118 protein-coding genes, 1 other RNA gene and 1 riboswitch (2 of these 120 cut by a window edge) are annotated in these 115343 nt (G+C 34.3%); of the genes, 22 read left to right on the top strand and 97 right to left on the bottom strand.

Annotated features, from left to right (window positions below):
- The 8 genes from AQ616_RS10775 to AQ616_RS10740 all read right to left on the bottom strand — a co-directional run.
- A protein-coding gene (locus AQ616_RS10775; protein WP_069685774.1) for a sodium:solute symporter family protein crosses the window boundary here: on the bottom strand, positions 1 to 364 show its start. Its footprint begins 1067 nt before the window's first position; 364 of the gene's 1431 nt are visible here — the first part of the coding sequence; it begins with the start codon at positions 362 to 364; its stop codon lies off the left edge, out of view.
- 12 nt (positions 365 to 376) lie between these two features.
- The gene (locus AQ616_RS10770; RefSeq protein WP_017796196.1) at positions 377 to 595 is read right to left on the bottom strand and encodes a hypothetical protein; all 219 of its coding nucleotides are present in this window, start codon (positions 593 to 595) and stop codon (positions 377 to 379) included.
- 335 nt (positions 596 to 930) lie between these two features.
- A non-coding RNA gene (gene ssrS, locus AQ616_RS10765) (6S RNA) lies at positions 931 to 1116 on the bottom strand.
- Positions 1117 to 1174: 58 nt separating this feature from the next.
- The gene (gene sspL, locus AQ616_RS10760; protein WP_017796195.1) at positions 1175 to 1315 is read right to left on the bottom strand and encodes a small, acid-soluble spore protein L; all 141 of its coding nucleotides are present in this window, start codon (positions 1313 to 1315) and stop codon (positions 1175 to 1177) included.
- A gap of 93 nt (positions 1316 to 1408) precedes the next feature.
- On the bottom strand, positions 1409 to 3016 hold the full coding sequence (locus AQ616_RS10755) for an acyl-CoA synthetase (RefSeq protein ID WP_017796194.1): 1608 nt from the start codon (positions 3014 to 3016) through the stop codon (positions 1409 to 1411).
- Positions 3017 to 3387: 371 nt separating this feature from the next.
- On the bottom strand, positions 3388 to 3984 hold the full coding sequence (locus AQ616_RS10750; protein WP_017796193.1) for a 3'-5' exonuclease: 597 nt from the start codon (positions 3982 to 3984) through the stop codon (positions 3388 to 3390).
- 12 nt (positions 3985 to 3996) lie between these two features.
- The gene (locus AQ616_RS10745; RefSeq protein ID WP_069685773.1) at positions 3997 to 4686 is read right to left on the bottom strand and encodes a CBS domain-containing protein; all 690 of its coding nucleotides are present in this window, start codon (positions 4684 to 4686) and stop codon (positions 3997 to 3999) included.
- A gap of 73 nt (positions 4687 to 4759) precedes the next feature.
- On the bottom strand, positions 4760 to 5689 hold the full coding sequence (locus AQ616_RS10740) for an MBL fold metallo-hydrolase (RefSeq protein WP_017796191.1): 930 nt from the start codon (positions 5687 to 5689) through the stop codon (positions 4760 to 4762).
- A gap of 265 nt (positions 5690 to 5954) precedes the next feature.
- A riboswitch (SAM riboswitch) is annotated at positions 5955 to 6057 on the top strand.
- 160 nt (positions 6058 to 6217) lie between these two features.
- On the opposite strand from AQ616_RS10740, the gene AQ616_RS10735 reads away from it, so the two are divergent.
- Positions 6218 to 7321 (top strand): 5-methyltetrahydropteroyltriglutamate--homocysteine S-methyltransferase, encoded by a 1104-nt coding sequence (locus AQ616_RS10735; protein WP_017796190.1) that lies wholly within the window; start codon positions 6218 to 6220, stop codon positions 7319 to 7321.
- Positions 7322 to 7398: 77 nt separating this feature from the next.
- Here the strand turns inward: AQ616_RS10735 and AQ616_RS10730 are convergent, their stop codons facing one another.
- Both AQ616_RS10730 and proB read right to left on the bottom strand, forming a co-directional pair.
- Entirely contained in the window at positions 7399 to 8646 is a 1248-nt protein-coding gene (locus AQ616_RS10730) for a glutamate-5-semialdehyde dehydrogenase (RefSeq protein ID WP_069685772.1), read from the bottom strand.
- Positions 8643 to 9761, bottom strand: coding sequence for a glutamate 5-kinase (gene proB / locus AQ616_RS10725; RefSeq protein ID WP_069685771.1), 1119 nt, complete (start codon positions 9759 to 9761; stop codon positions 8643 to 8645). Before proB ends, AQ616_RS10730 begins: the two co-directional genes overlap by 4 nt.
- A 411-nt stretch (positions 9762 to 10172) precedes the next feature.
- On the opposite strand from proB, the gene AQ616_RS10720 reads away from it, so the two are divergent.
- The 4 genes from AQ616_RS10720 to cydS are packed head-to-tail and all read left to right on the top strand — an operon-like array spanning position 10173 to position 13454.
- Positions 10173 to 10943, top strand: a complete 771-nt coding sequence (locus AQ616_RS10720; protein ID WP_017796187.1) for an NRDE family protein — start codon at positions 10173 to 10175, stop codon at positions 10941 to 10943.
- A gap of 58 nt (positions 10944 to 11001) precedes the next feature.
- Positions 11002 to 12342: a cytochrome ubiquinol oxidase subunit I gene (locus tag AQ616_RS10715; protein WP_017796186.1), complete on the top strand. Its 1341-nt coding sequence runs from the start codon at positions 11002 to 11004 to the stop codon at positions 12340 to 12342.
- Entirely contained in the window at positions 12339 to 13352 is a 1014-nt protein-coding gene (locus AQ616_RS10710) for a cytochrome d ubiquinol oxidase subunit II (protein WP_017796185.1), read from the top strand. The genes AQ616_RS10715 and AQ616_RS10710 overlap by 4 nt, the downstream gene beginning before the upstream one ends.
- Positions 13353 to 13358: 6 nt before the next feature.
- Complete coding sequence (gene cydS, locus AQ616_RS20200) at positions 13359 to 13454, top strand: cytochrome bd oxidase small subunit CydS family protein (protein ID WP_375544880.1); 96 nt, start codon at positions 13359 to 13361, stop codon at positions 13452 to 13454.
- 423 nt (positions 13455 to 13877) lie between these two features.
- On the opposite strand, the gene cydC is transcribed toward cydS, so the two are convergent.
- The 3 genes from cydC to AQ616_RS10695 are packed head-to-tail and all read right to left on the bottom strand — an operon-like array spanning position 13878 to position 18468.
- Positions 13878 to 15599 (bottom strand): thiol reductant ABC exporter subunit CydC, encoded by a 1722-nt coding sequence (gene cydC, locus AQ616_RS10705; protein WP_017796184.1) that lies wholly within the window; start codon positions 15597 to 15599, stop codon positions 13878 to 13880.
- Entirely contained in the window at positions 15599 to 17320 is a 1722-nt protein-coding gene (gene cydD / locus AQ616_RS10700; RefSeq protein ID WP_069685770.1) for a thiol reductant ABC exporter subunit CydD, read from the bottom strand. The genes cydC and cydD overlap by 1 nt, the downstream gene beginning before the upstream one ends.
- Positions 17321 to 17358: 38 nt before the next feature.
- Complete coding sequence (locus tag AQ616_RS10695; RefSeq protein ID WP_069685999.1) at positions 17359 to 18468, bottom strand: metallophosphoesterase; 1110 nt, start codon at positions 18466 to 18468, stop codon at positions 17359 to 17361.
- 184 nt (positions 18469 to 18652) lie between these two features.
- On the opposite strand from AQ616_RS10695, the gene AQ616_RS10690 reads away from it, so the two are divergent.
- Both AQ616_RS10690 and AQ616_RS10685 read left to right on the top strand, forming a co-directional pair.
- Positions 18653 to 19123 carry a YndM family protein gene (locus AQ616_RS10690; RefSeq protein ID WP_017796181.1) on the top strand — a complete coding sequence of 157 codons (471 nt, stop codon included), beginning with the start codon at positions 18653 to 18655 and terminating at the stop codon, positions 19121 to 19123.
- A gap of 91 nt (positions 19124 to 19214) precedes the next feature.
- Positions 19215 to 19505, top strand: coding sequence for a hypothetical protein (locus AQ616_RS10685; protein WP_017796180.1), 291 nt, complete (start codon positions 19215 to 19217; stop codon positions 19503 to 19505).
- 11 nt (positions 19506 to 19516) lie between these two features.
- On the opposite strand, the gene AQ616_RS10680 is transcribed toward AQ616_RS10685, so the two are convergent.
- On the bottom strand, positions 19517 to 20185 hold the full coding sequence (locus AQ616_RS10680) for an endonuclease III domain-containing protein (RefSeq protein ID WP_069685769.1): 669 nt from the start codon (positions 20183 to 20185) through the stop codon (positions 19517 to 19519).
- Between the two features lie 96 nt (positions 20186 to 20281).
- On the opposite strand from AQ616_RS10680, the gene AQ616_RS10675 reads away from it, so the two are divergent.
- Together AQ616_RS10675 and pdxK are read left to right on the top strand one after the other, a co-directional pair.
- Positions 20282 to 21319 carry a C45 family autoproteolytic acyltransferase/hydrolase gene (locus AQ616_RS10675; RefSeq protein ID WP_017796178.1) on the top strand — a complete coding sequence of 346 codons (1038 nt, stop codon included), beginning with the start codon at positions 20282 to 20284 and terminating at the stop codon, positions 21317 to 21319.
- 327 nt (positions 21320 to 21646) lie between these two features.
- Entirely contained in the window at positions 21647 to 22477 is an 831-nt protein-coding gene (gene pdxK, locus AQ616_RS10670) for a pyridoxine/pyridoxal/pyridoxamine kinase (protein WP_017796177.1), read from the top strand.
- A 39-nt stretch (positions 22478 to 22516) separates the two neighbouring features.
- Here pdxK and AQ616_RS10665 read toward each other — a convergent pair whose 3' ends face one another.
- Both AQ616_RS10665 and AQ616_RS10660 read right to left on the bottom strand, forming a co-directional pair.
- On the bottom strand, positions 22517 to 23929 hold the full coding sequence (locus AQ616_RS10665) for a DHA2 family efflux MFS transporter permease subunit (protein WP_069685768.1): 1413 nt from the start codon (positions 23927 to 23929) through the stop codon (positions 22517 to 22519).
- A 483-nt stretch (positions 23930 to 24412) separates the two neighbouring features.
- A complete protein-coding gene (locus AQ616_RS10660; RefSeq protein ID WP_069685767.1) occupies positions 24413 to 24958 on the bottom strand; it encodes an NADPH-dependent FMN reductase in 546 nt (181 codons plus the stop codon).
- A 190-nt stretch (positions 24959 to 25148) separates the two neighbouring features.
- On the opposite strand from AQ616_RS10660, the gene AQ616_RS10655 reads away from it, so the two are divergent.
- A complete protein-coding gene (locus tag AQ616_RS10655; protein WP_017796174.1) occupies positions 25149 to 25931 on the top strand; it encodes a class I SAM-dependent methyltransferase in 783 nt (260 codons plus the stop codon).
- Between the two features lie 206 nt (positions 25932 to 26137).
- Here AQ616_RS10655 and AQ616_RS10650 read toward each other — a convergent pair whose 3' ends face one another.
- Positions 26138 to 27079, bottom strand: a complete 942-nt coding sequence (locus AQ616_RS10650; protein WP_069685766.1) for a ring-cleaving dioxygenase — start codon at positions 27077 to 27079, stop codon at positions 26138 to 26140.
- Positions 27080 to 27599: 520 nt separating this feature from the next.
- Between AQ616_RS10650 and AQ616_RS10645 the strand changes: the two genes are divergently transcribed.
- Positions 27600 to 28382 (top strand): SDR family oxidoreductase, encoded by a 783-nt coding sequence (locus tag AQ616_RS10645; protein ID WP_017796172.1) that lies wholly within the window; start codon positions 27600 to 27602, stop codon positions 28380 to 28382.
- 66 nt (positions 28383 to 28448) lie between these two features.
- Here the strand turns inward: AQ616_RS10645 and AQ616_RS10640 are convergent, their stop codons facing one another.
- The 14 genes from AQ616_RS10640 to AQ616_RS10580 form a co-directional block, all read right to left on the bottom strand.
- Complete coding sequence (locus tag AQ616_RS10640) at positions 28449 to 28874, bottom strand: spore coat protein (protein ID WP_017796171.1); 426 nt, start codon at positions 28872 to 28874, stop codon at positions 28449 to 28451.
- A 272-nt stretch (positions 28875 to 29146) separates the two neighbouring features.
- A complete protein-coding gene (locus AQ616_RS20080) occupies positions 29147 to 30268 on the bottom strand; it encodes an SEC-C metal-binding domain-containing protein (protein ID WP_017796170.1) in 1122 nt (373 codons plus the stop codon).
- Between the two features lie 312 nt (positions 30269 to 30580).
- Positions 30581 to 31057, bottom strand: coding sequence for a GNAT family N-acetyltransferase (locus AQ616_RS10630; protein ID WP_017796169.1), 477 nt, complete (start codon positions 31055 to 31057; stop codon positions 30581 to 30583).
- Positions 31058 to 31296: 239 nt separating this feature from the next.
- Complete coding sequence (gene ade / locus AQ616_RS10625) at positions 31297 to 33042, bottom strand: adenine deaminase (RefSeq protein ID WP_069685998.1); 1746 nt, start codon at positions 33040 to 33042, stop codon at positions 31297 to 31299.
- A gap of 337 nt (positions 33043 to 33379) precedes the next feature.
- Positions 33380 to 34711: an alkaline phosphatase gene (locus AQ616_RS10620; RefSeq protein ID WP_069685765.1), complete on the bottom strand. Its 1332-nt coding sequence runs from the start codon at positions 34709 to 34711 to the stop codon at positions 33380 to 33382.
- A 207-nt stretch (positions 34712 to 34918) separates the two neighbouring features.
- Entirely contained in the window at positions 34919 to 35383 is a 465-nt protein-coding gene (locus tag AQ616_RS10615) for a GNAT family N-acetyltransferase (RefSeq protein WP_251046212.1), read from the bottom strand.
- A 179-nt stretch (positions 35384 to 35562) separates the two neighbouring features.
- On the bottom strand, positions 35563 to 35718 hold the full coding sequence (locus AQ616_RS19625) for a hypothetical protein (protein ID WP_017796165.1): 156 nt from the start codon (positions 35716 to 35718) through the stop codon (positions 35563 to 35565).
- A gap of 90 nt (positions 35719 to 35808) precedes the next feature.
- Positions 35809 to 36465, bottom strand: coding sequence for an SIMPL domain-containing protein (locus AQ616_RS10610; RefSeq protein ID WP_017796164.1), 657 nt, complete (start codon positions 36463 to 36465; stop codon positions 35809 to 35811).
- Between the two features lie 52 nt (positions 36466 to 36517).
- On the bottom strand, positions 36518 to 37072 hold the full coding sequence (locus AQ616_RS10605; RefSeq protein ID WP_017796163.1) for an SLOG family protein: 555 nt from the start codon (positions 37070 to 37072) through the stop codon (positions 36518 to 36520).
- Between the two features lie 153 nt (positions 37073 to 37225).
- The gene (locus tag AQ616_RS10600) at positions 37226 to 37645 is read right to left on the bottom strand and encodes a spore coat protein (RefSeq protein ID WP_069685764.1); all 420 of its coding nucleotides are present in this window, start codon (positions 37643 to 37645) and stop codon (positions 37226 to 37228) included.
- A 110-nt stretch (positions 37646 to 37755) separates the two neighbouring features.
- Complete coding sequence (locus tag AQ616_RS10595; RefSeq protein WP_069685763.1) at positions 37756 to 38529, bottom strand: ABC transporter permease; 774 nt, start codon at positions 38527 to 38529, stop codon at positions 37756 to 37758.
- A complete protein-coding gene (locus AQ616_RS10590) occupies positions 38516 to 39490 on the bottom strand; it encodes an ABC transporter ATP-binding protein (protein ID WP_017796160.1) in 975 nt (324 codons plus the stop codon). The genes AQ616_RS10595 and AQ616_RS10590 overlap by 14 nt, the downstream gene beginning before the upstream one ends.
- A gap of 136 nt (positions 39491 to 39626) precedes the next feature.
- Entirely contained in the window at positions 39627 to 40016 is a 390-nt protein-coding gene (gene mscL, locus AQ616_RS10585; protein ID WP_017796159.1) for a large conductance mechanosensitive channel protein MscL, read from the bottom strand.
- 523 nt (positions 40017 to 40539) lie between these two features.
- Entirely contained in the window at positions 40540 to 40692 is a 153-nt protein-coding gene (locus AQ616_RS10580) for a small acid-soluble spore protein P (protein ID WP_017796158.1), read from the bottom strand.
- 238 nt (positions 40693 to 40930) lie between these two features.
- Here AQ616_RS10580 and cspD point away from each other — a divergent pair, with 238 nt between their 5' ends.
- A complete protein-coding gene (gene cspD / locus AQ616_RS10575; RefSeq protein ID WP_011065421.1) occupies positions 40931 to 41131 on the top strand; it encodes a cold-shock protein CspD in 201 nt (66 codons plus the stop codon).
- A 96-nt stretch (positions 41132 to 41227) separates the two neighbouring features.
- Here cspD and AQ616_RS10570 read toward each other — a convergent pair whose 3' ends face one another.
- From AQ616_RS10570 to AQ616_RS10560, 3 genes are all read right to left on the bottom strand, one after another.
- Positions 41228 to 42154, bottom strand: coding sequence for a manganese-dependent inorganic pyrophosphatase (locus AQ616_RS10570; protein WP_017796157.1), 927 nt, complete (start codon positions 42152 to 42154; stop codon positions 41228 to 41230).
- Positions 42155 to 42378: 224 nt separating this feature from the next.
- A complete protein-coding gene (locus AQ616_RS10565) occupies positions 42379 to 42933 on the bottom strand; it encodes a hypothetical protein (protein WP_069685762.1) in 555 nt (184 codons plus the stop codon).
- A 19-nt stretch (positions 42934 to 42952) separates the two neighbouring features.
- The gene (locus AQ616_RS10560) at positions 42953 to 43534 is read right to left on the bottom strand and encodes a hypothetical protein (RefSeq protein ID WP_017796155.1); all 582 of its coding nucleotides are present in this window, start codon (positions 43532 to 43534) and stop codon (positions 42953 to 42955) included.
- A 184-nt stretch (positions 43535 to 43718) separates the two neighbouring features.
- On the opposite strand from AQ616_RS10560, the gene AQ616_RS10555 reads away from it, so the two are divergent.
- Positions 43719 to 44846 carry an NAD(P)/FAD-dependent oxidoreductase gene (locus AQ616_RS10555; RefSeq protein WP_017796154.1) on the top strand — a complete coding sequence of 376 codons (1128 nt, stop codon included), beginning with the start codon at positions 43719 to 43721 and terminating at the stop codon, positions 44844 to 44846.
- Between the two features lie 19 nt (positions 44847 to 44865).
- Positions 44866 to 44997: a hypothetical protein gene (locus AQ616_RS20075; RefSeq protein WP_017796153.1), complete on the top strand. Its 132-nt coding sequence runs from the start codon at positions 44866 to 44868 to the stop codon at positions 44995 to 44997.
- 57 nt (positions 44998 to 45054) lie between these two features.
- On the opposite strand, the gene pdxA is transcribed toward AQ616_RS20075, so the two are convergent.
- The 9 genes from pdxA to AQ616_RS10510 form a co-directional block, all read right to left on the bottom strand.
- Entirely contained in the window at positions 45055 to 46053 is a 999-nt protein-coding gene (gene pdxA, locus AQ616_RS10550; protein ID WP_017796152.1) for a 4-hydroxythreonine-4-phosphate dehydrogenase PdxA, read from the bottom strand.
- The gene (locus AQ616_RS10545) at positions 46046 to 47341 is read right to left on the bottom strand and encodes a four-carbon acid sugar kinase family protein (protein WP_017796151.1); all 1296 of its coding nucleotides are present in this window, start codon (positions 47339 to 47341) and stop codon (positions 46046 to 46048) included. The genes pdxA and AQ616_RS10545 overlap by 8 nt, the downstream gene beginning before the upstream one ends.
- Before the next feature lie 29 nt (positions 47342 to 47370).
- The gene (locus tag AQ616_RS10540) at positions 47371 to 48366 is read right to left on the bottom strand and encodes a 2-keto-3-deoxygluconate permease (protein WP_017796150.1); all 996 of its coding nucleotides are present in this window, start codon (positions 48364 to 48366) and stop codon (positions 47371 to 47373) included.
- Between the two features lie 204 nt (positions 48367 to 48570).
- Complete coding sequence (locus AQ616_RS10535) at positions 48571 to 50328, bottom strand: sigma-54-dependent Fis family transcriptional regulator (RefSeq protein WP_069685761.1); 1758 nt, start codon at positions 50326 to 50328, stop codon at positions 48571 to 48573.
- 186 nt (positions 50329 to 50514) lie between these two features.
- Positions 50515 to 51162 (bottom strand): YczE/YyaS/YitT family protein, encoded by a 648-nt coding sequence (locus tag AQ616_RS10530; protein ID WP_084822465.1) that lies wholly within the window; start codon positions 51160 to 51162, stop codon positions 50515 to 50517.
- A 173-nt stretch (positions 51163 to 51335) separates the two neighbouring features.
- Positions 51336 to 51803, bottom strand: a complete 468-nt coding sequence (locus AQ616_RS10525) for a pyrimidine dimer DNA glycosylase/endonuclease V (RefSeq protein ID WP_069685760.1) — start codon at positions 51801 to 51803, stop codon at positions 51336 to 51338.
- Positions 51804 to 52251: 448 nt separating this feature from the next.
- Positions 52252 to 52974 (bottom strand): amino acid ABC transporter ATP-binding protein, encoded by a 723-nt coding sequence (locus AQ616_RS10520; RefSeq protein ID WP_017796146.1) that lies wholly within the window; start codon positions 52972 to 52974, stop codon positions 52252 to 52254.
- Positions 52974 to 53648 (bottom strand): amino acid ABC transporter permease, encoded by a 675-nt coding sequence (locus AQ616_RS10515; protein ID WP_069685759.1) that lies wholly within the window; start codon positions 53646 to 53648, stop codon positions 52974 to 52976. The genes AQ616_RS10520 and AQ616_RS10515 overlap by 1 nt, the downstream gene beginning before the upstream one ends.
- A 100-nt stretch (positions 53649 to 53748) precedes the next feature.
- Positions 53749 to 54567, bottom strand: a complete 819-nt coding sequence (locus AQ616_RS10510; RefSeq protein ID WP_069685758.1) for a glutamine ABC transporter substrate-binding protein — start codon at positions 54565 to 54567, stop codon at positions 53749 to 53751.
- A 373-nt stretch (positions 54568 to 54940) separates the two neighbouring features.
- On the opposite strand from AQ616_RS10510, the gene AQ616_RS10505 reads away from it, so the two are divergent.
- Complete coding sequence (locus AQ616_RS10505; RefSeq protein WP_017796143.1) at positions 54941 to 55264, top strand: hypothetical protein; 324 nt, start codon at positions 54941 to 54943, stop codon at positions 55262 to 55264.
- Positions 55265 to 55459: 195 nt separating this feature from the next.
- Positions 55460 to 55795: a hypothetical protein gene (locus tag AQ616_RS10500; protein WP_069685757.1), complete on the top strand. Its 336-nt coding sequence runs from the start codon at positions 55460 to 55462 to the stop codon at positions 55793 to 55795.
- Between the two features lie 343 nt (positions 55796 to 56138).
- On the opposite strand, the gene AQ616_RS10495 is transcribed toward AQ616_RS10500, so the two are convergent.
- The 9 genes from AQ616_RS10495 to AQ616_RS10455 form a co-directional block, all read right to left on the bottom strand.
- On the bottom strand, positions 56139 to 57005 hold the full coding sequence (locus tag AQ616_RS10495; protein WP_017796141.1) for a glycine betaine ABC transporter substrate-binding protein: 867 nt from the start codon (positions 57003 to 57005) through the stop codon (positions 56139 to 56141).
- A 25-nt stretch (positions 57006 to 57030) separates the two neighbouring features.
- The gene (locus tag AQ616_RS10490) at positions 57031 to 57861 is read right to left on the bottom strand and encodes an ABC transporter permease (protein ID WP_017796140.1); all 831 of its coding nucleotides are present in this window, start codon (positions 57859 to 57861) and stop codon (positions 57031 to 57033) included.
- Positions 57861 to 59057, bottom strand: coding sequence for a quaternary amine ABC transporter ATP-binding protein (locus AQ616_RS10485; RefSeq protein WP_017796139.1), 1197 nt, complete (start codon positions 59055 to 59057; stop codon positions 57861 to 57863). The genes AQ616_RS10490 and AQ616_RS10485 overlap by 1 nt, the downstream gene beginning before the upstream one ends.
- Before the next feature lie 33 nt (positions 59058 to 59090).
- On the bottom strand, positions 59091 to 59561 hold the full coding sequence (locus tag AQ616_RS10480; protein WP_069685756.1) for a thioesterase family protein: 471 nt from the start codon (positions 59559 to 59561) through the stop codon (positions 59091 to 59093).
- A gap of 17 nt (positions 59562 to 59578) precedes the next feature.
- Complete coding sequence (locus AQ616_RS10475) at positions 59579 to 60502, bottom strand: 3-hydroxyacyl-CoA dehydrogenase NAD-binding domain-containing protein (RefSeq protein WP_069685755.1); 924 nt, start codon at positions 60500 to 60502, stop codon at positions 59579 to 59581.
- A 14-nt stretch (positions 60503 to 60516) separates the two neighbouring features.
- Complete coding sequence (locus AQ616_RS10470; RefSeq protein WP_017796136.1) at positions 60517 to 61395, bottom strand: beta-keto acid cleavage family enzyme; 879 nt, start codon at positions 61393 to 61395, stop codon at positions 60517 to 60519.
- 185 nt (positions 61396 to 61580) lie between these two features.
- The gene (locus AQ616_RS10465; protein ID WP_017796135.1) at positions 61581 to 62156 is read right to left on the bottom strand and encodes a TetR/AcrR family transcriptional regulator; all 576 of its coding nucleotides are present in this window, start codon (positions 62154 to 62156) and stop codon (positions 61581 to 61583) included.
- Positions 62157 to 62371: 215 nt separating this feature from the next.
- A complete protein-coding gene (locus AQ616_RS10460) occupies positions 62372 to 63346 on the bottom strand; it encodes a bile acid:sodium symporter family protein (protein WP_069685754.1) in 975 nt (324 codons plus the stop codon).
- 161 nt (positions 63347 to 63507) lie between these two features.
- A complete protein-coding gene (locus AQ616_RS10455) occupies positions 63508 to 64077 on the bottom strand; it encodes a TetR/AcrR family transcriptional regulator (protein WP_230199337.1) in 570 nt (189 codons plus the stop codon).
- Between the two features lie 136 nt (positions 64078 to 64213).
- Between AQ616_RS10455 and AQ616_RS10450 the strand changes: the two genes are divergently transcribed.
- The gene (locus AQ616_RS10450; RefSeq protein WP_069685753.1) at positions 64214 to 64975 is read left to right on the top strand and encodes an SDR family oxidoreductase; all 762 of its coding nucleotides are present in this window, start codon (positions 64214 to 64216) and stop codon (positions 64973 to 64975) included.
- A 91-nt stretch (positions 64976 to 65066) separates the two neighbouring features.
- Here AQ616_RS10450 and AQ616_RS10445 read toward each other — a convergent pair whose 3' ends face one another.
- Positions 65067 to 65813, bottom strand: a complete 747-nt coding sequence (locus tag AQ616_RS10445) for a sulfite exporter TauE/SafE family protein (protein ID WP_069685752.1) — start codon at positions 65811 to 65813, stop codon at positions 65067 to 65069.
- Between the two features lie 182 nt (positions 65814 to 65995).
- On the opposite strand from AQ616_RS10445, the gene AQ616_RS10440 reads away from it, so the two are divergent.
- Positions 65996 to 66805 carry an alpha/beta fold hydrolase gene (locus AQ616_RS10440; protein ID WP_069685751.1) on the top strand — a complete coding sequence of 270 codons (810 nt, stop codon included), beginning with the start codon at positions 65996 to 65998 and terminating at the stop codon, positions 66803 to 66805.
- Positions 66806 to 66830: 25 nt separating this feature from the next.
- On the opposite strand, the gene AQ616_RS10435 is transcribed toward AQ616_RS10440, so the two are convergent.
- Complete coding sequence (locus tag AQ616_RS10435; RefSeq protein WP_069685750.1) at positions 66831 to 67226, bottom strand: DUF3221 domain-containing protein; 396 nt, start codon at positions 67224 to 67226, stop codon at positions 66831 to 66833.
- A 40-nt stretch (positions 67227 to 67266) separates the two neighbouring features.
- Positions 67267 to 67560 carry a hypothetical protein gene (locus AQ616_RS10430; RefSeq protein WP_017796128.1) on the bottom strand — a complete coding sequence of 98 codons (294 nt, stop codon included), beginning with the start codon at positions 67558 to 67560 and terminating at the stop codon, positions 67267 to 67269.
- Positions 67561 to 67935: 375 nt separating this feature from the next.
- On the opposite strand from AQ616_RS10430, the gene AQ616_RS10425 reads away from it, so the two are divergent.
- The gene (locus AQ616_RS10425; RefSeq protein ID WP_017796127.1) at positions 67936 to 68274 is read left to right on the top strand and encodes a hypothetical protein; all 339 of its coding nucleotides are present in this window, start codon (positions 67936 to 67938) and stop codon (positions 68272 to 68274) included.
- Positions 68275 to 68281: 7 nt separating this feature from the next.
- Here the strand turns inward: AQ616_RS10425 and AQ616_RS10420 are convergent, their stop codons facing one another.
- From AQ616_RS10420 to AQ616_RS10370, 10 genes are all read right to left on the bottom strand, one after another.
- Positions 68282 to 68695, bottom strand: a complete 414-nt coding sequence (locus AQ616_RS10420) for an NUDIX hydrolase (RefSeq protein ID WP_017796126.1) — start codon at positions 68693 to 68695, stop codon at positions 68282 to 68284.
- Positions 68696 to 68972: 277 nt separating this feature from the next.
- The gene (locus tag AQ616_RS10415; RefSeq protein WP_069685749.1) at positions 68973 to 70889 is read right to left on the bottom strand and encodes a glycoside hydrolase family 127 protein; all 1917 of its coding nucleotides are present in this window, start codon (positions 70887 to 70889) and stop codon (positions 68973 to 68975) included.
- Positions 70890 to 70973: 84 nt separating this feature from the next.
- Positions 70974 to 72452: an alpha-N-arabinofuranosidase gene (locus AQ616_RS10410; RefSeq protein ID WP_017796124.1), complete on the bottom strand. Its 1479-nt coding sequence runs from the start codon at positions 72450 to 72452 to the stop codon at positions 70974 to 70976.
- A 44-nt stretch (positions 72453 to 72496) separates the two neighbouring features.
- Positions 72497 to 72907, bottom strand: coding sequence for a DUF4064 domain-containing protein (locus AQ616_RS10405; RefSeq protein WP_017796123.1), 411 nt, complete (start codon positions 72905 to 72907; stop codon positions 72497 to 72499).
- 28 nt (positions 72908 to 72935) lie between these two features.
- Complete coding sequence (locus AQ616_RS10400; RefSeq protein WP_017796122.1) at positions 72936 to 73775, bottom strand: carbohydrate ABC transporter permease; 840 nt, start codon at positions 73773 to 73775, stop codon at positions 72936 to 72938.
- A 28-nt stretch (positions 73776 to 73803) separates the two neighbouring features.
- A complete protein-coding gene (locus tag AQ616_RS10395) occupies positions 73804 to 74682 on the bottom strand; it encodes a carbohydrate ABC transporter permease (protein WP_017796121.1) in 879 nt (292 codons plus the stop codon).
- A 38-nt stretch (positions 74683 to 74720) separates the two neighbouring features.
- Positions 74721 to 75986, bottom strand: a complete 1266-nt coding sequence (locus AQ616_RS10390) for an extracellular solute-binding protein (RefSeq protein WP_017796120.1) — start codon at positions 75984 to 75986, stop codon at positions 74721 to 74723.
- Between the two features lie 420 nt (positions 75987 to 76406).
- Positions 76407 to 76760, bottom strand: a complete 354-nt coding sequence (locus tag AQ616_RS10380; protein WP_039819592.1) for a DUF4181 domain-containing protein — start codon at positions 76758 to 76760, stop codon at positions 76407 to 76409.
- 18 nt (positions 76761 to 76778) lie between these two features.
- On the bottom strand, positions 76779 to 76961 hold the full coding sequence (locus tag AQ616_RS10375; RefSeq protein WP_017796117.1) for a hypothetical protein: 183 nt from the start codon (positions 76959 to 76961) through the stop codon (positions 76779 to 76781).
- 95 nt (positions 76962 to 77056) lie between these two features.
- Positions 77057 to 77881, bottom strand: a complete 825-nt coding sequence (locus tag AQ616_RS10370) for a metallophosphoesterase (protein ID WP_069685747.1) — start codon at positions 77879 to 77881, stop codon at positions 77057 to 77059.
- Positions 77882 to 78007: 126 nt separating this feature from the next.
- Here AQ616_RS10370 and AQ616_RS10365 point away from each other — a divergent pair, with 126 nt between their 5' ends.
- Positions 78008 to 78856, top strand: a complete 849-nt coding sequence (locus AQ616_RS10365; RefSeq protein ID WP_069685746.1) for a YitT family protein — start codon at positions 78008 to 78010, stop codon at positions 78854 to 78856.
- 200 nt (positions 78857 to 79056) lie between these two features.
- Here AQ616_RS10365 and AQ616_RS10360 read toward each other — a convergent pair whose 3' ends face one another.
- Together AQ616_RS10360 and AQ616_RS10355 are read right to left on the bottom strand one after the other, a co-directional pair.
- The gene (locus AQ616_RS10360; protein WP_017796114.1) at positions 79057 to 79566 is read right to left on the bottom strand and encodes an AAA family ATPase; all 510 of its coding nucleotides are present in this window, start codon (positions 79564 to 79566) and stop codon (positions 79057 to 79059) included.
- A gap of 24 nt (positions 79567 to 79590) precedes the next feature.
- Complete coding sequence (locus tag AQ616_RS10355; protein ID WP_069685745.1) at positions 79591 to 80184, bottom strand: hypothetical protein; 594 nt, start codon at positions 80182 to 80184, stop codon at positions 79591 to 79593.
- Positions 80185 to 80427: 243 nt separating this feature from the next.
- Here AQ616_RS10355 and AQ616_RS10350 point away from each other — a divergent pair, with 243 nt between their 5' ends.
- Positions 80428 to 81303, top strand: a complete 876-nt coding sequence (locus AQ616_RS10350) for a superoxide dismutase (protein ID WP_069685744.1) — start codon at positions 80428 to 80430, stop codon at positions 81301 to 81303.
- 322 nt (positions 81304 to 81625) lie between these two features.
- Here the strand turns inward: AQ616_RS10350 and phnE (AQ616_RS10345) are convergent, their stop codons facing one another.
- The 13 genes from phnE (AQ616_RS10345) to AQ616_RS10285 all read right to left on the bottom strand — a co-directional run bounded on the left by phnE (AQ616_RS10345) (position 81626) and on the right by AQ616_RS10285 (position 92698).
- Positions 81626 to 82489: a phosphonate ABC transporter, permease protein PhnE gene (gene phnE, locus AQ616_RS10345; RefSeq protein WP_069685743.1), complete on the bottom strand. Its 864-nt coding sequence runs from the start codon at positions 82487 to 82489 to the stop codon at positions 81626 to 81628.
- Complete coding sequence (phnE, locus tag AQ616_RS10340; RefSeq protein WP_017796109.1) at positions 82489 to 83274, bottom strand: phosphonate ABC transporter, permease protein PhnE; 786 nt, start codon at positions 83272 to 83274, stop codon at positions 82489 to 82491. Before phnE (AQ616_RS10340) ends, phnE (AQ616_RS10345) begins: the two co-directional genes overlap by 1 nt.
- A gap of 13 nt (positions 83275 to 83287) precedes the next feature.
- Positions 83288 to 84052, bottom strand: a complete 765-nt coding sequence (gene phnC / locus AQ616_RS10335) for a phosphonate ABC transporter ATP-binding protein (RefSeq protein WP_017796108.1) — start codon at positions 84050 to 84052, stop codon at positions 83288 to 83290.
- A gap of 49 nt (positions 84053 to 84101) precedes the next feature.
- Positions 84102 to 85130: a PhnD/SsuA/transferrin family substrate-binding protein gene (locus AQ616_RS10330; protein ID WP_069685742.1), complete on the bottom strand. Its 1029-nt coding sequence runs from the start codon at positions 85128 to 85130 to the stop codon at positions 84102 to 84104.
- A gap of 118 nt (positions 85131 to 85248) precedes the next feature.
- Complete coding sequence (locus tag AQ616_RS10325; protein WP_069685741.1) at positions 85249 to 86055, bottom strand: PHP domain-containing protein; 807 nt, start codon at positions 86053 to 86055, stop codon at positions 85249 to 85251.
- The gene (gene phnL, locus AQ616_RS10320; protein ID WP_069685740.1) at positions 86045 to 86764 is read right to left on the bottom strand and encodes a phosphonate C-P lyase system protein PhnL; all 720 of its coding nucleotides are present in this window, start codon (positions 86762 to 86764) and stop codon (positions 86045 to 86047) included. The genes AQ616_RS10325 and phnL overlap by 11 nt, the downstream gene beginning before the upstream one ends.
- 14 nt (positions 86765 to 86778) lie before the next feature.
- Positions 86779 to 87960 (bottom strand): phosphonate metabolism protein PhnM, encoded by a 1182-nt coding sequence (gene phnM, locus AQ616_RS10315; RefSeq protein WP_017796104.1) that lies wholly within the window; start codon positions 87958 to 87960, stop codon positions 86779 to 86781.
- 13 nt (positions 87961 to 87973) lie between these two features.
- Complete coding sequence (locus AQ616_RS10310; RefSeq protein ID WP_069685739.1) at positions 87974 to 88813, bottom strand: ATP-binding cassette domain-containing protein; 840 nt, start codon at positions 88811 to 88813, stop codon at positions 87974 to 87976.
- On the bottom strand, positions 88806 to 89675 hold the full coding sequence (locus tag AQ616_RS10305) for an alpha-D-ribose 1-methylphosphonate 5-phosphate C-P-lyase PhnJ (RefSeq protein WP_017796102.1): 870 nt from the start codon (positions 89673 to 89675) through the stop codon (positions 88806 to 88808). The genes AQ616_RS10310 and AQ616_RS10305 overlap by 8 nt, the downstream gene beginning before the upstream one ends.
- Positions 89672 to 90775 carry a carbon-phosphorus lyase complex subunit PhnI gene (locus AQ616_RS10300; RefSeq protein ID WP_069685738.1) on the bottom strand — a complete coding sequence of 368 codons (1104 nt, stop codon included), beginning with the start codon at positions 90773 to 90775 and terminating at the stop codon, positions 89672 to 89674. The genes AQ616_RS10305 and AQ616_RS10300 overlap by 4 nt, the downstream gene beginning before the upstream one ends.
- A complete protein-coding gene (phnH, locus tag AQ616_RS10295) occupies positions 90775 to 91362 on the bottom strand; it encodes a phosphonate C-P lyase system protein PhnH (RefSeq protein WP_017796100.1) in 588 nt (195 codons plus the stop codon). The genes AQ616_RS10300 and phnH overlap by 1 nt, the downstream gene beginning before the upstream one ends.
- A 24-nt stretch (positions 91363 to 91386) precedes the next feature.
- Positions 91387 to 91812, bottom strand: a complete 426-nt coding sequence (gene phnG, locus AQ616_RS10290; protein ID WP_017796099.1) for a phosphonate C-P lyase system protein PhnG — start codon at positions 91810 to 91812, stop codon at positions 91387 to 91389.
- Between the two features lie 169 nt (positions 91813 to 91981).
- A complete protein-coding gene (locus AQ616_RS10285) occupies positions 91982 to 92698 on the bottom strand; it encodes a GntR family transcriptional regulator (protein ID WP_084822464.1) in 717 nt (238 codons plus the stop codon).
- 443 nt (positions 92699 to 93141) lie between these two features.
- Here AQ616_RS10285 and AQ616_RS10280 point away from each other — a divergent pair, with 443 nt between their 5' ends.
- Positions 93142 to 93501 (top strand): Lin0512 family protein, encoded by a 360-nt coding sequence (locus AQ616_RS10280; RefSeq protein ID WP_069685737.1) that lies wholly within the window; start codon positions 93142 to 93144, stop codon positions 93499 to 93501.
- Between the two features lie 317 nt (positions 93502 to 93818).
- On the opposite strand, the gene AQ616_RS10275 is transcribed toward AQ616_RS10280, so the two are convergent.
- From AQ616_RS10275 to mqo, 17 genes are all read right to left on the bottom strand, one after another.
- Complete coding sequence (locus AQ616_RS10275) at positions 93819 to 94616, bottom strand: cytochrome c oxidase assembly protein (RefSeq protein ID WP_069685736.1); 798 nt, start codon at positions 94614 to 94616, stop codon at positions 93819 to 93821.
- Positions 94609 to 95118 (bottom strand): DUF2243 domain-containing protein, encoded by a 510-nt coding sequence (locus AQ616_RS10270; protein WP_069685995.1) that lies wholly within the window; start codon positions 95116 to 95118, stop codon positions 94609 to 94611. Before AQ616_RS10270 ends, AQ616_RS10275 begins: the two co-directional genes overlap by 8 nt.
- A 481-nt stretch (positions 95119 to 95599) precedes the next feature.
- Positions 95600 to 95998, bottom strand: a complete 399-nt coding sequence (locus AQ616_RS10265) for an acyl-CoA thioesterase (protein ID WP_017796094.1) — start codon at positions 95996 to 95998, stop codon at positions 95600 to 95602.
- A 228-nt stretch (positions 95999 to 96226) separates the two neighbouring features.
- Positions 96227 to 96889, bottom strand: coding sequence for a 4'-phosphopantetheinyl transferase family protein (locus AQ616_RS10260; protein ID WP_069685735.1), 663 nt, complete (start codon positions 96887 to 96889; stop codon positions 96227 to 96229).
- Positions 96889 to 98316, bottom strand: coding sequence for a DHA2 family efflux MFS transporter permease subunit (locus tag AQ616_RS10255; protein WP_017796092.1), 1428 nt, complete (start codon positions 98314 to 98316; stop codon positions 96889 to 96891). The genes AQ616_RS10260 and AQ616_RS10255 overlap by 1 nt, the downstream gene beginning before the upstream one ends.
- A complete protein-coding gene (locus AQ616_RS10250) occupies positions 98317 to 98532 on the bottom strand; it encodes an MbtH family protein (RefSeq protein WP_017796091.1) in 216 nt (71 codons plus the stop codon). It abuts the gene before it with no gap.
- Entirely contained in the window at positions 98516 to 105634 is a 7119-nt protein-coding gene (locus AQ616_RS10245) for an amino acid adenylation domain-containing protein (RefSeq protein WP_084822463.1), read from the bottom strand. Before AQ616_RS10245 ends, AQ616_RS10250 begins: the two co-directional genes overlap by 17 nt.
- Before the next feature lie 13 nt (positions 105635 to 105647).
- Positions 105648 to 106532, bottom strand: a complete 885-nt coding sequence (locus tag AQ616_RS10240; RefSeq protein WP_069685734.1) for an isochorismatase — start codon at positions 106530 to 106532, stop codon at positions 105648 to 105650.
- A gap of 13 nt (positions 106533 to 106545) precedes the next feature.
- Positions 106546 to 108165, bottom strand: coding sequence for a (2,3-dihydroxybenzoyl)adenylate synthase (locus AQ616_RS10235; RefSeq protein WP_017796088.1), 1620 nt, complete (start codon positions 108163 to 108165; stop codon positions 106546 to 106548).
- Positions 108159 to 109355, bottom strand: coding sequence for an isochorismate synthase DhbC (dhbC, locus tag AQ616_RS10230; protein WP_084822462.1), 1197 nt, complete (start codon positions 109353 to 109355; stop codon positions 108159 to 108161). The genes AQ616_RS10235 and dhbC overlap by 7 nt, the downstream gene beginning before the upstream one ends.
- Before the next feature lie 25 nt (positions 109356 to 109380).
- Complete coding sequence (locus tag AQ616_RS10225) at positions 109381 to 110157, bottom strand: 2,3-dihydro-2,3-dihydroxybenzoate dehydrogenase (RefSeq protein ID WP_017796086.1); 777 nt, start codon at positions 110155 to 110157, stop codon at positions 109381 to 109383.
- 512 nt (positions 110158 to 110669) lie between these two features.
- Entirely contained in the window at positions 110670 to 112097 is a 1428-nt protein-coding gene (locus AQ616_RS10220; RefSeq protein WP_069685732.1) for an amidohydrolase, read from the bottom strand.
- A 17-nt stretch (positions 112098 to 112114) separates the two neighbouring features.
- Complete coding sequence (locus tag AQ616_RS10215) at positions 112115 to 112825, bottom strand: hypothetical protein (RefSeq protein WP_017796084.1); 711 nt, start codon at positions 112823 to 112825, stop codon at positions 112115 to 112117.
- 27 nt (positions 112826 to 112852) lie between these two features.
- Positions 112853 to 113569, bottom strand: a complete 717-nt coding sequence (locus AQ616_RS10210) for a DUF5058 family protein (RefSeq protein WP_017796083.1) — start codon at positions 113567 to 113569, stop codon at positions 112853 to 112855.
- Positions 113570 to 113774: 205 nt separating this feature from the next.
- Complete coding sequence (locus AQ616_RS10205) at positions 113775 to 114077, bottom strand: MerR family transcriptional regulator (protein WP_069685731.1); 303 nt, start codon at positions 114075 to 114077, stop codon at positions 113775 to 113777.
- A 410-nt stretch (positions 114078 to 114487) separates the two neighbouring features.
- A complete protein-coding gene (locus AQ616_RS10200; RefSeq protein ID WP_069685730.1) occupies positions 114488 to 114919 on the bottom strand; it encodes a LysM peptidoglycan-binding domain-containing protein in 432 nt (143 codons plus the stop codon).
- Positions 114920 to 115207: 288 nt separating this feature from the next.
- On the bottom strand, positions 115208 to 115343 hold the 3' end of the coding sequence (gene mqo / locus AQ616_RS10195) for a malate dehydrogenase (quinone) (protein WP_069685729.1). Its footprint extends 1373 nt past the window's final position; the window shows 136 of its 1509 coding nt (coding positions 1374-1509); its start codon lies off the right edge, out of view; its stop codon occupies positions 115208 to 115210.

Here is a 115343-nt window from a genome sequence, read left to right as displayed (position 1 = left end):
CCGCAATAATTTGCACTGATTTACCAAAACGTTGTTTAAAAAAGTCAGGAACTGTTTTTACACCTGCACGGCGAATTTGTCCAGCAACTAAAAACATCACAAAAGGCAAAATAGCAATAACACCAAAAGCGTATGTTAAGAAGTATGGAAGTCCATTTACAACTCCTCCACCTACTGCTCCCATCAATGAACTCGAGCTAGTAACCGCAGCAAAAATCGCAAAAGCTCCAACTAATGTATTGATGCTATTGCCAGCTGTATAATAATCATTTTCCGATTGTCGTGCTCGTTTGTAAAAATAAATTCCTATAACGGTCATAATAACTAAGTATATAAGTAATATAGATGATTCAGCTATTTTCAAGTCTATCCCTCCTTATGATGATTTTTGTTTGTCTAATTTTTCTACCCAAAAAACATAAATAAACCCTAAAACCATCCAAATGAACAATCCAAAAAACATTAACCACCCTATAAGGGAGACCCCTAACCAATAAATATCTGTCGGCCACCAAAAAAAGACAACCATTGCATATAACGACATGATAATCGTCAAAACAATACCTGGATCCTTCCATTTTGGTTTATTTGACATGTGTATCATCCCTTTTCATCAAATTTTCATTTGCTGAATTATATGTAGCCAAGCATGAAGAAATGACAATGAAAACTATTGGCATCACTCTAATTGCTAACAGCTAGAAACAATACTTTAATAAATCATGTTGTAAAAATTGATTTTCACTCAGAAGTGCAGTTATCGTCTTTTAGCTCAATTTTTTCTATTCTGACGTAATCACCTTCGTAAATTAGGATTGGCAATTATGAATTTGAAGCATCTACAATTGATTGTCTTTTCAAAAACTGTGGAGATTAAAATACTAAAAAGCCCGCTCTCTTGTGAGAACGGGCTTAATCATAAGATTATGTATACAGGCCACATTTGCCGTATCTTGTCATAAAAAGTTTTAAACCACCACTTCGCAAAGTGGGTGTTCGCAGAAAACTTCCTGCCTTCCGCTTCAATGGCGGCTCGGCATTCCAATTTCGATGTAAAACTCCCTATTCCAACATTAGAGGTTAAAACTTATATTAATACGAACAATGTAGCTTGTAGAAATATCATAACGTTTTTTGTCCTATTTATCAATAAGCTATATTTACTAATTTTTCCCTATAACTTTGTATTCTTTTTCTTGGCACGTTGTTCTAATTGGCTTTGTGGGGACTGGCTTGCTTCATCTTCTGATTTCCCTTGCGGATTCAGACTAGAATTTACTTGTTTTTTACTCCAATTTGGATTTTTTTGATTCAATACGACCACCTCCTTGTCTTATTGTTCGTATTCTAGACAAGGATATTCATTTTAATATACATTCCAACTTGACTAAAGTTCTTTTCTTTTTATTTACAAAATAGAAAGATCAACATTTTCATAATGATTACGTAACGATCTTTTTAAGACTTTCCCGCTCGGATTTTTCGGAAGTACGTCCGTAAAGTCGAGATATTTTGGAGTTTTAAATTTAGACAATCGACCACTACAATATTCGATCACTTGTTGTTTTGTGACTGTATTTTCTTCTTTTAATACAATAATAGCAGTAACCGCTTCGCCCCAATAAGGATCTGGAACACTAATCACAGCTACTTCTGATACACCATCAATCTCATATATGATTTCTTCAACTTCACGACTAGAAACATTTACCCCTCCAGTTATTATCATATCTTTCTTACGGTCTACAATCGTTATAAAACCTTCTTCATCCATAAATCCTAAATCTCCACTATGAAACCATCCGTGCTTAAATGCTTCTTTCGTTTTCTCTGTTGCATATAAATATCCTGTCATCGAGTGAGGTGTTCGATGGACGATTTCTCCAACGGTTCCGCGAGCAACTTCATTTCCATCATCGTCTACAATCTTTGTCTGTACATTTAAACTTGGTAATCCAGCTGAACCTAATTTTCGTAGTTGGTCTTTTGGTTGTAATACCGTTGCTAACGGAGCTACTTCTGTCTGCCCATAACAGTTCCAGAGTTCGATTTGTGGAAGTCTTTCCGTCAACTCTTTAATAATTTCCATTGGCATAATTGCTGCTCCATAATAACCCTTTTTCAAGGAACTCAAATCTCTTTTATTAAAATCAGGATGACGCAACAAACCAATCCATACCGTTGGTGGGCAAAATAATTGAGTTACTTGCTCTTTTTCAATTGTTTCTAAGATTGATTCTGGACTCGCAGAAGGAAGAATGACACCACTTGAACCAATGTATATATTCGGACCTAAAAACACATGAAGTTGTGCACTATGATAAAGCGGCAATGCATGTATAGCAATATCATGACTTTCCATTTTACAATCAATAATAGTACTGACATATTCACTTACGATACTTTTATGAGTCAACATTACACCTTTTGGTTTTGATTCAGTTCCGCTTGTATAAAGTATATGTGCTAAATCATCATCATGAATTTCTACCTCTGGCATTGTAGAAGATTGATGAGATTGAATTTCATTTATTGCAATCCACGAATCTTCTATTGCCTCCTCTGCTGGATCTACTTCTAATACTATATAATGTTCAAGTTTTTTGTCTTCTGCAGCAGCTAATAGTAGATCTCTAAATTCATCAGATGCCATTACACCTACTGCCTTTGAATTTTCTAATATATATTTTATTTCTTGGGATGTAAGCATGTAATTAACAGGAATTAACACTGCGCCAATTCTGGCAAGTGCATACGTTACAAGTACAAAGTCTAAGCTATTTTTTGAAACTAAAATAAACTTGTCACCCTTTTTAATTCCTATATCCAGAAATCCATTAGCGGTTTGATTTACAAGATTATCAAGCTCTTGATAGGTTAGTCTTTTGTTTTTGTAAGCGATTGCATTTTTGTCTGGATAACGTTCTCTTGTTCTTGTTAATAAATCACCTAATGTATTTCTTCGTACTCGGTTAATTAGTTTATCTAACTCTGTATCGATTTGATTTAATTCCAATGACCTCACTCCCTGTATAATTATTTAACTATTATTATAATTCAGATATATGAGGTTGTCACTTTATTTTGTGATCTACATAGGCCTATTGCAAAAAAAGAGTTTACGCAAAACTTAAATCCAAATGATTGGATATTTAAAATCCGCTTCAGAAATATACTCCGCTTATGCTAAGGCGGCTGGCGAACCTCCGGATACTTTGCACTCCGGGTCTCAACAATGCCTCCTTTCCTGAGGACAAGGAAGACCTCGACAGCACGCATAAAATCGTTTTTTGATTTTCAAGGAGTCTCCGTATATTTCTGAAGCTTATTCTAGCTATCATCCGTCTTACAATCAAGACTGTTAGTTATGTCCTGGCCCTATATAAATTAGAAATATAATTTGGTTGATTTTGTAGCTTTTTGCTTTCTAGCTGTTTTTGCTCTTTTGGAAACGAGCCATCGTTCTATGAATTCTTCAGTTGTGCCTATTTTCTGCTCTGCTAAGGCTGCCAAAAAGATTTTTGCAGATGCTCGGGCATCATCCATCGCATGATGATGATTTAACGGTATCTCGTGGTAATTTGCAACTGTATGTAGTTTATGATTTTCTAATTGCGGCCAAATTAATTGGGAGATTTTAACCGTACAGAGCGACATATAATTTGGACATGGCATATCGTATTTATACAAAGATTGACGTAAGACACTCATATCAAAACTTGCATTATGTGCAATAAGTATCGTATCTTCTAAATATGCTGATAATGTGGGCCACAGTTCAGCAAAAGTCGGTGCTTCTTGAACTTGTTCCTCGGTGATTCCATGAACATATATATTGCGTGAACGAAATGGGGCTAATGGATTAATTAGTGAGTAAAACTCATCTATAATTTCAGTATCATTCATAATTACCACACCTATAGAACAAGCACTATTTCTTTTTTCGTTTGCTGTTTCAAAATCAATTGCTGCAAACTTAACCATTCAAAACTCCCCCTATATCTCCATGATATCCCAATTGGTAATAATGCCTACCAACTTTTCATCTTCTTTCCCTGTTTTTGTAATAAGCAAAGCCGCAAGTCGATTACCTTTTTCAACTTGTTCTGTAAATACGTCAGCAGCTTCATATACGGACATTTCCTCGCTTATAAAAAGATGATTATCTGATTTTTCGTATTCTAAAATATCTTTAGCAGTTGCATCCGTTATTTGTTGACCATCGTTCATAGAATTTGCTATCCATCGAGCAATGCCCTTGTGTGTAATTAATCCTTTAAAATCTTGATTCTCATAAATAGGTAACTTCGTTAATCCTCTATCTCTTACTACTTGAAGTAACTTTTGCATAGAATCGTTTAATTGGAATGTAACAACTTGTTTTATGAATGCATTCTTTACTTGTTTTGGACTTGTAAAATCTTCTTCTATTTTTTCGATACGTTCCACAATTGTATCATGAGGTTCTGCAATCGCATAGGAAACATCGATACGGTTATGAATAATTGCATTTCTGAGTTCAGCAAATTCCAATAAATCCTCGTAGTATCGTTTTATCGTAGCATTAGAGTCTGATAGAACTCGCACTGCTCTAGAGAAACCCATTTCTTTTTTGTTTAATTGTGATTTTAATGCTTTGTCAATACGATTAAATGCTGTGATAAAGCGCTCTGAATTTTTATACATATCTATTTCTCCTATCTTTGCGTTCTATCATTTTAACCGTTCAAACTTAACATTAAACATTCACTTATATCGTTTATTTCGCCTTGTAAAGTACTTTGCCGTTTTTTTCTATACTTCGTATGTCCTGATTTTCCGCTAAATAAATTAACCGAGTTAATGTCGCCATAAACTGACTGACAAAAGCTGTCCCTTTCATAGGTCCATAAATTTTAGTTGTTATTTTAAAAGCAGACATCGGTTTGTCCGATAAAAGTTGTTTGAGTTCCTCAAGACGAAAGAGATGTCGATTATAAGTTTCCATTATTCGTTCTGATAAATTTTCCATCTCTTTTCCATGACCAGGTAATGCTAATCTACTCGGATATTCCTGTAATTCTAATAAAGATGGTAAATAGTCCTTTAATGGGTTCAACTCTTCTCCCATCCATAAGCCAATCACTGGTGAAAGATGCTCTAACACATGATCACCTATAATCATTATTTCTTCTTGCTTATTATAAAAACAATAGTGATCAGGAGCATGTCCAGGTGTCCAAATTGCTTGAAAAGGCTGATTACCTAAGATGATTTGATCACCATCATCAAAAAATCCGTCTGGTTCAAAATCATAGATAAAAGAAAAATCCTTTATTTTTAACGGTAATGGCGGTGTACCATGACGTTTAATTAGTGATTTCATTCTTTCCATATGTGATTTCCGATCTTTTCCCTTAAGCATTTCTTTATATCCTCGTCTAGATACAAAGACGGGGATGGCATATTCCTCTTGAAACCATTTTGCTAATCCTATATGATCCTCATGAGTATGCGTTAATATCAGCTTTTCAATTTGATAATTATCCAAAACCGCCTTCCAAGTTTCCTTAGTTTCCGTGGCATAAATACCGGTATCTATGACAGTATATCCTTTTTCTCCTTTTATTAAATAGCAATTCACTTCCCCCATTGCACCTTTAAACCGCACTACTAATTGAAATATATCTTCTGTCATTTTCTTTAGCATGAAATACCTCTTTCTAACACCATTCAATGTATAAATGAGCATATTGTTATTTTATCGTTCCAAGATGGAATTGCAAGACAAAGGAACTAAAAATACATCAAAAGCAAATAACATAAAAAGATACTTTTTATTTTGAGATATCTATTCTTCCTCGAAAGAATGGTAGTTAAATTACTGTCGTTTACATACTCGATAAATATTTATTAAAAAACTATTGACATCCTATTCGATATCTTATAAAATTTCTATTAATTAAATATGACAATTCTTATCCAGAGAGGTGGAGGGACTGGCCCAAGGAAGCCTCGGCAACAGACTTATTTAAGTACTGTGCCAATTCCAGTAGCGTAAATGCTAGAAGATAAGAAGAGTATATCGTACGGTTTCCTGTACCCTCTTCTTACTTGTAGAAGGGGGTATTTATTTTTCCCCTATTCTCTGTACAGAACTGTCATATGTTAGTTTCATAGAGCAAGACCCTACTCTGTGAGACTAAACAAAATTTAATGGAGAAAGAAGGAAGGAAAAATGACAAAAACAATAATCAAAGCACCATTTCGAGCAGACCATGTAGGTAGTTTGCTACGACCAGAGCGTTTGCATCAGGCTAGAAAAAATTATTCGGATGGAAATATCTCAGAAAAGGAATTGAGAGACATTCAAACAGAAGAAATCAAGCGGATCGTAGACAAACAAATTGAAATAGGTCTACAAGCTGTTACGGATGGTGAGTTCCGTCGTTTATGGTGGCATACGGACTTTTTAGAAGAATTGAATGGTATTGAAGGATATATTCCAGAAAAAGGTTACTTATTTAAAGGAATTGAAACAGAGAGATATAACATTCGTAATAACGGAAAGATTAGTTTTCCAACAGACCATTCATTTGTCAAAGATTTCATTGAATTTAAACAGATAGTAGGGGAGCGTGCTGTTGCAAAACAAACCATTCCTAGTCCAAATCAATTATTTCACAAAGGAACACGCAACCCAGAAGTTTATCCAGATATTCAATCTTATGCAGAAGACATTATCACTACGTATCGAGATGCAATCCAAGCATTTTACGAAGCTGGATGTCGATACCTGCAATTGGATGATGTATACATTGCCGGCTTGAACGTAGATGAGTTAATAACATTTGAAGAAGATTTATCTCGTCAAGAGTTGATTGATTTATCTTTATATGTTGTAAATAGTGTACTTGAGAATAAACCAGATGATTTAATCGTAACTACACACTTATGTAGAGGAAACTATCGTTCTACTTGGGCATTCGAAGGCAGTTATGCTCATATTGCCCCAACCTTATTTGCTAATGAAAAAGTGGACGGATTTTTCTTAGAATATGATGATGATCGTTCAGGCAGCTTTGAACCTTTAGCTCATATACCTAATGGAGGACCACAAGTCGTAATTGGAGCAATCACTTCTAAATTCGGTGTGCTAGAGGACAAAGAAGAGATCATTAAGAAAATCAAAGATGCTTCACAATATATTCCGTTAGATCAAATTTCGCTTAGTCCGCAATGTGGATTTGCATCAACACATCAAGGAAATAAATTAACAGAAGAAGATCAGTGGAATAAATTACGTTATATCGTTGAACTCTCCAAAGAGATTTGGGGATAAGCTTAATAAAATCTATAAATAACTCCAAACTACTTATTAGACTTCCTATATAAGCTGAAAGTAGTTTGGAGTTTTAATTAATTGCGAATTTGGCCTGAGCCTGAAATCACAAATTTAGTTGAAGTTAATGCTTCCAGCCCCATTGGACCTCGAGCATGTAATTTTTGTGTACTAATCCCTATTTCTGCACCATATCCGAATTCAAATCCATCTGTAAATCTAGTTGAAGCATTGTGATAAACTGCTGCAGCGTCAACTTGAAGTTGAAATTGTTCAGCATTAATCTTGTTTTCAGTTATAATAGCTTCCGAATGACGTGTACCATATCGATTGATGTGGGCGATCGCTTCTGATACTGAACCAACTATTTTTACACTTATTTCACTTGCTAAATACTCCGTTTCCCAATCTTTTTCCTCTGCTCTTATAGCAGTTGGAAATCTCTCCATAACGAATCCATCCCCGTGAATTGTTATGTCATGAGATTGCATGCTTTTTAATAGTTCTAAACCATGATTTTCAAACCACTGTTTATGAATAATTAATGACTCGATTGCATTACATACTGATGGTCGTTGTAGTTTTGCATTCAAAACAATTTCCGTTGCCATCTCTACTTTAGCAGATTCATCTAGATAAACATGGCAGTTCCCTGCACCGGTTTCAATAACAGGTACCGTAGATTGTTTTACCACTGTTTCGATTAATTGTTTTCCTCCCCTTGGTATTAAAACATCCAGATATTCATTTAATTGAAATAGTTGATTCGCTACTTCTCTTCTAGTATCTTCTATTAATTGTACAGCTTCTTTTGGTATGGAGCTAGAAGTTAATGCATCATGAATTACATGAATAAGTGCTTTGTTAGAATGTATAGCTGAAGAACTACCACGTAATACTACTGCGTTTCCTGTCTTTATTGCAAGTGAAGCTGCATCAACAGTGACATTAGGTCTAGCTTCATAAACCATTCCAATAACTCCAATTGGGACCCGCTTCTTCGTAATAAATAAACCATTGTCTTTCTCTATTATTTCTAGGGTTTCACCAATAGGATCAGTTAATATAGTTACCTGTAAAATTGCTTCAGCTATATCTTGTAATCTTTCCTCATTTAATTTAATTCTATCGATAACCGAATCAGATAAACCTTTTTTCTTTCCCTCTTCTATATCCAGGACGTTTGCTGTTATTATTTCTTGTTTTTTATCTAGAATTGCTTGAGATATTAATTGTAATGCTTCATTTTTGTCATCAGTTGTAGATAGGGCCATTTGATAACTTGCTTGTTTTGCACTCTTAGCTTTCTCTATCACTTCATTCATAGTAACTCCTCCTTTATTTGATCAACCATAACCCACGAATCTCTGTGAATAACCTCAATAGCAGAAAGTTGCGTCACCTGTTTTGCTTTTTTTAATGTTTTGGCTGCTTTGAGCTCTTCCGATGAACAGCTCACTTGTCCTCTTCCTAATAATTTACTTCGATTATAAACTTCTACAACATCTCCATCTTCAAAATCCCCCTGAATATTTACCACACCAGCTGACAGCAAACTACTTCCGTTATACATAAGCGCTTGGGTAGCTCCATCGTCAATAAGTAGTTTTCCTTCTAATGTCGAGTGAAGAGAAATCCATTGCTTGCGAATGGGAATTTGTTTACTTCGAACACTTTTGACATAAGTACCCTCTCCATTACCATTAACTATTTCTAGTAATTTAGATATTCCTTCCCCCTTACCAATAAAAACAGGGACTCCGAGAGAAGTAGCAACCTTTGCTGCCATCAGTTTCGATTTCATACCCCCAGTACCTAATTTCGAACCCGATACATCTGTTTCCTGTATCATTTCGTCAGTAATTAAATCAATTGTGTCGTAGCGTTTCGCACTCACATATTTACCAGGGTGTTTATCATAAATTCCATCAATATCGGTTAATATAATTAATTGAGCTGCATGAATAGCTCCACTAACTAAAGCAGAAAGCATATCATTATCCCCAAACGTTAATTCATCAACTGCAACTGTGTCATTTTCATTAATAATCGGAATAACGCCTCGTTCTAATAACTCCAACATAGTAGAAGTAGCATTTTTATACCGTTTTTGAATCGAAAAATCAGTCCTTGTTAATAATAATTGAGCAGATCGAATATTGTATTCCATAAACTTATTCATATAAGTATGAATTAATAGACCTTGACCGATGGCCGCAGATGCTTGTTTTCCTTTTAATGTAACAGGCCTAGAAGAGTATCCTAGGTTTCGAAACCCAGCTGCAACAGCTCCTGAGGAAACTAAAATCACTTCGAAATTATGTTGATGTAACATAGCTAACGCATTTACATGATCTCCTAATTTTTTATGATCAATTTCGCCTTTTTCATTCGTCAGTGAGCTACTTCCAATTTTTATAACTACCCTCTTTTTATTCATATTCTTCTCCTCCTCATTATTCTCTAGATGTCTATTCTCAGATATAAGAAAAAACCCTTTCATCCCAATTTAACAAAAAGGGACGAAAGAGTTTTCTTCCGCGGTACCACCACAATTTAGATGCGATCGAACTTGCATCTCACTTCTTCCATTAACGCTGGATAAACGCCCATGTTTGCATGAGACTCCAAAGGTAGGTTCTGATAAATCAGCAATGACGGAATCTCTCAGCTAATAAATTCCGATCTCTTTCATTCGATATTTACATACTATTCCTCTGTTAAACGTTCAACTGTATTGTAATTTATTATTATCAGTTTCTCATTAATTGTCAACAGCTTTACTTATATCAATCTGATTTTTAGGAAAATCAATCCTTTCCATTTATAATTATGAATAGGAGGTTTGATTATGTGTTTAATAACTTTTGCTATCCAAAAACATTCACTATATCCATTTATATTGATTGCCAATCGTGATGAATTCTATGATCGCCCCACTGCAAAAGCTACATTTTGGGATGATGCTCCAGAAATTCTAGCAGGAAGAGATTTAAAATCAAAAGGTACATGGTTGGGTATAACAAAAAAAGGAAAAATTGCAGCAATTACCAATTACAGAAACCCTTCACTTCCTGAAACAGGCAAATATTCAAGAGGAAAAATACCTGTTGATTTTTTAAATTATGAAATAGATTCAACACATTTTTTATCTGATTTAGAACAAGACAAATCCTTATATTCGGGATATAATGCTTTATTTGGTAATTACCAAAAGCTCTATACTTACAACAATATTTATAATAGTAGCGAACAATTAGATTCAGGCATTCACTCATTAAGTAATGATAAACTGAATACTCCGTGGCCAAAAGTATTAAAAGCCAAAGATTTATTACAGTCGTACCTAGAAAAAAACCAAAATATTTCTAGCGAGTCGTTGTTTCATATCTTGAAAAATGCTGATAAGCCTAGTGATCAATGTCTTCCTGACACTGGTGTAGGAATCCATTTAGAACGAAATTTATCATCTATGTTCATAGATACGGGTAATTATGGAACAAGAACATCTACGATTATTTTAGTCGATAAAAAAAGCAATGTTACCTTTATAGAACGTACGTATCACCAAGGCAAAGCAATAGGAGATATAAATTACCATTTTTCGATTGTATCCGATTAATTTTGTTAATCAACGGGTAAATTAATACAATATGATTGTTCTATAAGGAGGTCCACAAATGATATTCGATGATCCGGTATATGCCAGCCGAATGCTGACTTTACTCACCCTCTCTTTTCATATTATTTATGCAACAATTGGCGTCGGCGTTCCATTAATGATTATGATTGCCCAATGGATAGGAATTAAGAAAAATGACATGCATTACTTACTAATGGCAAGACGTTGGGCCAAAGGATTCATTGTAACAGTAGCTGTCGGAGTAGTTACAGGTACGGCTATTGGGTTACAGCTGTCACTGCTCTGGCCAAGTTTCATGGAGCTAGCTGGTAATATTATCGCACTTCCTCTATTTATGGAAGTATTTGCATTCTTTTTTGAAGCTATTTTTCTTGGTATTTACCTATATACTTGGGATCGCTTTGATAATCAAAAAAAACATCTCTTATTACTAATACCTGTTGCCGTAGGTGGCGGTATGTCTGCTTACTTTATTACGGTAGTTAACTCGTTTATGAATTCTCCAGGCGGATTTGATATTGCTAATGGCGAGCTTGTTAATGCTAATCCACTTGCTGCCATGTTCACAGTTTCCATGCCTACAAAAGTTGCGCATGTTTTATCTACTGGTTATATGACGATTGCTTTTGTTCTTGCTGCGATTGCAGCCTTTCGTCTATTACAAGGTTCAAATCGTGAATATCATAAGAAATCACTTAACATGCTAATGAAAATAGGTTTTGTCTTTGCCCTAGCAACAGCGTTAATTGGAGACCTCTCTGGTAAATACTTAGCAGAATACCAGCCGGAAAAACTAGCTGCTGCGGAATGGCATTTTGAGACTTCTTCTGAAGCGCCTTTAGTTATGTGGGGGATTCTCGATGACAACAATGAACCGCAATACGCATTGGAAATCCCTTATGCACTAAGTATATTAGCACACAGCTGGCCAACAGCAGAAGTTATTGGTCTAAATGAATTCCCTGAAGATGAGCAACCTCCACTTGTCATTCATTATTTTTTTGACACGATGGTGACCATCGGAGTATTTATGCTTGGTTTATCATTTATTTATTGGCTTGGTATTCGAAGAAGCTGGAACTTTGTCGAATCAAAATGGTATCGTAGGCTCATTGTTCTCGGAGGTCCATTATCGTTCTTAGCTATTGAAGCTGGCTGGTGGATGGCTGAAGTTGGTAGACAGCCCTGGATTTTACGAGGAATTATGACCATTGACGAAGCAGCAACAACCAGTGATTATGTTGGAATTATGTTCTTCTTATTTGTACTACTTTATCTTATCTTAGGAGTAGGAACTGTAGTTGTTTTAAGAAAAATGTTCCAAAGAAATCCGATAGATAAAGACATCGAGAATTTTCAAGGTGGTGACCAATCATGATATTAGAAATTATCGGTATTTCTGTGCTTTGGTTATTCCTATTTGGATATGTCATCGTTGGTTCAATTGATTACGGTGCAGGTTTCTTTAATGCATACAGCATTCTAACTGGAAAACAACATATCGTGTCTAAGGTAATTCAGCGTTATCTTTCGCCAGTATGGGAAGTCACAAATGTATTTTTTGTATTTTTCTTCGTAGGAATCGTTGGATTCTTTCCAGAAACAGCATTTTACTTTGGCACCATTCTCCTTGTTCCTGGAAGTTTGGCCTTAATCTTACTGGCAATCCGTGGGTCTTATTATGCTTTTGAATCATATGGAAAAAAAGGACACAAAGGTTATGCATTTATGTATGGAGCATCTGGAGTATTACTTCCAGCTTCTCTGTCTATTGTATTGACAATATCGGAAGGCGGATTTATCACCATTAGTAATGGGGAGCCACAACTTGAATATCTTGATTTATTTACAAGCCCACTAACATGGTCAATTGTAGTATTGAGCATTATCGCAGTGCTCTATATTTCTTCTGTATTCTTAACCTGGTATGCAAATGAGACCGGAGATGAAGGAGCAACAAACTTAATGCGGAAATATGCACTAGTTTGGTCCGTTCCACTTATCCTTGCAGCTTCGGGGATTATTATAGAACTGCGTTTCCATAATGAAGAACACTTTAACAATATTATTGATCTATGGTGGATGTTCGGAATATCTTTTCTATTATGGATTGGTACCGTATGGTTAATATGGAAACGTAAGAACTACATTAAAGCATTCTGGTTATTAGTTGGTCAATTTGCTTTTGCCTTTTTCGGATATGGTATTTCTCATTACCCATATCTTTTATACCCTTATATTACTATATCCGAAGGTTTTACCAATCAAGCAATGGCGATATCTTTAATTATTGCCTTCATACTAGGTATGGCATTATTAATACCATCGCTGTATTTGCTGTTAAAGCTATTCTTGTTTGATGAAAACTATAAAAAAGGAAAGAAGTGATTAAATATGATTAATGATTTTCTAATTTTTATCGCACCCTTCCTTATTTTGTTTGCTGCAATGGGAATTTCATTTTATGTAGCACTAAAAGATGGATCATAAAGAGAAAAGTGATGGGCGCCGTACAGAAACGTAGAGACTGGACTGACATGACTGAGATATAGGAATCACGGTGAGGTATAAACCGATGATGACTTATCGTAGAGCATGGTGGGAAGTCTCCTAGTTTTTGGCGCACAGAACTGGATCATAGAGAAAAGTGATGGGCGCCGTACAGAAACGTAGAGACTGGACTGACATGACTGAGATATAGGAATCACGGTGAGGTATGAACCGATGATGACTTATCGTAGAGCATGGTGGGAAGTCGCCTAGTTTTTGGCGCACAGAACTGGATCATAAAGAAAAGTGATGGGCGCCGTACAGAAACGTAGAGACTGGACTGACCGAACCGCATCGAATATTAAAATCCGATGCGGTTCGGTTCTTTATTGTCTATTAAATTTATTTCAAGGAACGACACCCCTATAGATTTAGTTTTGCATTTTCCAAATCTTTCATACGTTTGAAATATCCGTTATACTGCATTAAGTTTTGGTAAGTTCCTTGTTCAACAACTTTCCCATGGTCCATAACAATTATTTCATCCATTTTTTGTAATCTCGTTAAACGATGTGTTACTACAATTACTGTACTTCGCTCTGAATGTTGGTCAATCTTATCCCAAATATGTTTTTCAGTTACTACATCTAAGGACGAAGTTGGTTCATCTAACGCCCATACGGCGGCCTTTCGAATAAATAGTCGGGCTATCGCTAGACGTTGTTTTTCTCCTCCTGAAAGATTGGAACCTTGTTCCAGTAATAAGTCATCCAAACGAATATGATGTAACTTTACATTATCCAAAGCCTCACAAAGTTCGTCATCTGTTGCTTCAGAATTGGCTAAATGTAAATTGTCGCGAATTGTCCCATAGAAAAAATGATTGGATTGTAATGAAACGTTCGCATGATTCCATAAAGTTTCCTTTTCTAAATAATCAATTGATTTCTCGTTCCACTTTATTAGACCATCTGTTGAGGGAACCATCCCCAGGATAAGCTGTAAGAGAGTCGACTTACCAGATCCACTCGCACCTACGATAGCTATTTTAGATCCTGATTCGATATGAAGAGAAATATTTTGCGCAATCGGACGAGGAGTACTTGAATATTTCTTTGTCACGTTCTCCAATGTAATAGTTGGCGCTAAGTTGGCTTCCAATACAAATGGCTTTTTCACTTCATTTTTATCTTCATTAACATTCCACACTTCCTCTAATCGACGAGCAGATTGTTTCGTTTCCTCTAAATAGGCAGGAAACAATGCCATATTTGATGTATCTTCAAAGACTGTCAATGAAATCATAAATAACATTGCTAATAATATTCCTTCTAAATTACCATTTGCTACAAAATAACCAGCTAACCCTAATACAGTCACCGATACGATAAATGAAACAAAAGTTAATAAAGACTCACGAAAAGCTTGTTGATTATTCGCTTGTTTAGTTGCTTGTTCATATAAAGTAACTTTTTTTAGAATGTTATTTTTTTTTAACTCTGCTTGTCCGTATATTTTCAAATCTGTAAAACCATATAAATACTCTGTGACCTCCGAAGAAAGCTGCCCGCGATACGAACGAATGTTATTAGCTATCTTTCTTTGATAGAGATAAAATAAGCTAGGGACAACAATAACAACGAATATCATCCCAATCAAAATTACCATCGCAATTGGTATGGAAAATACCATAGTAAATGTAATCGTCGCAATAAAAACGGTCATTAAGACAATTGGTGGATAAAAAACTCTTAAGAAAAAATGCTGCAGAGATTCTACATCGCCTACAATGCGCGCTAAAATATCACCACTTCTATATTTTTGTAATATCGTAGTCGAAATTGGTTCAATTTTTTCATATACGTATACTCGCAAATTGCGAAGCATCGAAAATGTTCCACGATGAGAAAAATACCTTTCTCCATAACGACTGAGTGCCGAAGATATCCCTAACATTTTTACCATCGCAACGATTATCATCAATGTATATATAGGTGGGGTAAGCGCAGCTTTAGATATTAAATAGCCACTTGATGCAAATAATGAAACAGCCGTAACTCCAGCTAAAAAACCGAACAAGATAGATAGGAGGACGTCTTTCTTTTCTTTCATTGTCATTTTCATGATGAGTTTTAATTCTTGCATTAAACCTCTCCTCCTTGTTGCAATTTCATCATAGACTGGTATAATTCGTCCTCTTGAAGTAACTCTCGATCTGTTCCAATCGCGCGAATAGAACCCTGTTCCATCAATACTATTTTATCTGCTGAACGTATAGTTTGAATACGGTGTGCGACAGTTATTACAGTTGCATATTCTCGTAACTTATTCATTGATTGTTGTAAAACTTCTTCTGTGTGCACATCTAACCCCGTCGTCGGTTCATCAAATAGAATTATATTCGGTCTTTTTAGAAAAGTACGTGCTAAAACTACACGTTGTTTTTCACCCCCTGATAATCCTCTACCAGCCTCACCAATATTGGTATCTAATCCAGACGGAAGCTGCTCAATCCATTCCCAAATTCCTGCTTCCATCGCTGCTTGTTTTATTTCATTATGGTCATGTACTTTCGTACTACCTAAAGCAATGTTCTCAGCAATTGTCCCTGAAAATAAATAAGGATTCTGTGATATATAGATTAATTGTTTAAACCACGAATGCTCCTCTACGTCTGCTTGCTTATATTTATCAATGTAATAATTTCCTTCTGTTATTGGCAATAAACCAGCAATAATATGAAGTATGGTTGATTTTCCAGCCCCAGTAGAACCTATGATTGCTACTTGCTCTTTTGGGTTAATGATCAAATTAATTGACTGTAATTGAAAACTACTGTCAGCATACGTAAAGTTCATATCTCTTAATTCTAATCTTGGTGGTTTAATAGAAGATAGCACATCTGCTCCCCATTTTACTTCATTATTTGTTTCATCAAAAATTGCTTCTAGTTTGTTACCTGCTCCCATACTGGATCTTCCAGAATGAAATGCAGTACCTAACGCTTTTAATTGATTGAAAAATTCTGGGGCTAACAATAGCATTAAAAATCCAGTAAAAAACGAAATATCTTGAAAAATAATCATTCGAATCGCTACTTCTAAAGCAATGAGACCAATACTTAGCATGGAAATAAATTCAAGAGCTAAAGAATTTGTAAAAGCTACTCTTAATACTTCCATTGTGGCATCCCGAAATCGAACACTGCTATTTGAGATCTTTTCACGCTGCTGTTTAGATTTACCAAACAACCGAATCGTTGGTAGTCCTTGTAATATATCTAAAAAAGTTCCTGAAAAAGCTGCCATTTGTGAAAGTTGTTCTTCAGATTTATCTTTTGTCTTAAACCCGATAATCATCATAAATATTGGGATAAATGGAGCAGTAACAAGTATAATTACACCTGTTGTCCAATGGGTCCAAAAAATAACTAAAAGAATTAGCAATGGAACCACAAATGACTGTATCATTTGTGGTAAATATTGACTGTAATATGCATCAATCTCATCTACAGTATCCATAAAAACGCTTGTTTTATTTCCTGATTGTCCTTTAGCAGCATTGGACACGGATTGATTAGTGAAATGATTTAATACATCTTCTCTTAATTTTTGCTTAACACTTGTAGACATTTTTGTACCGTTACGCTTATTTATAAAGGAAAATAGCATTCGTAATAATAGCATTGCTAATAATAAGAAGACGAAATTTACAATTGCACTTACTGTTTTCCCTTGTAAAAATATCTGTTCTATAATGGATACGATTAGATAACTTTGCCAAATAATAGCTATTCCTAGCCCAGTCGAACAAATAACCATCCAAAGGATCTGTACCTGATGTTGTCGCTGTAGTTGTTGTAGCATAATTCATTCTCCTTGTGGTTATTTTTTCAAGATATTAATCAAAAACAATACTTTGGAACCCAACCAATGATGCCATCACGTTTTTTTATAAGGATATACCCCTCACAATTATCATCTAATATGTAGACTTCCTCGCCCTTGTCAACACTTACTGTTGTTGTACTTACCCCTTCTTTGCAATAATACCCATCGTTCTTCTCTGCGATAAATTCATTTTTTACCCATTGTTGAATATTTGCATTTATATTTTTACAAAGTGTAAAATACTGCTCTTTTTTAATTGGTTCAATTTGATAATATGGATAATTAACAGAACCAATCCAACCTAAGCTATCATTATAAGTCTGTTTTACTATAATAGGATCTTTCAATTCATCTACATATGTAAAGGAATATTGACCATGATTGATGATAAGTCCATTTAGTTGACCACTAGCTTTTATCTGATTACCACCATCGATTGCGATGATATTGTTATCGAGATCTATAATCGGATTATGCGTGGATATTTCTTTGGTTCGGTAGTTAATTACCGGCCAATGTCCTACGATGACAGTCTTGTCTACTGAATGACCTTTTTCATAGAACGCAGGGGTATATAAAGCAGTCACTTCGTCGGTATTTGGCCATAACTCATCAATGGCAGCATGGACAATAATGAAGTCATCCGTTTCATAAGCGATTGGCAATGATTCTAACCACTCAATTTCTTGTTCAAAATTATCTTGAAAAATACTAGAAGCTTTGTTTAACGGCATTTCCTCTGAGAAAGATTGACCTGTTGAAGCAATCATTTCATGCATTATTGATTTTTGTCTTGCGTTTAAGTATTGTCTTCCTATGTCATTTCCCCGAAACACATGACGAAAAACCACATCGCAATTGCCTTTCGTTATAAATACTCGTTGTAAGTTCTTATCCATCCATTGTACATAATGAACTAATTCGAGGCTGTTTAAACCTTTTTCGCAGAGGTCTCCATTAATAAACAGATAATCTTCTTCGGAATAATTGAGATTTTTCAACAATTTCTTGAACAAAGATAAACTTGCATGTATATCAGATATCACTATTACTCTCCTTGAAGAATCAAGTGATATATTGCGTATGTCAATCAATATTACTCTTCCTTTCTTTATTGTTTGCATAACAAAAATCTCCAAAGTTACTGCTTGTTCGAAAAACGGGATTCCTCCTATATTCTACAAATTAAACTAAGTATAGAATTGATTGATTTTACTGTCAATTCAATGATTGTCCTTTTTAAATACATAGGAACTATAAAATGAAACAAACTAAATTATAAATAAGTATTTAAAAGGATGGGTAAAAATGAAACATCTTAAAGCAATTGGGATTAAATTTATCATTATGGCTACGATTCTCTTATCTATTGTAAGTGTATTTGAATCCGTCAGTGTGGCCGAGATTATCGTGATGAGTGCCATACTAACACTAGCTGCTTATGTAATTGGAGATTTATGGATTCTGCCTAAGATGGGTTATGTTGCGGCTACAATCGGTGACTTATTTTTTTCTTATGCTTCTGTTTGGTTGCTTCTATACGTCTTTTTAGGAACAGCTTTTCCAATCACAACAGCCTCTATTTATATTGCAATAATAATTAGCCTTACTGAATCCGTCTTTCATATTTATATGAAAGAAAAAATTCTAGAGGGGGAGGTTAATAAAAATATAAGAAGATCTAATATGCAGACTGTACAAACTGAATTTGCGGAAGAACAGCATACGGACAAAAAGCGTTTGAAGAAAAATTCATATCCTCAACAAGATGAAAATTAAGCGTTAACTTGTACCTTTATGTTCGTAAGGGGCAATTTTTTTATAAATGAACATATGCTATTTTATAACGTTTTTTCAGGGGTGGAGGACCGTGAGTCAATTTTTTCTTAACAATCCAAATACCTTCTCTAATTCTCCTTTCACATCCAATGAGAACATTAAATTTGGAGATAAACTAATCTACTACGGTGGTATGGTATCAACTGTAGGAGCAATTATCGCCTTTATAGGATCTTCAATAGTGTATGAAGAAGATCTAAAAAAATCGGAACGAATTTCTCAACAATCTTCAACAAATCAACATCAGCTTCAAGAAATGCAACAGCAAATTCAACTTATGCAAAGAAAAATTGAACAGTTAGAACAGGATCAGGGGCGATAACCCTATTTAGCTCAGCCCCTGAAACTTTCTTCTTTTTTCCATCCAAATTCACAAATCGATTGCACTGGACAAGTATTACATATCGGCTTTACCTTACAATGGACTTTTGCGTGTTCCACTAATAATGCGTGGTACTCTTGGTAAAGCTGGTTATCATTTGGTATATCTTTTTCCACTATTTTTTGTAGACTACGATAGGTGGATGGTATTTCTAAGCCAATTCGATTAAATATTCTAAAAGCATACTGATCAGCGATAAACGCCTGTTTTTCAAAGGCGTATAACAGCATTACATCAGCTGTCTCTTCGCCAATGCCTTTTATTGAGAGTAATTCTGCTCGCAGTTTGTTATACGGGATTCCTTGTACCAATGATACATCATAGTTATAATTGCGAAACCAAGCAATAAAAGCCTTTATTCTTGCTGCTTTAATACGATAAAAACCACTAGGACGTATTTTTTCAGCAAGCTCTCTCTCTTCTATTTGATACAAATAATTAGCATCATGTACATTTTCTTCTAGTCGCTCTAGAGCTTTTTCTACATTTCTCCAGTTCGTTCGTTGGACAAGAATAGATCCTAAAAGCATTTCTAATGTCGAACTTGCTGGCCACCATGCCTGCGGACCGTAGTATTTATAAAGTTTATGATAAATTTCAAGATAATTTGGATTCTCCATTTTTATCTCCCCTTAATTAGTTCCAAGCAATTTCTTTTCATTCTAAACAAAAATCAACTACACTCAAATTACTCTGCATTGAATGGAGAAATGAATATGATTAATGTATATAGTGATATTATACAATTTAAAGGAAATCACTATCAATTTGGATACAGGCAAGGTGAACTACTTCGAAATTCACCTATTCTAATACATCGCAACCTACAAAAAGGAAGTCGCTGGCGAAATTTTCTTGTTGATATTGACGAGGTTAGAGATGCATTTCAAACTTTTTCACCAGCACTATGGGAGGAAATAGAAGGACTAGCTGATGCATTGAAAATGCCTATAAAAGATGCTATTCGCGAATTCGGTGGTTACTATTATGAGTATGGGCGTAGTGGCTGCTCTATATATACAGAGGCAGATATATTGGTTCGAAACTATGATAATGCACCTCGTTCCTACGAAGGAAGATATGTGATATATAACCCTACTGACGGAGGTTATGCTACTGTCGGACCAACAATGCAAATCACAGGTCGAACTGATGGTATAAATGAAAAAGGATTTGCTATGGGTTATAACTTTGTAAATAGAGTAAAATCAGATGATGGTTTTGTATGCAACATGATTGGTAGATTACTATTAGAAAATTGCGCTTCTGTAGAGGAAGCAAAGCATTTAATAAAGGAACTACCGCACAGGCATACATTTAGTTATGTATTACTCGACAAAAATGGATATTCTGTAGTAGCTGAAGTATCACCTCGAAATGTAAGATTTCGTGAAGCAAATATGTGTACCAATCATTTTGAAGAACTAACGGAAGAAAATCGATACCGGACTGACGAATCGATGGAACGTCTAGATAAAATATCTTCCCAACAGACATCAGTACAAAATCCTTATGAGGCATATCAATTATTAAATAATCTGGAAAAAGGAATCTTTTCAAAAAAATACGGTGCCTGGGCTGGAACTCTACACACAGCAGCGTATTTACCAAAAGACCTGAAAGCTTGGATCGCATTAGGCGCGAATCGTCCTCCTCTCATTTTTGATTTCCAAAAATGGTTAGACGGACAGCCATTCCATGCTACAAAAATTAAAGGGGTTTTGGATACAGATGAACAATTTGTCAATGTCTAACATATAACCGCTATGACTTTACAACTAGTGTAGAAAAGATTATTCTTTAATTATCAATTAATTATTAAAGTAAGTGTTCAAAAAGGAGGATGGAAAGGACCAAGAAGTTCGAGGCGGCGTAGCTTTGATTACCGGAACGTATGCAGTTAATACGTGAGGAACGGAAAAGCAAGCCAATGAGCTTCCACAGGATGTGATGATTTCTGCGTTGTCCACAGAACGTGAGCGATCTTAGCAGAAGATCCCCCTGATATGTGTCATTTTCACCGGACTATTTGAACAACCCCTTAAAGTACGAATTTGGAGCAACAAAGGAGGAAACAGAATATGACTATGAAAAAAACATTAACACTCGCTGGATCAGATTCTAGTGGTGGTGCAGGTATAGCAGCTGATTTAAAAACATTTCAAGAATTAAACGTATACGGGATGACTGCATTGACTTCTATTGTTTCCATGAACCCAAAAGGATGGAATCATCATGTTACACCAATCGACGTTGAAGTAGTTGAGAAACAACTAGATACAATATTATCTGTAGGTGTAGATGCAATGAAATCCGGAATGCTTGGATCTGTAGATATCATTAATTTAGGTGCAAGAAAAATTGATGAATTTGATATAAAACAATATGTTCTGGATCCTGTAATGGTTTGTAAAGGTGACGATGAAGTTCTACAACCAGAAAATACGGATGCAATGCGTGAGGAATTATTACCACGTTCCCTAGTTACTACACCAAATCTTTTTGAAGCAGCACAATTGGCCAAGACCTCACCAATTAAAACTTTGGAGCAAATGAAAGATGCTGCAATAAAAATTCATGATTTAGGGGCAAAAAATGTAGTGATTAAAGGCGGAAAAGACTTAGAGCATGATAAGGCAGTTGACCTTTTCTATGATGGAAATCGTTTTGAGTTATTGGAAAGTGAGAAAATTGACACTACCTATAATCATGGAGCAGGTTGTACATTTGCAGCTGCAATTACAGCGAACTTAGCCCATGGTATGAATGTATTAGAAGCAGTTAAAACTGCAAAATCATTTGTAACATCTGCAATTGCAAATGGCTGGAAATTAAATGAGTACGTAGGGCCAGTTATGCATGGTGCCTATAACCGTATCGATAGTACAAAAGTAGAAATGTCTTCTATTTAGTTTAGAAAAGCTTGGACACGAAGTCCAAGCTTTTTATATTTATCGTGATGATATTTTCTTTTCTTTTTCGTCATGAATGAAAAATGCAAGAATCAGTCCTACAATAGAAATGATTGCCGTAACAATAAAGGAAACATTCACTCCATGTATTAACCCTTCTAATCCCTTTCCAGGAATTGCTGCTGTCGACATGATCGTAATTGGCAGTGCCGTTCCTATAGCCCCGGATACTTGTCTTAATGTGTTATTTACCGCTGTACCATGAGCTATATACTCATCCGGTAAAGAATTAAGGCCGGCAGTAGTTACTGGCATCATAGCCATGGCAACACCTAGCATACGTATTGCATGTATCGTTGCAATATATGTGAAGCTTGTTTCGGCTGTTAACATACCAAACATAAAGGTCGTTACTACGATTAAACCTAATCCAATAATAGCTAAGTAACGTGAACCATATCTATCAAATAATCTTCCAGTAATTGGGTTCATTATTCCTTGCAAAATAGCACCAGCTAGTAAAGCAAGCCCTGATTCAAATGCAGAAAACCCTAACATATCCTGCATATATAACGGAAGAATTACAGCAGCACCTATCATCGTCATGAAAGTGACCATTCCTAGTACAGTTGTAATCGTAAATATTTTGTATTGAAATACACGAAACTCTAAAATTGGTGTTTTTAAATTTAACTGTCTCAAAATGAACCAAGCCAAGGCAATGATTCCTACAATCATCGATATAATCACTTGATTGCTTAACCATCCAGCACTACCAGCAATACTAAATCCATATAATAACCCACCAAATCCTAACGTAGATAAAACGATGGATAACTTATCCAATCTTGGAAATGTACGTTTGGTTACATTTTTTAGTAGAAAATATGCAATAGCAATATTAATGATTGCAATAGGTAGAACCATAAAAAATAATGTTCTCCAAGGGAAATGTTCTACGATATAACCAGATAGTGACGGACCAATGGCAGGTGCAAATGAAATGACGAGTCCAAACATCCCCATTGCACTACCTCTTTGCTCTTTAGGATAGATTAACATCATAATAGTTTGCATTAGCGGCATGATAATACCTGCTCCTGCAGCTTGTAAGATCCTTCCCGTTAATAGCAAATCAAAATTAGGTGCCACGCCACATATTAATGTACCTATTGCGAAAAATGACATAGCAGCTAGAAATAAACTACGAGTAGTGAATGTTCCAATAAGGAACGCAGTAATTGGAATCATAATACCATTTACAAGCATAAACGCAGACTGTAACCATTGTGCAGTATTAGCGTCTAGCTCTAAATCACTCATTATATGAGGCAGCGCTGTTCCAAGTAGTGTCTGATTCAAGATTGCAACAAACGCACCTGATAATAACACCACTAGTATTGGTATACGACTCATTTTCTCTGTAGACCCACCTACATGGCTCTCACTCATATTAATCCTTCTTTCTTGTACCTATAAAATTTTAGCAAACAAATAATTATATCATGTAAATATATATCATTCAAGATATATTCTATGGTTATTTATTAGAGTTATGTAGATATAAAATAACTTTCACCGAATGAAATACCATGACCTTAAACCAGATCAGACATTTTCGGACGTTATATCCTCAATCTTCTTTACCAAAGTCTTATCGTTTTGAAGTGAAATCATACGGGATAAATATAAAGAGACTGGGACAAAAGTATTTAGCAAAAGATAAATCCAAATTAATGGCTTTTGACAACCCGCTTCAGAAATTTACTCCGTTTATCCAACGGCGGCAGGTGAGCCCCGGATGCTTTTGCATCGGGCCTAATCTTCACCTTACACCCCATAGAAATCTTTGTATATTTCTTACGCTTATACGAGCTATCATTCATCTATTGACCAAAACTTTCTGTTATGTCCCAACCTCTTTAAATCAAATACTTAAGCTTCTACACGATTAATCCATTGAACATAATTATCAACAACATTATCTATAAATTGCACTGTTTGCTCATCCGTTAAATTACCTTGCTCGTCCATTTTATTTTGAACAGAACCAACGAATACTTCATTCCCTGGTAATGTTAATGTACCAACTCCTGGTGCATTTAAAATCTGACGCAATTGCATTTGAGCTTTTACCGTACCCATTGCTCCCATTGATGCACCAACGATCATAGCCGGTTTATTTACCATTACTAGATCAACACGAGAGAACCAGTCGATTGCATTTTTTAACATTCCAGAAATAGAAGCATTGTATTCCGGCGTCGCAAAAAGAATTCCATCGCTATTTTTGATTCTTCTTCTTAAGTCTTCAACAATTGCAGGTGGATCCATTTCCTTGTCCTGGTTATAAAACGGAAGTTCATCGATTGGTAAAATATCGATATCTAATTTTCCTGCATATTTTTCTTTCATATATTCTACAAGTTTTTTATTGTATGAATCTTTCCTGTTACTTCCTACCAATGCTGCTATTTTCATCTGTAAAAAATCCCTCCATAATATTCTATTCTTAAAAATACAACAGTATAATATAAACACATCGATAAATTCTTCTCAAGAAATCTGTTTATAACATGATTAGATAATTATTTCCAATCACTTTTTATAATGAAACGATATTATATATTGTTACCATGAATCGATATAATATAGGAAAGGAGGTAATAAAATGATTGATTTTCACTCGTTTGAAAATACCAATTCTTATAGCAATAGAGCCGTTGATTTAACTTGGATAGAGAAATTACAATCCTTTATCGAAAGCCCACAAAATAAGGTGGCAGTAGATATGGGTTGTGGTGGAGGACTATATACAAAAGTATTAGCTGACCTAGGATTTAAAGAAATATACGGAATTGATTTTTCTGATGCAATGTTAACTTCTGCCTCCAATAATTATCATCATCTTAAACAGACTCATTTTCTTAAAGGAACTGCTTATACCAGTGGGCTAAAATCAAGTTCAATTGATTTTTACTTACAACGTGCGGTATTACATCATTTATCAGAACCAGAAGCAGCATTTATGGAGGCTGCTCGAATACTGCGAAATGGAGGAATAATATTTATTCAAGACCGCACCATTGAAGATTGTCTGATTCCTGGATCTACGAGTCATCTCCGAGGTTATTTATATTATGATTTTCCAGAACTTATAGAAATTGAAAAGCAGAGAAGACCAACAATTTCAGAAACTATAGGCCAATTAAAAACTGCAGGTTTTACTGAAATAAAATACATGAACTTATGGGAAGTTCGAAAACAGTATGCTTCCTTTCAAGAATTACGAAAAGACATTCAATCAAGAAAAGGTAGATCCATTTTACATGAACTTACTGACGATGAAATAAAATTATGGATTCAAAAGCTAGAAAATCGCCTTCCTAATGATATGGAAATCACTGAAAAAGATCGTTGGACTATATGGGTAGCTTATAAGACAACTAATTAAATATATCGCATGCAACTATATTTATAACTATTTCATAAAATAAATGCCTCTTGTAATGGAAAGACCTTTAATGTAGCTTCCAATTAGAAGTGCTTTTGTATTGTTTTATAACAAAAGCAAAACAGAACTAGAATTTATCACTTTCTAGTTCTGTCTCTTGCTATTTTATCTATCTATTCTTAGTTTATTTCAACTTTAACCTCTATTTATTTATCTAAATCTCTTATCTCAATAGGAATTAGTTTTTTCTCTAATCTTCCTCTATAGACTTCATATTGGCTAGGTAATTTTAATGTATCACCCATCGTTTTTTCTGATTCATCGTAAGCAAATCCAGGCGGATCTGTAGCTATCTCAAATAAAATCTCTCCATGCTCTTTAAAATAAATGGCATTAAAATAATTACGATCTTTAACTTCTGTTACAGGTAATCCGTGATTAGCTACATGCTGTTGCCAGTCTAAATGGTCTTGATTATTTTTTGCCCTAAAAGCTATATGATGAACTGTTCCTACCCCCATTTGACCTTTATGAGAAGCAGTTTGTTTAATATCAATCGTATTTCCAATCTCTCCGTAAGATCGATATCGAATATACTCTTCTTCCTCTGCAACTTTTTCAAAACCTAACGTATTGACTAATGTCTCTCCTGTTTTTCCTGGTTGAGAGGAAAGTAATATTGCCCCAGCAAATCCTTTTATCGAAATTTCAGGTGTAATATCACCAAATGAATAATCATTTGATTTTCCATTCTCTGTTTCGACTAATTCTAAATACAAGCCATGAATATCTTTAAATGCAAGATACGTATCACCAAAACGCGTTATTTTCTCTGTTGTTATGTTAAATTTAGCAAGACGCTCTTCCCAGAAGTTCATCGTTCCTGTAGGAATTGCATAACTAGTAACACCTACTTGACCAGAACCTATTCTACCTTGGTAGGCATTTGTCCATGGGAAGAAGGTAATAATTGTTCCTGGTTCTCCCATATTATTTCCAAAATAAAGATGATAGGTGCCAGGATCATCAAAATTAATCGTTTTCTTAACCAATCTTAATCCTAATACACTTGCATAGAAATCTACATTTTCTTGAGGGTGACCGACAATGGCAGAAATATGATGGATTCCAGCAGTTTTCTTCATAATTTATCCCCTTCATTTATAATTAATTAAAATATATTTAATTAATTATAATATACGTTGTTTTATTTTTAAAGTCAAGTTTGTCAAGGCTATAATGATACATAAAATTCTATTCAAAAAGACATATTAAAGCGAAACAATTGCTCTAATATGCCAACTATGTAAATAAATTTATGTATGAACTACAAATAATTTTACAAGTCGATTCAAAATTCGAATTGGTTTATTTGTCATTTTATTCAGAGTAAATTGTAAATTTATTTAAATTCAATCATTAATTAAACCAACAGTTCCATCTTTTGCATGATAGACGATGTACTGATTAATACCTTTTTCTCTAACTAATAATCTTTTAAAAGCTTTTTTATTGGTTAGATAATGACATATATTATTATTATTCCTTTCCAATACAAAACTATCACTAAAACTGTTGATGTAGCCTCTAAATTAATGGATTTGCAATAAGTATAGTTTCCATAATTAGTAACATAGTAAGAATGAATATATTGAAGGAGTGAATAAAATGGAACGTTTTCAAGATAAAGTTATACTTATAACTGGTGGTGGCTCAGGTCTAGGAAAAGCAACTGCTCTACAAGTAGCAAAGGAAGGAGCAATTCTTTCCCTAGTTGATTTAAATGAACAAGGCTTAGAAGAAACAAAGAAAGAAATTCTTAAGATTGTACCTAATGCAAAAATTACTTTAATAAAAGCTAATGTTGCAAACGAAGAAGAAGTAAAAAACTATGTACAAGAAACTATTAATCAATTTGGAAAAATAGATGGTTTCTTTAATAATGCTGGTATAGAAGGAAAACAAAATCTTACCGAGGACTTTGATACTGAAGAATTTGAAAAAGTTGTCAACATTAATTTAAATGGTGTTTTTTACGGTATGAAGCATGTCCTAAAAGTCATGAAAGAGCAAGGTAGTGGTTCTATTGTAAATACAGCTTCTGTAGGAGGTATCCGTGGAGTAGGAAACCAATCAGGTTATGCAGCTAGTAAACATGGTGTCGTAGGTTTAACCAGAAATTCTGGTATTGAGTACGGAGAATATGGTGTGAGTATTAAAGCAATTGCTCCTGGTGCGATATTGACGCCTATGGTAGAAGGTTCTCTAAAACAAATAGGTGGAGAAAATTGGGAAGAAGCAGGAAAAGAATTTGTAAGTGTAAATCCTATGAAACGATTTGGAAAACCTGAAGAAGTTGGGTATTTGGTTGCTTTCTTATTATCTGATCACGCAGGATTTATCAATGCTGCTGTCATCCCTATTGACGGTGGACAATCATATAAATATTAAAAAGTAAAAAGATGATTATTGTTTGAGGGTCATACACCTCAAACAATTAACCATCTTTTTCATCCATTAGATAAACCAGTTTTTACGGCGTCCACAACATTTATCATGTCTTCTACCACCACGGTCGTTATCATCGTCGTCTCTTTTCTTGTGACACCCATGGCCATGACCATTGCTGTTTCCATTGCCATTACTCTCGCTACCTACTCTACGACAATTACTTGAATCATTTACATCGCTTCCACAGTCATAGTTTTCTACTACTGTCTCTTCAAAATCTGATTCGCTTACTGGATAATAGTTTTCATTACGAACAATAGTACGATGAACATTTTTGATTTTAGTTGGATGAATATTTCTAACTGTTCTATGATCTGTTGTGGTACGTACTACTTGTCGAGTTGGACTTGTAATAGTTTCTACGTTGTCGTTATTATTGTTGTTTTTGCATTTATTACACCCACAACCATGATGTCCCTTATATTTTCCCATTGTACATCCCCCTTTCTGATTTCATACTTCACTATATGAAAATAAATGAGGATGTCTTAAACTAGTGACCATACAGTATATAAAATGTACCTTTATACTATGGATAGTAACTAGATTTTCTTATTACGGCTTATTAAAAATGATATTTTTCATAATTTAACAGGTTATATAAATTATTGAATTAAAATCATAATTAGTTGAGATTTGTAGGCAACTGGACATTTTCGTAGAATAAAGTAAGGAAAATAATCATTATTCTAGTTAAATTAATGTTAGATACAACATTTTTTGTATTTCTTACCACTTCCACAAGGACAAGGATCATTTCTTCCAATTTTTGCTTTTTTTATAGGATGACTCGTATCTTCATTTTGCAGTACAAAATCACCTTTTGACAGCTCTTTAAAATTCGAATTATTCATTTGTGAGATTTCAGTAGATGTATGCCCTTTTAAAATCCATAAACGAACTTCGTTAGTTGCATTCATGACGAGTTGTATAAATTCATGAAATTGTTGTTCTGAATTAAACTGAAATACTTCATTTAAATATTGAAGTGGCGCTGTCGGTTTTTGATCAATATTACATATAATAATTAATTTTTCAAGAATACTTAAAACATCAATTTCTTTGATATCGAAATTACGTAGTATATATTTACGAAGTTTTTTCAACCCTTGAGTCGATGGGATAAAATCATCTTCACTACTTTGTAAAAGTTCTTGTTCTGTAAATGGATAGTAAGGTATTTCTTTTCTTTTCGATTGCTCAACTAAAATAAAATCAGGATCATCCACACGGAAATCTACATATATTTTCTTATCTATTTGTATTTCAAAGGATTGATACATAGTTTCAGCAATCTTCATTACATGAAGAAATTCAAATGGATCAATTTTTTCATTTGTTATTTTTTCGATTTGAGCAATCAAGGTTTCCTGCTGCATTACGCCGTAATAATATAACATACCTTCCGTTAACTTATGCCATTTCGTATTACGGACAGCTATCTTCTGCAACTCATTCGATTGCATATTATCATACACTTGAAGTAACTCTTTCGGCATAATCGCTATTTCTTCTTCATTTACTTCTTTAATAAATATTAATCCAAGCACTTGTAAAAATAGCATTTCTTTCGTTTTTATATGTACAGAAATTACACCATTATTTCGTTGGAATTCATTGAATAAATCGATTATAGACTTATTAAAATACATAATGGTGACTTCAAATCTATCTGGAATCTCTGTTGCTAATCGTTCCGCTAATTTTGCTTTATTAAGCTGACTAGCATTAGGAATTGCATGAATACGTCGCAATTTATCTAGTTTTACTTTTGGATACTGTTCTAGTTCTTTTACATAGGTTGGCATTTTTACACTTTCTATCATAATTATATTCACCTTTTTATTTCTATTTTTACATGGATAGATATTACTATCTAAATTCAACATTATTATATTGTAATGTTTATACGTACAAATCGTCAAACTATCTCATATAAAATATAATTAAGTCTCGTTTCTTAATTAGAATATTTTCTCAAAAGGTAGATTAAAATAAGTTGATTTTGAAAAACGCTTTAGAAATTGCCTCCTTCTTTTCGAGTTAGTTTTAAATAAGATTCCTGTTAAAAAGTAGTTTTCAGTATGAAAATCAAAACAGCACCATTCGGATTTGTTTTACAACATCAACATACCTTATTATGAAACGTACTTTATCATCGTTATAAAATCTGTATCTTTATGTAAAAATTTTTGTTGTTTAATAAAACCATGATTTTCATACAAACGAATAGCACGGTGATTAAACGTTGCCACAGTTAGACGAATATCTTTCAATGGACAAGTATCATAGACATGATTCAAGATATGGCTTAGAAATATCGTTCCATATCCTTTTCCTGTATATTCTGGTTTCATTCCAAGTCCAAGATCAATACAATCATCATTATAAACACCAAACCGATCTCCAGCCGGAACCTGTGCAGAACGTCCTAAACAGAAAAAACCAATTAGCTCCCTTTCTTCATTAATCATCGCATAATATCGATTTCCCAGAAGTTCCGCAATTGCACCTGTGGTAAGAACATGATTATAAAAATCATACGGCTTTTCATATTTCCAACAAAGTGCTTCAACTGCATATTTTTGGTTCATACGTATTATTTGAATATCCATTTTCCCTTCCCCATTCTTAAAACTTTATAATAATCACACTTTTCAATTTCTATTATCACATATAAATTCTTACGATGGAATTCTCAAAAATTAGAAAAGACTTGAACATAGTAATATTTATACAATGAGAGAACATACTCCTAAGAGAACGAAATTCTAAATGAGATCCTTTTAGTAATGCTATCTAAAAGGATCCTCCTCCATATAAAGTTACATGCTGAACACTATAACCTAGAATTCTATTTTTTTTCTACCTCTATATCAATATGAGAGAACGTCTTAAAGTCAAATAAGCCTTGATCTGTTACTTTAAGAGCCGGTATTACTGGTAAAGTCAAGAAGGATAACGTTAAAAATGGATTAAATGTTGCTGGTATACCAATATCCTCTGCTGCATGATTTAACTTTAAAACATCTTCGTAAACATCCAAATAACCTTTATCTGACATTAATCCCCCAATTGGTAGTGCTAAGTGAGCTTTTACCTGATTCTGCTTCGTTACTACTAAACCACCATCAAGTTGTTCCACTTTTTTTATTGCTGTAAGCATTTCATCTTCAGAGGTACCTACTACAACAAAGTTATGTGAATCATGCGCCACAGATGTCGCTATGGAACCTTCTTTCATTTGGAAACCCTTCACTATTCCTTTCCCAATATAACTCAGTCCCTTATGTCTCTCTACGACCGCAATCAGCAATTGGTCTTTGTCTATAGACGGTACAAACTTCCCTTCTTTGATATCTACTTTCTCACAAATATGATTTGTAATAATTTTATTAGGCACAATTTCTATGGTATTACAATAATCTTGTGTAATTTGAATGGAAAAATCACTTGTTTTTAATTGCTGAATACAAGGTTTTGGTAATGTATTTGCATCAGTAAGGGAAGCAGAAAAATAAGACTGATTAATTTCTCCCTCATCTACTACACACTTACCGTTTTTATAAACTTGATGAATGTCTACTTGATTTTCATCATTCAAAATTAAAAAGTCTGCTATATATCCTGGTGCAACTGCTCCAAGTTCTCTTAATCCGAAACATTCAGATGTATTTAATGTAGTCATTTGATAAGCCATTACTGGATCTAAACCAAATTGAATTGCTTTACGTATAATATGATCGATATCTCCATTCTCTACTAAATCATCTAGTAACATATCATCGGTCACAAATACGCAACGTCTTGCGTTTTTTTCATTAATAATTGGTAATAAAGATTCCAAATCTTTAGCTACTGTTCCTTCCCGTATCATCAAATACATTCCTGCTTCTAGTCTATCTTTCCCTTCCTGTGCAGAAACTGATTCATGGTCATTTCGAATTCCAGCAGCCATGTAAATATTTAAATCTTCTTTAGATAATCCAGCAGCATGACCATCAACAATACCACCCTGTTGAATTGTACTAGCTATCTTTTCTAACATTTTTTCTTCTGCATTCGCTACTGAGGGAAAATCCATTACTTCCGCCAGCCCAAGAACATTTGAGTTTTGAAAATAAGGAGTTATATCTTTCGCATCGAGTTGCGCACCATTGTGTTCAAATTGCGTCGCAGGAACACTTGAAGGCATATTAACAAAAATGTTCATTGGCAAAGCATCTGAAGCATTCAACATATATTCCAAACCAGCTTTCCCTGCGACATTAGCAATTTCATGAGGATCTGTAATTGCCGTCGTTATACCATGTTTTAACATCACTTTTGAAAATTCTCTAGGTGTCAACATTGTACTTTCAATATGTACATGACCATTTATAAGACCAGGTACGATTTTTTTACCTGTAGCATCAACGATTTGCTCACCTTCATATTCACCAATACCAGCAATGTAGCCTTCTGTAATAGCTATATCCGTCTTCTTCCAATCTCCAGTAAATACATTTAAAACTTCTGCATTTTTTATTACAAGTTCAGCTGGTTTACGTTTACTCGCTACAGCAATTCTATTTTTCAACTGCTCTATTGTACTCTTCACCTTCAAACCACTCACCTTCTTATAACTTGTTGTATATTATACGCATGAATAAAGCACCCCCACAAGTCTAGATGTTTTTTATCACAATATTAAACAATAAAAATCCTGATCTATGCTTTCCGAAACGAGCTCATTTCGGACTATAGATCAGGATATCACTAAATAGATTAATTAAATAATCAAATAAATATTCAATAATAGTAATATACAGTGACATTGCGTGATTTTCTAGTACTAGTTAAGAAAAGGCAAAAATCTACTAGAAAGGGATCCTCTTAAATAAACATGAAATAGAACAGTATTGGATTTGCTTACAGCATTGTTATGAAAGTGACTATTATTTTAATTTCATAGCCTCTTCTATTAATTTTGGAATATCTGTATTATCCAATATTCCAGAGAATGATTCTGATTTTGGACCAAACGCATAAATTGGAATATCTGCAGCAGTGTGACCAGTACTTGTCCAACCAATAGTAGATCGTTCACTAACGACATGATTAATAGCAAGTTTCGGGTCTTCTGCTGTTTTAATAAATTCTATTTCTTCTTCCTTTAATTTAAACCCCGTAAAAGTATTTACAACTTCATGGACATTAGAACGCTCTTCATCTAGTTGATTAGCCATGTATTCTCCGGTTGCTGTTACATCATTAAGAATGTTTGCATTTAAATCCATCTGGTCATATCCGCCAGTTGTCATTCCTCCTGTATCATGATCCGCCGCAACCACAACTAATGTCTCTCCATCCTCTTCAGCAAAATCAATTGCAGCTTGAACCGCTTTTTCAAACGCTTCTGTCTCACTCATAGCATAGGCAGGATCATTATCATGACCAGCCCAATCAATTTGACTACCTTCTACCATTAAGAAGAATCCTTTTTTATTTTGATTCAGTTGATCAATCGCATGCATAGTCATGTCCTCTAAGCTTGGTTCTTCCGTATCTTTTCTATGTAGTTCTGGAGATAGGGCTTCCTCTGCAAACAAACCTAGTAATTTTTCATCATTCTTGATATCAATATTTTGTTCTAGCATTTCCTCTCTATTTTCAGCTAAAAGATAGCCCTTATCTTGAGCTTTTTGCATAAGCTCACCGTTCTCTTGTTTACCTCCTTCTCCCTCTCCAATAAAATTGCTCATTCCTCCACCAAGTAAAACATCTACTTCAGATTCAATTAATTGTCGTGCAATCTCAGTCTCATTATTTCTATCTTCTACATGTGTTGCAAATGCAGCTGGAGTGGCGTGTGTAATCGTAGATGTAGCTACTAATCCAGTTGCTTTATGATGTTGCTTCGTTTTTTCTAAGATAGTTTCTAAGTTATTCCCATCCGGATCCTTACCAATGACACCATTGTTCGTTTTCTCACCAGTAGCCATTGCTGTTCCAGCAGCTGCTGAATCAGTCACATCCGAATCTGCAGAATGTGTTGTAAAAAGACCTTTTAAATGAGAATCCCATACAACCTCTTCTCCTTTATACGCACGGTAATTAGAAGCATAATCAGAACTAAATCCATCTGGTATCATGTAAATTACATTCTCTACTTTTTTATTTTTACCCTTTGCTGAGGTTGCATCTTTTTCATTACCAAAAGATGCTCCCATAATTCCTGCAAAGATTAATAGACTTATTACTGAAATCCAACTTATTTTTTTAAACACAGAATTCCTCCTTCTTTTTTAACTATTTCAACCATAACGAAGGAAGTTTAACTCAATATAAATATAATGTTAAAAACGAATGAAGAAAAATCACCCCTATTGACTATGCCATTTTAACCAATTAAAAAGTACCGCTATTTCTTCTAGGTTGTAGTTAACAAAAAAAGAATCAGTATGTCTACCAATTCTAATTTATTCTACTATTAATTAATCTAGTTTCCATGACATGCGATAAGTATTTAAGAGATGACCATCAAAGTTTTCATGAAAATCTTTAATTATTTCAAATCCCTTTGACTTATAAAAATTCAATGCTTTTAGATTATTTTGCTCAACATTCAACTGTATTTCTCGAGGATGTAATTGATTAACTCCATAATGTAAAAGTGCTGAACCAATTCCTATTCCTTGCTGTGATGGGTATAAATATATTGCTCCTAATTCCACATATCCTTCCTGTGATATCGGTGAGAAATTAGCAAATCCTACTGCTTCCCCTTCTTTTTCTGCAATATATATATAAGACCTCTTCATTCTATATTTCATATTTTTTTCACTGTAAGCACCTTCTAAAAATCTATTTTGTATTTCTATTGGAATTATTCCATTATATGTATCATGCCAACTTTTTTTAGCAATATCTCGTACTCTAGTAATATCTTTTCTTTTCATAGGTCGAATCACAAATCCCACTTTTTTCACTCCTCCCTATATAGTTACATCATCTAATATGCAGTGAATTTTCAATATTTTTATTATATCACTATTACTTTTCTATATTTGTGAACATATAAAAAAAGCATCCTTAAAGTTAGGGATGCTTTACCATGAAAAGTTATATAGATGTGTTCTCACTTCTTTTCTTGCTCTTTATTTCGTACCTTGTTTTCAATTATTATCCGTCCAGCCTCTGATTGGTCAATTCCACGTTTTACTGCTGTTACAATAACAAAATATAAAATAGCGAATGGAATAATGTAGGATATTATAATTAAAAATGACTCCACAAATTTTGCCCCCTTATTACTACATACTTCAATTATATACAGTATATAATTACTTCGCCATAAAGAAGGCACTGCTACTAGATTCGGTTTCTATCCTTGCAATTGATAGTCAACTTTAACTGAAGCTTCTATTCGTTGTGTACCTGGTTCCACTGGTGTAGAAGCTGCAAATAATTTCACTCCATTACCACCTGAGTCAACTTCAGTAATTTTTGTGGGTATTGGATTAAGTGAAACTCCTAATTCCTGTGCCATAACTTCAGCTTTGCTCTCTGCATTTTGTAAAGCTAATGTTAATGCTTCTTCATAAAAATTTTCTGGATCGTCAACAGAAAACGTCACGGAAACTACTTCATTTGCTCCTTGATTAATTGCTAAATCAATAATTTCGCCTAATCGATCTAAATCTTCTAAAGTTATGGTGATTTCATTTCTAACTTCAAAAGTTTCAAAAATTTGCTTTCCATCTACGTAGTCATAAATTGGACGAGCTGAAAAACTTGTTGTTTGAATAGATTCTCTAGGTATGCCCTCATTAACTATTGCACGGATAACATTGGTCATGGATTCATTATTTTGCTGCTGCGCTTCTTCTAATGAAGCATTTCTTGTTACTACCGCTAACCGAACATGTGCGATACTCGGTACAACCAACACCGATCCTGTACCAGTAATTGTTATTGTAGAATTTGTTTGTCTCATAGGCAATGACTGACGCATCTGTGATGGTACATAGTGATAATACATAACACCCCTCCTTCATATCATCCTATGCTAGGTATATATAACAGGTACATTATTAATCCCAATAATTCGGATCCTGCATACGTAAATCTTCTACAATATCATCAATATCTTGGGGAGTTATTGTAAAAACAGGGTAATCTTTAGCTGTTTTTTGTAATGTTTCATAAAAATATTTAGTACTTCCAGGAAACTCTTCATCCATTAATAACAGACAAGCATCACTTTTATCAATTAACCACATATCTTTTGTTCGAAATTGATAAGGACCTTGATAATCGCCTTTATAAATCGGTTTAAAAAAATCAGCTGTCATCGACAATTCTTCAAATTTTTCTTTTAACATTTCTGGCCAGCGACTATCTTGATTTTCAAAAGGAGGGAACACGCCAAGTTGAACAGGATACTCTTCTTTTAAGTCCATAACAACATCCGCAGCCCATAACTCCACTCCCATTTGCCCAGAAATAATAACCCATTCTAAACCCTCTTCTAAAAATTCACGTATTCGCTTTTCCAGAGAAGCTTTTATAAATTGAATTCGAGAGTCATCTTCTTTAAAAATATTTAATTCCATTGGTTTATAGCCTGTTACCATTAAAATTTTCATACTTAACCAACTTCCCTATGTATTTACTTATAACCATTTCAGACGATTTTCACCATTCAAATTCTTTCATCGATAAGTACTTATAATATTAATATTCTAAGTAAAACATGTTTTTTATAAAGAAAAGAGGTAGCATACGCCACCTCTTTTAGATTAACACCATTTATTTGGTTTATTCCAGTGATGATGTCCTGGATGCATTGCTCCGCCAACTTGATTTCCATTACAATGTCCGTTCATTGCCCCAGCTACTTGACCATTACCATATCCTGGTGACATAGCTCCTGCTACTTGGCCATTACCATATCCTGGTGACATGGCTCCTGCTACTTGGCCATTGTTTGGTACATTAAAAGAACCACCATATTCATTAACATTGTTCGTTTGATTTTGATATGAAGTAGAATTCGGATAAAAATGCTTGTTCTTTACTGTGTGATGATTCATCACTGTAGTATGACTTGGATGAATGTGATTTACAACACTTTCTGAACATGTGTTTACACAGTTGTGTTTTGTAGGATGTACAACTGTTTTCTCACAACCACAATGTCTCCCATGATGTCTGCGCATAAAATAAGCCCCTTTCTTTTTTAGGTTCACTAATAACCTATGTTATTTTGCTTACAATGGTAAGAGACAGTTACCTATTTTGTGCAGATTTCCTGGGAATATCTCCATAACTAATATTGACCAAGCAGCCCTCTTCTCATAGCAAAACGCTCACAACTATGAAAAACAAATACTCCTATTCCAAAATAAACCAATGCATTGATGATAAGTAAAGTAATATTAATCCATCCAATTTCCATTAAAGTTGCTCCATTTATCATAATTTCTCGAACAAGATCAATACCAATTACAAAAGGTAAAAAATACATAATCGGTGATGCAACGAGCGGGATAAATGCTAATGCTGCTAACAGAAATTGCAGAACCTGTAGAATCGCCTGAACTTGCTTTAAGATAATGGAAATTCCACCAATAATTAATCCAAGCCCCATCATTCCAATAACCGTAAAAATAAATAATGGTAGAATAGATATAATATCTACATTTAACCACTGACCAGCTGTTAACATAGACACATATAATAAGATAAGAATAATAAATCCATATATAATATTATTAGCAATTAACCGTGTGATTAGAATTTTTAATATTCCCATCGGTGACATCGATAATTGTTCTAATGTTCCCCGCATTCCTTCATTGACGATATCATATCCAATTTGTTGAATGACCATAAGTGATAAATACCAAAAGACATAATTGACAATTACAAATTGAATATTTGCATCTTGTGTAGAGGGATTTCCAAAGAAATGAATAACCCCAAATAATCCTAGAAAAATAAAATAAAACGTTAGAATCATTGCAATTGTATTTGGTAAATATCGCTTTAATTCAATATATTCTTTTTTCAAATTTACTCGAAATAAATTAAGCCATTTCATATTCATGTTCCCCCTTAATGATTTCCATAAATACCTCATCAAATCGGATTGCTTTTCTATCAATTGAATCAATTTGAGTTTGATCTAATTGTAGAATCGCAAATAATTGATACATGTGTTCACTTTTTTCTAAGTCAATCGTAATAGATGCATGGTTGCCATCTTCGTTATATTCACACAGTGGAAATTGCTCATTCAGCAACTCTATTTGTTTTAAAGTTAATCGTTGACCAATGGATATTTTATATGATCTTACCTCAAATAAGTCCATTAAGTGATCTATTCGGTCATTGATAATCACTTTCCCTTTATTAATAATAACGGTTCGATCACATATATCTTGAATGACATCCATATCATGGGAACTAATGATAATTGTTCTTCCGTAATCATGTATTATCTTCTTTAAAATTCCTCTTACTTCAAGGCTGGTCTCTACATCTAAACCTAATGTTGGCTCATCAAGTAACAACACTTCTGTATCAGCTAACATCGCAACAGCAATTGCTAGTTTTTGTTGCATACCTCGAGATAGACGATTTACGAGTTCATTTTCTTTATCTTTTAACCTAAACATATTTAACAGATCATCAATTTCTTTCGCTACCTTTTTAGGTGATTTCCCACGATTACCGGCGAAATAATCCATATTTTCTCTTACACTTAATCGCCAATATAAGTTACGATTCCCTTCTAAAACAGCACTAATATGTTGTAAAGATTCTAGTCGATGTTGCTTATTTGATATTCCATTTATCTTTACTAATCCATTATCTGGTTGTAATAATCCGCAGATTAATTTAATCGTCGTTGTCTTCCCTGCACCATTTGGACCCAATAATCCAAGGATTTCACCTTTGAAGACATCAAAATCAATTCCCTTTAACGCTTCAATCACTTCTTTTGTTTTTCGTTTTTTATAAACCTTAGTTAAATTATTCACTTCAATAATTTTTTTCATTTCGATTCCTCCCATCAATAACACAATCTTAACAAAGTTCAGAATTACATTCCTGTTTCTCATGATGGATATTATCTCCAACTATAGACTGAATTTAAAAAGGTTGTCCTATTTTTTAATAGGACAACCTTTAAAATTACTTATTATTTGATTGTTCTTTAAGCAGGTCTCTAATTTCTTCAAGTAACACTTCTTGCTTACTTAATTCTTCTACAACTTCTTCAACTTCCTCTTCTTTCTGACGTTTAAACTTTGTGAGGAATTTAATAGCTAAAAAGATAGAAAGAGCAATAATAATGAAATCAACAAATGATTGAATAAAATTTCCATATAATAGTTCTGCTTCTCCAACTGTCACTTTCAAACTTGTGAAATCAATGCCACCAACAACTATACCCATTAATGGTGTAATTATATTTTCCACAAATGACGTTACAATCGCTCCAAATGCACCACCAATGACAACTGCTACAGCTAAATCTATGATATTTCCCTTAAAAGCAAACTCTTTAAATTCTTTCCACACCTTTATTCACCTCTCTATCTAATTCAGTATATTAACAGAATAAAGTTAAGGTTTTTTCGCGTCAAGGTACTCACAAAATAAAAAGTTATATAAAAATTAGTACGAAATATAACGAGAGTTATTGGATTAATTAAATTCAATCTTCCATTGAAAACGAATGAATCGAATCTTATATTATTAAATTGATTCATGAAATTAACTCAATTAAGAGAGATTAATGTAATTCTTATAACGTTGACTAATTGTCCGAAATATCCCACTTTAGACTTTGAAAAAAATACAATAAGACTAGTTGTGGGATAACGGACGTTACAAAGATTAAAATACCTTACATTTTTCTAATAACTGTTTTAGGGTTTTAAAACCAGTCTTATCATTATTTTTCCAGATTCTTCAACATACTTTGACTTTAGAATCAGTCTATTTACTACTTTTCCGGATGGATAACATCAAACACTTACGGATACTTTTTGGCTAAGCATCCTCGTCACATGAAGAATAAGGGATCTATACAAGCCCATCTTTATAAGCCATGATGTGGATTATGTTTTTGACCAGAATGATTTGCATTTTTCTCTTTTTTTGATCCGCTTAATGGTTCATCATATGGTTGTTCCGGACTTTTTGGTAAATCTGGGCTTTTTTGTTGTTTTGGACCCATTGGTCTTTTTGACATAAATGCATCCTCCTTCCTTTTCTTATATACATAGTGTTTAGCATTTACAATCAAATATTCGAAGACAATTTTCTAAAAGGGTGGATATTTTTTTATTATGTGTGTTATACTAAGATTACTTATTTAAGTTCGGTAGAAATACAGGATAGAATGTTTCAATGTAAAGAGCTTTTGTCTTGATTGTAAACTTGAACTAAATAGTAATATATCGTGCATTATGCACATGGAGGTTTTCAATATGAACACAGGTTCAGTAAAATGGTTTAACGCAGAAAAAGGCTTCGGTTTCATCGAAGTTGAAGGTGGAGACGATGTATTCGTACATTTCTCAGCAATCCAAGGCGAAGGTTTCAAAACATTAGAAGAAGGTCAATCAGTTTCTTTCGATATCGAAGAAGGTAACCGTGGACCACAAGCAGCTAACGTTGTTAAAAACTAATTAGTTTGCTTAAAAAACCATCGATTCTTATCGATGGTTTTTTTCATGTCAAAAAGTAAAAAATCTCCTTTGTTATAAAGGAGATTTTTTACGTTATTATTTAAATTGTTCCGTTAATACAGTAACAATTTGCTTTTTACGAGATACAACACCTTTTAATAAAGCACGATTGTTTGAATCCAGCGCCACGTTAAATGCTGAATTCACTTTATCTTTTCCATTTCCGATAGCTAACACTTCTGAATCATTGTTGAGAATATCAGTGACAACAAACAAGAATAAATCTAAATCATTATCATTTGTTCGACTGGTAATTACTTCAACTAATTCATCATGAAGTTTATAAATTTCACTTGTATCTACAGCATTTACCTGCGCTATTTCAACTTTAGCATTACCCATTGCAAATTCTTTTGCATCCATTGTGATTAGATCTTTTACTGTTTTATCACTTAAATCAGCACCGGCTTTTAGCATATCAAGACCATAACTTTCTAGATCTACACCTGCGATTTCTGCAAGTTCATGTGCTGCTTGTACGTCTTCATCTGTGCAAGTTGGAGATTTCAACAATAATGAGTCTGATATAATGGCAGAAAGCAATATTCCAGCAATATTCTTATCTACAGAAATGTCATTTTCTTTGTACATTTTATTCAAGATTGTTGCAGTACAGCCAACTGGTTCAGCACGAAAATATAATGGTTCCTTTGTTTCAAAGTTAGAAATACGATGATGATCTATGACTTCACGAATAGTAGCATTCTCTATATTATCTACACTTTGTTGAAATTCATTATGATCCACTAATATAACCTCTGCACCATCTTCTACTCGTTCTATAAGTTCAGGCGCTTTTATATTAAATTGATCTAAAGCAAATTGCGTTTCTTTGTTTACCTCGCCTAAACGTACATGTGTCACATCATAACCTCGTTTTGTTTTTAAGTCTGCATAAGCAATGCTTGAGCAGATTGTATCTGTATCTGGATTTTTATGTCCAAAAATTAATGTTTTTACCATCTAAAAACTTCTCCTTCCATCAACTATTCCTTTTATAAGATTACCATAATTTTGTTATCAATCTCTATTAAAATCATACCAAAAAAAGAAGTGAAACGGACAAATATTTTCGAAAATAATCGATTTCTAACCCCTCTCCTTACAATAAGAATGGTTAGATTCACTTTATCAATATAAGCAAGCCCTTTATCCCTACTGTTAAAAGTTTTCACTATAATAGTAAGCTATTTTAACGTCTCGGTAACATTCCAAATTCTATCATAAGTCGTATAGTCGTTCAATGCGATATCTAAATCATGAAAATATCGATGAAGTAAGCGTACAAGTTCAACATCTTCTTCTATTGTCTGTTTGCTTAAAGTTACTATAGAATTTAAGTCTTTTCTTAGAGGTTCATCCGTAACATCACCTAATAACTTCTCTATCTCATTTATCACCTGTTTGGATTTAATTCTTTGTTCTTCCCAATCAAGGTTATTTATACCGCCGTAACCTGTTGTATCATTATAAAATTCGTGTGTAGATGACACGAAATCTCCTAATTCTTGGTGAGATTCTCCTAATGTAGAACGGACTGTATTAATTTTTTCCTCTTCTTCTACAGACAAATCCTTTTGTTCAACAGAACCCGCTGTATCGCTATTATTCAGAGCATCTAATCCTATCCCAAAAAAGTTAAAGAAAAATATACTTGATCCTACCCCTGTGATAATTATTACACTTACAAGAATCCACCACAATCGCTTGTTATCTTTCTTTCTTTTCTGATTATCTTCCATCTTTAATCCCCCGTTAAAGTTAACCTGCATTATTCAGTTGTTTAATATACTTCTCAACTAAAGCAGGTTGCTTTATCTCTTCCGCTTTCTCCGAACTTATGTATACTACTCTTTGGTAGGAATTACCTTCTCCGTGAAAATCTTTTAAAGTAACAACAACAAATCCCTCTTCCATTGTAGGATGTATTTCTAAAATCGCTTTATCCTTATATAATTCATCAATTTTTCGTTCATCTTCTCCCTTTATATCCCAAGTTTCTTCCCGTTGATATACTGATGGTACTAATTCTTTTTTGCTAACGGATAACGAAAAACTAGAAAGTTGTTTAATTTGTTTACGTCGTAACCGATTTCCTTGATTAAGTATTAAACTGATAAAGCCGATACCGATAGTAACTATACCAGCTTCTAGTGACTCTATAAAGGAATAATAAAATTGCGACCATTCAAATGGTATTTCTTCAGCCTCTTCCAGGCCGCTACTTGGTTCATAATAATCTTCAAAAGTAGCTATTTCGATAGAAGTAAATAACCCAAATAAAATAATTATTATTCCTACTGCAATAATCGCATAACTTAAATAATTTATCTTTTGATACATTTTCTCCCCCTCCCTTATATTATAAATTCTACATTTTACTTAGATTTTCCTGTTTCGTGGTTAAATACTGTAAAAGTTTATAGACTTCTATTATAATCATTACTATTGGAGGGATACGGGTGAGAAATAAACAATTTAAATTGAAAGATGTAATTAATCAACAACCTGATTTCTCATCGAACAAATGAGTGAAAAAGTAATTGTTATTGGTGGAGGAATTGTAGGAGCAAGTACTGCTTATTATCTCGCTAAAAATGGAGCTTCCGTTACACTTGTCGATCGAAATGATCAGGGACAGGCTACTACTGCTGCTGCAGGTATCATTTGCCCTTGGATTTCACAACGCCGTAATAAAGCTTGGTATCATTTAGCAAAAAGTGGCGCTGCACTATATACGAATTTAATTGCTGAATTAGAATCCTTAGGAGAGACCAATACGGGCTATGAAAAGGTCGGAGCAATTAGTCTACATACTGAAGCAAATAAATTAGAAGGTATGGTAGAAAGAGCAACAAAAAGAAAAGAAACGGCTCCTGAAATTGGTGAAATTACTACTTTAAATGAAATAGAAACTGTAAATCGAGTTCCTGTTCTTCAAGAAGGTTATCAATCTGTCTATATAAGCGGAGCTGCTCGAGTAAACGGTCAAGAATTACTTCAGGCACTGAAAAGAGGAGCAACATTAAAAGGGGTAAATATTTTACAAGGCGATGCAAGTCTAAGTATCGAAGGTAATCAAATAAAAGGAGTGCATGTAGATAATCAATATACAATCCATGCAGACAAAGTGATACTTGCAAACGGGGCTTGGATGTCAGAACTTGTTAAACCTTTTGGTATTGATTTACAGGTATTTCCTCAACGAGCTCAAATAACACATGTAAAGTTACCTGGAATCGAAACTGCAAAATGGCCAGTCATTATGCCGCCCGGAAATCAGTATATGCTTTCTTTACCGGATAACAGGATTGTCTTAGGTTCGACTTATGAAGATAATGTCGGTTTTGATTATCGGATAACAGCTGGAAAAGTACACGAAATCTTAGATAAAGCATTGAATGTCGCTCCAGGATTAGAAAATAGCACTGTAATTGAAACAAGAGTTGGATTTAGGCCATTTACTCCTGGATCCCTCCCAATTGTTGGTCCACTACATCAAATTAAAGGTGTATACTTAGCTAATGGGTTAGGTGGAACAGGGTTAACAATGGGTCCATTTGTTGGTCAGCAACTTGCGAAACTAGTACTGGGCGAACCACTGGATATCGAGCTCGAAAATTATGATGTATCTAAAGTGATAGCTTCACAATAATGATTGAAGAGGTGCTAGGATGAAAGGTTCACACATTGTCTTTATTATCATTATCGTTATATTATTAACAGGGTTATTTACTTGGCTATGGTTACAAAACTTTACACAAAATGAGGAGTCAATCTCTTATATCTTTTCCATAGTCAATTAATATGAGCAAATAAAAAACCTTAAGGAAAACAGATGTGTTCTCCTTAAGGTTTTTTATTTATTTTGTTGGCGCTAACTCTATTGCTTGATGAAGTGCTTCTAACATACTTCTTTCATCTACAATCCCTTTTCCAGCAATATCAAACGCTGTTCCATGGTCAACACTTGTACGAATAATTGGCAATCCTACGGTTATATTTACCCCAGCTTCCAATCCCAATACTTTAATCGGGCCATGCCCTTGATCATGATACATCGCTACAACAATATCAAAATCTCCACGTTGCGCTCGGAAAAATAAAGTATCCGCAGGTAAAGGACCCTCTACATTTATTCCTTCTTTTTCTGCCTGTTTAATAGCCGGAATTATTTTTTCTTCTTCTTCACCGTTACCAAACAATCCATTCTCTCCAGCATGTGGATTGATACCACAAACCCCAATTTTAGGGTTTTTAATACCTGAATTTGATAGTGTTTCATGCGCTAATTGAATTACTTTATGCACACGTTCTGGCTTAATCATCTGTATCGCTTGAAGAAGACCAACATGTGTCGTAACATGAATAACCTTTAATTTAGGCGAGGATAGCATCATAGAAAATTCTTCTGTATTTGTTAATTCAGCAAGAATCTCTGTATGCCCAGGGTACATATGGCCCCCTTTTTGTAATGCTTCTTTATTTAAAGGAGCTGTACAAATCGCTTGAATTTTTCCTTCATTCGCAAGATCTATTGCCATACGTAAATATTCAAAAGCCGCATTTCCCGATACAGGGGAAACTTCTCCATATGCCAAGTCTTCTGGAAGTATATCTAAATCAATACAAGTAATTTTCCCAAAAGTAGTATCCGTAAGTTCTTCTTCTTTAGTTTTTTTGTCAAAAGATACTTCTACACCCAGTATTTTTGCAGCTCGCTCTAGCATCTTTGTATCACCTATTACGATTGGATGAGCTTGTTCATATATCTCGCGATTACGTAAACTTTTTATGATAATTTCTGGTCCTACCCCTGCTGCATCTCCCATAGTTATTCCAATAATTGGTTTCTTACTCATTGACAATTTCTCCTTTCAGGTGGAGCATTGCTTTATAAATAGAATCTTCTTTCCCAAATGCTCCCGCTTTGGTAACAACTAAACTTTCACTAGTACCTATTAAAGATCCTAACGGTATGCCTGGCTCTAGTTGTTTGATTAAATGTATACCGATTGCACCTAAATACTGTGCAGTTGCTTTTGCTGTATCTCCACCAGTTAAAACAAACCGATCTATCCTAGGAAATTCTTCTTTTATAGTAGATACTATATCAGCGATTTTCTCGGATATAGTTTCTCCAATTTGATTTTTAGATAATCCTAGATCCCTTCCAATTTCTTGGACATCTTTACGAACCCCTTCATTAGAAGGGACATATAAGACTACATCTTTATCATCTTTAAATCCAGCTAAACATCTCTTTATATAAGTTGTTTTATATGCATTCCAGTCATGCTGAAACATTTTTAATGGGTTTAATTCAACAGCAATCACTCCATTTTGTTTCATTGCATACTGTACTTGTTTTTGTGTCATTTGTGATAAACTTCCACAAACCGTCATTGTTATATTCGAATTCGTATAGGTAGTTACTTGTTTTTCTTTTTCCAAGTGTAGTACTTCTGGAACAACTTCTGCTAGACCAGCAGATCCAGCCCATACAACTTTTTGATTAGTAGATGCAATTCGAGAAGCAATTGTTCTTAAGTCTTCTTCTGTTTCTGCATCAAAAACTACCATTTTTATATTTTCTCTTTGATAGGAGTCAAGTTTGTTTAATAGTATAACTTCGTCTTCATACTCTCTTTTCGTGATCACCCCAACTTCTTCACCTATCTGATTTTTTATCAAAGTTGGAATATGTGATTCTGTTACGGGATGTTTTGGATCTTTCGATATTTCAGTCTCAGAAATCAACACATCATAGACATAGTGATAACCATTTTTAGTGACACGTCCCATACTTGGGAAAGCTGGTGCAATTAAAACTAAATCTGCATCTAATTCAAACTCCATCACTTTTAACTCATATCCGATATGACCACGTAAAGTAGAATCCATTTTCTTATAGACATGCTGATAACCTAATTTATTTATAAAATTTGTAGCTTGTGAGGTAATTGAGATCGCATCTGCTTTATTAAGTGCTCGTGAATTGGTATCAATTACTAATCCTTCACTCAAGAACTCTATTTCTTCTGGAATTTCAAATAATACTGAAGTATCCATTCCTTTTTCAGTCAATTGTACTCCACTATCATTTGCTCCGGTCAAATCATCCGCTATAATTGCAATCTGTTTTGCCATGTTGTACCACCCACTTTATTTTAACCATTTTAATTCTTATTATCTTGAACTACGTAGTCATCTGGAACGTTTACACCTTTTTTCTCTAAACGTTTAACAAGAAAACCGATATAAATTGGTAGTAAAATTGCTGTTGTTACTACTGCTGCCGCCACTTGAACCGTTGCTAATTCCACATTTGCTGCAAATGCCGGACTTGCCGCAGCTATAGCAGCTGGAGTCGCTACTGCATTACCAGCAGTTGAACCTTCAGCAGCACCAACAATTGGATTCCATTTCATTGCTTTAAATACAAAGTATCCAACTGTACCAGTAAAGAATACGGTTAGTAATCCTAATATGATTCCACCTAGTCCACCTTCAATAATACTTGAGAAATCAATTCCCATACCTAATGCAAATGCAAAGAAAGGAATTAATACTGAACTTCCTGTACTAAAGAAATTTCTTAAATCTTCATCTAAATTACCAAGTACCATACCAACTACAATAGGTAATAATACTGATATAAAGGAAGTAAATGAAAACATTCCTTCTACAAAGCCCATTGCTCCAAAAATGGATAATGCAATCATTGTTAGAAAAGGACCATCATTTAATGCTAAAAGTGAATACGCAGCACGGTCTGTTTTATCCCCATATTGTCCAACAAGTGCCACATACAATCCACCATTACTATTTGTCATGGCCGCAATAATTGCAATAGGTGCTAATCCAAGAAATAACCCATTATCACCCATCATCATAAATGCAATTAATCCAATGACTGCACCTGCAAACCATTTGGTCACAAGCAGTGTTGCCCCTTTTCCTAAACTAACACCTACATTACGTAAATTAATTTGTGCACCGGTAAATAAAAGAAATAGTGCTATTAACGTACTTGCTCCATCTACAAACAAGGCTTGTGTGAAATTTCCAATACGAAGTAAATCTGGAGCTAATGTATTAATTGTTGCAGCAAGTAACAACGGTACTACCATCATACCTCCTGGAATTCGTTCAATCGTAGCTTTAATTTTCATATCAATTCCCCCTCAATTATACAGATTGTTTATTTTTTAAACAAATCTTTTTGATATCTAAAGCGTTTTCAATAAATATATTACAACTAATAGAATTATTTTGCAACATATTTTTTAAAATAATATTAAAATATCATTTCCATATAGAAAAATTGTTTTATAATGCAACAAAAAGAGAGCCCACTATGTAGCCTCTCTTTATTATTAAGTATTATTTAGTTTTCTCCAAAGTGTCGTACGATTAATCCCTAATCGTTTTGCTGTTTTGGTTTGATTTCTATTTTCTTCTTCATAGACTTTACGAATAATTTGTTGTTCTATTTCTTCTAAAGTACCTTTTATTGAAATAAGATTATCTCGATTCATAAACTCATTCTTTTTTTGTTTATCTTTTCTTACTGATAGCTCATGAATATGATCTTCATTGATATAATACCCTGTTGCTTTTATACTTAATTCTTTTACCCTACTCTTCAATTCTCCTAGATTTCCGTTCCATTCAAACTCTTTTAACATATCGATTGACGTTTTTCTTATACCTAGCGTCTCATTTCCACTGTGCGTATGAAATTCCGATAAGAAATAAGAGATAAATGCAGCTATATCTTCTTTTCGTTCTCTTAATGGCTTAGTATAGAATGATAGTGCAGAAATTAAATGGTATAAGTCCGAATTAAAAAGCTGATCCTGAAGCATAGATTCTAAATTCTGCTCTGATAATGAAATGATTTGAAAACTATTTGGTGTGTTTTGAACAAGATTACATAATTGTTCTTGTTCCTGAAGAGGGAGATGATCTATTTTTCTAAAGATAATGGTACCTTGTTGTATCATTTGTACTTTTTCAACCAAATTTTGTATGCCTTCTTGGTTGATTGAGCTGCAATCTACAACAAGCATCGGATTATCTTGTCCAAATTTGGTAAAATGTATAGCTTTTGCGATAGTCATTTTACCAGTTGCTTGTTCTCCACTTATAAGAATACTCTCATTCGCTTTGGCGAATTGATTAACCGTCTCTCTTACCGTTTCCGAATAAGGACTATCCCCTATAATAGGAATATGAATTACTCTACTAATCATCACAACGGAACTTATATTTTCAATCCTCTTGAGCGCTTGTACATAAATTCCGATTAATGAATCATCTTGTTTAATAGGAAAGATTTGCATATCAATGTTATATTTCTGAGTTTCAATTGATTCCCAATAAGGCTTCTTTTCTTTTAAAACTTTTAACACTAACTGATTTATCTGCTTGTATTCAATAATTTCATTTGTTATTTCACCGTATTCACTAGAGAGGTTGGAGAATTCTATTTCACAATCTTTATTTACCAAGAAAATATTGGGTGGAATTGATTGAAGAATCCGATGATAGCGAGATACTCTAGCATGCGCTCGTTTTAATAATTGATATTGTCTTCTTCCTTCATCAAAAGCATCAAGAATAGCTTCTTTACCAGAAGTGATTAAAATACCTCGAATCCCTAATTTTTGAGCTTCTTCTACGGTGACAACATCTCCAATAACGATGTTATAACCAAGTCTTTTTAGTTCTTCTAATTGGGAACGAACTTGATTTCGGTGGCTTATCGTAAACATTTCAATCTCATATTCTAAGATACTACTCAAGGTCTTCGCACCTCGACATATATTCTCAAAACCTACAAGCGCAACACGATGGTGAGTATCTTGAATCAAAGTAAACACACGTAGCATATCATACCCGCTAATATCTATGTGAATAACCGGTATTGAAACTTTTTCTTGAATCATAGCTGCGGTACCACCACGGCTAATAATCAAATCATACCCTTGATCTTCAACACTATTAGCCAATTGAAGCGCGTCTTCTAAGTTAGCGACTTCAATATCAACATGGAAATCATCAGGTAGTTTAATTTGTTTTACAGATTCCGCCATACCAGAATATGGGGCGATTAACATTGTCTTAATCATTCTCACACCTACTTATGTTGCATTTTTCAACAATACTATTATGCCATATTTTTATTCACTCTTGCAAATGGTTAAGCAATAATTAATTCTAAAGAGGTTGAGACATAAATTCTATTCCGTTAACCAATTATTGTTCGACTTTTTAGTAAACTGTTTTGTTATGTGTCAATTACTTTGTAATAATTCTTAAGATATATGTTTGTTTCTCTTTAAACGATTACTTCTTTTATAATCCATTTTCACTACGAGTGCTCCTAACTTTAAATAGGTCCACTGAAATATCGGGCTCTGTATAAACGTAAAAATAAATGTAAAAATAAATACTGGCCCTCCAATTAGTAAGCCAATTACTAAAACAGTACATTCTGTAATAATTCTTACTCTGCCGATTGGAGCACCTAATTTATCTGACAAAGATAACATAAAACCATCTCTAGGACCTGATCCAACTCCTGCAGCATTGTACATTCCACCACCAAAGCCCATAATAACAATTCCAAGCAATATAAATACAATATCAATCCAAGTGTGAGTTGCGGTTGGTAGAATACCAGACCAATGATAAAAATCTACAAAAGCTCCTACCAGGACAGCGTTAAAGAACGTACCAACTTTTATGTATGTTCGATCCAAACAAAAAGAAATAATAATTAATATACTGGAAATTATAATATTCCATGACCCAATTGTCAGTCCGAATTTATCAAAAAAAGCTACGTTGAGCACATCCCAAGGGTGAATTCCAAGATGTTGCATATTAATTGTTAATGCAATCCCCAAACTAAACACCATGATACCAACAATAAAAAACAGCCATCTAAATGCATAGTTCAACGCTAACTACCTTCTTTCAAACATCAAAATTTTTCAAAAAAAACGAATATAGATAGTATACGCTTTTTAAATCATTGGGGAAAGAGCATTTTATTTATTCTTTAGAAATAGTAATTTGTTCTGCACTCGCATAACTTTAATCTGTTTATCCATTTTTCTATATTCGGCCCCTCCTACCTATGTATTCCACATCGAGGAGCTATCTTATCATTACTCCATTTATCATATAAAAGAGTTTGATATAATTCATACGCCCTTTGTCCATAAACCTTTCTATCTCCATAAACAAAATATGGAGGTAATGGTTCAACCGAGTATAAATTTTTATATTCCTCAATAGTTTGACCTAATTTGAATAATTGAGAACGGAATTCTATATTACGTATACCTCCACGTAATATATGTTCATCATTACATGCTTGTAAATACCCCCATGTATCAGATAAGTAAGGCGAACCGTTATTAAATACATGTTTTACAATAGGATGTTGAAGATATTTTGTATTACCTTCAATAATTTGCAATTCAGCTAAACAAACTCGAATAATCTGATATATCTCCAATACTTGTTTAGACAACCTCCTATTATCAAGAAATTGAGCAGATATTTGATGATTAGCACTTACTCTAAACAACTGCATTACTCGAACCCCTTTTAATCATATTTCAATTGCTTGTTCTTCCGATGCTACAGTCCTGATGTATAATGTTCATTACTTTTCCTGAATTGGGTTATTTTAAGTTTCTTCTTTCTGAGTTTTTGGGATTGTTTACATTGTAACCGAAAGATATTAAAATGACTCTTTTCTTTATACATTTATATTGACTTAATGTTTCTCAAGTCTTTTTAAAATCGGTCTGATTTATTCACCACTTTTTCCAATTTTTTAAGCTTTTTTGGGTTTTAGAACTGGTCTATTCACTACTTTATTGAATTTTCATCCCCTTTGGATTTTAGATCAAACTTTTATCGGCATGCTTTGGCTAACCTCATTGTTTCAAAGTGAATATTATTCACTTTACATGCAGGAAAATTTAATAAAACAAAAAAATATCCCCACCTACAAAAGGGTGGAGATTTACGATTATCTATAACACTTTATTTAGAAATTCTTTTGTTCTTTCGGAACTAGGGTTGGTAAATATCTTATCTGGGATATTTTCCTCCATGATAATCCCTTCGTCCATAAACAATACTCGATCCGCTACTTCCTTGGCAAAGCCCATTTCGTGAGTTACCACTACCATCGTCATACCCTCTTTTGCCAATTGCTTCATCACTTCTAATACTTCCCCCACTAATTCTGGATCAAGGGCTGAAGTAGGCTCATCAAATAACATAAGCTTTGGTTCCATTGCTAATGCTCTTGCAATTGCAACACGTTGTTGTTGGCCACCAGATAATTGGGCTGGATATTGATTTGCTTTATCTGAGAGACCAACTTTTGCCAACAATGTTTCCCCACGTTTTTTTGCTTCATCACTTGTAATTTTTCTTACTTTTTGTGGGGCTAACATTACATTTTGTATTACTGTTTTATGTGGGAATAAATTAAATTGCTGAAATACCATTCCAACTTCTGTACGCACAGTATTAATATCTGTTTTTTTATCGGTTAAATCATGACCATCGATAACCACTTTACCGCTCGAAACATCTTCTAGGAGGTTTAAGCAACGTAAAAAAGTACTTTTTCCTGATCCACTAGGGCCTATGACACATACAACTTCTGTCTCTTTAACTTCACAATTTATGCCTTTTAACACTTCATTTTTTCCAAATCGTTTGTGTAGATCATTTACAGTTATCATTAGTAATTCAACCTTCTTTCAATTAATCTTAAGATCAACGATAGTGTTAATGTAATTGCAAGATAGAATAATGCTACAGCAGTATATATTTCTACCGCAATAAATTGGTTGGAAACTATTAATCTACCTTGGAACATTAACTCTGGCACTAGGATTACAGACAAAAGTGATGTATCTTTGATACTGATGATAAATTGATTTCCTAGTGGAGGAATCATACGTTTAAAAGCCTGTGGCCAAATAATATACCTCATAGTTTGATTCTTAGTAAGCCCCAGTGAACGCCCCGCTTCGATTTGACCTTTATCTATTGATTCTACTGATCCACGAACAACTTCCGCTATATACGCACCTGAATTAATTGCGATAACAATAATCCCAGCTACAATGGGATCAAAATTATATTGAATAATAATTGGTAATGCAAAGAATATCCATATTGCTTGTACAAGTACAGGAGTACCTCTTACTACCTCTACATAGATAGACGCCAATACAAATATAAATTTATTTTTAGAGATTCGCCCAAGTCCAAATATTGCTCCAAGAACAAAACCAATGAGTAAACCAATAATAGAAATTAAAAGTGTGTAATACAATCCTTTCCCTAGCTCAGGCATAAATTCAAAGACACGAAACCAATCAAATTCTAACAATCTTCCAATAGCATCCATTCTTTCACCTCATTAAATAAAATAAGGCTTATCTTCTTGTGATAAGCCTTATAAGCTTTTAAATTTTATATAGCATACCTCAACTTAATGTTGACTAAAATTATTCTGCTGAACCAAACCACTTATTATAAATTTCATCATACGTACCATTTTCTTTTAATGTTGCTAGCGCATCGTTAATGGCAGCAACTAAGTCTTCATTTCCTTTTGCAATGGCAATACCATAATTTTCAGCTTGATATAAGTCCCCAACTGATTTTAAACCATCTCCAGTTGTAGAAATGTAATAGTCTACATTTGGTGCATCGTACATCACTGCATCGGCGCTTCCATTTTCGACCGCTAAGTAAACCTGATCCAGTTGTTCGAATTGATTAATGGTCGCATCTTCAAGATTTTCTTCAAGAAAATCTGCACTTGTAGAACCCATACGAGTAGCAACCGTTTTACCTTCTAAATCTTCTATACTATTAATATCTTCATTATCTGCTGATACCCCAATTTTCAGACCAGATTCATAGTAAGGTTCACTGTAATCAATAACTTGTTTACGCTCCTCAGTAATACTTATTCCAGCAATAGCAATATCAAATTGTTGTGTTTGAAGTCCAGGGATAATTCCATCAAAATTCGTTGTTTGTATTTCTCCACCTTCAATTTCAAAACCTGCTTCATCTGCAATAGCTTTAATTAGTTCGATATCAAATCCTGTTAATTCCCCATCTTCTACAAACTCAAAAGGAACAAAAGAATTATCACTAACTACTGTATAAGAATCTTCTAAATCATATGAAGCCTCATCGTTAGCATTATCTTCTCCTTCACCTGATGCTGAATCCTCTTCGCTAGATCCGCAAGCCACAAGAATTATTAAAAACGCCGACACCATAATCAGCAAACTCCACTTATTCTTTTTCATTATTTCTGCCCCCTAAATAGATTCTACAAAACTGACATATTTAATGGTATCAAATATTTTCATATTACGAAATTTCTCTTTTACCTTATATTTCAGAAAAATATATTAAATATATTTCTATCATTTAAAAAATAACCTAAATGCTTATATAAGGTACGAAATAATCGTATATGCTCGATTTTTCGGAATTCTTCATCAAAAATATGCTAATATTTACCAATTATTACTGTTTCTTCACATGCTCAATAGAAAAATAGACATCGTTTAGTTACAATAACAGTAATATTTCTTGTGTATTTGAAGTTGAGTTGATGGAAATATGGTACTCAAGTTACGGGTCAAATTTATGTAAACTCAATCAACCACCGGCCGTATGTATCGAATCACAGAAGAACAATTTTTAGAAGTGGTTGCACAAGAAAATCAGTTGAAAGATATTTATATCGATTTAAATAAAGTGAGGAAACAAGGTTTTGCTGATTTAGACTTAGGCTGGTATGATCGTATTATCTATTTAGGAGAAGAAGATCTCACTCCTATCTTTACATTTACAAATAGTAATGGAATAACAGAAATGGAGAGACATACCGCTTCCATTCCTTATCGAAACATTCTCCATAAAGGATTATCTGAATTGGGTTTGAACAAAATAGAGATAATAAGCTATTTAAATGATAGTTACTATAGCATAAAATGATACTCCATGCAGTAGGGTTTTCGCTTCCTTACTGCAGGTTAATACCACAAGGGCATGAGCTAAAGGCCCTTGACAGAAAGAATCGAACATTTATAAGCAGTTTATCTCCCACTTATCCACTAAAGGTTTAGCATCAGAGTCTTGAAGTGGAGGTATTATTGCTCGTTATATGCCGAATAAATCAGGAGGAACAATATGAATAAAGAAATAACCTTGCAGCAATGGAAATCTTTTGTAGAACAAAAAATAAACAAGAAGTTAATTATCAAAATGCTCTGGAATGAGCGAGAAAAAATGACGTTGCTTCTTGTGCCAAATATGAAAATAAATTCTGTTATACATGATGACAATGAAGGATATTTGTTTTACGATATAGCTGGAAAACATGTAAACTACCCTATCCCTTCCATATTGCCAGACAACCTCTTCATAGATGGTAAAATTAATTTGGCTCATATAAAATCAGGATATATCCAAATTAATCAAGAACCACTTTCAAAAAAGGATATTCAATTATTAGAAAATAAATAAAGATGCTAGGACATAATTATAGGTGAATTAATTTAATAATTGCTAAGTTCAATTTAAAAAAAAGCATTTTATTAATAATTAAATTTAACGTTCGGGTTGTTATTGCTATAACTTGACTTTGATTGTAATTGAAGACGGCGCTCCTGCAGGAACAGCACGATCCACTTGAAAAGGGCTTTTCTTTTCAAGTTAGCTAAAAACCCGTGCCTGCGGAAAGCGTCCGTCTGTAATGAAAATCAAAACAGCCAACATTCGGATTTCACATAAAATATCTTATTATGAAATTGATTTAGGTTTTTCTTTTGATTAAACCCTATTGTCCCAGCGTCTGATTATTTATCTTTTATTTATTTTCTAGCATTTTATTTACTTTATCTTGATTATTATCAATCCATTCTTGTGCAACTTCACGCTCATCTGCACCGTCTTCAATTTTTGTAATCATCTCTTCCACATCGTCAATAGAAATACTCCAATTCTTTAAAAATGCATAGACATCTGGTGCTTTATCTTTCAAACCATTATTAGCAAGTACATTTACAGTTGATGGTGTAAATACCTCATAGTCATCTTCTAGTACTTTGATATCAAACTTATTGAACATAGAGTGTGGTCTCCAGCCATAGAATATTACTGGCTCATCACTCGATATTTTTCGTTGTGCTTGAGCTAGCATTCCACCTTCTGAAGATGGAACTAACTCTACGTCTAAATCTGCTTCTTCAATTAAGTCGCGCATCATTTCTGTTGCTCCTGCGCCCTCTTCGATACCATAAATCTTATTACCAAATTGATCTTCTTTTCCTTTTAGGTCACTTACTTTATTTATTCCCTGTAAACTAGCAGGGATTGTTAAACCAGTATTTGCATTATCATAACTTGTAGTTACTTTTTCAATAGAATCTGAATATTTTTCCATTTGATTTTCATGTGCAGGCATCCATGAATCCATATAAGCATCTAAATCACCTCTTGAAAGACCTACAAAGGTCGAGCTCACATCTGCCTGTGTTTCTTTAACTTCATAACCCATGTCTTCAATAATAATACGTGCAATTTTTGTCGGTGGAACTGTACTTGTCCATGGAGTGACAGCTAAATTAATTGTCCCTTTACTTTCACTCGTATTTGTTGATTCTTCATCCCCAGACCCACAAGCTGCTAGAAATATTAATGTTAATAGTGATAAAACAATAGTAAACTTCTTCATGATGTTATAACAATCCTTTCTTTGACTATTTTCCTTTACCAATTCCTTGTGTAATTCGATCGAGAACAATTGCTAAGACAACGATTCCAAGACCGGCTACCAGACCTAATCCAATATTCACTTGAGAAATAGCTGTTAATACAGATGCACCTAACCCTGGTGCCCCAATCATAGAAGCAACTACAGCCATTGACAGGGAAAGCATAATTGTTTGATTTACTCCTGCCATAATACTTGGTATTGCTAATGGAATTTGAACTTTATATAAAAGTTGCTTATTTGTGGAGCCAAATGCTCGGGAAGCTTCAATAATCTCTTTTGGTACACTTCGGATACCTAAATTAGTCATACGAACGGCTGGGGGTGCGGCAAAAATAAATGTTGCCATCACTGCCGGGACTCCACCTAACCCAAATAATAGAACTGCAGGAATTAAGTAAACAAAACTAGGTAAAGTTTGCATGAAATCTAGTATTGGCCGAACGATTCGTTGTACTCCATCATTCATGGCACTTAATATTCCTACAGGTATACCTATAACGAGGGAAACAAGAGTAGCTACAATAATGATCGCAAGTGTCTGCATAGCTCCTTCCCACATATCCACAGAACCAATAAATAAGAATCCTATTATGGTAAAAACGGATAACCCGATACCAGATACCTTCCAAGCTATTAATGCTAGAATGATAGTAAATAGTTCTGCTGGTATCATTAATAATAAATCTGTAACTCCACTAATAAATATGTTAAATACTTCACTAATGACGTTGAATATACCACTAAACGTTGGAAGAAACCATCCATTAACGAATTCATTCATCCATTGTTCTAATGGTAAAAAGAAATAATCCATTATTCATTCACCTCCGAGTTTTCCTTCCCTAGAACTAAACCTGATAGAATGGATACTCGTGAAACAATTCCTACTAATTTGTCTTCTTCAACAACGGCAATTGGGTATTTTGTATCCGCAGCTATTCCAATTAAATCATTTAAAGGAGTACTTGGAGTTGTTTGAAAAATTTCTGTTTGTAAAACATTTTCCATCGAAATGTCTTCTTTATAGGAACGAATTGCATCGTCAATGGTTAATAAGCCTTTATAATGATCTTGACGATCGACAACGAAAATACTGGAGGCACCTACTTCTTCCATTTTTCTGACAGCCATTCGTGGACCGTCTTTATACGTAGTCAATACTTCTGGTTTTCGCATAACCGTTCCTGCATCCAAGACTTTTGAACGATCAACATCTTTCACAAAATTACTCACGTATTCATTTGCAGGATTCTCAAGAATTTCTTCAGAAGTGCCGACTTGGACAATTTCGCCATCTTTCATAATTGCAATTCGGTCACCTAATTTCAATGCTTCGTCTAAATCATGTGTAATAAAAAGAATAGTTTTATTTAATGTATTTTGAAGTTTTAATAACTCGTCTTGCATTTCTTTTCTAATAAGGGGATCTAGTGCGCTAAAAGCCTCATCCATTAGTAATATATCAGTATCATTAGCTAATGCTCTTGCGAGGCCAACTCGTTGCTGCATCCCACCACTCAGTTCGTTCGGATAGCTATTTTCATAGCCTTTTAAACCGACATCTTCAATTGATTTGTACGCTTTCTTCTTTCTATCTTCTTTAGACACACCTTGAATTTCAAGACCATAAGATACATTATTGATAACTGTTCGATGGGGAAATAAGCCAAAGTTTTGAAATACCATTCCAAGCTTATTTCTTCTTGTCTCGATTAGCTGTTCTTTGTTCATCTTCGTGATGTCATCTCCATCAATATTAACGGAGCCATTAGTCGGTTCAATTAATCGATTAATTAACCGAATTAAGGTAGATTTACCACTACCGGAAAGTCCCATTATCACGAAGAATTCACCACTTTTCACATCAAAAGATACATTATTTACACCGACTGTATTACCGGATTTCTTTAGAATTTCATCTTTTGTGTAGCCCTCTTCAAGTAGTTGTAATCCTTTTTTTGAATGAGAGCCAAAAATCTTCGTTAATTGATTTACTTCAATCTTATTCATGTATACTCTCCTTCAAATTTTTACAATAAATAATTATTTTTTCTTTATTCCTATTACTCTTCCAGCTTGTTTTGGTTTCTCTTTCAATTGATGATTCTTCCAAACATGATTAATATTGTCATTTACATGAGGTAGAAATGGTGCTGGTTTCCCTATTTCCTGATCCATGCCCATTAGCATTTGCTCACTTGTTGCAATAACAACTTCGTTTGTATTTTTCATCGTAAAAAATACATGTAATCGTTTGGAATCTACATCCAACAATTGCAAATTCACGTTAAGTTCTTCACCTAAATGAGCTTCATTTAAATAGCAAAGATGCGTTTCCAATGTAAAGAGCGTATATTTTTCATTCTCGATGACTTCTTTAGTCAAGCCAAAAAACTCCATCAAAGAATCCACGGCATAACTGAAAACAGAAGCATATGCGGCATCATTCATATGACCGTTATAATCTACCCATTCTTGTATTACTTCTGATTTGAAACTAAAAGTTGTATTCATCTTATTCATTTCACCTCTTATGGCCAATAATCTTCGACAAGATCAATAAGTTTTACTAAAAATTCATTTCTTCTTCTCTCTAACTCTTTTACAGAGCGATCATTAGCATGTGTTTCACAACCTTGAATCACACGTTCTTTTAATTCATCTGTTAATTCTGGTGCTTCTAGTTTGGTCCAAGGTAACTTTAATGCTGGCCCGAATTGTTCTAACATATGTCTCATGCCTTCATTTCCACCAGCTAAATGGAACGTCATAAATGGTCCCATTTGCGCCCAACGTAAACCAGCTCCATAAGTAACTGCTTTATCTACTTCTTCTGTTGTCGCAATACCATCATTCACCAGGTGCAATGCCTCACGCCAAAGGGCCTCCATTAAACGATCTGCTACAAACCCTTCAATTTCTTTTTCAATGACCATTGGTTTCATTTGTAAAGATTCATAATAAGCCAATGCTTTATCCTTAATTTCTTTTGTCGTAGCTTCACCGCCAACAATTTCTACGAGTGGAAGTAGGTAGACTGGATTGAAAGGATGAGCTACTATTAAACGTTCCGGATGATTTAAGTCTATTTGTAAATCCGTTGGCTTAATGCCAGAAGTACTGGATCCAATAATAGTATTCGAATGTGCAAAACGATCAATTTCTTTGAGTACACCGTGTTTTAATTCATAACGCTCTGGTACACTTTCTTGAATTAAATGTGCATCTTTGACAGCTTCTTCTATACTATCTACAAATGTAAGAGAATCTCTAGATGCACCTTCTTTTAGCCCTAGTTGTTCTACTGATTCCCAAGCATTTTCGATTGTTTGCATTGTTCTCTCTTTTGCATCATGGGCAGGATCATAAGCTACAACTTCGCACCCGTTTGCAAGAAAACGAGTAATCCATCCATTACCAATCACTCCTGTACCAATAACAGCTACTTTTTTCATTTTGGATCTCCCCTTTATTTACCTCTCAAGTTATAAGCCTCTCTTGCTTCTTGAGGGGTCATTATCTCTATATTATTTGCATGTAATTGATTTACCGCTTGATCTACTAAAGCTTCATTTGTTGCTAATACACCTTTTTTTAAATAAATGTTATCTTCTAAGCCAACTCTTACGTTTCCTCCAAGTTGGGCAGCCTGAGTTACCATTGGTAATTGATTTCGTCCAATACTAAATGCAGACCAATGTGCATTTTCAGGAATACGTCCTTTCATATACAACAACGTATCTAATTCAGCATCTGCTCCCCATGGAATTCCGAGACAAAATTGGAACATCGGATCATTATCAATTAATCCTTCTTTAATTAATTGATTTGCAAAATGAACATGTCCAGTATCGAAACATTCAAGTTCTGGTTTTACTCCACTCTTTTGCACAAGTACCGCCTGTTCACGCAGCCATTCAGTTGGGCTCATGTAAATCATGTCACCAAAGTTTGTAGACCCACAATCCAACGTACACAACTCTGGCAATAATTCTCCAATAGGTTCGTGTCGTTCTGATGGAATCTGGATATCTGTCCCATTTCCTCCTGCTGCTGGTGTATCTAAACTTGGAATGAAATCTCCTCCACCGCCAGAAGTAATATTAATTACTACATCTGTTTCAGAATCACGAATTCGATCTACGATTTCACGATAATGTTCTATATCATGACTGATTCCACCTGTTTTTGGGTCTCTTGCATGAACATGCGCCACAGTAGCACCTGCTTTAGCAGAAGCAATCGCAGATTCAGCAATATCCTTGGGTGTAACCGGAACATTATGATTTTTTTGAATAGTATCTCCTGCTCCTGTAACAGCAGCGGTTAACATCACTTTGCTAGTCATCTTATACCTCCTATAAATTTATAATAATTTATCTTTTATACTATACCGTTCAGACGGTTTATTTATCACAAGTGATACTATACCATCCAGACGGTTTTATATCAACAGCCTTTTTCATTTTTTTACATAGTTTGTCATTTATATAAAATACTTCATTAAAAAAACTACCTAAAAATATAGGTAGTTTAATTACTATCTTTTTCTTTCTTTTCAGCTTTTATATATAAGTCTTGAATCCACTCATGGAGCCTTTTATATACTTCTTTCTTCTTTTCATCATCTATATTATAATGCTCCAAAAGTTCAGCTAACCAAATACCGTCTGCTGCTAATCGTATGATCGTTGCATCGATTGGATCTAACCCATCATTTTCAATATTATTTTGCCATTTTTCATAAGCATCATGAAGTGGAGCCATCAATTTAGGATTAACCGCTTTTGCTGCTAATAGACCTGCATGCATATCTTTATTTGGATATCCTTGATTAAAAGTTACATTTAAGAAAGATCTCGTCCATTTTCCTCTTTCCAATGGATCTCTTTCAACATTATCACTTATTTTATGTTGATAATTTTGTGCTAAGTGTTCCACCATTCCTTTTACAAGAGCTTCTTTAGAAGGAAAGTGATATAACAACCCGCCTTTACTAATGCCCGCTTCTTTCGCTACAGCCTCTAATGTTAAATTAAAAATCCCTTTGTCACTTACGATTCCTGATGCTGCATTCAGGATTGTAATTTTACGTGATTGTTTTGACAATTTCATCATCCTCAGCACAATAAATATTATTAATTTCACTATACTACCCAGACGGTTTATTTTCAATATATTATTATCTAGGATTTTCTAATACTGAATAAATTATTACACAGTATTTTTTTGTAAATATCATTGTGTTGAGATAGAAAATTAAGGATATAATAAAAAATTAGTTTCATAAAACCTTAGCAATATATTTTTCAATCGTAACTTATTCATCCCAGGTTTTGCACTTTTTCATTGCCAACGGAAATATCTTTACTGCCTCGTTTTGACCAATATGTTGCTAATAAAGGTCCTGAAATATTATGCCACACACTAAAAATCGCGCTCGGTACCGCCGCTACTGGTGTTGCCGCAAATGCTGTTAATGCTAGCGTTGACGCGAGACCAGAATTTTGCATACCTACTTCGATCGATATTGCTTTTTGTTCGGAAAAATTGAGTTTAAACAGTTTAGCAATAAGAAAACCTAGACATAAACCAATCAAATTATGTAGGACAACAACTCCAAAAATGAATAGACCAGATGTTGCTATTGCTTCGGTATTTATTGCAACAACCGCACTTGCTACAGCAACAATTCCAATTACAGATACAAGTGGTAGAACAGATACGCTTTTTTCCACTTGATTACGGAATAACATACGTACCCCGACACCCAATACAATCGGCAGTAATACTACCTGTATGATGGATATAAACATACTCGTAAATGAAACTGCCATCCATTCACTAGCTAATAACAACGTTAATGCAGGCGTCATAATTGGTGCAATTAACGTAGATATTGTTGTCACGGATACGGATAACGCGGTGTTCCCTTTAGCTAAATATGTCATAACATTCGATGCAGTACCACCAGGGCAACATCCTACTAGAATGACTCCCACCGCAATTGCTGGAGGAAGTTGAAAAAGTACAGCTAACCCATATGCTGTAAATGGCATAATTGTATATTGCAAAATCACAGCAATCAATACACTCTTCGGAGCCTTTATTACTCCCTTGAAATCTTTTGGAGTAAGTGTCAACCCCATTCCAAACATAATGATTCCAAGAAGGAGCGAAATATGTGGAGCAATCCAAGAAAAACCACTCGGAAAGATGAAACTGATTACCCCAAATAATAGCACCCATATTGCAAAGGTGTTACCTGCGAAAGAACTCACTTTCTCTAAAGATTTCAAAACAACATCCTCCAATCTATTTGTATTCTCATTATAATAACAATAATCTGATAATAAAGTCTATACTATTTTAACAATTTAAAGAGGAAAAGAATTAAATGACTATTGAAATATCTAACATTCTCTCCCTCTTTATACATTCAACTTGTCAACCTGCTCAACTAGCTTGGAAAATTTATAATTTTTAATAGTTGTTGATTCAATTCATCAACTGGTGTTTCATAATTTTTTCGGTGCCATTGAATTAACAAACCAAGAATTGCGTTGGTTTGATAGCTTAATAAATAATCCTTATTTATATTAGTAATTGTTTTCAGCGGTTTTTCGATGGAATAAGACATCAACAAACGAATCCGGTCAAAAACGGAATAATAATACGTCATTGGAATACGTTCATTAAATACTATTTCATAAAAATTTTGATGTCTTTTCACATGATCAAATATTCTTATCATATTTGCATCTAGTTGATTAATATTGTCGTTCGTCTGTTTATATGGTTCATCATAAGAAATTTTTAAATCTTCTACTATTTCTTCAAAAGTTTGTTTAAATACTTCTTGAATATTTCCGTAATGCAAATAGAATGTTCCTCTATTTACATTAGCCTTACGACACAGTTCAGATACAGTAATATCTTCTAATGACTTTGATTTTAATAAAGAAAATAATGCCGTCCGGATGTTTTTTTCTGTCTTTATGATACGAAGATCTTTTTTCAATTTCTTCACAACCTTTTTATTGAACATGTTTATGACGAACTGTCGATTAACCAAAAACGATACTCTATTATAATAGAAAGCACCTCTATTTTACAGTATAATTTTTATTGAACAGATGTACAATAAATTTTAGGGGGAGATTGAAATGAAACTACAAAACAAAGTAGCTATCGTTACAGGTGCAGCGTCTGGTATGGGTAAAGCCATTGCTACTCTTTATGCTAGTGAAGGTGCAAAAGTAATTGTCGCTGACTTAAATGAAGAAGGCGCTCAAAGTGTTGCTGAAGAAATTACAAACAATAACGGAGTTGCAACTGCAATCAAAGTTAATATTGCTCAAAAAGAAGATATTGATAAGATGATTGATACTGCTGTTGAAACTTACGGTACATTAGATATTTTAGTAAATAATGCCGGAATTATGGATGGTTTTGAAGCAGTTGGTGATATTGAGGATGACCGTTGGGACCTCATTTTTGATATAAATACAAAAGGAGTTATGCGCGCAATGCGTAAGGCTATACCAATTTTCCTTGAGAAAGAAAGCGGTGTTATTGTAAATACCGCTTCTACTGGGGGATTAAATGGTGCGCATGCTGGTGCTGCATATGGCGCTTCTAAGCATGCTGTAATTGGATTAACCAAAAATACAGGATATATGTATGCAAACAGCGGCATTCGTTGTAATGCCATCGCTCCAGGGGGGGTTGCTACTAATATTACTTCCTCGTTAAAAGGATTCAATGAATTCGGTATGGGACGTACAAAAGCAGTTCAAGGTGTTATGCCACGTGTTGGACAACCAGAAGAGATTGCACAAGTGGCACTTTTCTTAGCATCTGATGATGCAAGCTTCGTTAACGGAACAGTTGTAACAGCAGATGGCGGTTGGACAGCTGCATTTTAATATAGTACCAACTTAAAACAAAAACAAAACCGAACTTTTCTCCGTTTAATGTTAAATTAACTGGATGCAAGTTCGGTTGTTTTTATCTGCACTAATTAATAAGTAAATTGATTCCACCTATCGTTGCTAAGACTAATATAAGTATAGTAAATACATTTTGCGGTATAAGCGCTAACACTTTCACTCCGATTATAGCTCCAAGTACGATAATCGGTGCCATTGTTAAATTAAATATTAATGATTCGGTAGTAATTAATCCTAAGTACATATAAAAAGGAAATTTAATCACATTAACTGAAAGGAAAAACCAAGCACCTGTCCCCACAAATTCTTTCTTTGGAAGCCCTTTCACAAGCAAGTATATCGTCATAATAGCACCAGCTGCATTACCAACCATTGTAGTAAAGCCACCAAGCACTCCCATTAAAATTATAAATGTCAATGAAGTCGGTAGCATCTCATTAAATTTACTACCCAGCCTCTCTCTAACCACATTTAATGCTATCATGATTAAAACAATAATACCGATGATTGGTTTTAACTGTTCATCATTGACATACTGCAGTACAAAGAAGCCTGTCAAGATTCCAATTAACACCCAAGGTATCAAATTCGTTAGATACTTCCAAACTACATTTCTACGATAATATGTAACCGCAAATAAATCTCCAATTAATAACATAGGAAGTAATATACCTACTGATTCCCGTGCAGGAAATACAAACATAATTAAAGTTACAACTAAAATAACTAAATTTGGTAATCCAGACTTTGAAAATCCAACAAATAATGCACAGATAAGAACGATAAACCAATCTAATAATGAAAAATCAAACATAAATATGCCTCTTTTCTCGCTGTATCGAATTATATATACTATAGTTTACATTACTAACCTTATTTGAAAAGTTCATTTCTTTAAATAGAATTGTTCACTATCTCTAATTCAACTAATTTTCAGAAGGTCTTTTTCAGTTTTTATTGAAATATACTAATAGAAAAATGTTGGAGGAGATAAAGATGGAAGATTTTTTTGTAGAGGTAGAAGAAAATGTAAAACTCTATGTCAGTGATAGTGGTGGTAAAGAGAATGTGCTTGTTTTTATCCCTGGGTTCACTTTTACATCCGAAGTGTTTCATCATCAAGTTAGTTTTTTTTCGAATAATTATCGTGTGATAGTTATCGATCCAAGAAGTCATGGAAAATCTACTAAGACTGCTCATGGCAATGATTACCTTACTCATGGAATGGATTTACACAAGGTTTTACAAAGCTTAGGTTTAACGAATATCCATTTAGTCGGGTGGTCTTTTGGTTGTCTAACTGTATGGGAATACGTCAAACAGTTTGGAAGTGATAATATTAAATCTACCATACTCATAGATATGCCGCCTAAATCATTATCCGTAAATGAAAATGATTGGATCGAAGGAAGATTGGATGATATGGCTCATGTTTATCATGCCAGTTTACGAGATGAAAAAGGCCAAAAGGAATTTATTAAAAGTTACAGTGAAAATGTAATGATTCAGCGTAAACTAACCGAGAGTGAATTAGATTGGATTATTGATCAATCATTACTAACTCCTCCATATGTAGCTGCTAGCTTGTTTGCCTCTGGATTATTTTCTGATTATCGTACAGAAGCACGACAGCTTAGTTTAGAAATTCCTACTTTATTTGTGCTTGCAGAACATTGGTCCGATGTTGCAGAGCCTTATATGAAACAATTAGCTCCAACAGCAAAAATAGAAGTATTTGGTGGACATATGATGTTTTGGGAATATCCCGAGAAATTTAATGCGCTGGTGAAGAATTTCTTAGAATGAATACATTTCGTAATAATAGTAAAAATTACTCTTCAATTACTTCAACATAATAGGCATTCGTTCTCGCAGGTAAGGATTCCATTAACTTATCGCTATAGATACGCACTTTTTGATTTACTTTTACATTGTGAAACAAGTTGTTACCTTTGACATCTTGATGCTCCGAAACAATTATAAGCCCATTATGTTTGGAAAAAAGATGCCCTGTAACTCTATTGATAAAAGAAGTAGGTTCATCTGCAATCCATATTTTGTTTGTTAATCTTTTCGAGACGACGTAACCCTGAGCTGTAAAACTATACGCATCATCTACCTGTTCAACTTGGTGTTTTGAATCAAGATTTATAATAAATACATAGGATATTAACACGATGAATAACAAGCAAACTATTATCCTTCGATAAGATACAAGTTTATTCATCAAGTACTAACTCCTCTCATATCATAATTGCGTTTTCTTTTTAAAAGGATGCAAAATGGATAATAAAAAAACCAACAAACAAAGAAATCCATGGAATAAGATGAATAAAAATAATTTCTGGATATGAAATATGTTCTATCTTACGTTTATAAATATAAACCCCTAACAATACAACGCTAAGGAACCAAATAAGCAAAATGAAGAAATATTCAGGTGCCACAAATGTTTGATCTGTATAATTCTCAGCAATTGTTCCGCTAGCAAAAAATAACGTTATAGCAATAACAAGAAAACCGCAAATGATTAAATTAATAACGATCAATGCTATTTTCAACTATTCTCATACCTTTCATTTTATGGTGCAAAATCAATGATTCCAGTAATCAAGAAAATAAAAATCATCCAATAAATAATAAAGGATCCAGAAAGTATCAACGCAATAGTTGGAATTACATTCTTCTCTGACTTTTTCAATCTACCAAACATAGAAAGGATAAATACCTGCTGCAGTTAATGCCAAAGTAATATAATCTCCTGTTAAACTGCCTATGTTTGCAATTCTAGTAGGTTTCACAAATACGATTAAAAAACAGATGATACCTATTACAAGTGAAACGCAGCTACTGCTCCATTCTTCTTTTTAACCAATGTTTGATTCATTTTTAGTTCTCCCTATAATTATAATTAAACAAAAAACGGGGTTATGATGATGAAAAAGCGATCAATGTTTCTTTTCATTTTATTATTGCTCGGAGCATGCAATACATCAACAGAAAGTAACTCCTATCAAGGAATTATCAGAATTCATGATACTAATTATTATTTTGATGATGCAGAGAACTACACCCAATCTGTAAAAATTGGTGAAATCAAGGAGCAGACACCCCCTGATGTTGTACCCGTTAGACATTTACGTTCCAATACTGAAGCCAAAGGATCTGAAATTTATTCTACAGTAGAAAGCTCCAACCATATCATTGTAAAAAATAAAGTCACTGATGAAATATCTGTATACACTTCACAAGAAAAGAGGTTGACTTCAAAATAATTTATATTCAAAACTCTATGCAAAAAGGATGTGTTCTTTCATCTAAGCAATATTTAATTCTTTCTTTAAAATTAGGTAAAGTAACCATATCTAATGCTTCTTTAATAGAGAAGTAGCCTGTTTCTAAACTCTCTAGTGTAGTGGATGGATTCCCTCCTATTGGTTTGGCTAGAAATAAAGTGTTGGTAATCGAATGTTGAACATTTTGAAATACACCACAGAACTTTATTATTTCAACATCTACGCCAGATTCTTCTTTCGTTTCTCGAACAGCGGCTGCTTTCAATGATTCCCCTTCTTCAACTTGACCACCAGGCATCTCCCAACCTCTAATTGGACCTTTAATTAATAAGATTTCATCATTCTCATTAATGACAATCGTTGCTGCTGATATAAAATGTTTTGGGGCTGAATATTCCATTTAAACCCTTCCTCCTATACAAAAGTACTAATAACTTAAATACTTCTAGATTATTAATAGATATCCTGCTCTAATGATAATAAAACAAATAATTACATAATCAATACTCTAACAAAGAAATGAAAAAACCGATTGATAATTGGAATATAAAAAAATCATCCATATCACAAAACGGTTTATTTCACTTCTTTATAACTGTTTGGAGTCGCTTCAAAAAAACAAAGCTTTTTCCGGTAATGAGTGAACCACAATGACCTCTAATTAATACTAAATCCGATTACTTCTCATTTATCCAAACCAACATTTCTCCTGGTTTTCTATTACACCATGAATAGTATGGAATAGCTTTTACTTCGATCGGAGTGAGGTTCATTTTCGATTCCGCATATAAACAATCCTCTTTCCATAAAGAAGTATCTAAGCGATACGCCGTACCAAATAATTTTACTACCCCGCCTAATAACTCCGAATCAAATTCAGCATCAAGATAATTTTTATTAGTATCTACAAATATTTGCTGAAGATTTTCCCCATTATCTATCTCTTCTAAACAATATATAATTGGTCCTCGTTGTAAGGCAACCTTTCCAATATTTTGTCTAACTAGAGGATGGGCTTTCATTTGTTTAACAGACATAGGCAAAAGTAATTCAATACTATCTCCTTTTTTCCATGTTCGATTGATATAGACGTAGCCACCCTGTTCAATAGATTGTATGTCCATTTCTTCTCCGTTCACATTTAAAAAGGGGTTATCACACCATCCTGGTAAACGCAATGCAATAGTAAACTCACTTTGATAAGTAGGATTTATGAAAACCGAAACTTTTCCGTCCCACGGATAATCCGTTTTTTGTTCGATATCAACGATTTGGTTATTTACTTCTATAGAAGATTCATTCCCACAGTATAAATGTATAAATAACTGATCTTCCCTTTTTGAATAAATATAATGATGAATGGAAGAAATTAATCTTGCTAGATTCGGTGGACAACAAGCACAATTAAACCATTTTTGTCTAACTGGCTTAACATGATGATGACTGTGTCGTTCTGTTGCTTTCGGAAAAACTTCCAAAGGATTTACATAGAAAAAGCTCTTGCCATCCAATGACATTCCACTAATTGTACCATTATACAGTGCTTTCTCCATCACATCAGCGTACTTTCTATTAACATGTAAATCTAACATCCGTTTTGCCCAGAATACTAATGCAATCGATGCACACGTTTCCGTATAGGAAATGTCATTTGGTAAGTCATAATCAAATGAAAATGATTCACCAAACTCCTCTGAACCAACTCCACCTGTTATGTACATTTGTTGACTGGTAACATTATTCCATAATCTCTTACTAGCTTCTATTAATGATTCATCATTTGTTTTCAATGCCAGATCTGCCATGGCAGAATACATATAAATTGCTCTAACTGAATGGCCTACTGCCTTTTCCTGTCCACGTACTGGTTGATGAGCTTGATGATATTCATATTCTTTTGGATAAAAAAAGGCATTTTTATCATTTCTTGCCTCTTTTTCGATATCAAAGTAATGAGGTTGTCTGCCACGTTCGTCAATAAAATATTTACTCAAATTCAGATACTTCTCGATTCCTGTTACGTCATATAGCTTAACTAATGCTAGTTCTATTTCTTGATGACCCGGATAACCATGGATTTTACTATCTTCTTCCCCAAATGTATCTACAATATAATCCGCATATTTACACATTACATTTAAGAATTTATCTTTTCCTGTCACCCGATAATAAGTTACAGCTGCTTCTATCAAATGTCCGGCACAATAAAGTTCATGATTATCTCGAACATTCGTCCAGCGATTATTGGGTTCTGCTACGGTATAATAGGTGTTCAAGTATCCATCATCAAGTTGTGCTTTTTCCAATAGATTAATTAATTCATCAGCAGTTTCTTCTAATTTTTGATCGGGAAAATGTTCTAAACTGTAGGCTACAGCTTCTAGCCACTTTGCAACATCACTATCTTGAAACACCATCCCATAGAATTTACCTTCTGCTTCTCCTGCTGCAATTTTGAAATTTTTAATTGCTCTACTAGGTTCTGTATTAGGTATTCGATCATTTAATGCTTCCCACTGATACGGAATAACTTCTTCCTTTACTAATTGTAAATAATTATTCCAAAACGAATCCTTCATTGTAATTTTATCCAATGTTTACACTCCTAACGATTTAAAAAATAGAATTAAATACATGAAGGCCAAGAAGATTGTATAAATCCGCTCGGCCAAACATACTTATTTAATCGTTAATACTAAAACTGACTTCGATGGAAGCTCTACCTGTAGAGTATTTCCTTCTTGACTATAAGATGTAAATTTTTCTGGAACAACATTTTCAGGTTGTTCAAATGTGTTTTTCGCATTCATTTCATTTGCAGTTAATATGCGACCACTTATTTCTTTAACTTCTATCCCACGTAGATCTATATCAACCGGAGTTCTTGCATCTTTATCTAAATTACATAAACTTATATTGATCGTTCCATCTTGTGCTTTCGATGCTGTTGCGCTAACTGTAGGATAGGTTTGGTCATTTTCAATAATAGTATCCGTTCTCACATTTAATGAAAGTTTTTCAGCATTTTGATGGACCTTATACAGTTCAAATACATGGTAAGTAGGAGTTAAAATCATTTTATCTCCCTCTGTTAAGATCATTGCTTGAATAACATTTACCATTTGAGCAATATTTGCCATTTGAACCCGATCACAATGATCATGAAAAATATTGAAATGTACACCTGCCACTACCGCATCTCGAATGGTATTTTGTTGATAGAGAAATCCTGGATTTGTTCCTGGCTCTACATCATACCAGGCACCCCATTCATCAATAATCATTCCAATACGTTTTTCAGGGTCATATTTATCCATAATAGTTCCATGTTTTCTAATTAATTCTTCCATATACATCGTCTTTTGCATGGTAATATCCCATTCTTCTTCAGAAAAATCTACTGCCTGCCCTTTATTCTCAAAACCACCCGGATGCACATAGTAATGTAGGCTTAATCCATCCATTAGATGATGAGCTTCACGCATTAAAACTTCCGTCCAATGAAAATCATCTACGTTTGCTCCACCAGCAATTCGATAGATTTGATTGTCTCCATAATTTCTCACATAAGTTTGATAACGGCGATACAAGTCAGCATAATATTCTGGACGCATATTACCGCCACAGCCCCAATTTTCATTACCAACACCAAAATATGTCAGTTTCCACGGGTCTTCCTTCCCATTTTCTTTTCTCCAATTCGCCATTGGTGATTCCCCGTCAAACGTCATATATTCAACCCACTCGGACATTTCCTGAACACTTCCGCTTCCAACATTTCCACATATATAAGGTTCTGTTTCTAATAGGTCACATAACAACATAAACTCATGCGTTCCAAAGTGATTATTTTCTACAACTCCACCCCAGTGAGTATTAACCATTCTTTTCCTTTGTTCACGTGGTCCGACTCCGTCTTTCCAGTGATATTCATCCGCAAAACATCCACCAGGCCACCTAAGAACCGGAATATTTAATTTTTTCAAAGCATCTAGCACATCTTTCCTTATCCCTTTTATATTCGGAATGCTAGAATCTTCTCCAACCCATAGCCCTTCATAAATTCCTCTGCCTAAATGCTCAGCAAAATGTCCATATATATTTTTATTTATTTTTCCTTCTGTAATATCCGTATTTACGATTAGTTTATTACTCATGAATACACCTCTTTGTCGAATATTATTTGCTATTATTTTTTAGCTTAAGCTGCATTTGCCGATAGTCTTATAGCTTTATTTTTTGCTATATAAATAATAAAGACTAATAGATATATAACAAAACCTAGAATGTCCATACTTGCTAATTGAATAGCTGTCCATACACCAATCCAGATAAGGAATGTTTTTTGGATTGTATTATCTTTTAACTTTACTGCTATTAAAAAGTTAATAATAGCTCCTACAAAAACGAACAGTCCAAATGTCATAATTACTTTAGATATGTTATCTAACATACTCGCCCCCATAACTAATGACTCTGCTTCAGCACCTTCTAAAGCCACTTTCCCTTGTGCTTGGAACCAAGTATTATAGCTAAATATCGTTAATAATGATGTAATTAAATTCCATGTTGCACCAACAAACAATAATCTTCTTTCGGCTTTTCTACGCATGAGACGCCAACTCCTAACAGTCTAGAACCTATCCTTTTATACCTGAATTTAAATCAAGTGATTGAACAAAGTACTTTTGAGCGAAAAAGAATAACAAGACAGTTGGTATAATTGCTAATATCGCAGATCCCATCAATTGACCTATCATTCGATAGTTACCATATATATCTTGCAGTAATAGTAATCCAGCTGTGACTGGCATTTTTTCAACATCGGTATACACAATTACCGGCCATAAAAAGTCATTCCATGAGCCAACAAAGGAGAACAGTCCACATACAATTAAAATTGGCTTTATTGCTGGCAAAATAATTCTAGCGTAAATTTGAAAATCACTAGCACCATCTACACGAGCTGATTCATCCAGCTCTTTCGGTACATTTTTCATAAATTGCCTAACTAAAAATATATTCCCCATTCCTGCCAATCCTGGAACTATCATCGCCCAAGGTGTATTCACCCATCCTAATGTGTCAATAATTTTATAAGAAGGAATTAAATTAACTACATTCGGGAAGAAAGATATTGCTAATAAGGTAAAAAATAAAACATCTCTGCCTTTAAAATTCATTCTAGAGTAACCATAACCTGTAATTGAAATAACTATTACAACTAATAAAGTATGAGTAACTGCTATAAATACAGAGTTTCCTATCCATTGTAAAATTGGTGCTGATGATGTATCCGAAAAGATAGCAGCATAATTTTCAACTACCCAATTAACCGGAAGCATACGAAACCCTGCGGTAACCACTTCAGTTTGTGAACGAAAAGAAGTTGCAAAACCAAATATGAGTGGAATAAGCCAAATCACACTAACTACTATCAGAAATAGATAGGCTAAATACTTTGATATATTGTTTTTCATACCATCTACTCCCTTCATTTTTTAGTTATTAAGCTGTATTTCTATTCATCAAGTAGTATTGGAATGCTGAAATGACAAGTATGACTAAACCAAGCAGTACAGCCATTGCTGAGGCGATACCAGCTATGGACTCCCCATGGCTAAAGGCTAAATCTCGTATATACATCATAAGTACTGTTGTTCCTTGCCTGGGACCACCGTTCGTCATCATTAATGGTTGTGCAAAAACATTAAACGCACCTGCAGTTGTCATAACCATCGTATAAATCAATGGAAAACGAATGGATGGTAAGGTAATGCTAAAAAATTTCCTAATGGCTCCAGCTCCGTCAATATCTGCTGATTCATATAAATCCTTTGGCACCCCATTAATCGATGCTCGATAAATAATCATATTACCTCCGACACCTGCCCACACCGTAATTACGAATATAATTATCCATGCGTATGGTTGAGAAGATGCCCAAACCTCATCGGAGCCAAATAAATTATTAACCACACCCAATTGTTTATTAAATATTAATGACCAAATTAATGCTGCTGCGGAAATTGAGATAAGACCTGGTACATAAATAATCGTTTGAAAGAAATTCTTCATTTTTACACCTTTGTTCTCTAAAGCTACAGCAATTAATAATGGGATAACAATCATTAATGGAACACTGATTGCTACAAAGATAAGCGTGTTCTTCATACCATTCATAAATTGAGAATGAAAGGTTGAATCCGAATCAAATAATATAGTTTTATAATTATCCAACCCCACCCACACTGGATCTCCAATTAAATTCCAATTCGTAAACGAAGCATATATACCATATATGGACGGCAAAAGTATGAACACAATAAACAAAATGATATGAGGGCCGACAAAGAATATTGGTGATAGGTTGAATTTCTTTTTCATCTCTTTTCCTCCTCACCACATGCTTTCCATCCTATCCTCTATTCTTCTGACTCTTCTCCTGTATCTTCATAATTCTCCACATCTAACGTTCCTTCTTTCACTTTGTCGTCAACAAACTTCTGCATTTCTTCTAATCCTTGATCTATTTCCATTTCTCCATGTACGAGATCAGCAATGTACGTATCAATGGCTTCAGCAATATAAGGATAATGTTCATACGTATAGATGTGTAAGGATTCTTCTTCTGCTTCATTTTTCGTAAAGAATGATTGCATATATTCATCATACTCAGGTGACTCTACTACTTCTGTACTAGCAACAATTTGTCCTGCTTCCGCCCACTCAATGGAATGACTACGAATATATTCCAAAAAGTCTGCGATTACTGCCTCTTTCTCTTCCGATCTTTCTTCTTTATTCAACATGGAAAAAAGATGAGCAGAGGCTCTATTATGAAAATTATCTGGTGATGGTGCGTAGATATTAGTTACACCAAAATTCAGTCCTTCTACTTGCGCATGACCTGTGGAACTCCAAGTACCATCTGTTGAGAATAGTACATTCCCAGATTGAAACATTAGATATCCATCTTCACCATATGGAGTCATTAATCCTGCATCTGTAATTTCCTTTACTCGCTCTATTGCTTCTTTCATAACGGGAGTATTTACGGCTGGTTCTCCATTCTCTTGAATATCTCCATCTAAATTTTGAATTTGAGCCAATATCACCCAACCCATTAGAGCATCATTAACAAGATAATCTCCCTCTTCTAATTGCCCCTCAAGCGATAACATCTCATCAAAAGTCACTACATCATCATCTAACCAATTTTCGACACCATATTTCTCTAATAAATCCTGGTTGTAATACATTGCACTTCCATGAATATCAAGCGGAATTGTATATTGCGTACCATCAATCTCACCTGCTGTCCAAGCTTCTGCTAAGTAATTTTCTTGATTTATGTTTGATTGTGCTTCCATAACTCCTGTCATTGGCTTAAGTAAATCTTGCTTGACAAAACTTGGTACACGATCAGCATGAATTAAAGTAAGATCAGGAATCCCACTACCTGAATTCATTACCGTATATAATTTGGTATACATATCAGAGGTAATCACATGTTTAATTTCGATTTCTTGATCTGATTGTTCATTAAAATCATCAACTAATTGATTCATATAGGCACCATCATCTCCAGTTAACGGTGTCCAAAATTCAATTACATTTTCATCATTATTACAGCCAACTAGCATTAACGAAAGCAATACTAAAAAACTTAAATAAACATACTTTTTCATACAAAAACCCCCTAATTTTTTAATTGTATTGATAGCGTTTTCAATAAATATTCAACCAATCCTCTCCTTTGCTTATTTTTTGATTATCTGTTTAAATAAAACGCTTTCAAATTAACTTATACGTATAAATTTACGCTTATCAATTATATTAATATAATTTGTACGTATAATCAATAAGTTTTTTTAAATTTTAAAATTAACTAAAAATGATAGAGTTAACCAGCTTCTCTACACGTTTAAGTTCGTGTATTGTCCTTTATAGAGGCTATCACTGTAGTAAGCAATGTATAAATTCTAAAAAGCAAGAGATATCTAACTAAATAAAAAACAGAAGAAATTGTTAGTCCTTTGTGGCCAACATTTTTCTTCTGTTGCATGTTATAAATTGAAACTTTATTGTCTCTAATAATTCCTATTATTTTATGTGTAGAAATCATAGACAATTGCACCTATCAATAATAGCCAACTAGTATTCACACTTAAAATAAACCGTTTATTTTCATAGTTGAATAAAAACTCCATTAAAAAGCGAAATAACTGCTGCATCGCTGGAATAATAAAAACGAATACAGTATATTGAGGGAACTGAGTAAATGTAAGTGGTATCGCAATTAACGTACCCGCATGAAATACTTTTTCCACTGTTTTATGCAACCGATTAACATACCTTTCTTTCGATTCAGGAATGTCTATCTGAAACTGCTTCACAAGAAACTTATTAATTGCAATACTTAAAATTACAATGCTAATTAATATCACTAAAGCTACAAACATAGATTTCATCCTAACCTCTTATATTACATCAATCCATTTAAAAATACCTCTTACTAACCAAATAATTAAGCGAATAGGCAAGACGATAATTTCAGGAATCCAAAACAGTATATCTAACACAAGATCTTTTTTGGTATAATCCTCTTTATTTTTTCTTTGCTTTCTCGTTTTAGCATTCTTTGTTTTCCACCATTCTCTCAATTGATTCTCTCCCTTTTTAATATATAACTATTGTACGATTATCTTAGAATCAATGTTTCAATTATTAAATTTCATTTCAACTCATAGTAAACGTGTTAATTTGTAATTTCAATCACACTTAGCTGACTTTGATTTAAAAATCGAACTGGTACCAAACTTGTACCTAAACCACTGTCGATATATAAAGATTGATTCTCTTTCAGTTGGTATACACTTTTTGTCTTTTTGGGAAATACCCCTTCATCAGGAGCTATTATTGGACCAATCAATGGAAACCTTACTTGTCCTCCATGAGTATGACCGCTCAAAATTAAATCAGCATCTATATCACGATATTTATCGGTCACAGCTGGAGAATGAGACAACAAGACTGTATATTCTAGGTTTTTAACATTTGTAAATGCCTTTTTCATATCCTCGTGATTTGTAGATACATCATCGATACCAACAAGATTCAAATTTATTTCTTTTATCATAATTTCTACTGAATTATTATTTAAAATCTGTACTCCTCGTTGTTCGAGTCCTGATAACAGTTCATTCCTTAAGTTATTTCCCCATTCATGATTACCAGATACAAAATAAACTTGCTGTTGAAAAGCGATTATTTCTTCTATTAAATGAAATACGTCTTGCAAACTATTAGTCTTTCTATCTATGATATCCCCAGTAATCACAACAATGTCTGGTTGCTGATTTTTTATTGTTTGTATTAACTTCTGGTTATTATCACCAAATACTTTTGCATGAAGATCGCTAATTTGAACCAATTTAATACTGGAATCATTAGTTATTTTATTGGATTTGAAATGTACTTTAGAAACTTTGAACACGTTTGTTTCATAATAAATATCAACAAGAACAGCTAATATAAATAAAGTGATAAGAACGAGAGACTTTTTTCTTGATAAACGTTTCAAAATAACAACTTCTTTCTGAAAATAAATAATTGAAAATTAATAATATCACACTTATCTCAGTTTTAATTTTTATAATTAGGGAAAAATTTAGTTTAGAAATGCTTCTAATAGGAAGGAGCTTACATAATGAAACATTTCTTGAAAGACTTTATTTTTATTATAATTGGAGCACTTTTTTATGCACTAGCTGTTAATATGTTAATCATTCCAAACAATTTTGCTGATGGTGGACTTACAGGTATGTCTATTCTCCTCCATTACGTATTTGGATGGTCTACTGGTATCGTTAACTTTATATTAGCAGCAATTATCTTAACTGTCGGATTCACTGTGTTGCCAAAAAGAAATATAATTCTAACTGCGATTACAGCAACACTGATTTCTTTATTTCTGTTCATTACAGAAAATAACATAGAACCACTGGCGGATCCTCTTGTATCTGCTATATTTGCAGGTTTCTTTAGTGGAATAGGCGCAGGATTGATTTTTCGTACTGGTAGTTCAATGGGTGGTACAAGCGTTATTGCACGAACGTTCCACCATAATTTAGGCTGGGATCTAACAAGAACAAATTTTGTTTTAGATGCAGCCGTAGTTTTAGCTGGTTTATTTTTTATTGGAACATTAAATACGATGTACACTATCATCTTATTGTTTATAGGTAAGAAAGCTACAGATCTTGTTATAGAAGGGCTGGATCCCAGAAAAGCAGTTAGTGTAATCTCCACTCATGCCACTGAAATCACAGACGTGGTAATAACTAATTTAGACACCAGCGCAACCGTATTTAAAGGTTATGGTGGTTATATGAAACAAGATGCAGACATGTCTTATATTATTATTAGCAAATATCAATTAATGAAATTAAAAAGACTTATTTACTCCGTTGATGAAAAAGCATTTGTAGTCATTCACGATGTACGAGATGTCACAGGTGGAAGCTTCGCTTGGGAGAAAAAACGTGGAAGGAAATAGAGACTGAACCTTCATTTAATGAAGGTTTTCTTTAGCTCTAATGAATGTTAGTACCACAAGGTCATGACCTAAAGACCCTTGAACAGAATAGGAGTTTTCCAGGTAAAGCTAATTTATTAATCATTATCTTATGGTAACTACTTTAGCTATTCTTCCTGCTTGGGTTTACAATTATGAGTTATTAATGTATGTTGTACTATTTACGTCATTAATTTTATAACCTCCGAAGCTGTTTCTTCCGTAGTTAGTTTTTCAGTATTAATATGTATTTGAAAGGACGCTCCAGATAATTGCTTTACATTCTTTTCGGTTCTATTCATAATCCATTCATTATTTCCATCCCCTCTCTTCATTAACCTGTCTAAAATTGTTTGTGGTTCTGCTACAAGTGTAAAGTGATGTATCTGAATTCCTTCTATTTTTAATCGTCCTATAATTTCTTGATAATATAGTTCATTTGTAAGTGTCATTGGTACGATCACAACTTTTTCTGTTTCTGTTGTTACCTTCTTTAATAAGTGGTAATTCCACATGCTCCATTCTTCATGATCCTGAAAATCTTCTTTCCATAATTCAACCGGTAGCTGTTTTTTAATTAGATAGCCTACTTCCTCTGGATCATACAAAAAGGAATTCGATATTCTTTTATGTAGTATTTTCGCAGTTTCTGTTTTTCCGACGCCAAATGTTCCATTAATCCAAACAATCATGTTACACCTTCTTTCAATCTATATTTACTCACTATATATTTCCTCTACTTCCCAATCATTTGAGTCTATTACTTCCGTAATTGTTTGTTTGATACGAGTATCTTGGGTGTCATATGGAATGTCAATCGTTATATTATTATCTGAAAAATGATAAGAAAATACTTTCCGTGAACTAGGATCAACAACCCTACTAACGTTCTCTACATCGTCCCATGCAATGTTATCTTCAGATAAGGTCCAAAAATCATTTCCATGTACCCCATTATCATCAAAATACGCATAGTGTGAAATAGAAAAGATAAATAATGGAATGGTTACAACTATCAATAATAGATGTACGACCGTTAATTTATATTCTTTTTCTTTTTTCTCCATATAGAATTTAGTTATTAAAAAGGATAATAGTATAACTGCAATTGAAATCATTGCGATTCCAAATCCTTTATAAGTTTCTACAGGACGAATAAAAATCCAATGATCATAAGAAAAAAATAATAGGTCTTGAATAAATATAACTGCTATCCCAGGAACAGCAAATGCAGAAACAAGTAAAAGTAAGCTACTGGTCAAGATATATGGAACGAGTGAATCTGCATCTATTTCACGTAGAAATTTCATATAATTCCTCCTCGACTTATATATACGAATCTACCTACTAAACAGTTTCAATATTTTCGAATTTTTAAAGTATAGTTTACTAAAATCTAGTCTTCTTTTTCATATTCATCTCTCATTCCCTTTTTAAACTTATCTTATTTTTGAGACAGAAATTTTCTTGAAGATAAGCCTAAGATAGAGGAACCTATAGGTAATGAGTTCATAATATAATACCATCATGTTATTCAGGGGGAATATTATATTATGAGCTCTTACTCATTAGAAATAAGAAAATGGTATCAGGAGAATAAAGAATACTTAAAGAAAGAATTAGAATTAATTGATAACCAGCGTGAAAAAGAAGAATACGAAAGATTATACAATCAGGTTGAAACTTTATTAGGAACTGATTTAAATTATTATAGTGAACAATATATTTATCAATTACTATCTAAAGTTTATAATTTGTATGAAAGAAATCAAAGTGAACTACATGAGAAACATAGACAGTCCTATGTATCCATAGGCAATCATCGTCTACCACCACTTCCATATAATTATGATGCTTTAGAGCCTTATATTGCCAAAGAAATTATGTATTTACACCATGATAAACATCATCAAAGCTATGTAGATGGTTTGAACAAAGCTGAAAAGAAGATGCAAGAAGCAAGACAATCAGGTGATTATGAGCTAATTAAACATTGGGAACGAGAGGCTGCTTTTAATGGTGCAGGACATTATTTGCATTCGATTTTTTGGGAAATTATGGCGCCTCATGCAGGAGGTAAACCTCGTGGAGAATTACTGCAAGCAATCGAGCGTGATTTCGGTAGCTTTGATCAGTTTAAAGCGCACTTTACACATGCAGCTGATCAAGTCGAAGGTGGGGGTTGGGCGATGCTTATCTGGGCACCTCGTTCTGGAAGAATGGAAATATTACAAGCAGAAAAACACCAAAACCTCTCTCAACAAGATATGATACCTTTATTAGTTCTTGATGTATGGGAACATGCCTATTATTTACAATATTTAAATGAGAAGAAAGATTATATTGATCAATGGTGGAATGTAGTCAATTGGCCAGCTGTCTCAGATCGATATTCTAAAGCTAAAAACCTACGTTGGAGTCTCGCTTAATAAAAATTTTACTACTTTATATAAATATAGCTTATGCGAAATCGTACTCCTAGAGCTTTTGCTTTATTTATTAATCGAAAATAGTGGGAAAAATCATCCGATCTTTCCCACTAACCTTAGTATCTTGTAATGTAGGATGTGCAATGAAGATAAACTTCAAGAATATATCTGTCTACTATAAGAACTTAATAAAAGTTAAACTTAATCCAAATACAATTAACACTAAAACTCTGAAGCTGGTTCTCAACACCAATTCATTTGGATTTATATTTTGAGTAAATACTTTTGTTCCAACCTCGTTCAGCTTTTATTTATTTCTATTTTATGAAGTTAATTGACCAGGAAAATAGCGATTTTTCAATCTCGTGGAAGTAATCTCTAGTATGATTGCAATCAACAAGATTGCATACGTGATAAATCCTACTTCTCTAAGATCAAAGTAAAATCCAGAAGCCATAAACAATTCGAAACCAATTCCGCCCGCTCCTGCAGCTGCACCCATTGCGACTGCTACTGAAAAGTTAATTTCGAATCGTAAAAATGTCCATGATAATAAATACGTAAATGTAGATGGTAGTACGCCATGAACGATAACATGCCACCATTTTGAACCCGAAGCTCTTAGTGCTTCAAGTATTCCAGCATCGACCTCCTCAAAGGATTCTGAAAAAGCCTTAACTAAGTAAGCAACGGAGTGAAACAACATTCCAAGAACAGCAGCTTCACTTCCAAGTCCAGCCGCTATGGCGAAAATAAGCACCCAAAGCACAGTAGGTACAGCTCGTACAAACGCTACAAAAATTCTTACTGTTTTCGAGATCCATGGTTTTGATAAGTTTTCTGCTGCCATTAAAGCAAGGAAAAAAGCAATAATCGCTCCTAATACCGTGGCTAAAACTCCTAATCCTAGCGTAACTCCAATTTGATATACCGCTTCCTGCCAACTAAAATGGTTTAAAGCAGGCTCTAAGAACATTACTCTTAAATTATGCCATGTTTCTGGTATTGCACGTTCTAATTGTAGGCCAGAATAATTGAAAAAGAAAAACGCTAAAATCGTTAATAGACTAAGGATCCATATTGTACTCTTCACAACTAAATCTATTTTATTCCCAGATTTTATGTTGATTTGCCCGTTCCGCTTCCGTCTCATTTTTATAGAGGCTGTCACTTGATTCATTTCCATTACAATATCACCTTCCGTATTTTGTTAGATAATAATTCAATAATAATTACGGCTATAACAATGGAAAAAGTAATCAAGGCAACAACATCATAATTCATATTTTTATAGTAAATATCAAACATATAGCCAATACCGGTACCTGTTAAAATCCCTACAAGTGTAGCACTACGTATATTTGTTTCGATCATAAATAGTATCCAACTTAACATTTGCGGGAGACTTTGTGGAATTACAGCATTATTTACGATATGAAAGTATGTAGCTCCAGTTGCACTTAGGGCTTCTACGGAACTTGGGCTAGCTTCATCTATCGTTTCAATAAATGCTCTTGTCAAAAATCCCAGCGTCCCAACAAACAATGCTAGAAAACCAGTTACCGAGTTTTGACCGAAGGAAATGAGTAATATCAATGACCAAGCTACCACGGGAATATTTCTTGAAAAGGATGCTATAAAACGAGCAAACACACTAAATATATTGTTTACTTTTGTCGTTTTTGAACCGAGTAATGCTAACGCGATTGATAGAACTGCTGCTAAAGTTGTAGCAGCAATAGACATAAAAATTGTCTCCGTTAATTTTTCTAATATTCCAGGTAATTTGATAATAGCTTCGCTGGTAATAAAAAGATTAGCAACCATCCAACCAATTGCTTGTGGGATTGTCGTAATACTCTCAAGTAAATTAAACTGAGTTATGGAGGAAGCAAAATAGGTCATTAAGATAATCACTAGTAAAAAGATTGTTGCTTGCCACTTCCCTTTTCTCATCTTTTGTTCATCCATGCGACCTGCTCCTCTATACCGTGATTAGTTCCCGCTGTTGAAAACCATAAATTGATTCTATTTTCTCTTGATATAGCAATTTACTTGGACCATCAAAAACAATTTCTCCACTTTTTAAACCGATAATGCGATCTGCATATGCTTTCGCCACTTCAACTTGGTGTAAATTTACTAAACAGGTAATTCCTAATTCATTTGTAATTTTTTTTAAATAATCCATAATAATCTTTGAAGAATTTGGATCTAGGGAAGCGATTGGTTCATCACATAGAATAATTTTTGGGTCTTGAATCAACGCACGACATATTCCAACCCTCTGCTGCTGCCCTCCACTTAATTGATCACAACGTTTATATGCATGATCAGCAATTCCTAATTTATCGAGCAATTCAAATGCTTTTTCTTTCTCTTTTTCTGTAAATCTTCCAAATATGCCTTGTAAATTTGTTTTATATCCAAATCTTCCATGTAGCACATTTTCAATTACCGTAAGTCGTGGAACTAAATTATAATGTTGGAAAATCATTCCAATATTTGTACGTAAGGATCTTAAAGACTTTTTCTTCATACCCCCTACACTTTGTCCATCTATAAATACACTACCCTCACTAATTTCTACCATTCGATTAATGCACCGAAGTAATGTAGATTTACCCGCTCCAGATGGACCAATGATGGATACAAATTCGCCTGAGCCTACTTCAAAATTAACGTTCTTTAACACTTTCGTTTCTCCATTATAGTGCTTACCAAGGTTATTCACTTCTAATAAAGCCATATGCTCACTCCTTCCGAATTAATATAAAACCAATAGATAGTCATTAAACTTATTTTGTAGCTGAAAGCTCTCGAATTGGATTAAACCATTGATCTTCAACAGGGGCAAAACGTTCATCACCAGATTTAAAAAATAAACCAGATTCATCGGAATCTTCAGGGACAAAAATCGTCTCATTATTAGCAATTTCATCAGAGCTAAATAGATTTTGAATCGTTTCAAACTCTTCATCACTGAGTAAGTTAGTATTTGCTACAAAAGGAGCATTTAAGACTGGAGTTACATTCATTAATGTAAATTCACTTCCAGTTACCGTGTTAAATGGCTCTTCAGCATTATCTTTTACTTGATATACAGATCCTACTGTGTTTTCTTCTCCTTCTACTACCTCTACATAATTTTCTACACATGTATCGCAGAATGCAGCCACATCAGCATTTCTGTTTAACAAATTAACAGCTGATCCTTGATGAGATCCACCAAATAAAACTTGTTCAAATAAAGGGCCACCTTCCATTAAATCTTCTTCCGTTAACTCCATGTCAGAAAAATTCTCTAGTATTGTTGAAGAAGGAACCACAAATCCAGAGGTTGAACTATTTGAAACAAAGGAGAATTTTTTTCCTTCAATTGTATCTAGACTAAAATCATCACCATTTTTATAATTCGTTTGGTCGTCGACATTTACAGCAAGCCAACTATGATACATTGCATCTTCTAACGTCCCTGATGGACCAGTTGGAACTACCATTGGTTTCACTGCATCATTTTTACTATTTGCCTCGATATAACCTTGTGCTCCCATAAATGCAAGTTCAGCATTATCATTTGCAATGGTTTCAATAGCGATTGCATAGTCAGTAGTTAAATGATGTTCTACTTGCTTACCAGTCTCTTCTTCTATGACATTACCAATTTCGTCTCTCGCAGCCTTCAATTCATTACCAGATTCATTAGGGTACCAAACGATATCAAGCACATCATCGCTACTTGCTCCTCCTGCACTGCCATCTGAACATGCAGTTAAGACAGACAAAATCATCACAAGCATAAGTAAACTACCAATTTTTTTACACATCGTGTATTCCTCCCAGAATATAAAATAGTATAGTTTAGAGCTATTTTTATTGAAGCATAAAAATGATGAAAATACGGTTTATTTACAGATACTTCACATTAAATTAAGACTTTTTACGCTATACCAATAATTTATTTATTGGACTTGTTATTTCACCGAGCTGAATAGGAGTACCGAATCCACCATGGTAATCCGTGCCCCCTGTCATTAATAAATCTAGTTCTTCCGCTAAAGTCTCTACTTTATCATGGTCTCTTCCCGTATGATCGGGATGATTTCTTTCTAATCCACCAAGGCCGACTTCTACTAATTCTGGAATCAAGTCATAAGATTTCAATTGACCAGGATGTGCAACAACTGCAATGCCTCCATCTTTAACAATGGCTTCTACTGCATCAAAAGCATCTATATATACAATATCTCCTGCAGCTACACCGCTATATTTAAAAAGCCGCTGATAAAGATTTCTATATTCCATCGAATCATAGGGGGCCTTTGTCAATTCATCCATGATGTGTTGTTTATAAATCGTATTACTAGGCAAAGCTTTTTGCTTAATAACTTGTTCATCGATTTGATAACCTAATTCGTTAATTTTTCTAATTTGCCAAAGTGAATGATCATTTCTGCGATGTAACAGTGGATTACATATATGTCGTATGTGATTTGCTTCTTGCTTGTAATTATATCCAAGAATATGCACCTTACGTTCCCGCTTAAAATCATAAGCAGATATTTCAATGCCAGGAATCACATTAATATCAAAATGATTAGCTTGTCGCTGAATATCTAGCCAACCGTCAACTGTATCATGATCAACAAAACTAAGATGAGTAACTCCATTTTTCTTAGCCTGCTTCATTACTTCACTTACAGCATTTGAACCGTCTGAGTAATGACTGTGAACATGTAAATCAACTTTCATACGTATTCCCTATCGTTGTTACAGGTTGATGATCATTCATATTAAAAATAGAATCACAAAGACCTTCTATAAACTCAATATCATGAAATATCCCAATAAGAGAGGTTCCACTATGCTTTAGCTTTTCAATTACTTCACGAACCTTCATTTTAGACTGTTGATCAAGGCTCGCTGTTGGTTCATCCAATAACAGAAGACGAGGTTGTTTCACCGTAGCCATAGCAATATTCAATCTCAGCTTCTCTCCACCAGAAAATGTATTGGGGTAGACATCCCAAAGTTTTTCATCTAACTCAAAATGGGTAAGAGCAGACTCTGCTTCAACCTTGGCAATAGAATGTTCTACACCCATTTCTTGAAGAGATTTTTCTACCAATTCCCGACAAGTAATACGTGGCAATACATCTAAAAATTGAGAAACATAACTGATTTCAAATTTCCGCAAGTAAATCATTTCTCTTTCTGATATTTTGGTAATATCAATTTTCCCTAGATGGTTGGAATCAAAATAAATATTCCCTTGATCCGGAAGATACGTGCGATAAATACTTTTTAAAATCGTTGATTTCCCGCTACCGCTTTTTCCGATAATCCCTAAAAATTGTCCTTCTTCTAATTTAAAATGAATATTGTTTACCGCTTGTCTTTTAACTTGTAAACGATGATTAATAAACTGTTTTCCAAAATCGCTCACTTCTAATAATGCCATGTTATCCCCTCACTTTAGTTGGATCTATAATTGGTAGTGGTAATTAATGAACCGTTGACCATTGTTTTTGTTAACATGGGATATCCATCTTCCATCTGATTAATGATTAAAATATCTGCTTTTTTCCCAGGTTTTATAGAACCCAGTTCTTCATCCATTCGTACAGCTTTGGCTGGATTTAGCGTAACCATCTTAAACATCTCATGAAGCTCTTTCTGATGTTTTTCATGTAATTGAAAAACAGCCAATAAAAGTGCAGCCGGAAAATAATCACTACATAATATATCTGCAGAGTCTTCATGGATCGCTTCGATAGCAGATAGATTTCCAGAATGAGAACCACCAAGAAGCACGTTTGGAGCTCCAACAATTGTTTGTAACCCTAGATTCTTTGCTTCTTTAGCAACATTCAATGTAATTGGAAATTCACTAATCGTCGTACCAAATGATTGAACAAGCTTTAATTTCTCTTCATTATCGTCATCATGTGAAGCAACAGCAATTCCTTTGTCATCAGCTATTTTTGCGACTTCCGCTATTTTTTCTAATGTCATTTGTTCTCGACTTTTTCGCTCTAGTATAATGACATTCACTTCTTCATCCGATAAATTTCTATATCCCTTTAATGTCTTACTAAATACCTCCAGATCACGATACTGGCCTTGTCCTGGAGTATGATCCATAAAAGAAAGCAGATGAACCTTATCATTTTCAATATTTTCTACGAGTTGTTCGATCTGCTCGATATTATCTAGTTCAAATCTAGCATGCAGGCGGTGCCTGATTAGATGTGGACGATCGTGAGTTTCATGAATTGATTCTACTAACTGTTGTACAGTTTCTGGATTCCGAATCGGCTTATGGGTAAATAAATCTTTTTTATAAAAAGAAAGGGAGTGAAAAATCGTTGTTATACCATGACTAATTAATATTTTCTCTGCTTCTCTTAGACTAATATCCATATCCATCATGCTAGTAGGTCTAGGAGAAACAATAGATTCAATATAATCAGAATGAATGTCAATAAACCCTGGTGATATGAATCCTCCATTTGCATTAATAAATTCTACATTCGAGATTTTAATAGCTTCTTCTTCCGTAACCAGATCTTTAATTCTGTCCCCTTCAATAAGGACTGCATGGCCAGATAAAATTGAGTCTTCCATAATGATGTTTCCATTGTGAATTACGTACAATATAGACAACCTCCTATAATAATGAATAGACGAGCTGTTGTGTATAAGCATGGAAAGGATCTTCTAAAATTTGATCAGTTAACCCTTGTTCGATAATTTTCCCGTTTAACATCACAATTGTTCTGTCGGCTAACATTCGAATAACAGCTAAATCATGAGAAACCACTACTATACTGATTCCAAATTCGAGTTGAATATTTTTAATTAAATCTAGAACATCTGCTTGTACAGAAAGGTCTAATCCAGTTGTTACTTCATCTAAAAATAATACTGGTGGATTATTTGACAATGCTTTTGCAATTTGCACGCGTTGCTGCATTCCCCCAGAAAAAAATTTCGGTTCTTCTTTCATTCGAAATGTGGGAATATGTACCGTTTCTAACAGGCGTTTTCCAGTCGATTCCATTTGGTTCACATTCCGGTTTCCTGCTGCAATTTGCTTTTCTGCAATATTTCCAATAGATGAAAAATCCATTTTTAGTCCATTTGCTGGATTTTGATAAACCATTCCATAATGATGATTACGAATATACCGTTTTTGTTGAGCAGATAAATCAACTAAATTTTGACCTTGAAAATCTTTATGATCAACATACATTTCTCCAGATGTCACATCTGAATCGAAATACATGCATTTCATCAGGCTAGACTTGCCGCTTCCACTTTCTCCCACAACGCCAAGGATCTCTCCTGGAAACAAATCAAATGAAATATCTTGGCAAGCATACACCGTTCCACATTCTGGACAATAATTTTGGTTCAAAACTCTTGTCTCAGGATTCATACAAAGATCGCAACCGGGACCAAATTGTTTATTTAAATTCTGAATAGAGAGTGTTGGATTCTCAAACATCAATCGATTCCACCTCTTTGGTATTCATATTGTTGAGTCTTTCAATACAATAGCTTGTATCATTACATTGATAAATGGTTTCATGTGTTTTTTCATCAACTAGTTCATCTAGGAATACATCGCTAGCTCCACAAAGCTTACATTGCTTACCTGTGAAATTTTCTTTTGCAAAAGGATAATCATTAAATGCAAGTGATTCGATTGGTGTAAATGGTGGGACAGCATATATTTTCTTTTCCCGTCCAGCCCCTAGCAAAATTAATGCTTCTGATTGGTGCATCTTTGAATTATCAAATCTTGGAATTGGACTTGGAGCCATAATGTAATGATTATTTACCATTACAGGATGATCCGCATTTGTCGTTTGTCTGCCATATCGAATGATTTGCTCAAATAACATCATCCAAATTCCGCTATATTCTTGTTCTGCGTGTAAATTTTTAGTAATTGCTTCCTTCGATTCGTATGCTCTTAATGGCTCTGGCATTGGAACTTGTAAAACAAGTATTTGATTCGGCGTTAGTGGGACTTCTGGTATTCGATGTCTAGATTGTATAAGCGTTGCGTCTTGTGTTTTTTCCGTTACTTCAATATTGGTAGTTGATTGAACAAGTTTTTTAATACTGACTGCATTAACCGACTCATCTGCTCCTTGATCAATTACCTTTAAAATATCTTCTTTTCCAACAAGTGAAAGGGTTAGCTGCAGTCCACCTGTCCCCCAACCTCTTCCTATTGGCATTTCTCGAGATGAGAAAGGTACTTGATACCCTGGAATTGCAACTGCTTTTAACGTTGCCCTCCGTATTTCTTTTTTCGAACTTTCATCCAAAAATGCAAAATGGGTCTCTTGATGAATCATGTTTCATTTCCTCCCTTCTTCACATTGCGAATACTGTCTAATTTTGATTGGAACGTAACATAATGCGGAAGTTTTAAATGAGAAATAAAACCTGTCGATTCAACGGAATCAATGTGAAGTAAAACAAATTCTTCATCATGTGTTGGATAAGGAGCCTGATTGTTTTCCAAGCATTGATCGAGAATACTCATTGCAATTGCTTTTGTTTCATTCTGACCAAAGCATGCCCCATAACCAATTTCAAACTGTAGTTCTTTCGTTTTTTTATCTATCTCCTTCATTACGGGTACGAAGGATTCAACTTCTGTGATCGTAATTTCACCAATATAATAATCTTCATCTTTGTCTTCTCCAGCTTCATGAGGAGGAGATACATAAATCGGAACAGAACCTACACGAACTTCCCCTACTGTCGGATGAACTTGACCATACCCTCTTAGAGAAGCATAACCCAATGATGTAACTGCGCCCGTCTGTCCTCGAGTCAATACTTGCAACCTTTCGCTACGTGAGGAAGGAAAGGAAAGGCTCCTCTTTGTTACGTCATCTGGTAGTTGATCATCAAACGGATAAGTTTCGAATAATCCTTCCTCTCTTAAATAATCCACTACCTTCGGAAAGAAAAGTAATTCGTCGGTGTCTTCCAATTGCACATCTTGAAATTGTTCTAACCATCTTTCTATTTCAGCTTTAGTTTCATAGATTAAATTAAAGTCTAGTAATCGATGTGTATAATCATACGTAGCTCCTAAAATTTGCCCGCCTGGAATATCTTTAAAGCTAGCTGATATTCTTCTTTCGACGAACATAGACGCTGTTTCTATTGTTCTACTATAATAACGTCTTGGTAATGTAGAACGGTGGGCACGAAGTAAGAAAACAGCTTCTTCCATACTGCCCTCAGCTTGTTTGATAGCCAGTGCAGCTAAATATGGATTGTATAAGCTTGCCTCCGACATCACCTGATCCACAAGTTGTCGCATTGTCGCCAAAATAGTTTCCACTTCGATGATTGATTTTTCTCTCAGCCGTTCATATTTCAAACGGTCAATAGAGGCTTCTATTGCTTCTGTGCCCCCTTTAACAGCAACATACCCCATTATCTATCTGCCCCTCTCCTATGTACTTTTGTCGTTCTAGGTATACAGACAATATTCGAATTTTGATCCGTAAATATTAAATCTATTCCAAGTGGATATTCTTTTATTTTTTCGTCTCTTTCCCACCAAAATTCCTCAGAGACTTCTAATCCAATGCTATGTGTTTCTTTAATTCCCGGACCAGATAATTCAAGATTTCCATTTTCTATTATGTTTTGTTGTTCAACCATTAACGTTGCAGACTGATGTGGGTCGGATAAAGTACCGACGCAACCTTTTTTTAACGTTTTTATTAAATCTCCAGGGTCTGTATTGTTTTTGACAATGATATAGTCTGCTTTTTCAATTGGTACCTGTGTCGCAACTGTATATTGAGACAGCAAATTCGCAAGCTTCGTATCATTCGCTATTACATGAAAGTTCACCTCTGCATCAAATAATGTTAAAGCAACTAAGAATGTAGCAGGGAAGCAATGCAACTCATGTTCAAGTTTGAATTCTACCGATGAAATTTTTCCCGGCTTCGACATGCTATCAAGAATTTTCCGATATGTGTGTTGTGTATCGTGAACAAAATTAGTGACCATAAAAATCCCTCCTTATATAGGAATTTATTCAACATCCATTGTGTCAAAATGTACTTTTGTCTTGAGTAATTCCTGCTGCTTTTTTACTTTTTGCATATGAATTTTTTGTTCTTCTTTAATCAGGAGTTCATTCCAATTAATGATTTCTGGCAATTTCGCTTTATATGCAGCATCAATAATGGCTAAATTATTCGCTAGGTCATCTTTCATACCAACTATGATTCCAACTCCTATTTGACCACTAACCTCAACCTTTGCCTCTGTGACAAGCACTTCCCCGATATGAAATAGGGACTGTTGTGCTGTTTCACGCATTTTCATCATCGTAAGACTATAAGATGGTGGTGAAAATTCCTGCCATTGATATTTCTTTTTAATTTCTTCCGCAAGGTTATCTACTAAACTCGCATCTCCCTGAATAAGAATTTCAGTTCTACGTTTCCGATTCATTTTTCATAACCTCCTTTACAAATTAATCCTAACTTGTCGCCAAGTTATTGTGTGTTAAGAAGTGGTTAAGTATATGTAAAGGAATATACAAAATGGCTTGTGTCATTGGAGATCCTAGTGTTGATACAAAAAAGCAAGGACCAATCTCTAACATTAGATTGGTCCCTGCTTATGGAATAGTAGAAATATCATATTTAAATGTATCACTTCTATAAAGTATTTTCGTATATTCTAAAATCTGATTGGTTTCTTTATCTGTGCAGTCCGTTTCTACTACAATTAATGGAATCATACTTTTACATTCCAATAATTGTTGTTCTTCTAAGGTTGGAAAAGTAACACTTAAAATTGATTTGCTACTTGTAAACTTTTTAATTCCTTGTTGTCTATAAAAACGAAACATAGATAAAATTTCTGGTCCTTCTTCTATAATGTTTGGAACGGTTGATTCTTTTACAAAAGAATAGTGAATTGCAATAATTTCTCCATTAATATAACGTAATCTTACAACCTGATAGACATTGTCATTTTCACTTGCATGTAATCGATTAAATACAGATTGATTATAGCCAATTTTTTTGAACAAAACATTTTTCGTTTGTAAATCATATCCCATCTGCTCCATTTTTTCTGTGAAGCTAGTATCTCCAGTTAAAGGCAACTTTATTTGAACCGATTTTCCTTTTAAAAAGCGTCCCTTTCCTTGGGATGACTGAATAAATCCCCTCTCTTCTAGAGTATTAAATGCATTTCTAACCGTCATTCTTGGAACTTTATACATTTCTGCTAACGCATTTTCCGAGGGGAATTTTTCTCCTGGTTGTATCCTTTTTTGTTTAATCTGATTCATGAGATCATCTACAATCAGCATTTCTTTATTTTCCAAAAGACTCCTCCTCTCGATACCTATTTTATCGTATCATGTATGTCTAATCTACAAACAATTATATAGCTGAGTCAATATCATAAGTGATAGGTTTAATTTAAAAAACGAACATTTTTGTAATATTTATATAATAATGTTTCGGGTTATAATAATAACTTGGCTTTGATTTAAATGAAAGACGGCGACTCCTGCAGGATCAGCACGAGCTGAAGATCCACTTGAAAAGTGTTCTTCTTTTCAAGTTAGCTGAAGCCTTGCCTGTGGAAAGCGTCCGTCTGCAATGGAAATCAAACAGCACAACATTCGGATTTTATACCAAATATATTAATTATGAAATTGATTCAGCTTTATAAAATAGGAGAAAATCGGTTAATATATTTTGGAGTTTACTATTTTAGTCTTTTGGGAATTGTCATATATATTCCAATGAAAGGAGTTTTATCATGAAAAAGATACTCTTTATTCAAACTGGGATGGGAATAGATGTACACGGTCAAGATATAACGAAAGCAGCGACTAGAGCCGTGCAAAATGCTATTTGGTCAAACTCCATGCCAGGAATTGAGAAAAGCCTACCAGATAACCGTCTAGAAAACATGAAAGTAACGGTTCGTATAGCAGTCCCTCTTGATCGAGATAATTTAGATATTAGTAAAATTAAAGAAACCATCCCATATGGAACGGTAGAAGTGGATGTTACGGATGGAGGAATGGCTACGTCAAGTGGTATTATTTTAGAAGATACAGAGGACGAAAATGATTTAATGTATATCGTAAACGCTGCCGTAGAAGTAGGATACTAGAAAAAGCATATTCAAATTGAAGACAGTTTTCACAAAGCGGTTATGACATAAGGTTATAAACGATAAAATCGAATAAGATCTTGATAATTCGCTTCAGAAATATACTCCGCTTATCCTACGGCGACTGGTGAGCCTCCGGATGCTCCGCATTCCAGGGGGCTTACCCATGTTTTGCTCCCACAGCTTCGACCGCATTACATCGCACGTAAAAAATCGATTTTTGATTTTCAAGGAGTGACCGTATATTTCTTACGCTTGTTCTAGCTATCTATTATTCGTCATTTAATCCAGAATATTTCTTATGTCAAAACCTCTTTTTAGTTTTGGCTCACATGTAAGCTGGATTTTGGGCTCGTTGAGCGATACCAATGTAAACATAATATAAAGATGATTACGATATCAATTGCATCACCACCATAATACATGAGTATTCCACCGGCTTCTGCTTGTTCTTTTGATACTCCTACTGGAGGGTTTGCATAAATAAACTTCGATAATATACCATGCCCAGCCAAAGCAAATACAAACACAACTGCTCGATACAAATAGCTAAACCGATGTGGCGTGGGGTCAATATAAATCATTGAAATAGTAAATAGATAACCAGCTGCAAATATATGAAAATGAACTATAAGATGGACGAATATATTTTCATGCATGAGCATATATAAGTTGGTTGTGTAAAGTACCCATAAACCGCCTATATTTAGTACTGACGCGATTATTGGATGTCGTACCAGACTAAAGAATGGTGTTTTTAATAGTTTTGATAAAATTCGCGCATGCTGAACTGGTAGCATACGTAGTAGTAATGTAGTTGGCGCTGCAAGGGCTAGTAATAGAGGTGCCAACATGCCTAATAATAAATGACTTAGCATATGAGCAGTAAAATGCCTATGCGCTAATTCAGCTATTGGTCCTACTAATGAAACACCGACTAATAGAAAGCCAATTAACCATAATATGTACCTATAGAATGGCCAAGTGCCCAAGTGTTTTTTTTTATTTGAAATTAATCCTGCTCCAATATAAGTAATTATTAAGATTAAAACCACTACAGCAATTAACCAATCCATCGACTGCAAACCACTTTCATGATGTCCATGATTAATCATCCAGATTCATTCCTTTTAAAGGATTCGCTTTCCTGCGTGTCTGAAAAACTAATATCGCCCCAATAACAATCAATAATCCCGCCACGGAGTTCCAAACAATATCATAAACAATAACATTATCAACATAACGTATTTGATGAATTTTCATGATTTTATGTTGTACCGTTCCATCATATAATTGAAACAGACCTGCACCTAATAAGATACTCCCAATCCATCGCTTTAGCCAAAGTGCATTTCTCCGTCGAAGATCTGCAAATAAAAACAATCCTCCTATCGTTGCAAACCAGCTAAATGCATGAAATAGACCATCTGAAATCAATCCGATTTCGGTTGTTGATCGATCATAAAAGTGATGCCAATGTAATAACTGATGAAAAACCACTTCATCGATAAATGCTACTAATCCAATTCCAAACAACAATCCCGACAAGAGATTACGTCCAGCATACTTTGACTTTGTCGAATATAATGATGTTTCATTAACATTTTTAGATAGGATACCCATAGTGTAAACCTCCGATCTTAGATATAACTATTTATACCCTATAACACCCCCCTCCATTCTAGGTCTTGAGCACTACAATAGTAATATGACATATTTCTACATTCAATCAGGCTTGATATATCAAGAGCTTACTTATTATCTTTCAAAATATTTTTCTTCTATTACAATTTAATCTCAATATAGAAATAAGTAGATTTCATAAAACGATACTGTAAAAAATCTGAATTACACTGTTTGTTTTTCTTTACAGACGAACGCTTTTTAACAGGAAACGACTTTAATCTTTGTGTTCGATAAAGCGCAAGAAGTATAAATAGACTCTTGTGGTAGAAAAGACGAGTCCTCGGATTGTGTTTACAAATAGAGGCTCGCTAACCGCTTATCGGTTAGGCTTAGTATATTTCTGAAGTGATTTTCAAAAACAATCCATAGAATTTTATATTATGAAACTACATATCAATATCAATTGCAAATATTATTTTATCCGTTGTTTAATTTTTTCTGGAATAGATTCACTTTTTATGCCATGTCCCTCTTTTTTCGTCCACGCTTTGACTTCATAACCTTTTGCAACTATTCCTCCTTCACGTTTAAAAACATGTTCCACTCGCATTGTTCGATCGGTTATTTTTGTAATTTCGGAGTAAATATCCACCAAATCTTCAAAATATATCGGAGAATAATACTCACAAAATGTTTCGATTAGCGGGAGTAGTATATGCTTTTCTTTATAAAGGACGGAAATTGGTAAAATGGTTTTCCCGATCAACTCTGTTGTAGCTTGATCCATCCATTTATAAAAATTAGGATAAAAAACTATCCCAGCAGCATCAGTATCTCCAAAATAAGCTTTTACTTGATAGATATTGTTCACAATGAAAATCCTTTCTTTGTTCCTGCATAGGTACTTATAAAATTTGTGTGTTGGGAAGAACGAAATAAATGAACAGTCACGTCTAGCTAGCTCGGAAAACGAAGTAAATTTCTGAAGTGGATTTCATGATATGCCTTTTGGATATATAATTATGTGACAACCGCCCCTTAAAAACAGGGGCGCAGTTTGTACATTGTTAAACGGGGCTTTCGGCTTAGTTCCGTTTAATTAAGTTAGTTTATCAAATTCATACTGATAGATACATGTTTGCAAATTTTTATCTAACCCACGTGTGCAAACCGATAATTTATAATTTTCTTTGAACGTATAACATGTACTTGTTCCAGAAGGATACCTTCCTTCACAATGTTTTACATTATACGTTTGATCATCTACTAATTTAGTGTCTATGGATTTTAATGGAAGATGTAAACCCGTGCCTATCATTTTTAAGTAACTTTCCAATACCGTCCATTTTTCATAAAAAAGATGTTGCAATCCATCCGCATATTCTAGCTCTTCATCTGAAATAATAGAAAAAATCATACTTTCAGGTATAACATCAATATACTCAATATCAATACCTATTTGCTCTTTTCCTACTATACATACGCACCATTCTCCCGAGTGAGAAAGATTAAAATGTATATCTGAATGAAGGGATAAATGCGGTTTTCCTTGCTTATTCGTAGTAATAGTTACATCATCAAGATGAAATTGATCTAATAGTATCTTTCTAAGTAAAAGTTCACTCGTGAGGGAACGATAGGCGTCCCCTACTTTTTTAAATCGCTGTACCCTCTCTCTCCTTTGTTGTGAAATATAACGGCTGTAGTAATGCACTTCACGCCAATTTTGATATGATGGTAATTTACAAGCATAGATATTCATTATCCTGCTTTTTCTCCTTTAATTGTGTCACGATTTGATTGTTTATCACTACGTTTAATTATATGACGATTTTTAAATGTTAGTATAAATGAAATTGCTAGAAATAATGCAGCGACGAAAATAGAAATCTGGTACGGAATAGGGTTCATAATGCTTTCCGCTCCATCTTGTAACACAATAAGTAAACTTGCAATCATCGATATACCAATCGCAGCTCCTAAACGATTTTGAACATTAAATAACGTCGTCGCTTTACTCATATTTTCAGAAGTTATATTTGTAAATGTTGTATATTGCATAGCAATTACAGAATGTCCTAGTGTTAAACCGATTGTAAATAATAGTATCCTTAGCACCCAAGGATTAGCAAAGGGCCCAACTATGCTCATTATTATAAAACAGATACAAGCGCCTAAAAATCCAAACAAAATGACTCGGTAGACGCCTAGTTTTTTTAAAGATATCGGTATTATTCTTGAAGCTAACATTAATCCAATGGCTTCGATAAACACAACAATACCGCTTTCCAGTGCTGTTGCACCTACTGCCTGTTGGTACATAATAGGAAATATAAAAAGTAAGCTTTGTAATCCGCCGACTGCAAAGAAAGAAAGTATACTTACCTTACGAAATGTAGACTCGGACAATAGTTTTACATCCATAATGGGTTTTTCTTTATTTATTGCGTGCAATATAAATACACTCACTAATAGTAATCCACAAATCGCAGAACTAAGGATTTCGATCGAAGTCCACCCTCGTGACGATCCTTGTGTTAAAGAAAACATTAATAAAGGATAGCCTATAACAATGAGAACAAATCCTTTCCAATCCATTTTTCCTACACTTTCCACTTGTTGTTCTGTTAGATAGAACATACCAATGACAATTGCTATTACTCCAATTGGCACATTGATAAAGAAAATCCATTGCCATGAAAGAATTTCTAGAATTAATCCCCCTACTACCGGGCCTAATGCTGGCGCAATTGCTATCGGTAAAACGAGTGAGCGTGATACCTTAGGACGTTCTTCTACAGAGAATGTTCGAAATATCATCGCCATACCGATAGGAGCCAGCATACCTCCGCCTAGGCCTTGTATAAATCTTGCTATATTTAATAGACCTACTGTTTGAACTAGTCCACAAATTATAGATGCAATTGTAAATAGAGACAATGCACTTAAGAATATCTTCTTACTTCCAAACCGATCTCCAAGCCATCCTGCTATAGGTAGAATCGCAGCAACACCTACAAGGTACCAAACCGTCACACCACTTAAGTCAGCTGATGATACTCCTAAATCTTCTCCAATCGTTGGTAATGCTACATATACAATCGTTCCATCTAACGAGGCCATAAACATTGCTAATATATAGATGAAACAAACTACTTTTCTTGAATGTAAAAATTGAGAACCAATCATTTAAGAAATACTCAACTTTTTCTTTTTCAAGCTAGTTGGAAGTAAATCTTCCCAATTATCTTCGATATAATTTTGACAATTTGTTAACCCTTCTGGACCGTATGCAATATCCCAGCCTTCAGGAATTTGGATGAAGTCGGGCCAAAGAGAATATTGGCCCTCATCATTTATAAGTACATAGTAATTCCCATCTTTATTTTCAAATGGATTCGTCATTATACGCATCCTTTCTATCTTTTTTTCTTTTTTGTAATTCTTGTTCCACGATTGCTCCAATTTGCGCAAGTGGTTCGGGTTTACACATATCTTTATGTCGACAATGAATATCGTACTCCATCATTTCTCCAGATATGAATGATTTCCATTTATTAGGGTCTGCATCTGTAAACCAATCTGGAATTATGGTCGATTTAAAGAAAATCATACTCCCATCGAATGTTTTTGGTTTGTATTCAGACATAATTTTAATCGAATTTCTATATGTTTCTTTCAAATTAATAATGGTTTGTTTGTCTAAACTAGCTAAAGCACTACCATGATGATGAAGAAGTTCAACTACATTTTCAATTGATATTTCTTTATGCATTAGTTGTTCAGGATCATACCCCCCTAACGTAAGTAAGGCAATCAGAGCATCTTGTTCCCCTTCTTCACCAGAAAGCGGAATGAAATTACTCGGATAGGAATCCATAATGAAAACTAACTCTACCTCATCACCCAGCTTCTGCAATTCAACTGTGATAGCATGCGCCACATTTCCGCCGAGAGACCAACCTAAAACTCGATAGGGTCCCTCTGGTTGCACACTTTTCATTTCCGCAATATAGTCTTGTGCCATTTCAACTAATGATTCAGGTTTTGCTTCAGATTCTGAAATTCCTTTTGCTTGAAGTCCATATATCGGAAATTCTGGTCCAAGTGTACTCATTAAACCAGCATAGCACCAGCTCAATCCACCTGCGGGGTGTACACAAAATAGCGGTAGTTCTGAACCACTTTTTCTTAATGGAAGCAGCATATTTAACGAACTTGATGTTGCATTATCTCCGTCCATAACATTAACTAATTCGGCAACTGTAGGTGCCTCAAATAAAACTCCAATTCCTAGCTCTTTCCCAAACAATTCTCTTATTCTATTCATTAACGTAACTGCTAATAAGGAATGCCCTCCTAAATCAAAGAAACTATCGTGAATACCTATTTCATCTAAATGAAGAATTTCTTTAAATAATTCACAAAGCAGCTCTTCACTAGGTGTTCGTGGTCCTTCTCCTTTTACATTTACAGTGTAATCAGGTAATGGCAGATTCTTCGTATCTAATTTTCCATGTGTCGTTAACGGAATCCTATCAATGTGAACAAATGTAGATGGAATCATATACCCAGGTAAGAAAGAAGCGATGTAAGCTTTTAAGTCAGCATCTCTTACTTCATTATCTGTCACGATATAAGATACAAGTTGATTATCCCCATGTTGATTTAGTACTGTAGTAGCCGCTTCTTTTATAGATTCATAGGACATAATATGCGCATTTACTTCACCTAACTCAATTCGATAACCCCTGATCTTCACTTGATGATCAGAGCGACCAATATAATCAATGGTTCCGTCGTCCAACCATTTTGCTAAATCCCCTGTTTTATACATTCTACTTCCAGCTTCACCAAAGGGATTAGCTACGAATCGAGATGCTGTTAAAGAACTTTGGTTAAGGTACCCCCTAGCCAATCCACCTCCAGCTACGTACATCTCACCTGTAACACCAATTGGTACTGGTTGTAAAAAGTCGTCTAATATATATATTTCTAAATCTGGAATGTTTTTTCCTATTAAACTATTACCTTGTTGATCAATAATTTCTTCATTTAATTCAAGGTAACTAACATGTACTGTCGTCTCTGTAATTCCATACATATTAATCAGTTTTGTTGTAGAATTCTCATGTAAAGTAAACCATTCTTTTAACCTTGCTAATTCAAGCTGTTCCCCACCAAACACAACATATCTTAGAGACAGTTTTTCAGATAAGTCAATTCTTTCCTGTTCTGCATACATTAACTGATAAAATGCAGAAGGAGTCTGGTTTAACACGGTTACTTTTTCTTCTACAAGAAGTTCAAGAAATTCAAGCGGCATTCTACTAACATTGTACGGTACAATTACTAGTTTCCCACCAAAGAGTAGTGCTCCCCAGATTTCCCAAACTGAAAAATCAAACGCGTACGAGTGGAACATCGTCCACACATCATCAGAACCAAAGTGATACCATTCATCCGTCTCTTTTAATAAGCGAATCACATTATGATGAGGTATTATCACACCTTTTGGCTTCCCAGTTGAACCAGATGTATAAATAATATAAGCCGCATTCATTGATGAAATTGATTGATTAATATTTTGATTAGAATAAGCCTGTAATATACGACTGCTTAATGCATCCAAATTAATTACGCTTACACTGGAAAAAGTCTCTGTTGCTTGTTTGCTTTTCTCATTCGTTATCACAATAGACGGATAAGCATCTGATAATATATAACTTATCCTTTCATCAGGGTAATCAGGATCAACAGGTACGTAAGCACTTCCTGTTTTTAGGACAGCTAAAATACTAACCATCATTGAAATAGACCTTGGCAACATAATTGATATTAGTTTTTCTGGTCCAGCACCTTGATCGATTAAATATCTAGCCATTTGGTTGGCTTGTTCGTTTAATTGCTGATAGGTAAGCTGCTCACCTTCAAAAGTTACTGCAATATTGTTTGGATACTTATCCACTTGTGATTCAAACATTTGAACAATCGATATGTCGGATAATTCTTTATTAGCTTGCTGTTTATAATCTAAAACAAATTGTCTCTCTTCCTTCGAGATAAAAAGAATATTTCCGATTGTCTTATCTGGGGTTTCCAGCGCATTTTTTAAAAATGTTAGCCAATGATGACATATCCGCTCTATCTGATTATCCTTAAATAGATCGGTTCGATATTCAATAATGCCATTCAATGCCCCATCTTCATTCGGCTGCTCCCATAATTCAAATGTCAAATCAAACTTCGCTGTTCCTGTTCCACTCACCTTCACATTGGTGTTTACTTGTGGAATATCTAGCACAGGATTCGGTGCACTTTGAAGGATTAACATCATTTGAAAGAGTGGATGCCTTGATGCAGAACGCTCTGGATTAACAAATTCCACTACTTTATCAAATGGAATATCCTGACGATCATACGCTTCCACATTAGTATCTTTTACCCGGCTCACTAATTCATGAAATGTGGGGTTATTTGATACATCTGTACGCAACACTAATGTATTTACAAAGAATCCAATTAGATCATCTAATTGCTGATTATTTCTACCGACAATCGGAGTACCTATCGGAATATCGACTCCAGAACCTAACCTTGACAAAACAGAAGCTAGAGAAGCTTGTAGCACCATAAATATCGTTACATTGTTTTCTTTTGCATAGTTCGTTATTGCTGATTGTAATTGTTGATCAATGATAAAAGGATAATGCTTTCCTTCATTTTGACGAGTTTTTGGTCGTTGTACATCATATGGCAATGGCGTTTCTACTGGTAATTCGTTTAATTGTTGCTTCCAATAATCCAACTGTTCCTTCATAGATGATTTTTCCATCTGTTCTTGTTGCCAAGCTACATAATCCTGATACTGAATTGTTAAAGGGGCATCAATGATATCCTTTTGCTCTAGACTATTTTTATAAGCTTTTGATAAATCTTTTGTGAGTGGTATTAACGACCATCCATCTGCAATAATATGATGGAATAATAGTAATAACACATGCTTTTCTTCCTCTACTTCAAAAAGGTATGCCTTTACTGGAGGCTCTTTTGTAATATCAAAATGAAACTGCTTAGCTTCCTCTACAGCACTTGCTAATTCTTCTTGATTCGTCTCAACTATATTTAGACGAATACAAGACTTATCCTCTGGTATAATATTTTGAACAGGCATTTCACCATCCGTGAAAAAGACAGTCCGTAACGATTCATGACGCTTCACTACATAGTCTAATGCTACTTGTAAAGCATGATTATTCAATTTCCCATTTAATTCTATTTCAAATGGAATATTATATGTCGCACTCGGTCCTTCCATTTGATCGATAAACCATAACCGATGTTGTTCATAAGATAACAATGCACTTGCTCTATCTTCAACGGCAACAATTTCAGTAGAAGTCTCTGAAACTTCTTGTATTAATTTCGCTAACTCTTTAATCGTTGGATAGTTAAATATCGTAGAAAAAGATATTTCCTTACTCCATTTATTCCTAATTTGCGCAATTAAATGAGATGCTAATAAAGAGTGTCCACCTAAATCAAAGAACGAATCTTCAATAGAAATAACTGGTAGATTCAATAAATCTGAAAAAATATCATGTAGCGCCTGCTGACCTTCATTTAATTGCTGTTCCACTTCAACCTGATAATATTCCGGTTGTGGCAATTTCTTCTTATCCAGTTTTCCATTAAGTGTTAACGGAAATTCTTCTAAGTAAACCATTGAATCTGGAACCATATATAAAGGCAATGTATACTTTGCATGTCGTATTATATCTTGCTTGTTTATTTCATCTGCACCAACTAAATAAGCAACGAGTTGCTGATTACCTGGTGTATCTTCACGGACGATGACTTTTGCATTCATATTAGGAGAAAATGATGAAATCACTTTTTCAATTTCACCTAATTCAATCCGGTGACCTCTCAACTTAACTTGATCATCTGCGCGTTTTATATATTCAAGACTGCCTCGGCTTGTCCATCGCACAATATCACCTGTACGGTACATTCTACTTCCCGACTCCCCAAAAGGATTAGCTACATATCGCTCTGCAGTTAAAGAAGGACGACCATTATACCCTCTCGTGACCCCAGCTCCAGCAATATACAACTCCCCGTCTACTTCTGGAGGTACCGGTTGTAGATCATGATTTAGAACGTATACTGCTGTACCATCAACCGGTGCCCCTATCAATCCCTTTGGTTCATCCTTGTTCAACTCATATACAGTAGACCAAATGGTTGTTTCTGTTGGCCCATAAAGATTGGTAACAGATTGACATATATTTATCATTTCTTCTGCTACATAGAAAGGTAGTGCTTCTCCCCCTACTAACGCCTTTATGTTTCTTAATGATGCGTGTTGATGTGCTAAGATCATTTGCCAATGTGTTGGCGTAGCCTGTATTGCTGTAATTTTCTGATTGGTTATCGTTCGATTAAGCAAGATAGGATCTTGCACTATCTCTCGTTTGGTTAATACACAAGTCGCCCCACTAACTAATGGCAAGAACAATTCCAAGATAGAGATATCAAATGAAATTGTGGTTAAAGCTAATAATCGATCTTTCACAGATAGGGAAAACACATTGTCCATATATTGTAGAAAATGAACAAGACCTTCAGCTGGAACAACGACTCCTTTTGGTTTTCCAGTTGATCCTGATGTATAAATCATATATACAGCATGTTTTAGTGATTGCTCAGCAAAAAGGTTAATAGAGGTTGTAGATTGGTTATTTACTTCCTCCTTCAAAAGTTCTTCATCCAGATTAAATAAGATCGGTACAAACGAACCTGGTATATTATGACACGATACTCCGTCTGTCAGAATCATGATAGGGTCTGCATTCTCCAACATATATTCCAACCGCTCTTCTGGATAGGTTGGATCAAGAGGAAGATAAGCTGCACCGACTTTCCATATAGCGAGTATACTAACTGGTAATTTACCCGTTCTTTCTAGACTAATCGCCACAAACTTTTCCTTTTCCACGCCTTTTTCGATTAGGACTTTCGCAAGTTGATTCGATTTTTCGTCTAATTCACGATATGTTAACGCTTCTTCATCATGTTGAATCGCTACTGCTTCTGGTGTCTTCTGTACTTGTTGTTGAAAAAGGCTCACAGGATCAATGACCGAAAAATGATTTGAATTACTATTCCACTTATCTAATATTTGATACTTTTCTTCATAAAGAAGAGCAGAAATACTACTTATTAATGACTGTTCGTCCATTTCTGTACACGTATGAATCAGATGTAATAATCGATCAGCATGGCGTTCTAATTCCTGCTTCGTATATTTTCCTGCATTTCCTTCTAAATCTAGCGTAATTCCATCTTCATTACCTTGTTCATAAATATTCCACGATATATCTTCCACCGGTCCTGTCGCTAATTTATACGTTATTGCTTTCGTACCAGAAAAGACAGGGTTATAGGAAAATGGCATAACATTCACCTGTGGTCCAAAGAGATTAGAATCCGTACCAACCTTACCTAGATCTCGTTGAAGTTGTTCCTGACGGTAACGTTGATGCTGACTATTCTCTCTCATCTTCACAGAAACCTGTTCCACAATATCTTGAAAAGATGAGGTTGGATGTACAGAAATATGAAGTGGCAGGACATTCATTCTTGTACAAGGGATTTGAATGGATGCTGATTTTAATCGATTCATCATTGGAATCCCTAAAATAATTTCTCGAATGCCTTTCATTCGATACATATAGATCGCCTTTACCGCAATAATAAGATCTGGCCAACCTACTTTCATATGTTTCGCTTTTTCTTTTAGCCTCTTTAAATGATCATATTTTAAAATTCTAGAGACTTTAAACGTACTATTTTCACTTTCATATTTATTTGTCAGTGTTTCCGGTTCAGGTAAGTCTTGATATTGATTTATCCAGTAGTTGCTATCCTCTGTATACTGAGCAGATTCTTTATAGGTAACCTCTTCTTCTAATACTTTATAAAATGGACTCCATGGCGTTTGCTTATGTTGCTTTTGGTCTACTTTACTATATAAACGAGCCACACGATTTGTAAGCAATGAAAATCCATATGCATCCATCGCGATGTGATGGATGCGTTGATACCAAAGATAATGCATGGAACCTATCTTAAATACAATTTGTTTATATACATCATCTCGTCCTAAATCTACTCTACGATGAATGTCCGATTCCATAAGATGAATTGCTTCTTCTTTAGCTGATTGCATCTGACTGATATCAATGTATTGCACTTCGATATGATTAGGTTCTTGTAGTTGTTGCCATAGTCCGTTTGCATCCTCACCATACTTCATATGCAAACTATCCGTTTCTTTTACTACTTGTTTAATTGATTCAATGAAAAGTGCTACATTCATTGAATTTTTGATTTCTACATATTCTCCCATATTATAGCTAGCACTTGTCGTATCCAATTGATGCGCAAACCAAATTCCAGCTTGAGCATCAGATAGCGGATAATTCTTCATTGTTTCAATCACCTAAAACATCCCCTTACTTTACCTGAATGGTTTCGTATTCTGAAACTAATTTTTGATACCAAGATTCCAACTTAGGAGATTCAATCAATTCTATAAAACTTATATCTATCCCTTCAGAATTCCAATTTTCTGCAAGCATCATAATTCGAATGGAATCCAGTCCACTTTCAATTAAGTCATCTTGCACATTTAATTGATCCGGTGACATTTCTAACATTTCTGCTACTTGTGCTTTTATGGATGAAGTAGTTATCGTATTTTCAGATGAAATATCCTCTATTAATTGCTTCATCATTAATGGTCTTGCACAACGTCCGGATCCAAAGATTAAAGCTTCTTCATGTTGCTCCTTCGAAAAATCTGCCATCGCATCTGCAACAATAAATGGTTGAATATCACTCATAAATGCTTCTACAGCAGTAACAATGCACCCAATATTGGCATAGACACCACAAATAATTAATTGATCTTTACCATTTTCCTGCATCCATTCCAATAGTTGCGATTTCTTAAATGCACTATACCTCCATTTCGTCTGCACAATGTCATCTTCTGTAGGTGCCAACTGATCGGTAATTTTTGTCTGCTCTATATCATCATCTAGACCTGGTCCCCAAAAATCAGTAAGTAACGCTCGATCTTCTTGATTTTGATCCCCAGGTTGTGCGGTATAAACTGTTGGGATGCCAAGTTTCGTACATGTCTCTTTTATCTTTGATATATTCTTTATCAATTGTTGAATAAGAGGAGAGTCTTGACCATAAAAATCTAAAAAGTATTGTTGCATATCATGAATCAATAATACGGATCGACTTGCTTCTGCCTTCCAATCCACTTTACTTTTTGGTAGTTCATTTTCCGTTGGTAACGTATAACTTGCAATTGAAGGTATTGACATTATTTATCTCTCCTTAATAACTTTTTTGTGTTAGTTTTTCTTTTATCATTGCTCTTAAGTTTTTTTTGCTTACCTTACCTAGTGCTGTATATGGAAAACGATCCACAAATTCTATCCGATCTGGGATTTTAAAATTGGCTATTCCTTTATGTTGTAAGAAATCCTTTATGTCGTTCACTGTTAATTCTTCCTTATTTTTTATAACAAAAGCACAAGACCTTTCTCCAAGAAATTTATCTGGCATACTTACAATTGCTACATCATGTACGCCTGGAAGCGAAAGGATATAATTTTCTACCTCTTCTGCAGCAATTTTTTCGCCACCTCGGTTAATTTGGTCCTTATCTCTTCCTTCAACGATGAGATACCCTTCTTCTGTCAGTTTGACTACATCCCCAGTACGATAAAAACCATCGGATGTAAAAGCTTTTGCATTATGTTCTTCTACATTAAAATAACCAATGATAGTATACGGGCCCCTTGCTTGAAGTTGTCCAGTTTCTCCTACAGGAAGCTCATTGTCTTCTTCATCTACAATACGAATTTCATCATATTCTGACATCGGTTTTCCCTGTGTATGAATAATTACTTCGTCATCATCATCTAATCTCGTATAATTCACTAAACCTTCTGCCATTCCAAATACTTGCTGTAACTTACAATTAAAGGCTGGTTTAATTTGCTTAGCTATTTCTGCACTGCATTTCGCTCCACCAACTTGAATGACTTTCAACGAACTTAAATCTGCTTTTGTCCTTTTTTGCGCCTGTAACCATACAATTGCTAATGGTGGAACAAGTGAGGTAAAGTCTACTTTTTCCTTTTCTATCAATGGGAAGGCAACATCCGGGCTAGGATATTTACTAAGAATAATTTTCCCTCCGGCATAGATGACTCCAAAAACGCCTGGTGAACTCATCGTAAAATTATGTGCCACAGGTAGAACCGCTAAGAAATTCGTATCTTGACTTAGCCGACATATTTCTACGCTTTTTCGGAGGCTATAAATATATTCATCATGTGTACGCGGAATTAATTTGGGTAACCCTGTACTTCCACCTGATAATTGAAAGAATGCTAAATCACTTCCTGTAATAGCTGGAAATGATACCTGTTTATCAATATATAATTTTTCTAAGGAAGTGAACCTTTCTGTTTCCCCTGCAACAATCGTATGCTCCAGAGTTGGAATAGAGCTGTTTATTTCATTTGCTAGATTTCTATAGTCAAAGTTATCGTATACATCTGGAATGATATACGCTTTAGCTTCTGTAAATTCACAGAAATAGCTTATTTCCATTTTTCGGTGTAGTGGTAATGCAAAAATAGGTAAAGCACCTATTCGAAATAACGCGAAACAAACCTCAAAAAATTCAATTGTATTAGGTAGTTGTAGAACTACTCTATCTTCTTTCTCTATACCTAAATTCATGAATCCAACAGCTAGTTTGTTTACTCTCTCATCTAATCGTTGATAAGTAATGGATTTCTCCCCATCTGTAATCACAACACTGTCTTTTCTATCTCTAGCTTGTTTCTCTAATATTCCCCCGAAAGTTTCTCCGGTCCAGCATCCAGTTTCTTGATAATACTTTCTAAGACTTTCTGGCCAAGGCTTATACCCTTCTAGCATGATTCATTCCCTTCCTCTTCGTAAAAATCTATTCCAAATACACGTAGCATCGTTTGTAACTTCGCTGCTGTTTCGTTTTTTTCTTCTTCAGGAACTGAATCTTTTACTATCCCTGCACCTGCAAACATGCGAATCATATTTTCTTCAATTTCTGCACAACGAATCGTAATCGCCCATTCTCCATCACCATTTTTATCGCTCCAGCCAATTAACCCTGAAAAATAATCTCGATTAAAAGGTTCAAGCTGCCTAATGTTCTCCAATGCAATATCGTTAGGGGTTCCGCATATCGCTGGTGTTGGATGCAAATTTTCAGCTATTTCAATTGATTGCGTATATGGATCTTCTAAATGGCCGATGATTTCTGTTGAAAGATGCCACATTGTCTCTGTATGAATAACAGATGGTTCTTCAGGTACATGTAACTTCTTGCAAAATGGTCGTAATGCATTCAAAACAGATTGAACGACAAGCTGATGTTCATGCAAATCTTTTTCCGAATGGCGTAATTCCTGCGCTATTAAAACATCTTTTTCTGGATCTTTCTGTCTTGGACGTGATCCAGCCAAAGGATTGGAAACAACGATGCTTCCTTTTTTGGAAATTAATAATTCTGGACTAGCACCGATTAATGTTTTTTCTTTGCCTTCTTCGGATGTATTTAAAGCAAAGTTATACTTATCATGATTATGTGTAATTAAATTCTGGATAAGATGTGAAATATCGGGCTGCTTGTCTACATCTATTTGTAGAACCCTACCAAGAACCGCTTTTTCCAGCTTTCCTTCTTTAATTTCCTTCGTAATCTTCTCTACTGCTTTTGCATATTCCTTACCCGAAGGAATCGACTGTATATGTGTTGATGAGATAGTATCTGATGATAATGAGTTATCTACATTCTGGTAAACTTCTGACTGCTGAATTTCTTCTGGTATTACTAATGTCCCCTTATCTTGTTGATGAAATGGCAAAGCACCAATAACAATTGGATTTTCCATCCCATTCAATGTTCCTTTATGTAATAGGGATTCGATTCTTTTACGAAATGATAATCCTCGTTGTTCTTCCTCCGTAAGTTCCACTGCTTTTCCTTTACCTAAAATATTTTTACTAGGAAAAGATAATAAATAATCATTTGAATGATATTGATTAATTAGTTGTTGCTCTTCATTTAACGTTTCAACAGACATGTAATCCATCTCCCTTTATTTGCATCTATTGCGCACCTAACGTAGCTCCACCATCAACAACAATATTATTCATCGTAATATGACTTGCATTTTCTGATAAAAGGAATAATACTGCTTCAGTAATATCTGATGTATTTGCTATTTTTTGCAATGGAATACCTACTCGATATTGTTCAGGAATACCTTTTATTCCTTTTTCTATATCTGCTTCTTCGTTCCAAAATGCTCTCTGCATTTCTGTATCCGTTGCACCGGGTGATACGATATTACATCGAATTCCATAACTTGCCATTTCTAATCCAAGACACTTCGTAAACATAAGGGAAGCAGCTTTCGAAGCACAATAACTTGCCATGGATGTTCTCGGTACGGACGCTGCATTAGAACTAATTGTCACTATAGATCCTTGCTTGTTCTCTTTCATTCGATTACATACGGCTTTAGAAACATGAAAAACGCCCGATGTATTTACAGCAAATGTCCGCTCCCAGGCCTCATCGGAAAGTGTTGTTACTTCTCCTTGTGATAGTACTCCAGCTGCATTAACTAAAACATCTATACTTCCATAGATTCTATATACTTGATCAATAATTTCATTGACTTGTGTACTATCAGAGACATCAGCATAAAATGCTTCAACTGCTAACTTATCCTTCTCAGCTACACCTTTTATTTTGTGCAACTTTTCTTCTTGGATATCAATTCCTACCGCTACATAACCTCTCACTGCCAAAGCATGGAATACTTCATACCCCATTCCTTGCGCTGCACCAGTAACAATAGCAACTTTCTTTTCGATCAATTCACCATACCTCCTTTAATTGATAATCATTCTCAATACTATATAAAAAAATAAAGACGAATCTCAACTGGTGTTTTAAATGATAATGATTATCATTATCATATATTAAATACTTTAGAATACATCAAACTATCCGTCAACAAGGTAAAAATGCCTATAAAATTTAGCAAACATGCAATATATTATCCTCATTACAACCTCTTGAAGATTGATATAACAGTCTATAATTGTTAATTATCTTAAAAAACAGATATTTAAATATAAAAAGTTATCAATTGGGATTGATTCGTCGAAATGTAAACCCAATATGTAGTTTAGTTATTGCTATAGTTCAGTTTCTACCACTAACTAAAAATAGCGTGGAAAAAATTATTATTTTTTTCCACACTATTTTTGTTTCCATCTAATTTCCTACATTTTTATAAAAATTCGATAAAATAATCCTTTAGCCATCTGAAGATATGAAAAAGCACCCTCACCAAAATGAGAATGCTTTAGGCACTATATACGATTTACTTCATGGATGTAAAAACAGGATCCACCTTCTTTTTCACAGGGGGATTTACATCATCAGGTATTCCAGCTATATAAGGTTTACCTGTTGTACTTTGTTTAAATTCCTCTTTGGCTTTTGCAACAAGCTCTTCATTTGAAAAAAGATCATATAAAGTTAATGCCATTGTTTTCGCTGCTAAATGCATCCCTTTATAGCCAATGGAAGAACCATAAGAGGAAGTGGCTTGCCAGGTATGAGCCTGCACACCAACAGGTGCACAAGTTGTCATCACCATTCCGGTAGGTGTAATCCAACTTACATCTCCGACATCCGTTGAACCTCCGACTGAAGACCCTAGCAATTGCTTATTATTCGCCATATGTGTCGGAAGTAAATCATCTGTTTGATCATGTAACTGTTTTTTCGACATCTTGACAATCTCTGGATTAATACTTTTTAACAATTGAGTTGCAAATGTTTCTTCTTCTTTTGTAAATGATATTTCCGATTGCATCATATTTTCGTACATTATGTCATTTAATGTTTCATTTGGAAGTGTTTCGTAAGCAAATGCTAAGATGGTTGATTTCACTTCTGTTTCCGTCATTAACACTGCTCCATCAGCAATCTTTTTTACTCTTTTTAACATATCATTCACTTGTTCTTTCGTAGCAGCTCGTAAATAGTACCAAACCTTTGCTTGATCAGGTACAACATTTGGAGCTAGTCCACCATTTGTTATAACATAATGTATTCGTGATCCATCTAAAACATGTTCTCGCATATAATTTGTACCGACATTCATTAACTCTACAGCATCAAGAGCACTTCTTCCGGCATGAGGTGCTGCAGCAGCATGTGCTGTTATTCCTGTAAATTCAAACTCAATGGAAACCATCGCCTGCATACTTTGATTCACTGTAAAATTGGATGTACCTGGATGCCAAGTCAAACAACAATCTAAATCATCGAATACACCCTCTCTTGCCATATATGTTTTACCTGACAGTACCTCCTCTGCTGGACAACCATAATAACGTACGGTTCCTTTGATATTTTCTTTTTTCATATACTCCTTTAATGCAATTACTGCTTCAACACCAGCTGTTCCTAATAAATGATGACCACATCCATGCCCTGGTCCATCAGCTACAATTTCTTCCCTTGTCGGTGATACCGTTTGTGATAATCCTGGTAACGCATCAAATTCCCCAAGTATACCAATAATTGGTGAGCCATTTCCGTATTCTGCTACAAATGCTGTAGGAATCCCACCAATATTAGGTTGAATATGGAAATTTTCTTTTTCTAAAGTATCGATTTGTAGCTGGCTTGCATAGTCCTCATCATAAGCTAATTGTGGATTCTCCCAGATATTTTTCGCTATGTCCGTAAAAATTCCCTCATTTGTATTTATCCAATCTAAAATCTCTTTTTTACTCATGAAACAGCCTCCTAAAATTATGCTACTTTATTTTTAAATTTCTTTTTCTCAATTAAAAGTACGATAGAAACAGTGCAAATGATGCATAACAGTCCTTTAATTAACGTTGGTATAGAGAGTAGATATAGCAATAAAGCAATCGAAATTGCTATCCCCCCATATAGTGGTTTTTTCAATGCGAATTGTGCAAATATCCCACCAAATATAGAAGGTACAATATAGGGAAACACGGATTTCAAAGACTCGGGAATAATTGAAAGGACATAGGATCCTCCTAAAATAATCATAATTAAAAATATTAAATTTACAATGGAAGCAGCACCAATTGCTAATGCAGCTGCAATTTCTCCTTTTTTAGAACCAGGATCCGTTCCTATTGCATTCTGTGCAGCAGCTGCTGATGGCAAACACATATTTGCGATGTTTCCACTAAGAAATGCCATATATGTTCCCGATACTCCAAGTGTTGGATAATATGAAATTGGTTCGACAAACCAAATTACTCCTACTACAGATGCATATGCCAAAAATCCAGTTAATATTGATTGCCATCCAGGATGATAACCAAGATAAAATGATAAAGTAAAAGGTAAGCTAATGGTTAGTAGGATTACAGTCCAAATGGTTATCCTACCCCAAAAATGAGATCGTTGGTGAAAGATTGACATACTTAATGCCATGGCTGAATTTTCCTCTTCCGTTTCTATGACTCTTCTACTTACTTCCATTCAAAATCATCTCCTCTTTCATCTAAATTACAACATCATATAACTGACAGACAGCCCAACAATAATTGATATTCCTAAGGAGTATTCATTTAACCAATTGAGTTTCTTGAATTTGTTAGCAATTAAAGAGACAAGAATCATCGCGATACCTGATGCAAAAATAACAGCTGCACTCATCACTCCTTTTGCCATTTCATCCATCACAAAATTACTAAAAATACCTAACATAGCTGCTGTCGAGAGGATAATCATGATTGGAAATTCCTTATTTTTATTCTTACTAACAATTTTTGTTTGCATTTTTCCAAGTGACTTTGTAAATAGTGTAACAACTAATAACCAGCCGATACCACCTAAGCATAATACCCACACTACTAATGTAAATACCTCATTGGTAAAGGCTGATGTCCCTAGCTCAACACCTGCAGATGAAGATGCAAGCTGAGCTCCTGTAGCCTCAATCCCTGCGGAGCCAATTATACCGATTCGCATTAAGGTAAGTGGCTCTCCTAGTAAAGCAATTAATGATATTGCAACAATAATAATACCTAATGAAGGACCAATTGCATTTATCGCTCCAACTTTAAGTGCACTCTTAGCTTCCTCTTTCGTCATTCCTACACTAGGACTCGTTTTTAATGCTAATAAAATGAATTTTATTCCTTGAAAAGCTACCACACTAATAACTAATAAAGCGAACAACCATACTATAGGACTATTTGCAAATATCATTGTTGCTTCCACTATAACTCCTCCTTTTTCTAGATATAATTAATTAAAGATAATAGTCTAGTAATTTAGTATTATCTAAAGATTCAATTATTTTATTTTATACTTATACATTAAAAAGGATTTCCTATAATACTGCAATTACTTTGTTAGATTTTCTAACAATAAAATTTTTAATTAAAAATGAGAATCTACCAACCTACAGTTTTGCTACCACATTTTATCGTTGATGAAAATGTGCATTAATCTGACCACGAAGCATCTCTTCCTTAACTTTTTGCTTGTTTTTCTTTTTCAGCATATTATGTTTTATTTCTTTCGTTTGTACACCTTCTTCTCGCTGCTCTGCAATATTCATCAGTGTCTCAATATCAGAGAAGGAGTATTTTCTTGTACCATTTTTCGATCTATCTGGGTAAATTAATCCGCACTCTTCATAATAACGAATTTGCCGTACAGAAAGACCAGTTAATTCATTCACAATCCCAATGGTAATGACTTTTTTATGTTTATATGAGGTCATACTTTTCCTCCTCCATCCATTTGTCATCGACTTTAATTACAAAATTCTCCTTTTATTGTTATATCTCTACATTATATCAAGTATTTTTCTCTACATATGTTAAATCATTAAAAAGGGGTCATTATACATAAATATAAAACAATGTAAATTGAAAATATAACCTTTGTCATGAGGCTAAAACCCTCATAAAAACCTCCCAACTAAAAGTTGGAAGGTTCAGATGTTATCAATATTGTATTGTTTCCTATATCAGTAGAATGTCAAATTATTAACTTAAAGAACTAGAATGAAAGTTCAGATTCAAAAAGTATTACATATTTATCCCAACATAGATTTTATCTTCATAAATCTAGCTAGTAAAGCTATATTATACTAATTAATTATATTTATGAAATAGAATTCAATTCAACCTAATACTGGACTTGTAATTCTTTTACACCAAATTCTATTGCTTCATCCACATCTGACATATATACATCTAAGTCTCCTTCTGAAACAGCACTTCCCCTATCTTCACAAGTAAATGTATTATCAAAATATGGTATATATACTTTAGTTCCAAATGACATTGATTCTGGACAAGCGATAGTTTGTCCCTCTTGCACTTCTGTACCTGATGCGGTAATACCATAGGCTGGATCACCAGGTTCTTTCCCGGTAGATTCATAGCCTGCTGTATAAGCAGTTACATTGAATTTCTCTCCTTTTGCATCTGGAATCGTAATCGACTGACCAGCAAAAATAATATCCGGATTTGTTATGGATGTATTAAACTCTAATAATGTTGCAACATCAACATTATGTTCCTTTGAGATTTCGGATAGAACATCTCCCGATTGCACCGTATAGTTACTGCTTGCATGTGCTTCGTTTGAAAATAGTACTAATCCTAATGTAATAGTTAGTAGTGTGAGTGATGCTAAATACTTAATGATAAAAACCTCCTATGTGTTTATGTTTATATTTTTTTCTAATATAAATTACGCATAGGAGACTACTTCTTTTAGCCGGCGTTAATAGAATGAAATAAAGATGTAAAGGTAGACAAATCCATCATCTTTATTTGTTATAGCATAGAAAAAGGTCTGTGAAATTAAATCACAGACCTTTTCATATCAACTTTGTTTCTATTATGAAGGTATCATCATAGGCTCTTCGCTCTTTAAACCGAGTGCCTGTTCAATAGATACCTCAATCTTTTTATATAACTCTGGATTCTCAGAAAGTGCTATACCATATGAAGGTATCATCTCTTTGATTTTTGGT

The sequence above is a fragment of the Oceanobacillus sp. E9 genome (assembly GCF_001741975.1).
Taxonomy (GTDB): Bacteria; Bacillota; Bacilli; order Bacillales; family Amphibacillaceae; genus Oceanobacillus; species Oceanobacillus kimchii.
The sequence above is the reverse complement of the archived record's forward strand: the minus strand, read 5'-3'. Positions and strand labels throughout refer to the sequence as shown.

Excerpts from the sequence above, each read along its gene's own strand:
- AQ616_RS10770 (WP_017796196.1), bottom strand. The coding sequence starts at position 595 with ATGTCAAATAAACCAAAATGGAAGGATCCAGGTATTGTTTTGACGATT.
- AQ616_RS10750 (WP_017796193.1), bottom strand. The coding sequence starts at position 3,984 with ATGGTTAAGTTTGCAGCAATTGATTTTGAAACAGCAAACGAAAAAAGA.
- AQ616_RS10745 (WP_069685773.1), bottom strand. The coding sequence starts at position 4,686 with ATGTATAAAAATTCAGAGCGCTTTATCACAGCATTTAATCGTATTGAC.
- AQ616_RS10740 (WP_017796191.1), bottom strand. The coding sequence starts at position 5,689 with ATGCTAAAGAAAATGACAGAAGATATATTTCAATTAGTAGTGCGGTTT.
- AQ616_RS10735 (WP_017796190.1), top strand. The coding sequence starts at position 6,218 with ATGACAAAAACAATAATCAAAGCACCATTTCGAGCAGACCATGTAGGT.
- AQ616_RS10730 (WP_069685772.1), bottom strand. The coding sequence starts at position 8,646 with ATGAATGAAGTGATAGAGAAAGCTAAGAGTGCAAAACAAGCAAGTTAT.
- proB (WP_069685771.1), bottom strand. The coding sequence starts at position 9,761 with ATGAATAAAAAGAGGGTAGTTATAAAAATTGGAAGTAGCTCACTGACG.
- AQ616_RS10720 (WP_017796187.1), top strand. The coding sequence starts at position 10,173 with ATGTGTTTAATAACTTTTGCTATCCAAAAACATTCACTATATCCATTT.
- AQ616_RS10715 (WP_017796186.1), top strand. The coding sequence starts at position 11,002 with ATGATATTCGATGATCCGGTATATGCCAGCCGAATGCTGACTTTACTC.
- AQ616_RS10710 (WP_017796185.1), top strand. The coding sequence starts at position 12,339 with ATGATATTAGAAATTATCGGTATTTCTGTGCTTTGGTTATTCCTATTT.
- cydS (WP_375544880.1), top strand. The coding sequence starts at position 13,359 with ATGATTAATGATTTTCTAATTTTTATCGCACCCTTCCTTATTTTGTTT.
- cydC (WP_017796184.1), bottom strand. The coding sequence starts at position 15,599 with ATGCAAGAATTAAAACTCATCATGAAAATGACAATGAAAGAAAAGAAA.
- cydD (WP_069685770.1), bottom strand. The coding sequence starts at position 17,320 with ATGCTACAACAACTACAGCGACAACATCAGGTACAGATCCTTTGGATG.
- AQ616_RS10695 (WP_069685999.1), bottom strand. The coding sequence starts at position 18,468 with ATGCAAACAATAAAGAAAGGAAGAGTAATATTGATTGACATACGCAAT.
- AQ616_RS10690 (WP_017796181.1), top strand. The coding sequence starts at position 18,653 with ATGAAACATCTTAAAGCAATTGGGATTAAATTTATCATTATGGCTACG.
- AQ616_RS10680 (WP_069685769.1), bottom strand. The coding sequence starts at position 20,185 with ATGGAGAATCCAAATTATCTTGAAATTTATCATAAACTTTATAAATAC.
- AQ616_RS10675 (WP_017796178.1), top strand. The coding sequence starts at position 20,282 with ATGATTAATGTATATAGTGATATTATACAATTTAAAGGAAATCACTAT.
- pdxK (WP_017796177.1), top strand. The coding sequence starts at position 21,647 with ATGACTATGAAAAAAACATTAACACTCGCTGGATCAGATTCTAGTGGT.
- AQ616_RS10665 (WP_069685768.1), bottom strand. The coding sequence starts at position 23,929 with ATGAGTGAGAGCCATGTAGGTGGGTCTACAGAGAAAATGAGTCGTATA.
- AQ616_RS10660 (WP_069685767.1), bottom strand. The coding sequence starts at position 24,958 with ATGAAAATAGCAGCATTGGTAGGAAGTAACAGGAAAGATTCATACAAT.
- AQ616_RS10655 (WP_017796174.1), top strand. The coding sequence starts at position 25,149 with ATGATTGATTTTCACTCGTTTGAAAATACCAATTCTTATAGCAATAGA.
- AQ616_RS10645 (WP_017796172.1), top strand. The coding sequence starts at position 27,600 with ATGGAACGTTTTCAAGATAAAGTTATACTTATAACTGGTGGTGGCTCA.
- AQ616_RS10640 (WP_017796171.1), bottom strand. The coding sequence starts at position 28,874 with ATGGGAAAATATAAGGGACATCATGGTTGTGGGTGTAATAAATGCAAA.
- AQ616_RS20080 (WP_017796170.1), bottom strand. The coding sequence starts at position 30,268 with ATGATAGAAAGTGTAAAAATGCCAACCTATGTAAAAGAACTAGAACAG.
- AQ616_RS10630 (WP_017796169.1), bottom strand. The coding sequence starts at position 31,057 with ATGGATATTCAAATAATACGTATGAACCAAAAATATGCAGTTGAAGCA.
- AQ616_RS10615 (WP_251046212.1), bottom strand. The coding sequence starts at position 35,383 with ATGAAAAGAAAAGATATTACTAGAGTACGAGATATTGCTAAAAAAAGT.
- AQ616_RS10610 (WP_017796164.1), bottom strand. The coding sequence starts at position 36,465 with ATGTATTATCACTATGTACCATCACAGATGCGTCAGTCATTGCCTATG.
- AQ616_RS10605 (WP_017796163.1), bottom strand. The coding sequence starts at position 37,072 with ATGAAAATTTTAATGGTAACAGGCTATAAACCAATGGAATTAAATATT.
- AQ616_RS10600 (WP_069685764.1), bottom strand. The coding sequence starts at position 37,645 with ATGCGCAGACATCATGGGAGACATTGTGGTTGTGAGAAAACAGTTGTA.
- AQ616_RS10595 (WP_069685763.1), bottom strand. The coding sequence starts at position 38,529 with ATGAAATGGCTTAATTTATTTCGAGTAAATTTGAAAAAAGAATATATT.
- AQ616_RS10590 (WP_017796160.1), bottom strand. The coding sequence starts at position 39,490 with ATGAAAAAAATTATTGAAGTGAATAATTTAACTAAGGTTTATAAAAAA.
- AQ616_RS10580 (WP_017796158.1), bottom strand. The coding sequence starts at position 40,692 with ATGTCAAAAAGACCAATGGGTCCAAAACAACAAAAAAGCCCAGATTTA.
- cspD (WP_011065421.1), top strand. The coding sequence starts at position 40,931 with ATGAACACAGGTTCAGTAAAATGGTTTAACGCAGAAAAAGGCTTCGGT.
- AQ616_RS10570 (WP_017796157.1), bottom strand. The coding sequence starts at position 42,154 with ATGGTAAAAACATTAATTTTTGGACATAAAAATCCAGATACAGATACA.
- AQ616_RS10565 (WP_069685762.1), bottom strand. The coding sequence starts at position 42,933 with ATGGAAGATAATCAGAAAAGAAAGAAAGATAACAAGCGATTGTGGTGG.
- AQ616_RS10560 (WP_017796155.1), bottom strand. The coding sequence starts at position 43,534 with ATGTATCAAAAGATAAATTATTTAAGTTATGCGATTATTGCAGTAGGA.
- AQ616_RS10555 (WP_017796154.1), top strand. The coding sequence starts at position 43,719 with ATGAGTGAAAAAGTAATTGTTATTGGTGGAGGAATTGTAGGAGCAAGT.
- AQ616_RS20075 (WP_017796153.1), top strand. The coding sequence starts at position 44,866 with ATGAAAGGTTCACACATTGTCTTTATTATCATTATCGTTATATTATTA.
- pdxA (WP_017796152.1), bottom strand. The coding sequence starts at position 46,053 with ATGAGTAAGAAACCAATTATTGGAATAACTATGGGAGATGCAGCAGGG.
- AQ616_RS10545 (WP_017796151.1), bottom strand. The coding sequence starts at position 47,341 with ATGGCAAAACAGATTGCAATTATAGCGGATGATTTGACCGGAGCAAAT.
- AQ616_RS10540 (WP_017796150.1), bottom strand. The coding sequence starts at position 48,366 with ATGAAAATTAAAGCTACGATTGAACGAATTCCAGGAGGTATGATGGTA.
- AQ616_RS10535 (WP_069685761.1), bottom strand. The coding sequence starts at position 50,328 with ATGATTAAGACAATGTTAATCGCCCCATATTCTGGTATGGCGGAATCT.
- AQ616_RS10525 (WP_069685760.1), bottom strand. The coding sequence starts at position 51,803 with ATGCAGTTGTTTAGAGTAAGTGCTAATCATCAAATATCTGCTCAATTT.
- AQ616_RS10520 (WP_017796146.1), bottom strand. The coding sequence starts at position 52,974 with ATGATAACTGTAAATGATCTACACAAACGATTTGGAAAAAATGAAGTG.
- AQ616_RS10515 (WP_069685759.1), bottom strand. The coding sequence starts at position 53,648 with ATGGATGCTATTGGAAGATTGTTAGAATTTGATTGGTTTCGTGTCTTT.
- AQ616_RS10510 (WP_069685758.1), bottom strand. The coding sequence starts at position 54,567 with ATGAAAAAGAATAAGTGGAGTTTGCTGATTATGGTGTCGGCGTTTTTA.
- AQ616_RS10505 (WP_017796143.1), top strand. The coding sequence starts at position 54,941 with ATGTATCGAATCACAGAAGAACAATTTTTAGAAGTGGTTGCACAAGAA.
- AQ616_RS10500 (WP_069685757.1), top strand. The coding sequence starts at position 55,460 with ATGAATAAAGAAATAACCTTGCAGCAATGGAAATCTTTTGTAGAACAA.
- AQ616_RS10495 (WP_017796141.1), bottom strand. The coding sequence starts at position 57,005 with ATGAAGAAGTTTACTATTGTTTTATCACTATTAACATTAATATTTCTA.
- AQ616_RS10490 (WP_017796140.1), bottom strand. The coding sequence starts at position 57,861 with ATGGATTATTTCTTTTTACCATTAGAACAATGGATGAATGAATTCGTT.
- AQ616_RS10485 (WP_017796139.1), bottom strand. The coding sequence starts at position 59,057 with ATGAATAAGATTGAAGTAAATCAATTAACGAAGATTTTTGGCTCTCAT.
- AQ616_RS10480 (WP_069685756.1), bottom strand. The coding sequence starts at position 59,561 with ATGAATACAACTTTTAGTTTCAAATCAGAAGTAATACAAGAATGGGTA.
- AQ616_RS10475 (WP_069685755.1), bottom strand. The coding sequence starts at position 60,502 with ATGAAAAAAGTAGCTGTTATTGGTACAGGAGTGATTGGTAATGGATGG.
- AQ616_RS10470 (WP_017796136.1), bottom strand. The coding sequence starts at position 61,395 with ATGACTAGCAAAGTGATGTTAACCGCTGCTGTTACAGGAGCAGGAGAT.
- AQ616_RS10450 (WP_069685753.1), top strand. The coding sequence starts at position 64,214 with ATGAAACTACAAAACAAAGTAGCTATCGTTACAGGTGCAGCGTCTGGT.
- AQ616_RS10445 (WP_069685752.1), bottom strand. The coding sequence starts at position 65,813 with ATGTTTGATTTTTCATTATTAGATTGGTTTATCGTTCTTATCTGTGCA.
- AQ616_RS10440 (WP_069685751.1), top strand. The coding sequence starts at position 65,996 with ATGGAAGATTTTTTTGTAGAGGTAGAAGAAAATGTAAAACTCTATGTC.
- AQ616_RS10435 (WP_069685750.1), bottom strand. The coding sequence starts at position 67,226 with ATGAATAAACTTGTATCTTATCGAAGGATAATAGTTTGCTTGTTATTC.
- AQ616_RS10425 (WP_017796127.1), top strand. The coding sequence starts at position 67,936 with ATGAAAAAGCGATCAATGTTTCTTTTCATTTTATTATTGCTCGGAGCA.
- AQ616_RS10420 (WP_017796126.1), bottom strand. The coding sequence starts at position 68,695 with ATGGAATATTCAGCCCCAAAACATTTTATATCAGCAGCAACGATTGTC.
- AQ616_RS10410 (WP_017796124.1), bottom strand. The coding sequence starts at position 72,452 with ATGAGTAATAAACTAATCGTAAATACGGATATTACAGAAGGAAAAATA.
- AQ616_RS10405 (WP_017796123.1), bottom strand. The coding sequence starts at position 72,907 with ATGCGTAGAAAAGCCGAAAGAAGATTATTGTTTGTTGGTGCAACATGG.
- AQ616_RS10400 (WP_017796122.1), bottom strand. The coding sequence starts at position 73,775 with ATGAAAAACAATATATCAAAGTATTTAGCCTATCTATTTCTGATAGTA.
- AQ616_RS10395 (WP_017796121.1), bottom strand. The coding sequence starts at position 74,682 with ATGAAAAAGAAATTCAACCTATCACCAATATTCTTTGTCGGCCCTCAT.
- AQ616_RS10390 (WP_017796120.1), bottom strand. The coding sequence starts at position 75,986 with ATGAAAAAGTATGTTTATTTAAGTTTTTTAGTATTGCTTTCGTTAATG.
- AQ616_RS10380 (WP_039819592.1), bottom strand. The coding sequence starts at position 76,760 with ATGTTTGTAGCTTTAGTGATATTAATTAGCATTGTAATTTTAAGTATT.
- AQ616_RS10365 (WP_069685746.1), top strand. The coding sequence starts at position 78,008 with ATGAAACATTTCTTGAAAGACTTTATTTTTATTATAATTGGAGCACTT.
- AQ616_RS10360 (WP_017796114.1), bottom strand. The coding sequence starts at position 79,566 with ATGATTGTTTGGATTAATGGAACATTTGGCGTCGGAAAAACAGAAACT.
- AQ616_RS10355 (WP_069685745.1), bottom strand. The coding sequence starts at position 80,184 with ATGAAATTTCTACGTGAAATAGATGCAGATTCACTCGTTCCATATATC.
- AQ616_RS10350 (WP_069685744.1), top strand. The coding sequence starts at position 80,428 with ATGAGCTCTTACTCATTAGAAATAAGAAAATGGTATCAGGAGAATAAA.
- phnE (WP_069685743.1), bottom strand. The coding sequence starts at position 82,489 with ATGGAAATGAATCAAGTGACAGCCTCTATAAAAATGAGACGGAAGCGG.
- phnE (WP_017796109.1), bottom strand. The coding sequence starts at position 83,274 with ATGGATGAACAAAAGATGAGAAAAGGGAAGTGGCAAGCAACAATCTTT.
- phnC (WP_017796108.1), bottom strand. The coding sequence starts at position 84,052 with ATGGCTTTATTAGAAGTGAATAACCTTGGTAAGCACTATAATGGAGAA.
- AQ616_RS10330 (WP_069685742.1), bottom strand. The coding sequence starts at position 85,130 with ATGTGTAAAAAAATTGGTAGTTTACTTATGCTTGTGATGATTTTGTCT.
- AQ616_RS10325 (WP_069685741.1), bottom strand. The coding sequence starts at position 86,055 with ATGAAAGTTGATTTACATGTTCACAGTCATTACTCAGACGGTTCAAAT.
- phnL (WP_069685740.1), bottom strand. The coding sequence starts at position 86,764 with ATGGCATTATTAGAAGTGAGCGATTTTGGAAAACAGTTTATTAATCAT.
- AQ616_RS10310 (WP_069685739.1), bottom strand. The coding sequence starts at position 88,813 with ATGTTTGAGAATCCAACACTCTCTATTCAGAATTTAAATAAACAATTT.
- AQ616_RS10305 (WP_017796102.1), bottom strand. The coding sequence starts at position 89,675 with ATGATTCATCAAGAGACCCATTTTGCATTTTTGGATGAAAGTTCGAAA.
- AQ616_RS10300 (WP_069685738.1), bottom strand. The coding sequence starts at position 90,775 with ATGGGGTATGTTGCTGTTAAAGGGGGCACAGAAGCAATAGAAGCCTCT.
- phnH (WP_017796100.1), bottom strand. The coding sequence starts at position 91,362 with ATGGTCACTAATTTTGTTCACGATACACAACACACATATCGGAAAATT.
- phnG (WP_017796099.1), bottom strand. The coding sequence starts at position 91,812 with ATGAATCGGAAACGTAGAACTGAAATTCTTATTCAGGGAGATGCGAGT.
- AQ616_RS10280 (WP_069685737.1), top strand. The coding sequence starts at position 93,142 with ATGAAAAAGATACTCTTTATTCAAACTGGGATGGGAATAGATGTACAC.
- AQ616_RS10275 (WP_069685736.1), bottom strand. The coding sequence starts at position 94,616 with ATGATTAATCATGGACATCATGAAAGTGGTTTGCAGTCGATGGATTGG.
- AQ616_RS10260 (WP_069685735.1), bottom strand. The coding sequence starts at position 96,889 with ATGAATATCTATGCTTGTAAATTACCATCATATCAAAATTGGCGTGAA.
- AQ616_RS10255 (WP_017796092.1), bottom strand. The coding sequence starts at position 98,316 with ATGATTGGTTCTCAATTTTTACATTCAAGAAAAGTAGTTTGTTTCATC.
- AQ616_RS10250 (WP_017796091.1), bottom strand. The coding sequence starts at position 98,532 with ATGACGAATCCATTTGAAAATAAAGATGGGAATTACTATGTACTTATA.
- AQ616_RS10240 (WP_069685734.1), bottom strand. The coding sequence starts at position 106,532 with ATGTCAATACCTTCAATTGCAAGTTATACGTTACCAACGGAAAATGAA.
- AQ616_RS10235 (WP_017796088.1), bottom strand. The coding sequence starts at position 108,165 with ATGCTAGAAGGGTATAAGCCTTGGCCAGAAAGTCTTAGAAAGTATTAT.
- dhbC (WP_084822462.1), bottom strand. The coding sequence starts at position 109,355 with ATGTCTGTTGAAACGTTAAATGAAGAGCAACAACTAATTAATCAATAT.
- AQ616_RS10220 (WP_069685732.1), bottom strand. The coding sequence starts at position 112,097 with ATGAGTAAAAAAGAGATTTTAGATTGGATAAATACAAATGAGGGAATT.
- AQ616_RS10215 (WP_017796084.1), bottom strand. The coding sequence starts at position 112,825 with ATGGAAGTAAGTAGAAGAGTCATAGAAACGGAAGAGGAAAATTCAGCC.
- AQ616_RS10205 (WP_069685731.1), bottom strand. The coding sequence starts at position 114,077 with ATGACCTCATATAAACATAAAAAAGTCATTACCATTGGGATTGTGAAT.